Genomic DNA, 115,343 nt, shown 5'->3' with positions numbered 1-115,343 from the left:
AAAAAGCCGACACCGATCCAGATCGTTGATGTTTATTATCCCAAACGTAGTGCCGCAGTGATCAAAAAAGCTTATTTCAAACAGGCTTCTACTACTGATTACAACGGTGTCTATCGTGGCCATTATCTTGATTTTGAAGCAAAAGAGACTAAAAATAAGACCTCTTTTCCGCTCAGTAACTTTCATGCTCACCAGATAAAACACATGAAAGCTTGTCAAGATCAGGCTGGTATCTGCTTTACGATCGTTAAATTCGTCACAACTGACCAGGTGTTTTTAATGCCAGCCGATATTTTATTTGATTATTGGGATGCCCAAGCGACTGGGCGCAAATCGATCCCTAAAGCAGTGATCGAACGCGATGGCTTTGAGATCGATTATGCACTCCAACCACGCATCCCATATCTAAAATACGTTGACCTACTACTTGAAAAGTAGTTCAATGTTTCCCTAGTGGATAAATACGGTTAACTATATCAGTTAGAAAGTTAAAAATGTGTGACTGATACTTACAATAATCCAGTCAGGCAATTTGCCTAAACTACACTTTATCACTATAATTGTAGTACCTAAAATTAAGAAAGGAACGCTATATTCTTTCTGATCATATATTTTATGATTCCACATTTGTATAGTAGCAGTATCGTTATGGATAAAAATCCTAAATACTCGCGCACAAATGGTCCGAAAAAAAATGGCCGTTTAAAGCGTAGCGGTAAGAAAAAAGCTTCACGCGCTGGCAAAAAACCAATGTGGCTCAAGATCTTATTATCCCTAGCAGCCGCTTTAGTAGCTGCTCTAGTGGTCGGGGTCACCATCTTTTTTGTCTACGCAAGCAGTGCTCCTAAATTAAGCGAGCAACAGCTAGAAAGTGCTGGTTCAACGGTCATTTATGATTCAAATGGCAAAAAGATCATGTCTTTAGGGACTGAAAATCGGACTTATGTTGCAGAAAAAGACATCCCACAACAATTAAAAGATGCGGTCATCTCGATCGAAGACCGTCGTTTCTATAAACATCATGGGGTCGACCCATGGCGGATCGTCTCAGCTGCAATGTCTAACGTATCGGGGTCAGCTGATCTACAAGGTGGGAGTACATTAGATCAACAATTGATCAAGCTCTCCTACTTCTCAACTAAACGCTCCGACCAAACGATCAAGCGTAAAGCCCAAGAAGCTTGGCTAGCGATCAATATGGACCGCCAATACAGCAAAGATCAGATCTTGACTTTCTATGTCAATAAGGTCTTCATGGGTGATGGCTGTTACGGGATGCAGACCGCGGCTAAATACTATTTTGGTAAAACATTGGATAAATTAGACTTAGCTCAAACAGCTTTGATCGCCGGGATCCCCAATGCCCCATCCTCTTATAATCCTTATACCAATCCAGAATTTGCTAAAAAGCGGCGGGATGATGTTTTAAATGCGATGGTCGCTAACAAAAAGATCACCCAAGCTCAAGCTAACGAAGCTAAACAAGAAAGTATCACCACTGGTCTAGTAGAGAAAAGCACTTCAAAGACTGTGACCTCAACTGAAAAGATCGCTGATCCATATGTCAAACAAGTTATCGAAGAAGCTAAGAAAAAAGGCTACGATCCTTATAAAGACAGCTTACAGATCTATACTAATTTAGACATGACGATCCAAAAGCGTCTCTATGAGATCGCAAATAGCGATGAATATTTGAACTTCCCAGATGACAATATCCAAGTCGCTTCGACCGTGATCGACCCTGATAATGGTAACGTGGTCGCAATGCTCGGGGGACGTAAGACTGGCGATGTCACCTTTGGACTCAACCGGGCAGTTCAAACTGATCGGACGAATGGTTCTACGGCTAAACCTTTGATGGATTACGCACCTGCGATCGAATATCTCGATTGGGCTACGTATCATCCGATCAAAGATAACCGTTATGTTTATCCTGGAACAAATATCCAGCTATACGATTTTGACCACCAATATAAAGGTTTGATGACGATGCGCCAAGCTTTGATCGAATCACGTAACGTCCCTGCGATCCGGGCTTTAGCCGCAGTGGGGATCACGAAAGCTCAAAACTTTATTTCACAAATGGGCTTTGATTACGATAAGACCTTAGAATATCAAAACGGTATCGGGTTACCTTCTTCGACCTTACAAAATGCTGCTGCCTATGCAGCCTTTGCTAATGGTGGGACGTATTACCAACCACAATATATCAAAGAGATCGTGACTGGTGATGGCGAACGTAAAGAATTTTCAAGCTCTGGTAAACAAGTCATGCAGTCATCAACTGCTTATATGATCACTGATATGCTCAAGGGCGTTATTACTTCACCTGAAGAAACGGGTACACGAGCTAATATCAGCGGTCTATATCAAGCCGGTAAGACTGGGACCAACGCCTATCCATCTGATATCTCGGCTAAATTCCCTGATAATGCTGTAATGGATTCTTGGTTCAACGGTTATACTAAACACTACTCTGTCTCCGTTTGGGTCGGCTATGACCACCAATACGAAGCCGGTAATTACTTGGATAACAATTCAGTTGCTTTAGCATCGCTTTTCTATAAGAGCATCATGACCTACATGTCACAAGGTAAGACTAACACCGATTGGCGCAAACCAAGCAACGTCTATGTTCGCTATATCAATGGTGTTCGTGAACTTTATTTAGCTGGTTCTGCTGCTCCAAGCTCAGAACTTTCTGACAGTTCAAGTTCCAGTCGCTCAAGTTCTTCAGAAACTTCGAGTTCATCGTCTGAATCTTCTTCCAGTTCGGAAAGTTCATCTAGCTCAGAAAGTTCATCAGAATCTTCTTCAAGCTCAAGTAGCTCTGAGAGTCAATCGTCAAGTCAATCTTCTCAACCGGCCGACGATAATTCAAGTTCAGCAAATTCTACCCCACCCGCTGAACCTAGCTCATCTACTGAGCCTCGAACAACAGACGGTGGGAATCCACCACAATAAAAAGCGGGTCGTCAACTTAAGAAATGATCCGTACAACACTTCCTACAGAAATGTGGGAAGTGTTTTTTTACACAAAAATGCACACTAAAAAATCGGTATCTATTTCGCAGATACCGATTTTTTAGGCTTATTTTTGTTTAAAAGATGCTACATATTCATCATGTTTTGCTTGATCAAATTCATTTTCGGATTTACCAATGATCAATGTTGCAGTAACATTCCCCGCAACATTGACAACTGTCCGACCCATATCAACTAAACGGTCGATCCCGGCGATCAAAGCCAACCCAGAAACTGGAACCCCGATCGTTGAGACTGTTGCTAGTAAGACAACAAATGATGCCCCAGGAACGCCTGCCATCCCTTTAGAAGTGATCATTAAAACTAATAATAACGTCAATTGTTGACTCAATGAAAGATCAATGTGATAAGCTTGGGCTAAAAAGATAGCTGCTAATGATTGATAGATCGCCGATCCGTCCAAGTTAAAGGTATAACCGGTCGGAATAACAAACGAACTGATCGCTTGGTCAACACCCAATTTTTGCGTTTTTTCCATCAAGCGCGGTAATGTTACTTCTGAACTAGCCGTTGTAAATGCTAAGACCAGCTCATCTTTGACAACTCGCAATTGGTCCATGATCCTAAAACCAAAGATCCGTGAAGTGATCCCTAAAACTACTAAAATAAAGAAGATCATCGTTACATAGGACATTACGATAAATAATCCCAATGGTTTCAAGGATTCAAGACCCAATTGAGCTACGGTAGCCCCGATCAGACCAGCGACCCCAAATGGAGCAAAATGCATGATCCAACCAGTGATCTTAAACATCACTTCTGCTACAGCTTGGAAAAATTGTAATAAGATCTTGCCTTTTTCACCAATTGCTGCGATCCCTAAGCCAAATAAACAGGAAAAGAAGATCACAGGTAACATTTGCCCCGTCGCTAAGGCATCAAAGAAATTAGATGGTACGATCGACATCAAGATCGACCCTAATCCACTATGTGAAGCTTGTTTAGCGGTCTTCACATATGTCGAGATATCAACTTGCGATAATTTACTTAGATCGAGCATATAGCCGATCTTTGAAAGATTAGAAACTAACATCCCAACGATAAAGGCGATCGTTGATAATACTTCAAAATAGATCAAAGTTTTTAGTCCGATCCGCCCTAACTTTTTGATATCGCCCATATTAGCGATCCCAACAACTAAACTCGAAAAGACGATCGGTAAAACGATCATCGAGATCATATTGATAAAAGTCGATCCGAGTCCATTTGCAAATTTGATAAATCCTTTATCATCTGTAAATATGACTCCTAAACCGATCCCGATCAAAAGGCCTAAGATGATCTGCCACCCAAGTGACAAACGATATACTTTTAACTTTTTCAAATTCACCATCTCCATAGAATTTTTATGCCAGTTAATAATTTACCATATTTTTTATAAAAATTCATTATGTTGTTTGTTTTTTTATTAAAACCATATCTTTATCACTAATTATGTTCGGTTTTTACACTCTTGAGCGGCCTTCTGGACAAATATCTAATAGGGGACAAGAACTACACTTCGGATTTCGGGCCATACATTGGTAGCGACCCCAAAATATCATCCGATGATGCCCTTTGATCCATAGATCTTGTGGGACTTTTTGCATTAGGATCTTTTCGATCGTTAAAACATCACTATCAGCTGGGACCATCCCTAACCGTTTAGCAACGCGGCTGACATGCGTATCGACCGCAAATGCTGGGATCCCAAAACATTCGGCTAAAACTACATCTGCTGTTTTGCGGCCGACCCCACTTAAGCTCATCAGTTCTTTTCTAGTCTTAGGGACGACCCCATTAAAGCGTTCAACTAGTTCCTGTGAGCATTTGATCAAAAAGCGCGCCTTGTTGCGATATAGACCGATCGTTTTGATATAACTCTCAACTTCTGCTTGACTCGCATTAGCTAAGTCCACCGGAGTTTTATAACGTTCAAATAAAGCCGGTGTAACTAAATTAACTGCTTTGTCAGTAGTTTGGGCACTCAATATCACCGAAAGCATAAAGTGATACGGATCTGTCTTAGTCAACGATGTTGTGGCATTGGGAAACATTTCCCCCATAACTTCGATCGCACGTGTCGTTTCTTCACTATTGAGCATCATCGATCCCTCCTGACCAATCATACATTGGAATACTTGGCTTAGCTTTATTTTGCTTAGGCACTGTAGGATGTTCTTTTTGCGCCAATTCTTGCCGCCGCTTTTGGCGTAACCGTTGCACATCAGCACTAGTTTTGATATTTTGCTTTTCCCAGCTCAATAAGATCTTATCAATATACTTCAAGCTGTAGACCTGATTTAAAACGGCCTCACGTAAAGCCAAAACGATCAATTCAGGTGCATAATTCTCTGTATTGAGCCAACTATCGATCGTTTGCAGTTCCATCGGAGTCAAGAGACGCCCAAATTCGACCTCGATATTTTTATAAACTTCTTGCTTACTGGTCGTTTCAGTTTGTGTCAGTTCAGCCGTTACTTCATTTTGTTCTAAAGCAAATAATTTCTCGTAAAGCAGCGTAAAATCATATTTGTCATACTTACGTCCCGCCGCATCTGTGGCTGTTGTTAATCTAAGAAATTTTTTTTCGATCAAATTACGCAATAAATTTCCCAGCTTACTCGTATCAAGCTGCATGCTTTGTGAAAGTTCAGTTAGATCGATCGCTTTTCCCTGCTGCGTTCGACTCATGATCTGCAACATCAAGATAAACTCAGCTTCATCTAGTCCTAACTGACGATAATTATTTAACAATAGATTGGATACTGTCATTTGCCCAGCAGCTAAATATTTTTGTAGTATTTTATCCATCTCGATCTTCCTTTTTAAGTAAAAAAACAGGACACAACGCTCTGTCATGTCCCGCAGCTCACCAACTATTATGGGTAGATCCGGTTTAATAAACGTGGGAATGGAATAGCTTCCCGGATATGGTCTTCACCTGTGATCCAAGTTACCGCACGTTCCAAACCAAGTCCAAAGCCAGAGTGTGGTACACTACCGTAGCGACGTAGATCTAAGTACCATTCATAATCAGCTTTATTTAAACCTGCATCTTCAATTTGTTTTGCTAGATATTCAGTATCTGTTGCACGTTCAGAACCGCCGATGATCTCACCATAACCTTCTGGCGCTAATAAGTCAGCACACACAACGAGATCTTCTCTAGTTGGATGTGGCTTCATGTAGAATGGTTTGATCGCTTTAGGGTAGTTCAACACAAACACAGGCTTGTTGAAGTGTTCTGCCAAATAAGTTTCTTCTGGCGAACCGAAATCTTCGCCCCATTTTACATCTGGGAATTTACCTGATTCTTGCAATAATTTGATCGCATCATCATAGGAAATGCGTGGGTAAGGTAATTGCGTATAGCGCTTGAGGACTTCCTTATCTCGACCCAAAATATCAAGTTCGTAGTCACAATTTTCAAGTACTTTTTCAACCAAGTAAGCAATATAGCGTTCTTGGATCTCTAAGCTCTCTTCTTGATGCATAAATGCCATTTCTGGTTCGATCATCCAAAATTCGATCAAATGACGACGTGTCTTGGATTTTTCCGCTCTAAATGTTGGCCCGAAAGTAAAGACTTTACCATAAGCCATTGCTCCAGCTTCAGCATAAAGCTGACCTGATTGTGAAAGATAAGCATCTTTTTCAAAATATTCAGTATGGAACAATTCTGTTGTGCCTTCAGGAGCACTACCGGTCAAGATCGGTGAATCTAACTTGATGAAACCTTCCTTGTTGAAGAATTCATAAGTTGCACGGATCATTTCGTTTCTGATCTTCATGATCGCAAATTGACGCTTCGAGCGCAACCAAAGATGACGATGATCCATCAAGAAATCTGTCCCATGTTCTTTAGGAGTGATCGGATAGTCTTCACTTTGACCTACCAGTTCAATATCTTCAATTTCGATCTCATAGCCAAAGTGTGAGCGTGTATCTTCATGGATCGTACCTGTGACGTACATACTTGCTTCTTGTCTTACTTCTTTGGCAAGCTTGAATACATCTTCAGAAACATTATTCTTAACTACGACTCCTTGAAAATAAGCTGTTCCGTCGCGCAGCTGTAAAAAGGCGATTTTACCGCTGGAGCGCTTATTAGTCAACCAAACTCCGATTCTTACTTTTTGGTCGACATAGTCTTTAGCGTTAATAATACTGATAGTTTCCACTAAATTTTTCCTCCTATTTTATTTACTATATTTTTCAACAAATTTCTCTATCCGCACGATCGCCTCACGCAGATCTTCCAGTGAAGTTGCATAACTCAGGCGAATATGGCCCGGCATGCCAAAGGCTTCCCCTGGAACTACCGCAACAAAGGTCTCGCTCAATAAAGCATCGGCAAAACTTGGCGCGTCACTAAAACCAGTTGCTTTTAAAGCCTTTTGAATGTTAGGGAATAGATAAAAGGCCCCTTCTGGCTTAGCTGTCAACTCAAAACCGGGGATCTTCTCCACTAAAGGATAGATCTCATTTAACCGCGTTTCATACTCTTGACGCATCTTCTCAACGCAAGATTGGTCTTGTTGTAAAGCTGCTAAAGCTGCATATTGGCTGACTGCCGAAAGATTGCCAGTCGCATGTCCGACTACAGTCCCTAATTTAGCGATCAATTCTTTATTCGCCAAGGTATAACCAACACGCCATCCGGTCATCGAGTATGTCTTAGAAAAACCGTTGATCAATATCGTTTGCTGCTTGATTGCTTCTGAAAGTTCAACTAAAGAAACAAAGCTGTTTCCATTATAAACTAACTTATTATACATGTCATCAGCAATTAGCCAGATATTATTTTTTACGGCCCAATTTCCGATCGCTTCTAGCTCAGCTCTAGTGTAAATGACACCAGAAGGGTTTTGCGGCGAGTTGATAATCACGGCCAGCGTCTTTTCTGTTCGTTTAGCTTCAAGATCGGCTACCGTTACCTTTAATTTTCCAGTCTCAGGCAATACAAAGACTGGTTTTCCTTCAGCCAATTTGACTTGTTCGCTATAGCTGACCCAATATGGCAAAGGGATCAAGACTTCATCGCCCGGATCAAGGATCGTTTGGGCAACTGCATATAAAGAGAATTTCCCCCCTACTGTAACAGCAACATTTTCAAATGTATAATCAGTGTGATATTCAGCATTAGTTGCCTTAGCGATCGCCTTGCGCAATTCCACGATACCCAAAGCAGCAGTATAAAAATCTGATTTTCCTGCTCTGATCGCTTGGATCGCTGCTTCTTTAATATGCTCTGGCGTATTGAAGTTAGGCTCGCCAGCAGTCAAATTTTTGACATCATAGCCGTCTGCCTTTAATTGCTTTGCCTTAGCTGACAAGGCTAAAGTTGCTGAGGGTGAAACATTTTGTACTCTTTTTGATAATTCCATCTTGATTGGCCCCTTTATTAAATATTTTGGATCGTTTTAACAACTTTTCCTGTTTTAAAATCAAGTAGATCATAACAAAGATTACCGTAAGAATTAAGATAACTTACTTCCCAGACCGGTTTGTTTTTATGCATCCCTAAAGCAGTATGGGTGATCTTTTTCACGTTTCCAGTTTGCTGCGTGATCTTTTTAGCATTTGCTTCAGAGATCCCTTCATTTTGCTGGTAAACATTGATCTTCTTACCATTTTGTGCAACGATGGCATAAATTTTTTGTTTTTTGTCATTAGTTCCTGCGACCGTGTAATAAGTATGGTTCCGATTGTAGTGATAAAAGGCCGTCTCTTCTTTTAAGCCAGCGTATTGTTGTGCTAATTGCGTTGCCTGCTTTCTGGCATTTCTCATAGGCGAAAGTGCCAAATTGAAAATAACTAGCACTAATACTAAGACAGCCAAAACTCCGAGATACCACAAACGATACTTTGTTTTCTTTTTGATCCTCGTTGTCCGCTTCATAAATTCCTTCCTCTAGTCAAAAAACTGTTTATCTCAATTATACCAAGTTAGCGCTGTTTGTCATGTAAAAAATCAGTAACTAATTTCGGGATCTCAGCTGTCAAAACTGGATGTAATTCTAATTTAGCCGGAAAGACCTGCTTAAATTCCTGACCATAGTGCTTGGTCAAGATCCGTGGGTCTAATAAGACAAATGCTCCACGATCATTTGGAGTCCGGATCAAGCGGCCAAAGCCCTGTTTTAGCCGTAAAACAGCTTCAGGCAACGCTAAGGTCGTAAACGGATCTTCGCCTACTTGTCGAGCACGCTCATACCGAACTTGGTTAAATAAGGTATTTGGTGCTTGAAATGGTAAACGTACGATCACCAAGAGCTCTAATAATTTTTCGGGGAGATCGATCCCTTCGAAGAATGTCCCCGTTGCAAGTAAGATCGCCGTCTGATTTTGATTCAAGATAAAACGCTTCTTCAACTTTTCAGGACTGCCATTGACTCCTTGAGCCAAAACTTCTCTTTCCTTGGTAAGACCTAAGACGGCTAGATATTCATAAGTTCGTTCGAGTTCATCTAATGAATTGAACAAGATCATCGTCTGACAGTGATTTTTAGCAGTCAGATCATAAAGTGTCTTGGCTAGATACTTCGCATATTCCTCGTTGTCCGTCGCACCAACAGTCGGCGCATCCTTTGCGATCAGGGCTAAAGTTTGCTTTTGATAGTCAAAATTACCTTGATAGCTCAACAAACGCGTATCTTTAGGCAGGTCTAACTGTTTTAACGTATAGGCGTGGGTTTGTTTGGTAAATAAGCCTGCACCTAAAAACAATACGTGTTCAAACTTCGGATACACTTTACTTTGTAAGAAATCAGCTCCATCTAAGTAGCTGAAGTGCAAGCGTAAATGTGCAGTCTCTTGTTCAGCTAAACTCAACCAGATCAATTGTTTAGTCTGATTAGCTTCAAGATCGGTAAAGGCTAATTTTTGCCAAGGCTCAAAAGCAGTCACCAATTGCGAAGCTAATCTAAAGAAATCCAACAAGTATAGCGTTGCTGTTTGATCGATCTGCTCTAAACGACTTGCTTTGAAAAATACTTTTTGGAGCCAGGCAAATTGCTGTAAAAATCCGTCATAGGCGCGAGTTATCTTATTGATCACACCATAATGTTCCTTTAAAAATCCCAAGAACTTCTTTTCACTTAATGGCTGCTCGGTGATCCCATTTTGTCGGAATCTTAAGAATCTACGAATAAAGGCCGCCCGTAGATCCCACATATCGTGATCCAATACTTGGAGATCTTTTAAAAGAGCGCGATATTGTTTTTTAGTCAATAGACTTTGTTCGATCAATTGTTCAAAGGAAAATGAGATCTGCGACTCCATTTTGACCAACATGCTATCACAGAGGATCTTGACCTCATCAAAATCCAAAACTTGCTGCACACTTTTGGCCACTGCAGTCGGAAGATTTTGCGCTTCATCGACGATCAATTCCAAGTCATTGCCCTTAAAATCAGCGGCATGAGTCAACAGATAGGCATGATTGGTAATGATAAACGAGGCGTTTTCTTTTGCGATCTCGTTTAGACGCAGATAGTCGACTCGATAAAAGGGACTTGTGGGCTCTAAACTATCCAAACCAGTATGCTCGATATTAGCAAATAAAGGATCTTGGCGTGTCGTCAATCTAAGCTCATCTAGGTCCCCGGTCTTAGTCTGTAATAGCCAAACGATCAAACGCATCTGTAACAAACGCGAATTTTTATTATATGGTTGTTTTAATGAACGCCAAAACTTATCTAGATCGATATAATGACGATTACCCTTTAAAACAACGACATCAAGATCAAATGGAAAGAGATTTTTCAAGGTCAAGTCGATCTCTTCTGCCAATTGAGCCTGAAGTGCCGTCGTTGCCGTACTGATCACGATCCGTTTATCTTGGGTCGAAGTGTACGCAGCCGGGACTAAATATCCTAAAGTCTTTCCCATCCCAGTTGGGGCTTCAAGTAACAAGCGCCGTTCGTCTGGATCATCAAAGAAATCAGCGATCGTAGACATCATTTTGACTTGTTCATCTCGCCACTCGATACTTCCTGAAAAGAGTTGTTTTTGTTCTTCTTTAGTCTTAGGAAATGTCAAAGCTATATTATCCTTGGTCTTAAAATTTGGCCTCAGAATAACTAAGTCTTCGATCTGCATCCACTTTTTAGCTAGTAGCTGCGCTTTTTTACTTTGCTCCGCATATGCTTCTTTAAAACACTCTGCTGTATCATAAAGCAACGCACCACTCAAGTTACATAAAGTTTGTAAAACACTAGGTGGTAATAATTCTAAACGTTTCTGCAAGAGTAAAAACAACTCTGCGGTAACATAAGTATCACTATCCGCTTGGTGTGGGCGCTCGTGCTTGATCCCAAGATAGTTACCGAGATCGACTAACCGATATGAAGGCTGTGTCGGCAATAAGATCTGGGCCAACTGCACCGTATCGATCCCCTTTAATTCAAGTTCAGGATAGCCCGCACGCTCAAACTCTGCATTTAAAAAGCGGTAATCTTGCATAATATTATGCGCTACAAAGACTGTGTCCTGTAGCAACGCATAGATCGTATCCGCTACATCACTAAATAATGGTGCTTTGCGAACATCACTGTTCTTGATCCCGGTCAGCTTTTGCACTTCCGGTGGGATCGGACATTGGGGATCGATCAACGTGCTAAAAGTATCTGAGATTTTTCCATTTTCAATAAAAGTACAACTAAATTGGATAATTCTTCCAGTTCCATCCAATGCAGGAGTCGTCATCTCAAGATCGACTACTGCATAGGTTTTTGATTTAGTCATTCATCATCACCGACTTTAAATAATCTTTCTGACAATAATTCTATCACACTCTACTCAAAAATAAATAACCAGTGATCGACTCAGCTTGACCGATCTATCCTTAATTACCGGTCTAAACTTGTCGCTCAAACACTAAACAGGTATAATCTAGTTTGAGACTTATCCATCCTTATTTAGCGGTATGGTATAATTTAGTTTGAAATTACAATGTTTTTCATTGTAAATATTTAGAATAGATACGATAGAAAGGGTGCTCTTTTTGCTTAGCACACAAAAAAAGATCGGTCAGGGTTCGAGTCATGCTAAGATCATTTTGATCGGTGAGCATGCGGTCGTATACGGGCAACCAGCGATCGCTCTACCACTAAAAACGCTCAAGACTCATGCTAAGATGACCTTGCGCCAAGATGACCAACAAATACTAGAAAGTAGTTACTATACGGGTCCGATCGCTGATGTTCCCGAATTTATGCGGGGGATCAAGCACTTAGTCATGTATATCTTGACTCAACAAAATAAAGATATCAGCTTTACGCTTCAGGTAACTAGCCAATTGCCGATCGAACGCGGAATGGGCTCATCGGCCTCTGTTGCAGTCGCGATCATTCGCGCTATGTATGATCTATTTTCTCTAGAACTTGATCATCAAACGCTCTTAAAACTCGCTGATGTGGCTGAAAAAGATACACATAAAAATCCAAGCGGCTTAGATGCAGCGACGACCTCTTCAGCCACACCGATCTGGATGATCCGTGACCAAACGATCGACCCGATCCCACTTGATCTCGATGCTTATTTGGTGATCTGTGATAGTGGTATCAAAGGTCAGACTTCGCAAGCGATCGCGACTGTCAAAGCTAAACTTCAAGCCACACCTACTGCGACTAAAAAAAAGATCGAAGCGATCGGAGATTTAAGCTGGCAAGCACGCAAGCAATTAGCCCAAAATGACGTTTTAGGTCTGGGACAAACGCTCAATGCAGCTCAAGAATATTTAAGGCAATTAGAGGTCAGTGAGCCAAAGCTGGATAAATTGATCGACTTAGCTTTGCAAAATGGAGCCTTGGGCGCTAAATTGACTGGTGGTGGCCGTGGTGGTTGCTTTATCTGCCTAGTCAAAGATCAGCGCTCAGCCAAGCAGCTCTCTGATCTTTTGCTCGCTAATGGCGCGATCGCTGCTTGGATCGAACCACTCAAAAAATGATCATCAGTTAGAAAGTTAAAAATGTGTGACTGATCATAATATAGTTATCAATGTAGCACTATGAAAGGAAAACTATATCGCTTTCTGGTCACTAGACCAACACATTTATATAGGTAATATCAGATGAAAACACCTAAAGTAACTGCTCGTGCACATACGAATATCGCACTTGTTAAATATTGGGGCAAAGAAGATGAAGAACTCATCATCCCACAAAACAACTCCCTTTCTTTGACATTGGACCATTTTTACACCGATACGACCGTCCAATTCGATCCTGATTTGACAGCTGACCAGTTCACACTCAACGGTCAAGCCCAAGAAACGACTAAGATCACTAAATTTTTGGATATCATTCGGCAAATGGCTAGTAGCCAACTTTTTGCACGGGTCGAATCGACTAATCACGTCCCTACTATGGCTGGGCTAGCCTCTTCTGCAAGTGCTTATGCGGCCCTAGCTTTAGCTGGTAGTAAGGCTTTGGGACTAGATCTTAGTTCTAAAGCCTTATCACGTTTGGCCCGCCGTGGCTCTGGTTCTGCTTGTCGTTCGATCTATGGTGGCTTTGTAGAATGGCAAAAAGGCGATTCTGATCAGACCTCATATGCAGTTCCTTTGGTGGAAAATTTAGATTGGGATCTAAAGATGATCGCGATCGTTGTCAATGATAAACAAAAAAAGATCGCTTCACGGGCTGGCATGCAGACTGTTGTCCATACTTCGCCTTACTATTCGGCTTGGGTAAAACGTTCAAAAGAAGATCTATCAGCGCTCAAAGAAGCGATCAAGGAAAAAGATTTTACGCAATTAGGTAAGATCGCAGAGGGTAATGCCATGTGCATGCATGCTTTAAATCTCAGTGCAACACCACATTTCAACTATTTTGAAGCTGAGAGTCTAAAAGCAATGCAACTTGTCGAACGATTGCGTGGTCAAGGACTAGAGTGTTACTACACAATGGATGCTGGCCCTAACGTCAAGGTCATCTGCCAAGGAAAAGATCTTGAAGCTATCATGGATCTATTAAGTCAAGAGTTCTCAGCGGAACAGCTTTTAGTCGCCTCAGCTGGCCCAGGTGCACGGATCTTAGAAATTGAAAATGCGGAAAGGAATTGATTTTTTGCCTACTGTAAAAGCTCCAGGAAAACTCTATATTGCTGGTGAATATGCCGTTGTTGAACCTGGACAACCGGCTATTTTGATTGCAGTCGATCAATTCGTCTATGCCACGATCAGCCAAGCCAAGCAAGGTTTAGTGTCCTCAAAACAATTGCTAGGTCAAGATATCTATTGGACACGTGAAAATGATCAACTGCAAACGACCCAAGCGACCGCGAAATTTGCCTATGTCCTCAAAGCAATCGAACTGACTGAACGCTACGCTAAGGAACAAAACTGCCAGCTATCGACCTTCAATTTACAACTTGATAGTGATCTAGATAGCCCCGATGGTAAAAAATATGGCCTCGGTTCTTCGGCAGCAGTCACCGTTGCTACGGTCAAAGCAGTAGCTGCCTACTATAATTTAGCGCTGACTCCCCTTGAGATCTTCAAGCTGGCAGCCAGTGCTCATTATCTCGTTCAAAAAAATGGTTCACTAGGTGATATTGCGGCTAGCAGCTTTGGGGGCTGGATCGCCTATCATTCCTTTGATCGCTCATGGTTGCTCCAAGGTTTGCAAGACCACTCTATGACCGAATTATTAAAGCTTACTTGGCCTAAATTGCAGATCGAATCCCTCGAGGCACCACCACGCTTGCAGCTTTTGATCGGTTGGACCGGTTCACCTGCTTCAACTTCAAATCTGATCAATGAAGTTGCACTCTCAAAAGAAGAACGCCAACGTAAATATGACCATTTTCTAGAGCAAAGTGCACTCTGTGTTTCTAAAATGATCGCAGCTTTCAAGCAACAAGATCTGGAAGTGATCATGTGCCAACTTGCGCGGGATCGTGAATTATTGCGCTCACTTGAAACCTTTTCCCAAGTGACGATCGAGACCCCTAAATTACACCAGCTGATCACCTTAGCCCAAAAATTTGGGGGCCAAGCTAAAACTTCAGGTGCTGGTGGGGGTGATTGTGGGATCGCTATTTTAGCCAAAGAGCAACCGCTAAATGAACTCTTAAATGCTTGGAAACAAGCTGGGATCACCCCACTTCCCTTCAGTATTTACCACACTACTTTAGAAAGGAGTTGAGCTAATGGATATTCACGCACACCGTAAAGATGAACACGTATTTATCGCTGAAAAACAATACCGCCCCACGGCTGATAATGGTTTAGATCAGATCAGGCTCTTGCCTGCGACCTTACCTGAGCTTGGACTAGATGAGATCACACTTACGACCACATTGGCTGGAAAACAAGTGGCTTACCCTTTCTTTATCAATGCAATGACTGGTGGGAGTCCACAAACTGATAAAATAAATGAAAAATTAGCTTATGTTGCCAATAAGACCGGTCTGGCTATAGCAACAGGTTCACAAAGTGTCGGACTAAAATCACCTAAATATGCCCAAGGTTTTACAACTTTACGGACTCGACTCCCAGAAAACATGGTGATCGGTAATCTTGGGGCCGACCATCCCTTAGAAAATTGTCAAAAAGCGGTCGCCATGCTTTCCGCTGATGCCTTGGAATTGCATTTAAATGCTGCTCAAGAATTAGTTATGCCTGAAGGTGACCGTCAATTCTACTGGTTAGAAAACTTAAAACATGTCACCAAAAATTTGGACGTCCCTGTGATCGTTAAGGAAGTGGGCGGTGGGATCTCGCCCCTAGCTTTGGCCAAACTAAAGCAATGTCACGTCAAGTATGTCGACCTTTCAGGAAAAGGTGGGACTAATTTTATTGCGATCGAAAATGAGCGCCGTAAACAAAAAGAATATCACTTTTTGACCGATCTTGGTTTGACGACAGCCGAGGTCTTACTAGCAGCTCAACCTTATAAAGCCGATTTTTCTTTTACAGCTTCGGGTGGGATCAGAAATGCATTAGATATCGCCAAATGTATCGCACTGGGAGCGGATAATGTGGGGATCTCAGGCTTATTCTTACACACTCTCTTAAAAGAAGGCACCTCAGGGTTGATCGCATTGATCGAAGACCTCAAACAGCAATTGGCGCAGATCATGCTATTAGTCGGATGTAAAAACATTACTGAATTACAACAAGCACCTTACGTTTTATCAGCTGAATTACTAGCTTTCAGATCACAACTTTAAAAAAACCGTTCCCTTAATTGGAGCGGTTTTTTTACATTTTCAGAGAGTTACTTTTATTTTTAGCTAAAAAAGAATATAATTGCACTAACTTATATTTAGAAGGTGACCTTATGCATTTTGCAACAACATTCAAACCACAACACTACGACCTTTATTTTGACTTGGACCGCCAACAAAAACATTTCTTGGGCAAAACGACCATCACCGGCCGTGCCTTAACTGAGACTATTTGGCTTCACCAAAAAAAGCTCCAGATCAGCGAAGTCTTGGTCAATGGACAGCCACAGGCCTTTAAACTTGATGAAACAAAAGATGCTCTTTACTTAGAACTTGGTTTTACTGGAGAAGTTACTTTAGAAATTACATATACCGCAAATTTGACTGATACAATGATGGGAATCTACCCTTCTTACTACGATCTGGAAGGGCAAAAGAAGCAGTTGATCGGGACCCAATTTGAAACTGATGCGGCCCGCGAAGCCTTTGTCTGTGTCGATGAACCTGATGCCAAAGCGACTTTTGCCCTTGCTTTAAAATTCGATGAACAGCCAGGCGAACAAGTCTTAAGCAATATGCCGGAAAAAAGTGTTATTGCTGGCGTCCATTATTTTGAAACGACCCCTAAAATGTCAACTTATCTTGTCTGTTTTGTTTTAGGCGAACTCCAAAGTAAAACCGCCCTGACTGCTTCTGGGATCAAAGTAGGTGTGTTTTCAACTAAAGCGCACCAGTTGAAAGAATTGGATTTTGCTTTAGATATCGCCAAACGTGCCCTTGATTTCTTTGAAGACTATTACCAAACGCCCTATCCGCTCCCACATGCCTGGCAAGTGGCTTTACCGGACTTTTCAGCCGGAGCGATGGAAAATTGGGGGATCATTACTTATCGAGAAGCTTACCTCTTACTAGATCCCGACAATACGACTCTAGAGACCAAACAAAGGATCGCAACTGTGATCGCACATGAGTTAGCACATCAATGGTTTGGTGATCTAGTGACGATGAAATGGTGGGATGATCTGTGGTTAAATGAAAGTTTTGCCAACATGATGGAATATGTTTGTATCGATGCGCTTGAACCAAACTGGCAGATCTGGCAAACTTTCCAAAGTACTGAAGTCCCGCTAGCTTTGAACCGCGACGCTTTAGCTGGCGTTCAATCCATCTATACCCCAGTCGAAGACCCAGCCGAGATCGATGCCCTCTTTGATAGTGCGATCGTTTATGCTAAGGGAGCGCGCATGCTCGTCATGGTCCGCGCCTTGATCGGTGATACTGCCTTACGCCTAGGCTTAAAACACTATTTTGCCAGCCATGCCTATGGTAACGCCACTGGAGCCGAGCTTTGGCAAGCTTTAACACAAAAAACAGAGCTCGATCTGCCAAAAATAATGCCTATTTGGCTCAACTGCCCTGGTTATCCCATGGTCAGTGTCAAAAAAATCGGCAATGATCTTTTGCTCGAACAGCGACAATTCTTTACTGATCCGAGTGTAGCCTCCGACCAACTATGGCCGATCCCCTTAATGAGTAATTATCCTGAATTGCCGGCTTTAATGACGCAAAAACGTTTGATCCTCAAAGACTATACTAGTCTTAGACAAAAACATGGAGTTGCTTTGCAATTGAATGTGAACAACAACGCTCATTTTATCGTTGACTACAGTCCTGAGCTATTACTCGATCTCTTAAAAAGATCACCCCAAACGGATACACTCACTCGCTTTAGTTTACTGCAAGATCTAGTCTTATTAGCTCAAGCTCAAATGATCTCATTGCCCCAAGTCCTTGAATTAACGACTAACTTCAAAAATGATCATAGCCAGTTGGTCACACGAGCTTTACTGCAATTATTAGATCTCTTAAAGCTCTTTGTTGCCTCTGGCACTACTGCGCATGATGATCTGTGCACTTTAGTAGTCAGCTTTACAAGTGTTTTAAAGACCAGTCTTAGCCAAGAGCCGAATAGTTTTTCTCAGCTAGACTACGAGCTGTTGCAACCACTTCTTTTAAAGACTGAACTTTACGCTAAAGTCAAACACGTTGTAGATGAGCAATTATATTTTCCCCCAACTAAGACTGCTTGGGCTAAACTACCGGCTAAGATCCGAGGAGTCGCACTTAAAAATATGCTGGTAAATCACAATTCAGATGCTTGTTTCACTGAATTTTTCAAGGAATACCAGCAAAGTGTCGATCCCAGCTATAAAGTAGATCTCAGACAAGCTTTGACTAGTTCGCCTAAGGTAGCGCAATTGACCGAATTATTAGCCAATTTCAAGGATCCAGCCGTCATCAAGCCCCAAGATCTCAGAGCTTGGTTTGGGGAGATCTTAGCTAATCCAGTTGGACAAAAACTAGCTTGGGCTTGGCTCAAACAAAATTGGACTTGGTTAGAAGAAACTGTCGGGGGCGATATGGAATTTACTACCTATATCACCGTGATCGGCAAAACCCTCAGTTCTCCTGAACTCTATGCTGATTTCAACACTTTCTTTGAACCTAAATTAGCCGATCCTGGCCTAGCCCGCGAGATCAAGCTAGCTAAACATGCGATCTTTGCCCGGGTAAACTTACTTAAAATGCAACAGGCAAATGTGACGCAAGCCCTCAGCTCATTAGCTTGGTATCAAGAACGAGCATAAATAAGGCTCTCCACGATGCAGATCCATCATGGAGAGCCTTATTTTTTAATAGATAACAACTGGTTCACTTTGACTTAAATTGTTGAAAACATTAGCTGCTTCACTTGGTTTCATATTGACACATCCCAAAGAACCTTCTTTAAGATAAGCCGTGTTGGACCAATTTTTCCGCCAATCGGCATCATGGAAGCCACAACCATCTAAAGTAAATGGCACCCAATATTCTACCGGACTAGCATAAGCTGACCCATCAGCTCTTGATCCTCGTAAGGTCGTCTTTGTTTGTTTATACATAACATAAAAAACTCCCTTAGGTGTATCATTATGCGTACTTTGAGTCCCTGTCACAACATCGATGGAGGCAACTTGTTGGCCATCACGATAAGCCCACAAATGCTGTTTTTCGATCGAAACTTCAACATAGGTGTTCCCGATCCCACCATTAGTCGTCGTATCGTAGCCTGTTCCGCGTGTATCATAGCCTTCACCGTAGATATCACCCTTAGCATCGACTTTTGTTTCACCATTTTCCAAAGCTTTCGTCAAAGTCTTTTCCGCTTTATTAGCGCTGATCGCCCAGCCATAAGTACCAGCTGGAACACTTATCTCATTTCCTTCACTTGTCTTAAAGGCCAAGCTCTTATTTAAGGTCGCCTGTTTTTGATTGATCTCGACCACCTTATTCTTTAGCGCTTGCGTATCGAACTGATATTTTCCAGCTTGATAGCGGGCCGAAGTTAGAATATCTGCAGTCGTTAATTCATAATCCGTTTTTTGTACAGTGTAGGTGATCTTTTTACCGGTCAATTCTTTGAGTTTCTTTTCCTCTTGTTTAACAGTAGCACTATCTGCTTTGACTGGTTTTAAGTATTTAGCCGTTAAATAGATGTCTTTATTACCCTCTTTTTGGCTGAACTCTTTTAAGATCGCTGAAACATCGTATTTGTTTCCCGCTTGTTCTTGGACGATCTTAACTTTATCGCCTTCTAAGATCGCATAAGCATCAACTGGTGCTTTGCGTGACTGATTTGTCTCATTTAGTTTGGTTTCTACGTTTGATCTTAACGAAGCCACCTTTTTACCATCAACTTTAGCTGGTGTCAAAGTGTAATTGACCTTTTTGTCATTTGGTAAAGTCGTGGCTTGTTTTTTCAAGGTAGCTTCGAATTTTGCTAGATCTTTTGAGCTAAATTCTGATTCCGTCGGCTCTGCTGTATAGAGCAATTGCTTGTTGAGATAGACCTTCTTTTCAACTTTAGCTGCAGTTAGTTTTTCTTGCGCTTCCTTAGCGTTCAAGCCACCAACGTTGATCCCATTGATCGTAATATTTTTATTGAAATGGGTCCGCTGTTGGTAGATGAAATAGCTACCACCAATAAGAGCTAACATTGCAATTCCAACACAGAGTATAACTTTGGTTTTATATTTCATGTCGCACCTCTAATTGAATTGTTACGATTATGTTACAACATTTTACAAAAAAATACAATTTTTTTAAGTTTTACACAACCAAATTATTTTTTAGCACTTGCCTACGTATTTAAACTTTTTTAAGTTATGTTATAATTTAGCCTATGACAAGTAAGGATCAGGTGAATATTTTATGGAAACAAATAGTCTTTTGACATTCAATCGTAGTATCGGTAAACAAAAGCGGATCTCCGGCGCAGCTGAGCCCAGTTGTCCTTTTTGTGACGTTGAACATTTAACTGATATTTACGATCAACAAGGCGAGATGATCTTTTTAAAAAATAAATATTCGACGCTCGAAAAGACCGATCAATTCGTTTTGATCGAATCTACTAAACACGACGGTAACATCTCCAACTATGAGCCTAAAGAATGGCAAAATATTCTAGCTTATGCGATCAAACAGTGGAAAGTATTTTATAATGACCCTAAATATAAAAGTGTTTTGCTGTATAAAAACTACGGTAAACTTTCCGGCGGTTCCCTTTCACACCCGCACATGCAGATCGTCGGGCTTTTAGAGGCTGATGGTTACCGCGAGATCGCCCCAGCTTACTTTAGTGGCGAAACGGTCGCAACTAAAGCCGGAGCAACCCTCAACATCTCCGATCACCCTATCATGGGCTTTTTGGAATTTAACATCAGCTTTGATGAACAAAGTATCGCACCTGCAGCTGATTATATCAAAGAAGTCGTTTCATATTTACTCGCTGAATTTAATGATGGACGCTGTGAAGCCTACAACCTCTTCTTCTATAAATTAGCCGATAAACTTTACTGTAAAGTAGTTCCGCGTTTTATCGTCTCACCTTATTTCGTAGGTTATTTTATCAGCCAAAAATTCGATGCTGAATTTACCGCTGAAGTCGTAAAACGTCTTAAAGAAAAATATCTAAACTAGCAAAAAAGGGACCTATCACGATGCAAAAACATCATAATAGATCCCTCATTATTTATAACAACTGTCTTATTCAAAACTAAAACGTAAGCCCTTAGGGAAGAAATTTTTGACCGTACCGTTGACGACCTTACCAAATGCAAAGGGTTTATCATCACAGACCAATAAATACCACCCATTCTTATGCGATGTGGCCACCGTCACTGTATTGCCAGCCACATACTGTTGCCATTGTTCATGGGTCAACGCTAGCTTTTGCTCTGTCTCAGTTGCACTTAAAGCTAAAGCTAGTGTATAGCTAGGCTCAAAGCGCTTTTTCTTAAAGACACCAAGCAATAGACCCGGACGCATAAACTTTAAGCGTGAAATATCAGGCCAATTTTTATTGTAATAATAAAGATGGTCGCCATAGCATTGCAATTCATTTACTTTGAAGAGGTCTTGCTTTAAGAAGTTAGCGGAAAATTCTTTCCATAAAGCGACCTGTTCTTGGGTCAAACCTGCTTTATTTTGCTTTTTACGCTTATTCTTCTTAGTTTTTACAACTTGTGCTGGGCGTGTATCACGTAATTTAGCGATAAAATGGCCTTCACCTTTAAAGTGGTGTGGCATCAAGCGAACTGTCCCCGTTAGCGCGGGCTCATCATTGCCCCAAGCTGGGACTCCACTGTCCATGCCATTATACTTTTGTAAAGGTACGATCTCAAAGTAAGGATATTCTTGTAATAACCAGCTGATGATCTGTTCGTCTTCTTCAGGAGCAAATGTACAAGTCGAGTAGACCAATTCGCCACCAACAGCTAACATTTTAACCGCTTCAGCTAAGATCTCACGTTGACGCTTAGCACATTGCGCTGGATAATCGGCATGCCAATATGTGATCGCATGTGGATCTTTTCGAAACATCCCTTCACCTGAGCAGGGCGCGTCAACTACGATCTTATCAAAACAAGCCTCAAAGTTTTGAGCTAATGTCGCTGGATCCTCGTTTAAGACGATCGAATTTCGGGCCCCAGTTCGTTCCATATTCTCAGCTAAGATCAAAGCCCGTTTTTTATTGATCTCATTTGAGACCAATAGCCCCTGATTTGCCATCTTTTCAATGATCTGCGTCGACTTCCCCCCCGGTGCAGCACAAAGGTCTAAGATCTTTTCGCCCGGCTCAGCTTCGACCACTTCACCGACATACATTGCACTTAGATCTTGACTGTAGACATACCCTGCTTGATGCTCCAACGTCTTTCCACTAACTTCGCCTACATAACCGGTCGCAACATATTCGACCGGTTCATCCAGTGAATTAGCAACTTTTTTATAGTTATCTTTTAACGGATTAAGTCGAAATCCCTTTTGTACTTCGCCAGATAAACTTTCAAAGAATGCTGTGGCTTGGTCACCCAATAGAGCTTGATATTTTTTCTTAAAATCTTCTGGTAACTTCACTTCTTAAAAAACCTCTCCTGCTATATAACATAGCTTTTCTTTCCTAATTCTCTTTATCCTTAACTATTCACTCTTTTTCAACCTTGAATTGATCAACAGGTAAAATAGCAGACTGCTTCCTAGATAGATCGAACCCATCGTCAGCAATAGATAAGTATACGTCGTCATTTGGAAAATAAACATCCCTGCCATTCCGCCAATGATCGTACCTAGACCGACCCAGATCGAACATGTGCGCCATTCTTCAAAGGCAAATTTAGCGGGATTAGTTTGCAAAAATACGGCTTCGTTATAGCGTCGCCGTGATGAGATCAACCAAACAGCCATTTGCGCTAAGAAACCGACCGCTGCCGCAAATAAGCCTAGGACTTGCGCCCAATGTGAGGCTAACCATGATTCATCAGAAATGATGAAATTCTTTTTGACTAATCTGGTAGCTGACAGTAAGCCTAGCTCTTTTTTTAAGGTTTTAGCATCGATCGGGGTCAAACTATCCAAAATGATCCGATAATCATTAGTGTGAGCTGTTGCCAGTTTTTGAGTCGAAGCCGCAATAAATATCTGATCATCTAGATCTGAGTGATAGTTGTCGCCCATCACACCGATCACAGGTAAATAATTACCATCTAGTTTCAAATATGCCTGATCTTTAGGCTCATATAATTTTTTTTCATAATTTTTTCCCACGACCGCTAACGGAACATCGGATTCAAAGTCAGCACTTGAAAAGAAATGTCCTGAAAGCAATGGTGGTTGCGTATAATTGCCCTTACCGTAAAAATATGTCACATTACGCTGATCTTTAGCTTGGTAATGAAGCTGGACATCGGTCAATTTATCATTGTCCTTTACCTTCTGATCGAGTTCTGCTAGTGAGATATCTTGTTTGAGCGTGATCTTATACGCATCTAGAGAAAGGTTGTTGTTATTCAATTGAATGATCAGGTCACGTTCTTGGATCTTAAAAAATAGATAGACACAAAAAAATGAGATCAAAGCAATATATAACACAACAGAGATTTTTCTTTTTAACACAAAAACGCCTCCGTTAGTGGATCCCTAGCGCCATCTTGGCATAGCTAGTCATGCGGTCCATTGTCCAGGCCGGTTCCCAAACAAATTCAACTTCGACCTTTTTGACTTCAGCGATCCCATCCATCGAACGTTCGACCATATCAGCCAATAAGTTCGTCAAAGGGCAGCCCATCGTCGTCAAGGTCATCTGAACGATACATAGACCATCTTCTTTTAGATCAACTGAATAGATCAAACCTAAATTAACGATATCCACCCCTAATTCTGGATCGATCACCGTTTCAAGGGCATCTAAAATATCTTTTTTGATCAATTCACTATTTCGTGGTTCCATCATCGATTCCTCCAAAATACTCTTCAAATTTTTCTGCCATCTCGACCGCAGTTGCATAATTCACCTTATGTCCCTGCCCTGTAGTCGTTGTAAATGATGTATTTCTAGCATAATCTTTCCCTTGGATACTGTCAAAGAATGCCTTATCCGGCGCATATGGCACCATTTGGTCAGCAGTATCATGCCAAAAATGGACTGGTCGTCCAGCGATCCGTTCAGGGTGCTTTGATAGATCGATCAGCTCGAGTTGGGCTAATTGCTGCTCGACAAAACTAGCTGGAATATCTGCTAGACCGGGCAACTCTTCCAGTAATTGGCGGGCAAATGCGGTCGGGCAAGGAGAACCCATCAAACTCACACCTGCTTTGATCCAATCATACACAGTCAACAAAGCGCAGGTCGTGATCGCTCCCATCGAAAGTCCACTGACACCAACTAGGTCATCTTTTATCCCGCTCGTTTGGCGATAATGATCTACCAAAAGTGGTAGCTCTTTGACTGAACTATCTACGATCTGCCAAAATTCTTGGCGGTGCCCCGTGACAGGTCCGCTTTGCCTTTGACCATGAAATTTAGCATCTGGTAAGACCACTCTAAAGCCCCGCTTGGCTAATTCATAACCTTCTGTTAAAACTCGTTCTTTACAACCAGTCCACCCGTGATAAAAAACGATCAACGGTAAACTTTGGGTGCGATATTTTCTAGCCACGACTTCTAAAACTGGTAAGCCTTCGATCTGTTTTGCGATGATCTCGATCATCATAACTACCCCCTTCTTGATCTTTCACTTAAAATTATACACTATTATCTTCAAAATGATCGCAAAATTAGTTCCTTATCCGTTGTTTTTTATTTAAGTTTGTGATAAGTTTAAGCAGATATACTACAAATTTTTAAGGATTGATTCTATGGAACAAAAACTGATCGCGATCGATCTTGATGGCACGACATTAAATGAAAATAGTCAAATAACGCCTAAAACTAAAGAAGTTTTAACCAAAGCTACCGCAGCGGGGCATATCGTTTCGATCGTAACCGGCCGCCCTAACCGGATCTCAGAAAACTATTATGATTTTCTAGGTCTTAAATCACCCATGATCAATTTTAATGGGGCCGTGGGACATATTCCCCATCAAACTTGGGATAAAGAATACGCTTTGACCTTTAATCGTGATATTGCTTTTGAAATCTTAGCTGCTAAAGAACAACTTGGGATCAAAGTCGTTGCAGCTGAAGGTAAGAATATGGCCTTGGCTGATGTCCCTAATACCGTGATCGATGATTTCTTTCCAGTAACATTGAAAGCTAATGAAGTCTTAAATAGGATAAACTTACAGGAAAACCCATCAGCCATGACGATGTTAGTCGACAAACTTCAATTGCCTAAAACAGTCTCGGCTCTAGAAGAAAATTTCGGTGACAAGATCAATGTTGGTATTTGGGGTGGTCCTAATCCGATCTTAGAACTGTCACCTAAAGGCGTTGATAAAGCGCATGGGGTCAAATTCTTAGCTGATACCTTTAAGATCGACCGTAAAAATATTTTGGCCTTTGGCGATGAACATAATGATGCCGAAATGATCGATTATGCTGGCTGGGGCGTAGTCATGCAAAACGGGACTGAGCAACTCAAAGCTTTAGCCAACGATATTACGCCTTTGACCAATAAAGAAGATGGCTTAGCCCATTACTTAGAAGAATATTTAAAATTAGCTTAGAGTAAATAAAAAATTCGAGACCTAGTGCAACTTAGATCTCGAATTTTTTATTTTAATTTTCGTCGCTCTTTAACACACCGCCAACAGCGTAACGATCTTTTTGCATTTCATTCAATACAACGTGAACGTGTTCAGCTGGAGCACCAGTGTTTTCAACCACTGCTTTAGTTACGTCTTTAACTAAGTTCTTGAGTTGTTCTTGGCTACGACCTTCGATAAGTTCGATATGAACTAATGGCATTATTGTCATCTCCCTCTTTGTTGATATTGTTAATTATGACAAAGTTTTAGGACAAGTGCAATTGTTTTTAGTTCTGTCAGTCTGCTAAAATAAAACTAATCACCTGATGAAAGGACGTCTCTGTATGACACTTTATAAAAGTTTCGAATTTTCCGCTTGCACTAGCATCCTAGTCGGAAAAAAAGCGATGGCTGATGGTTCGACTGTGATTGGGCGCAACGAAGATGCCAAAAGTGCTTGGCCTAAACACATGGTCATCCATCCCCATCAAGAATTTGATACCCCACAAGAATTTATCTCAAAAGACAACGGCTTTAAAATGCCACTACCACAAGTTCGTTTCAAATACAGTGCCACACCAGAATGGACCACTGAATTTGGCTTATTTGAAGAAGATGGGATCAATGAATATGGGGTAGCCATGAGTGCCACCGAAAGTGCCTATGCCAACGAACGTGTTTTAGGCTGCGATCCCCTTGTCAAAGATGGGATCGGCGAAGAAGCCATGGTCACCGTAGTTTTGCCCTATGTTAAGACAGCTCGCGAAGGTGTAGAACGCCTAGGCCAGATCGTTGAAAAATACGGTACTTGCGAATCTAACGGGATCTTGTTTGCCGATCAAGAAGAAGTTTGGTATTTAGAAACCGGTTCTGGGCACCACTTTGTTGCACAAAGGATCCCCGATGATTGCTATGCGGTAGTGGCTAACCAACTAGCGATCCAAGAGATCGACTTCAACGATCCTGCTAACTTTATCTTTTCAACTGGGATCCAAGAATTTGTCGCTACTAACCATTTAAATCCTGATCCGACATGCTTTAACTTCCGCAATATCTTTGGAACACACGAATTGTCCGACGAGATCTACAGTACTCCACGGGTCTGGGACGGTCAACGCTATTTGACACCTAGCGTCAAACAAGACCCAATGAGCGAAGAATTACCATTTATCCAAAAAGCTGACCGTTTATTGTATTTAGATGATCTCAAATACGTCTTGGGCTCGCATTTCCAAAATACACCTTACGATCCACTAGGTAAGGCACCGGAAAAAAATAAGTTTAGACCGATCAGCTTAGCTAAAACGCAAGAATCTCACTTGCTTCAACTTCGCCCAAACTTACCGGTCGAGATCGCTGGTCTTCACTGGGTCGCAATGGGCGTTACTGCGCAAAGTGTTTTTGTCCCGGTCTATGCCGGTAGTACCGATGTCCATCCCGCTTACAAAGCCGGCCAAAAGACGTATTCTAGCGACTCGGCTTACTGGGTCTACAAATTACTCGGCGTCTTAGTCGATCCTCACTATGCACAATTTGGACCAAAAGTTTTGGATCTAAAGAAAGAACTAGCCGTCAAATTCACCCAGATCATCAAACAAACAGATGCAAAAGCGTTGACTATAGATGATCCGCTTGCTTTAAGTGAATTATTGACTAAGGCATCCCTTGAGATGCAGGCATTAGGCTTAAGTGAAACGCAAAAACTGACCGCTGAATTGATCACTGAAGCAACAGATCTTTCACCACTGAACTTCAAGACTGACGCTAATTTGTAAAATATAGCTTTTTAAATTAAATAAGATCCCCGATGGAAGTTGGGATATAACTTCCATCGGGGATCTCTTTATACACTTAAATGCCCTTAACGATATCGTCTATCGTAGTTAGTCAATAAATTTTACGGCAGTCCCATAGGCAGCAACTGATTGCATATCTGCACTGATCGAACCCGAATCAAAGCGCACCATGACAACAGCATCAGCCCCCATAGCCTTAGCTTCTTGTTTTAAGCGATCAACGGCTTCGTGACGCGAATTATTTAACATCATTGGTATAGCCCTTGATCTCACCACCAACGATGCTCTTTAGACCTGCCCCAAAGTCACTGGCAATATTGCGCGATTGCGTCGTCACGCCAAAAGCAGTCCCGATCACTTCGTATTTTTTGCCTGGAATATTTTCTGTTGTTACAACTAACATTTGCTACACCCTTTCTTCTGAAAAACTAACTGTCTTAGTCAAAGGTTCGATCGCCTCTAAGGTCTTTTCGCCATAGCTCAAACACTGCGTTGGGGCGATCACATGCACGACTTCTTTTAATTTGCTCTCGCTTTGATCAGCTGCGATCACATCAATATCTTTTATACTATCTTTATTATAAATGATGGTATCTTGCTTAGCAATTCCTGCTTGAATTATGAATTTTTCTGGTTTTTCCGTGGCTAATTTTAAGTTAGTTGGCGTCGCAGCTGTAAAATCATCAAATGGGAATAGTAATTTAGCTAAAATAGCAAGATCTGGTGCCAGCAGTAAAGTTCTGCCAGCTTGTTTAGCAATTTCTTGATATTCCAGGATCTCTTCTGGGGCTAATTCCGATAATTTTAAAGCTGGTAAGTCCGTCGTAGATAGATTTGCTAAGAAACTTTTGAATTTTTTAGTGTTTGATACAAAAGCTTCGCTGGTCTGTAACGCCGCACTATCTAATAACAACAGATCTAACTTAGCCGTCTGAAAAGCTTTTTTCCATTTCTTGATCCGCTTTTTATGTGCTCCGCGCGTGATAAAACGACCTGTATAGCCAAACGCTTTACCTTCATGTTCGAGCAACAAACTGACTGCTCCATTCAAACCATCATCACTTGGAAACGCAGTGACCCAGAGATCTGCTATCTGAACAGGATAATTATAGGGATAGCACTTTATCTTTCTAAAATTCAAAGGTCTGATGAAACCTGCTTGAACTAATTTTTGAAGCTGTTTGAGTAACATCTGTGGTAAATAAACAAGATTTTTGCGTCGCTTATCAGCTAAGATCTGCAAAAGATCCGTCGATAAATGCGTAAATAGATAAATATCTTCTGCCGTAGAAGCTACATTTTCTTTAGGATCGAGCCTGATAGTTTGCTTAGACTCAAGGCAGATATTACCTTCATTTTTGATGATCAAGGACATATTATCACCTGGCCTTTCTTAAATTTTCTAACTAATTCAATTATAAGCGAAGCATGTAAATAATTCTATCTTCATACAGCTAATTTTTTGTAAGCATATATGTTGTAATCAGTTAACAAGTGATAGATAATATACATATCAGTTAAGGGAGGTATTTTAAAATGAAATTAACCATTACAGATGAAGCAGCTACCAAATTACGTCCATTTTTTGAAGATCCAAATGCCATCGTTCTACTCGATTTTGATGATGGCGTCGGTCCTTTTTCCAAAGTCGGTGTGTGCTCTTTAAATCAAGCCTTTCAATTAGTGATCGTTGATAAAGATGAAGATATCCATGATTATAATGAAAAGATCGTAACTGAGCTTGGAGATGTGTATTACAAGGGCTACTCTGACATGTATTTAGATCAAGTCATGCAACTCAAATTAAATCCGCAAAATATGACTTTGCGACTTGTAGGTAACAGTTCGGGTGAATTGACCCCAGTCTTAAATGTTATCGATCTCCGCAAAAATAACTAAATCTAATAAAAAGGCTCCCTATGAGGTAAGATCTTACCTCATAGGGAGCCTATTTTTATTCATATTTGTTTAGACAAAGGCTTTGATCAAGTAAATGATCCAAAGGTGAACTGGATAAAAGATATAGAAGAACGACTTTTCAGCTTGACTACCACTGCCACCACGTTTGCCATTATATAGCCAGATCAATGGAATGACGGCTACCATCATAAATTCACTGGCAAATGTCAAATGATCATAGAGTGAAACTGAAGCTATCGCCCCGCTACTGTAACTGTAATAAGCTTTAGCAAATAACAGAGCACACCAGAAAAACGTTGTCCAAAGCATTGGCGCTTGCTTGTGATACTTACGACCTAAGAAGAAGATCAAAGCTAACGGCAAGAGATAGACCCCACCTTCTGCAAAAGCAAACATCAGCAAAGCACTTACGATAAATGCCGGCCATGATACCTTACGTCTATGCTTATTTAAAATATTATCCAATGACCACATCATGATCAGCTGTAAAGCTAACGTCAAAAAGATATTATGTGGCCCGAGAAACAGTAAGTAATTGGGTTGATGATCGAACGGATTGATATATGCCTTAGTCAAGAGATTGTAGATAATATTACCGATCCCTACGACTAATGCTCCGAGCAATAAGCGCTTCAAATACCGCCGTTTATTACGGGTATGAAAATATCCTTCAACTAATAGAAATGAAAATGTTGGCGCCACAAAACGACCTAAAAAATTGATCCATAACGGCCAATGTAACTCTGGCCCTAAATACATATTTAAATGATCCACCAACATAAAGATCATTGCTAAAACTTTTAACTGATAACCAGTTAAACCTTTTTTAAGAAGACTCATCTTCTTTCTCTCCTAAATTTTTACTACTTAACGTTCAACTAGACGGTAATAGACCCGTGCAGTTAGTTGATACACAATATAATACAGAATGCTAAAAATCAGCGCAACCGCGAGTGTAACTACTAAGAATAGCTGCCAGTTAGTGATCCCAAATAAGACCAACATCTTTTTGATCAGTGGGAAAGCAAATGCAACGTGTAACATCGCAAAGGCTAATGGGAAGATGAAGACCATCATGATCTGACTGTGGATCACACGTTTAACTTCAGCTTCATCCATCCCAACTTTTTGTAAGATCACAAAGCGCTCGCGGTCGTCCATCCCTTCAGAAACTTGCTTGTAATAGATGATCAATGTCGTAGCTAGTAAGAAAGCTGTCCCTAAAATGATCCCTAAGAAGAAGAACCCACCATCAAAGCGTTTGACACTTTCGCGATAGCTATCCTTATCTTGAAAGGAATACCATTGTTTATCCGAAGTTTTAGCAAACTCTTTGCTTAGTCCACGGATGAATGCTTTACGTTTAGCTTGATCTTTGAGGTCAATATTGAAGTTAAGTGCATAAGCTGGTGCTAAATACGCTTCACCTTTCTTAGTATCAAACCACTCTTTCAAAAGCGAATCGATCTGCTGTTGATCTTTCATAACGACAATGTAGGAATCGACCGGTGACACATTAAGCAATCCAGTATCTTTTAATTTGTTGACCTGTTGCTTGATCTGATACTTATGTCCATTCAATACCATTGTCTTTTCAGGATAACTCCGTGCGGTAGTATACATAAAGATGTCATCAGTTTTATTTAAAGATAAATTATCTTTTGTCAAAGTATTATATTCACTCAAACTGATCAAAACCACGTTAGCCGATTTATCAACATCTGAAACAGAATAATACATCCGATCAGAAACCTTAAAATTGTTAGCATCTTTGGTAACCAATAAAGGTTGACTGGCCCGGCTATATTGCATATCACTTAATTTAACATCCTCCTCAGCAGCATAGGTCTTAGCTACTTGTTTGAGTTTCGTCAGTGGCTCTGCTGAAGTGACCATAACATCGCGTGGAAACATCTGTTGAACTTGATCATTTAAGCCAAAGAACAATCCAGCTGTCGTTGAAACTGTGACTAAGACCATCGTTGACAAGATACAGATGCTAGCCAAACCGACCGCATTTTGTTTCATTCGATAGATCATCCCTGATACAGGAATGAAATGTTTAACATTATAGTAGTAGTTTTCATTTTTACGCAATAATTTTAAAACAACGATGCTCCCGGCTGTAAAGATCAGATAGGTACCGATGATCACTAATAGTACTGCGATAAAGAAATTAGTGATCGCTGAAACTGGCGATTTGATCGTAAGCGCGATCCAGTAACCCCAAACTAAAGAGACTAAACCAACTAAAGCCAAGAACCATTTAGCTTTAGGCTCTTTTTCACCTTTTTGATCAGCATGTAACAACTCGATCGGATCACTTTTAAAGATATTAAAAGCGTTGATCAAATATAGCCAAGCGTAAACACCAGCGATAAATAAGATCGTGATCATCAAGATCGAAGGGTTCAAAGTAAATTTGAATTCACCACCAACTCCCATCAATTTCTTGATGATCAAATACGCTAGCCGCGAAAAGATCACACCACTTGTGATACCTAAAACAACTGTTGTAACTAAATTGATCACTTTTTCAAAGAAGGTCAACTTATATAATTCACGTTTGCCCATACCTAAAACATTGTACAAGCCTAGTTCGTTTTTACGCTGCTTGTTTAGGATCGTTTCCGTATAAGTAGCAAATACTACCGAAAAGATCAATACGATCACAGAACCAAAACCAAAAAGTTGGGTGATCGCTCCAGCTCCTTGCAGCTTAGCCAACCCTGGGTCATTAGCGACCATCAACATCAAAGTATTTAAGGCCGTCAAAAAGATCATCGACAGTAAAAATGGTACAAAGGCCTGTTTATTTTTACGAATATTTTGGAAAGCTAATTTAGCATAAAACATACAGATCCCTCCTGACTAACGTGGCAATAATGACGCCATCGTCATATTGATCTTTTCTAAGAAATCCTTGGAGTCAAGTTCCCCCCGATAAAGTTGATGATAAACGATCCCGTCTTTGATAAACAAGACCCGCTTAGCTCGACTAGCAGCTAATGAACTGTGGGTGACCATCAAGATCGTTTGCCCATTTTGATTCAACTGTTCAAAGATATCCAATAATTGATCTGAGGTCTTTGAATCTAACGCCCCAGTCGGTTCATCGGCTAAAAGTAGTGCTGGATCGGTAATGATCGCCCGCGCGACCGCTACCCGTTGCTTTTGTCCGCCAGATAATTCGTATGGATATTTTTCTAATAAGGCGGTGATCTCTAATTTCTCTGCTAATTCTTGCAATTTAGGCTTAGCCGCTTTGATACTTTTACGTGATAAAACTAAAGGTAATAAGATGTTATCTTTGACAGAGATCGTGTCTAACAAATTAAAATCTTGGAAGACAAAGCCCAAATGTTCACGTCTAAATGCTGCAGCGGCTTTTTCCTTGATCTGAGTCAGATCATCACCATTCAAATACAATTTACCTGATGTTGGTTTATCCAAAGTGGCGATCATATTCAACAAGGTACTCTTACCAGAACCGGATTCGCCCATGATCGCTGTATATTCGCCCTCATTGACTTCAAGTTGGATATCCTTTAAAGCTTCAACTTGAACACCCTTAAAACGACTCTGATAAACTTTACGTGCATGTTCGATCTTTAGTAATTCTTTCATGATTATTTCCTCCGTTGTCCTAATTGATATCTTAATCATAACAAGCCTAGCGACTCATGCCTACTTACAAAATAAATGGCAACCTTACAAAGTTGTAAGGTTGCCATTTTGAAATAACACTAAAGTTAAAGTAACAATTTATTTATCATATTTTGGAAAATAAACTTTGACCGTTGTCCCTTGACCAACTTTAGAAGTCAATTCGAGTTTACATCCTAATTTGGTCGCAACTTTTTGACTCAAATACAAGCCCAGACCACTTGCGCGTTGATCTTGCCGGCCATTATAACCGGTAAAACCTTTGTCAAAGACACGGGGAATATCTTGTGCTTTGATCCCGATCCCGGTATCTTTGATCGCCAAATGATCGCCATTAAAGATAAACGTTATCGTTCCGGTGTTAGTATATTTGATCGCATTGAAGATCAATTGCTCTAAAATAAAGATCAACCACTTCTTATCGGTCGTGACTTTGGCATCAAGGTCGACAAACTCCACCCGTAGCCCTTTTTGAGCAAAAAAGAGGGCATATTTTTTCAAGACTTCCTTGATCACCTGATCTAAGGCGACTTGTTCAAAAACAAGGTCAGAATTATCCAATTGTTGACGCAAATAATTTAACATCAGCTGGAGATACTCATTGACTTTGAACAACTCAGCTCGCATCTTAGGATCGTTGCCTTGCGCTTGGATCAAAAGGTCTAAAGCAGATACTGGTGTCTTGACTTGATGTAGCCAAATGCCAAAGTCTTCTAACATCTCCTGTTTTTTCAAACGACTATGTTCTAATTCGGCTACTAATTTTTGTTCTAATTCTTCAGCGATCTGCTGATAAAGCATTTCTGCTTGACTAGTGCTTAAGGGTAAAAGCTCATGTGAAAAATTGGCCTGTAAGAGCTGTAACTGCTTGAGCTTTCTTTGCCACCGACTAAAGGCAACTAACGTATAGCTAAAAATGATCAAACAGCTAAACAATAGCGTATCACCTAAGATCGCCTGGGTCTGATCATATAGATACAACGTCAAGCCTTGGGTTCCCAGTAATAATAACCATACTAGATAGGTCGCTTTATGTTCCCAGATAAAAGCTTTGATCAATTTAAATACTTGTTTCATCCTCGATCAAATACCCCTTTCCTTTGACCGTTTGTATCAGATCCTTGATCCCGACTGAGGCTAATTTCTTACGGATCCGGGTGATATTGACCGCTAATGTATTACTATCGATAAAGTCATCGGCTTGCCATAACGCTTCGACCATCTGTGTCTTCGAAACGATCTGACCGCGTTCACGTAATAAAATAACCAAGATCTTAGTCTCATTGGGCGATAGATTCAACTTACTCTCAGCATTTGCGATCATATTTTCCTCAGGCGTAAAAGTAAATCCTTGTAAACGATAGGTATCAACGGTCTGTACCTGATTATACTGGTAACTACGCCGCAATAAGGCTTGGATCTTAGCCACTAATAAATTGAGATCAAACGGTTTGACGATAAAATCATCGGCACCTAAATTGATCGCCATGATCTGATTCATTTGATCAGCAGCTGATGAGATAAAAATGATCGGCACCTGCGAATGTTTTCTGATCTCTTGGCACCAATGAAAGCCATTAAAGTAAGGCAATGAAATATCCAACAAGACCAATTGAGGATCGAGTTCTAAACACTCACTTAGCACATTTTGAAAATCGGTCACACCCTTGCAAGCATACCCCCAAGAGTTCAATTTTTCACTGACAACTTGAATGATCGTTGCATCGTCTTCTACCATAAAAATAGTCTGCTTACCCATATCTTTCACCTCATTTTATGCGTTTTAGGATCGTCTCTAACAGTCCGATCGATAAAAACATACTGATAAAAATAATAATGAGCCAGCCAAATGGACTATCTTTAAACGGTAATAAAACATTCATCCCAAAAAAGCCCGTCACAATAGTCGGGACCGTCAACAATAACGACCAGATCGTCAATAAACGCATCGTGTCGTTCAAGTTGTTATTCAATAAGTTATTATAGGTCTCCGAGATCTGACCTAAGATCTGATCGGATAAATTAGCCATCGCCACCAACTGATAAGCTTCGATCTCGACATCTTCTAGCTCTTCTTGTTCATTTTCTGTCAGATAGCGATAAAGTGAGATCTTTTTTAATTGTGCCAATAATAATGAATTTTGTTGTGTTGCATTGACTAAATAAACTAAGCCCATCCCTAGATCCGAGAGCTCCAACAAATTACGGTTAGTCGTCTTAGTTTTTAGCTTTTCTGTCAAAGCCAAACGTTTTTTATCGATCTCTTTGATCACTGGGAAAAATGCCCCCACGATCTGATAAAGCGTCTTAAAGATCAAACTCAAACGACTGAGATTGGGCTGGCGCGTGATCAACCCTTCAATGAACTCAGTCACATAAGCTGTTTTAGCGGTCGTAAAACTATACAGCTCATTTTGCTTGATGATAAAAGCCACCGGTGTCGTTTCATATCGTTCACTGTGTTTTTTGATCACATTAAAAACGATCAACAAGAGCTCTTCTTCAGCGTCATATTCCACGTGAGCATTTTCGTGTTCGTCCAAAGCATAACCCAACAGTTCTTTATCGAGCTTGGCTTGGCTTTTTAGCTCCTGGACTACATTTTCATCATCTTTTTTGATATCGATCCAAATAAAATCTTTTTTTGGACCAAAAACGATCTCCTTACTCATCTTTCCAACCCCTAGCATTTATATATCTACCACAAATAATTTTAGCATAGCACAAAAAGCTAGCTGGATAAAGTCATACAAAAAGACCCGCCTCAAATGAAGCGGGTCCGATAACTAGTTATTTATTTTAAATTTGTTAAGCGTTCGGCTTAAAGTGCGTTTGATGCACCATGGTAAACAATACCACGACGAGAATCAACTGTTACAACTTCACCGTCAGCAATCAATTCAGTTGCGTTTGCAGCACCAACAACAACAGGAATACCCATTGAGATACCTACAACAGCAGCATGTGATGTTAAACCACCGTTTTCAACGATCAAAGCAGATGCTTTTTCGATAGCTGGTAAGTAGTCTTTGTCAGTTGTCTTTGTTACAAGAACTGCACCTTCAACAGCTTTTTCGTTAGCTTCAGCAGCAGATGTAGCTACAACAGCCTTGCCGATAACAGTTTCGTCACCAACACCTTGGCCTTCAACTAATTTAGAACCGATCAATTGGATCTTCATAACATTAGTTGTACCCTTTTCACCAACTGGAACACCAGCTGTGATCAAGATCAAATCGCCTTCCTTAGCAAAGCCAGCTTCTTTAGCTTTTTCTGTTGCCAAGTTGAACATTTCGTCTGTTGAACCTGGTGTTTCAGCAACAACAGGGAATACACCCCAGTTTACAGACAAACCACGGCGTGTACGTTCGTCAAATGTAACTGCCAAGATGTCAGCATCTGGACGGTACTTGGAGATCATACGAGCTGTGTGACCAGATTTTGTAGCAGCAACGATCGTCTTGATGTTCAAGTTGTCAGCTGCTTCAGCAACGGCACGGCCGATTGCTTCTGTAACGTCTGTCTTGTCAAATTCGTTCAATGAGAATGACTTGTGTTGACGTAATGCATTTTCAGCTTTAACGTCGATACGAGCCATTGTTGCAACAGCTTCAACTGGGTAGTCACCGTTTGCAGATTCACCAGAAAGCATTGTTGCATCTGTACCGTCAAACACAGCGTTAGCAACGTCAGAAGCTTCAGCACGTGTAGGACGTGGGTTTTCTTGCATAGAATCAAGCATTTGTGTAGCTGTGATAACAGCTTTACCAGCAGCGTTACACTTCTTGATCAATGCTTTTTGTACCAAAGGAACGTTTTCTGCTGGGATTTCAACACCCATGTCACCACGAGCGATCATCAAACCATCAGAAACTTTCAAGATTTCATCAAAGTTATCGATACCTTCTTGAGATTCGATCTTAGGGAAGATTTGAACATGTTCCATGTTCTTTTCTTCTAATAATTCACGAATATCTAAAACGTCTTGAGGCTTACGTACGAAGGAAGCAGCGATAAAGTTGATTTCGTTATCCAAACCAAAGCGGATATCGTCAGCATCTTTTTCTGTGATACCAGGTAAGTTGATGGAAACGCCAGGAGCGTTAACACCTTTACGTGAACCAAGTGTACCTTCGTTAAGAACTGTACATACTAATTCGCGGTTTGCTTCGTCTTTCTTTTCGATCTTCATGTCGATCAAACCATCATCAAATAATACGTGGCCACCTTCATGAACGTCATCGTATAAGTCAGCATAAGTAACAGCGATCTTTTCTTTTGTACCTTCGATAGAAGCATCCATAGAGATACGAACTTCGTCGCCGATGTTGAAGTGAAGCTTGCCACCTTGTTGAACAGTTGTACGGATTTCAGCACCCTTTGTATCAAGCATGATACCAACCATCTTACCAGTAACCTTTTCAGCTTCACGCACAAGGTTCATACGGCCTAAATGTTCTTCATGGTCACCATGAGAGAAGTTGAAGCGGAAGACGTTAGCGCCTGCTTCGATCAATTTGCAAATTGTATCTAAATCTGAACTAGCTGGTCCAAGTGTACTTACGATCTTGGTCTTTTTCATGAGTTAATTCTCTCCTTTGAAAATCTTAAATGCTCTGCATTTTACGTTGAAATATCAAAAGTCTAAACAGTTACCCGTTAAGGTAGTTTCAACTCTACCTATAAGTTGCTACTTTAGAAGCTCAAACGTTCGTTCAAGTCAAGCAATGACACGTCTGTCACATGCTTGTGGTTTTCTAAAGTATCGATGATATCAGTTGCAACAAGTTGGTTGTCGCGAATACCGATAGCTAAACCACCCTTGCCTTCAAGCAATAAACGGACAGCATAATCACCGAAGCGACTAGCTAATACGCGGTCTTTAGCAGTTGGTACGCCACCACGTTGAATGTGGCCCAAAGTAATTGCACGACTATCGAAGTCACCGTGCTTATCAAGTTCTTCCTTGAAGTCTTTAGCAGACATTACGCCTTCAGCCAAGACGATCAAGCCATGATCTTTACCTTGTTCACGGTTCTTAGTCAACTTGTCAGCAATTGCTTTGACGTCATAATCGCGTTCTGGAATAACGATTGCATCTGCTCCGGCTGCGATCCCAGACCATAATGCAATATCCCCAGCGCCACGACCCATAACTTCAACAACAAAGACACGTTGGTGTGATGTTGCTGTATCATTGATGCGATCTAAAGCATCTGTTGCCACGTTGACAGCTGTATCAAAACCGATCGTGAAATCAGTTCCTGGAATATCGTTATCGATCGTTCCTGGAACACCGATCGAGTTAAAGCCATGCTTTGTAAGTTTCAAAGCACCGTGGTAAGAACCGTCGCCACCAATAACAACTAAAGCATCGATCCCAAACTTTTTAAGTTGTTCGATCGCTTTTAATTGTACTTCTTCTTCTGCAAATTCTGGGAAACGTGCAGAGTAAAGAATGGTGCCACCACGATTGATGATACCGTCCAATTGGGAAGATTCCATCTTGAAGATGTTACCTTCAACAAGACCCTTGTAGCCATAGTTGACACCATAAGCTTCAAGACCCGCATTCATAGCGGAACGAGCAATCGCACGTACAGCAGCGTTCATCCCGGAGGCATCGCCACCGCTTGTTAAAATACCAATGCGTTTCATTTCTTCACCTCAAGTAATAATTGTAGTACTACATTCTCCAAATGTAATCTTATCACTTTTGAGCGCCGTTGTCTTGTAAAAAATTGCATTTTCACCAATAATTTAAAAGCAGTTTTCATGAATTTTCATTACTTCAAAACGACATTTTTGCTACCTAACAAGGTTGTTAGCGCTTCTTTCGTGCTTTCATCTGGGCGCAACCATAAATTTTCTTGCAAAATTATTTTCCTATTCTCATTTTCTTCGATTATGATTACAGGAACATCCCCATGGTGAGCCCGCAAGATCCGCCAGAGTTGCTGGCGTGTCCCCTTGGCTAGTGATCGTTCTAAACGTAAATAGTAATATTGCTCTTTGATATCAGCTGCAGCAGCCAGCTCTGAAACTAAGATACTCTTTCTTTCATTGCGCAACTCAACTTTTCCACTTACTAGCAAGATGCTTTGGGGTTCACATAATGTCGCAAAGCGGCGGTATTCCCGCGGAAAGATCACCAATTCAGTTTCACCACTCTCATCAGCAACCTGCAAAAAGGCCATCTGCTCACCTTTTTTAGTTCGGATCACCCGCTTATTTTTAACATAAACGACTGTCTTGACCGTTTCATTCGGAATAAGCTCCGCCAATAATTTTGCGTGTTGCCTTTGACGTAGCCAAGCATACTTTTCGACTGGATGCCCCGACAAATACGTCCCTAAGTAATAAAATTCCTTTTCTAAAAGGTCAGCCGTCGAGAGCGTTTCAGCCGTCTTTTCTTCTTTAGGTGCTAACATCTCAAACAAAGTCTGATTTTCACCGCTCAAAGCGATATTGCTCAACACCATCGGTAATTGTGATAATAGTTTGCTTCGATCTGATTCTATTTGATCAAAGGCGCCCGCATAGATCAAGGCTTTAAGTTGTTCTTCTTTTAAGAGTTTTTTATCCAAACGTCGGATAAGATCGGCTAAACTCTTGAAATTACCGTTTTGTCGCCGTTCTTGTAAGATCGCTTTGACCAGATCACCGCGTAAAGTTTTGATCGAGCCTAGGCCGAAGACGACTTTTTTGTCTTTGAGTGAAAAATAGAGCTGACTGGTGTTGATATCTGGACCAGCAACTTGCAACTTGAATTGGCGCATCTCACCTAGATATTCTTTTAACTTATTATCATTTCCGATCACTGAATTCAATAGAGCCGCAAAAAAAGCAGCCGGATAATGGCTCTTAAGATAGGCTAACTCAAACGCCATTTTAGAATATGCGACCGCGTGGGACCGGTTAAAACCGTAATTACCAAAGCGTTTCATGTACTCATAGACCTCTAGCGCACTAGCGACTGTGTACCCTTTAGCTTTAGCACCCATGACAAAGCGCTCTTGCAATTTATCGATCTTTAGTTGATCTTTTTTACTGATCGCCCGGCGCAAGAGGTCGGCTTCACCTAAGCTAAAGCCCCCCATCGCTGACGCAACTTGCATGACTTGTTCTTGATAGACCATGATCCCATAAGTTTTAGCTAGGATCGGCTGTAAACTTTTTTCTGGATAGCTAACAGGATGTTGCCCATGTTTACGCGCAATAAATTCATCGATATTTCCGATCGGCCCCGGACGATATAAGGCATTGACCGCAGCAACATCTTCAAATGAAGTTGGATGTAGACGCCGTAAAACATTCTTGATCCCCGTCGATTCAAATTGAAAGACGCCATTTGTCTGTCCTGCTTGAAAGAGCCGTAAAGTCAAAGGATCATCTAAAGAGATCTGTTTTAGATCTAATTTTTCTTGATAACCCTTGCGGACAAATTTGAGTGCATTATCTAAGATCGTCAAATTCCGTAGGCCTAAAAAGTCGATCTTCAATAAGCCAGCTTCTTCGACTTGGCCCTTAGCAAACTGAGATAACAAGATCTGATCGGTCCCTAATTGAACAGGGATCAAGTCGCTCAAGACTTCATCACTCAAGATCACCCCTGCAGCATGCGTTGAATAATGACGCGGTAGCCCCTCTAATTTAAGGGCTGTTTTGAACAACAATTCATTTCTTTGACTATCAGCGATCAAATTTTTGACCTTTTGTGATTCTTGATATGCCTCTTTTAAGGTCAGTTTAAACTTATGCGGCAATGCTTTTGACCACTCATCGATCTCAAAACTCGTCAACCCCATGACTCGAGCAACGTCACGGATCGCTTGCCGTGCCCCCAAAGTTCCAAAGGTTATGATCTGAGCCATATGTTCATGGCCATATTTTTGGTGTACGTATTTGATGATCTGATCACGTTTAGTATCTGGGATATCCAGATCGATATCTGGCATTTGGGCGCGCTCGGGATTCAAGAAACGTTCAAATAACAAACCATACCGCAAAGGGTCGACATCAGTGATCTTTAAAACATATGAAACTAACGACCCAGCCGCCGAGCCTCGCCCTGGTCCGATCCGGGTCTGGTTGTTATGCGCATAATTAGTGACATCCCAAACGATCAAAAAATAATCATCAAAGCCCATCGCATCGATCACGGCTAATTCTTGTTTCAAGCGGTCAAAATACGGCTTGGTCTCGGTTATCTGATCAGCTACTAACCGTTGTCGCAACCCTTCTTGACAAAGTTTTTGTAAATAAGCTTTAGCACTCATCCCATTAGGTGTCTTAAAATGAGGCAATTTAGTCTTAGGGAAATCCAGTATCACTTGGGCTAGATCACACAGCCTAGCATTTGCCTCTAAGGCTTTTGTCAGTCCTAAAGCCCGATATTCTTCATGATATTGACTGATATCTTTAAGATAGTTTTTGCCTAAAGTGTTCTTCTTGTTCCAGACGCCGCTCAACTTCTCTGCTTCACCGATCGCCCGCAAAACTTTGACTTCAAAATAGTCAGCTGGTTCTAAATAATGAACTGCACTGGCAGCGATCAACGCAGTCTGCGTTTGCTGTGCTAATAATTTGATCGCTAATAATTCTTGTTTAGACAAGAGCGGATCGATCCCTAAATAGACCCCAGCTACCGGTGTCTGTTTCAAGCGCTCCAAGATCTCACCAGCTTGTTCGTAGTATTTTAATAATAGGCTTTCCTTAGCTGGTGAGATGATAAAGAGATCTTGGCTATATGTCATGACCGCTTTTAAAAATTCTTCTAGCTCTGGAAGTTCTTGCTTGAACGTGGTCATTTTTAGCGAAGACAATTTGAGCAAATTGTGGTAGCCCGTATTATTTTTGGCGATCAATAACAGTTTCGCGTCATTTTCAAATTCTAAGGTCAGCCCAAAGATCGGCTTGATCTGGTATTTCTGACAGGCATGATAAAAATCAAGGACACCATACATCACATCGATATCGCTTAAAACGAGGCTCTGGTAGCCTAAATCGGCAGCACGTTTGACATAATCTTCGATACGTAAAGTGCTCTTTAACAAACTGTTAGCACTGATAACTTGTAATGGAGCAAACAAAACGACCGCCACCTTTCTAATAAAAGTCTTTGTTTTAATTATACAAATTTGTCCGTGTCTTTTCAAAAATACGTTCGCCTTTTATCACAGTGCGCAAGAATGCGTTTAGCTCCGTAAAAATAACGGCAAGCAAACTATGAGGCGCTTTTTGCCTCGGAGTTTGATCGTTGTTATTTTCCAGGAGTTGCATTCTGGAGCACGACTACACAGTGTGCAGAAAAGCGGGATATGCCGTACAGATAACTGCGACAGTCTCCTAAAATTGCTCCTAGCCGTCCGTTGTAAATTAAAATTCTTTGTGCTAAACTACTTAGTGAGAATGCGAGGTGTTGTCAAATGGCAAAACAACTTACAATTCTTTTTTGGGGCTTTATCTATGGTGAAGTTATCGGCTATGTGCTCTCTGCACTTTCCGGTAGTCCCTTTGAACCACTCCAAAGCGGTCTGATCGCAATGGTCGGTGGCTTTATCGCCGTAAATTGCCTACTCGCTTTTGTTAAAAGCCCAAAAAAGGCAACGAAAACTGATAAGTAATAAAAACCGAGACTATTTGTAGCCTCGGTTTTTTTGTTATTCAATAACCGTCTTATTAAAGACTAAATTTCCATCCTTTAGATCGATCTCAACTTTACTGTGTGGTAAGATCTCACCTGAAATGATCTCACGTGCCAGTGGTGTTTCGACTTGGTTTGTGATGAAGCGTTGCAATGGACGAGCTCCGTAAGCAGGATCATAGCCTTTTTGAGCCAACCATTGCCGAGCACTATCACTGATCGTCAGGCTGATCTCTTGTTCTTCAAGTCGTTTTGATAGTTGCGCAACGAACTTATCCACGATCTTTCCAATAGCCTTGAGCGACAATGGCGAAAACATGATGATATCATCGATCCGATTGAGAAATTCCGGCTTAAAGTGAGCCTTAGCAATATCTAACACTTGCTTTTTAGCCTCAGGTGAGATCTTATCGTCAGCTTCTAAATTATTCAATAAGATCTCTGAACCTAAGTTAGACGTTAAGATCAAAATCGTATTTCTAAAATCGACCGTTCGCCCTTGACCATCAGTCAAACGTCCATCATCTAAAACTTGCAACAAGATGTTAAAGACATCAGGATGAGCTTTTTCGATCTCGTCGAATAATACGATCGTGTATGGATTACGCCGAACAGCTTCGGTCAATTGTCCGCCTTCTTCATAGCCGATATACCCTGGAGCAGCTCCGACCAAACGTGATACATTGGCTTTTTCCATGTATTCCGACATATCGATCCGAACCATATGCTTATCAGAATCAAAGAGATCTTCAGCTAAGGCTTTAGCTAATTCGGTTTTACCGACCCCAGTTGGCCCTAAAAACATAAATGAGCCCAATGGTTTAGATGGGTCCTGTAACCCAGCACGAGAACGTAGGACTGCATTTGAGACCGCGTCAACGGCTTCATCTTGACCGATCACGCGCTTATGCAGGTTCTCGGCTAAATGTAAGAGCTTTTGCCGTTCACCTTGAACTAATTTGGCTACAGGCACACCCGTTAACCGACTAACGACTGAAGCGATCTCTTCTTCGGTCACGGATTCTTCGACCAACCAATTATCGGGACGCTCTACTTGCTCTAGTTTGGCTAATTGTTTTTCCAATTCTGGGATCACAGCATGTTGCAATTTAGCGGCTTTTTCAAGGTCATAGTTATTTTCCGCTTCTTCTAGTTCATGCTTAGCCCGATCAAGTTCAGATTTTTTATCACTTATCTTTTGGACATTTTCTTTTTCACTTTCCCAGCGCATCTTCAACTGATTAGCTTTCTCACGCGACTCAGCTAATTCACTTTGCATTTCGGCTAAGCGTTTCTTGGAAGCGGGGTCAGATTCTTTTTTCAAAGCTGCTTCTTCGACCTCTTGGCGCATCAATTGGCGCGTGATCTGATCGAGTTCGGTCGGCATCGAATTCATTTCTACTCTGATCTCAGCACAAGCTTCATCGACTAGATCGATCGCTTTATCGGGCAAGAAACGATCGGTGATATAGCGATCAGATAAGGTCGCTGCCGCCACTAAGGCACTATCATGGATCGAAACACCGTGATGGATCTCATAGCGTTCTTTTAACCCCCGCAAGATCGAGATCGTATCTTCAACAGTCGGTTCTTTGACCAAAACTTTTTGGAAACGGCGCTCTAAAGCTTTGTCCTTTTCCAAATACTCACGATATTCGTCTAAAGTCGTTGCCCCGATTAAATGCAGTTCACCACGGGCAAGCATTGGTTTCAACAGATTACCGGCATCCATACTGCCTTCTGTCTTACCAGCCCCAACAATATTATGGATCTCATCGATAAATAAGATGATCTGGCCTTGACTCTTGGTAACAGCCTTTAAAACAGCTTTCAAGCGTTCTTCAAATTCGCCACGGTATTTAGCTCCCGCGATCAAAGAGCCCATATCTAAAGAAAAGATCGTCTTGTCTTTTAGATTATCGGGAACATCTTTTCTAACGATCCGTTGAGCCAAACCTTCGATGATCGCTGTTTTACCGACCCCAGGTTCCCCGATCAAGACGGGATTGTTTTTTGTCTTCCGCGACAAGATCCTGATCACATCACGGATCTCTTCGTCGCGACCGATGATCGGATCTTGTTTACCTTGCCGTACCTGTTTGACCAGATCGACCCCATATTTTTCCAAAGCTTGGTATTGTTCTTCTTGATTCTTAGAAGTTACTAGTTCGCCAGCTCGCATCTCAGTGATAGTCTGTTGGAGTTTAGTAGCGGTAGCACCATGCTCGGTCAACCAACGTGCTAGTGGATCATAAGTCTGTTTCATCAAAGCCAAGACTAAAGTATCCAAAGAAATATATTCATCACTAAATTCTTGCTTGATCTCATCGGCATCACGCAAGAGTTGTAATAACTTCGTGCTAAAGGCTTGACCGTATTGGACGCTACCTGAAATAACTGGTAACTGATCTAAGACACGGTCGATCTCTTGTTCAAGGGCTTTAAGGTCGACCCCGGCTTTTTTATAGATCTCACCGACAAGTTCACCTGGTTGTACTAAGAATTTAAAGAGGTGAGCAACATCGATCTCTTGTTGTTTACGCGTGATCGCGATCTGTTGGGCTTCACCCAATGCAGCTTGCACTGCTGAAGTCAAATTATCTTCATTATTCATCTTAACTACCCCATTTCACAAATAAGCGCGACTTACTTGCCACGCTTTAAAACTATTTAGTTGCTGCCAACTTGATGATCTCTAAGATCACGTCAGCTGCTTGTTCCATGACTTGCTTAGACACATATTCATAGCGGGCATGCATGTTTTCGCCCCCCGCAAAAATATTAGGTGTCGGTAATCCCATAAATGAGATCGTTGAGCCATCTGTGCCTCCACGGACGGGATAGATCTCTGGTGTGATATCGAGATTTTTCATCGCCTGTTCAGCAAGTTCAACGACTGTCATATCTTTTTCGATAACTTCACGCATGTTGTAGTATTGATCCTTTAGTTCAAGTACAACGCGCTCTTGACCCAATTTCTCATTTAATTTAGCTGCGATATCTTTCATCAATTGTTTGCGTTGTTCAAATTTTTGATGATCGTGATCACGAATGATATAAGTCAAACTAGCTTGATCGACTGTGCCTTGCATATCAAGTACATGGAAAAATCCTTGGCGTCCTTCTGTTTTTTCAGGGACTTCATCTTTAGGCAATAAAGCATGGAAATCCATTGCTAGCTGGATCGCATTGACCATGATCCCCTTTGCGGTCGCCGGATGAACATCTTTACCGATAAATTTGACCTTGGCTTGAGCTCCATTAAAGGTCTCATATTCCAATTCCCCTAAAGGACCACCATCGACTGTATAAGCAATATCAGCCCCAAAATCAGCCACATCAAATTGCCGTGAGCCAGTACCGATCTCTTCATCTGGTCCGATCCCGATCTTAATATCGCCGTGTTTGATCTCGGGATGAGCCACTAAATATTCCATGACTGTAATGATCTCAGCTACCCCAGCTTTATCGTCAGCCCCAAGTAAAGTTGACCCATCTGTGGTGATCAAGGTATGCCCTTGATATTTTTTTAAACTTGGAAATTCGGCTGGTGATAAAACATAGTTGCCAGCTGGATCCAACTTGATATCACTTTGTCCGTCATAATTTTCAACGATCTGTGGTTTTACATCAGTCGCATTAAAATCAGCCGTATCCATATGAGCTAAAAAGCCGACCTTTTTTACACCTGTATCATCGGCTAAATTACTCTTTAATTCAGCAAAAACATAGCCACTTTTATCTGAAATACGGACATTTTCTAAGCCGATCGTCGTCAATTCCGCCGCTAATTTTTTAGCGAACTCAACTTGTGACTGCGTGGATGGGATCGTCGTCGAATTTTCATCGGAACGTGTTTCGACTTTAACATAATCCAAAAAGCGCGGTACTAATTTATCATATTTTGTCATTAAAATTCCTCTTTTCTGCTAGATGAATGTGAATGGATCTGTATTTAATTTAGAAGAAACGACCTCGATCTGCCAAGTATTTTGCTCATTCCAACGGGTAAAGAGTCGTTTTAGGTGAGGCTTACAGATCGCTTCAAAATGATGTCCAGGATCGATCACTGCCAGTCCACTTTCATACATATCATGAGCTGTATGGTAAGAGACATCGCCTGTAACATAGACATCAGCTTGTGCTTTTAAAGCAAATGGATAAAATTTAGCGCCGGAACCACCTAAGACGGCGACGCGTTCCACTACCCTTGTAGGATCTTTAGCTACTAAACGCAACCCCTGAAGGCCTAAAACTTGTTTACAAAACGCCGCATATTCGCTTACTGTCATCGGCGTGCTCAACTTACCGACGCGGCCCATCCCCGTACTTTGGCCAAGGCCTTCGACTTGATATAGATCAAAAGCGATCTCTTCATAAGGATGCGCAGCTTGCATTGCCTGCAAAACTTTGGCTTTTATTTTGGCTGGGAAAACCACTTCGACTTTTTCTTCAGCTACTTCGCTTACTTGACCGACTTCTCCTAAATGTGGGGCAGCACCAGCTTCTGGTCTAAAACGACCTGTCCCACTTACAGAATATGAGCATGCCGTATAATCGCCCAAATGTCCCGCACCAGCCTTAGCTAAGGCTTGACGTAAAACGGTAGCATGTTCTTCAGGAACAAATACCGCTAATTTATACCAAACTTCAGCTTTAGGTGGTAGTAATGGTTTTGTTTCTTCAATATGCAACGCTTCTGCTAACCAATCATTCATACCTCCGTTAGCATTGTCCAAATTGGTGTGGGCGGCATAGACCGTGATATCGTGCTTGATGAGTTTGGCATACATTTGATTTTGTGGATCGGTTAGATCAAAATGTTTTACTGGAACAAACATCGCTGGATGATGGGCAAAAATAAAATCTACCCCCGCTGCGATCGCCTCTTCCACAACTTCTGGTCTGACATCCAAGGTGACCATCATTTTTTTGACTTCATGCTCGAGACTGCCTAATTGTAATCCGATCGGGTCGTTTTTTTCGGCGATCCGCTGGGGGGCAAATTCCTCAAAACGAGCCACGATATCTTTGACTTTAACCATTTAAAACACTTCCGATCTGTGCTATTTTTGCTTCAAGCGCTTGTTTTTTAGCGACTGGAACTTGATTTGCTTTATTCAATTCTTTTAAGATCGTTTCTAACTTAGCGATCTCTTTTTGCCATTTAGCTTGAAAAGCAGCATTTTTCTTTTGGAGTAGATAAGGTCCAAACTGTAACTCTTCAGGTGTCAAAGTTTGTTTTTCATCAGTATAGCTTGCTGCGATCACTTCATAGATGTGGCCATCTTCTTCCATGATATATTCAGCTGTGATCTGATAATTATTAGCTAACAGCCAACGTCTGACGTTTTCTTCACCGACATTAGGCTGCAAGATCAACTGTGGATGATCGACTAACTTGTCCTTCCCAGCTTCCAAGATATCACAGATCAACGTACCACCCATCCCGCAGATCGTGATCACATTGATCTGGTCGGCTAACTCGATCGCATTCAAGCCATCCGCCAACCGAGCTTGGACTTTATCTTCTAGCCCCTCTTTTTTGATCTCTTGCTTTGCATTTTCATAAGGACCCTTGACCACTTCACCAGCGATCCCAAACTCAATTTGACCCTTTAAAGCCAAATATGCTGGTAAATAAGCATGATCCGAACCGATATCCGCTAAGCGTGCTCCTTTTTCGATCAGATCAGCCACACATAAGAGGCGTTGTGAAAGATGATGTGCATCCATGTTACTATTAGCTATACCAAATGTGGTCCGAAAATATAGCTATTCCTTTCATTTACTACTTTTTGGACTCAGCGCCACATTTTATTTCCGCTGACGTTGTTTCTTAAGGATTATTTTACCATTTATCTTTAGACTCGACAAAAAAAGGTCCACCCAAAATCGGCGGACCTTTGACAAAGCCTATTCTAAGAAGTCTTTTAATTGTTTAGACCGTGAAGGATGACGCAATTTGCGTAAAGCCTTGGCTTCGATCTGACGGATACGTTCCCGCGTGACCCCAAAGACTTTACCAACTTCTTCTAAAGTTCGTGTCCGGCCATCATCTAGACCAAAGCGTAGACGTAAAACATTTTCTTCACGATCAGTCAAAGTATCTAAGACACTTTCGATCTGTTCTTTTAATAATTCATAAGCTGCATGTTCAGCTGGACTTGTCGCATCTTGATCTTCGATAAAATCACCTAAATGCGAATCATCTTCTTCACCGATCGGCGTTTCTAAAGAAACAGGTTCTTGCGCGATCTTTAAGATCTCACGTACTTTTTCGGTCGGCATGTTCATTTCAGCCCCGATTTCTTCAGGGATCGGTTCACGTCCGAGATCTTGGAGCATTTGGCGTTGGATACGGATCAATTTATTGATCGTTTCTACCATGTGCACAGGGATCCGGATCGTCCGAGCTTGATCAGCGATCGCACGTGTGATCGCTTGTCTGATCCACCAAGTTGCATAAGTTGAGAATTTGAATCCCTTACGATAGTCAAATTTTTCAACGGCTTTCATCAAGCCCATGTTACCTTCTTGGATCAAGTCAAGAAATGACATTCCACGCCCCACATAGCGCTTAGCGATCGAAACGACCAAGCGCAAGTTTGCTTCCGCCAAACGTTGCTTAGCTTCTTCGTCGCCTTCTTCGATCCGTAAAGCTAAAGCCACTTCTTCGTCAGCAGTCAAGAGATTGACACGGCCAATTTCTTTAAGGTACATCCGAACTGGATCATTGATCTTAACGCCAGATGGAGCTGATAAGTCACTTTTTGCTAATTCTTTTTCTTCATGACTGGCTTTCTTCAAGCTGAGTTCACTTGGATCACCATTTTCATCCACAACTGAGATCCCAGCATCTTCGACCCGCACGATCAAACTGTCCATTTGTTCGGCATCTAAGTGAAATGGCGTTACCATTTTATCAGTCAATTCATCATATCTGATTTCTTTTTTTGGTTTATACTCACGTAATAACTCACGCAATGCTTTCTTATATGCCACCGCATCGAAATTCGTATTTTTTTTCTCTTCTGCCAAAATAGAGGCCTCCCTTAAATGATTGACTTCTCTGTCTGCTTTTTTTTCAATAATTCGATCAGTTTTGTCGTCTGTTCCATGATCGCTTTGGCATCTCCCAAACGTTTGGCTTGCTCTAATTGGGCTTCGACCGCCTTGATCTGCTCTTCTAACGGGGAATGCTGCATGATAAATGCTAGACAATCACTGATCTCTTGTTCGTTTGATTCACCATAATCACCTAATTCAAGTGAGATGATGATCTGCCTTAAATGTTCATCTTTTAAAAAGTCTAAAAAGCTTGCACTTTCATACTCAGAATAACGGTCAAAGTATCCATCAGCTAATAAAAAGATCGTTTCATAATCTTCATGGATAAACGAAAAATCAGCTAGACCCTTGATGCGTAAAAAGACATCATGTTCATGTAACAAACGATACAATAATAATCTTTCGGCTTGTTCAGCCGGGGTATAGCGTTTTTTTTCTTGACGCTGTTGGGTACTATAGACGACCTTATCCGAGCGCTTGAGTGAATTTGCTTGATCTTGTTTGAGTTGTTCTGATTGGACCTGTTGCATCAAAGCCTGAAGTTGACTAGTTAAATTGTTCTTATCTAGCTCAAACTCTTTGGCTAAACGATTGATGGTCAGATCGCGCGCCAGTGGATCTTTGACCTGCGCAACTCTCTCTAATACATCTGTGATATACGCTAATTGATCACTTTCAGTCTCAAGATTACGCCCTGCCCGAAAATACTCCAAATAAAATTCTAATTCAGTGCGTTCATGTGACGTCACAAAATCTTTAAAATTTTCTGGACCGTATTTGCGAACATACTCATCTGGATCAAGCTTTTCAGGTAATAAGATCGTTCCAAGCTCAAACTTGCTCAATGGTGCGATCAACTCCAAGGCCCGCTTGGTAGCCTTACGCCCTGGAAGATCACCATCATAACAGATATAGAGCTTACTTGCCGTTTGCTCTAAAAGATAGATCTGCTCGCTCGTTAAACTCGTCCCCATCGAGGCTACACCATTTTTGATCCCAGCCCGCCATGCTGCTAAAACATCCATAAAGCCCTCAAATAGATAGACTTTACTTTCATGTCTGATCGTCTTTTTAGCCTTATCAAAGTTAAAGAGAACTTTACGCTTATTAAATAAGATCCCCTCGGGTGAGTTGAGATATTTAGGCAATTTCTTATCAGGTGTCAAAAGTCGACCTGAAAAAGCAATGATCTGTCCAGTTTGATTTCTGATCGGAAACATGATCCGATCATTGAAACGTTCAGCTAGATTTTCACCTTCACGTTCGCTAAACAGACCAGATTTTCGCAAAGTTTGATAATCATCAAGCTTTTTTTCATGAAAAAAGGCTTGTAAGATCTCAGCTTGAGGTGCATACCCCAACTGAAACTCTGCAATCAGCTCATCACTTAGACCACGTTCATGCAGATAATACAAAGCTGGCTGTCCTAACTTAGTATTTACTAAGATGTGATGATATAACTGCCCTGCTTGCGCATAAAGCTGCTTTAATCTACCGGTCTCAGACTGAGTATCTTCTGCACCAGCAATATTTTGCGGTAAATACTTAGCATCAAGCTCGATCCCGGCTAACTCAGCTGTGCGATAAACGGCTTCCGGAAATGTCAGATCCTCGATCTCCATCAAGAATTTGAAAACATTTCCCCCGCGACCACATGAAAAACAGTGGAAGAACTGCTTGGGTTCATTCACAGAAAATGAGCCCGTTTTTTCTGTATGGAAGGGACACAATCCGAACCAATTGCTCCCTGAGCGGTGTAACTGGACATATTGGCCTATGATATCCAAAATATTGACATCCGATCTGATCTGATCGATCACATCAGTCGGTATCCTACGTTGACTTACCACGGCCTCACCCCATTTTTAAATATAGTTACGAAAGGTCGCACACCAAAGCACGACCTTTCATAATAAAAATTATACCGATACTAATTTTATAATAGATATATCTTTATTGCAAGAGTAAACGTAAACAATTACTATATCAAATTGACATGTCTTTGACAAGCATTATTACAAAATAATTATCCTTCAACTTTTTTACATCTAAATAATACGCTGTACCATTGCTCTTAGACAACATAATTGCTCGAAAAAAAGAGCAAGTCTAAAAACTAGACTCACTCTTAGAAAAATTATTTAGTATTCAAGGCATCTAAAGCACCAAAGACAGCTGTCAAACGTGCGATCTGTACTAATTGACGCAAACGATTCAACTTGACCTTTTCATCATCGGCCATGACCATCGTCTTTTCAAAATAAGCATTGATCGGTTCACGTAAGTTCTTCAAAGCAATAAATTTAGTTTCAAGATCAGCTACTTTGAAGTCTTTTCTAACTGCTTCAACGGCTTCATAAAGACCTTGTTCAGCTTCGTTTTCAAATAATGCTGTATCAACAGTAAGATCACTTTGATCATCTAATTTCTTAGCTAAGCGACTTGCTCTAGTCAAAGCTTCGATATTTTCTTTGAAGTCTTCATCTGTTAAATGTTGCGCCAAAAGATCAGCGGCTTTTTGAGCCAATGTAAATGCATTAGCTTTATTAGCCATTACTGCTTCAAGCACATCATGCCGTAAGTTTGGTCCATTCAAGATCTGTTGCAAGCGATCTGCGATGAAATCTTGGATCATAGCTTTATTTTCAGCAGGAGCGATCTTTTCGTATAGATCTGGGCGTTTAGCATAAGCGGCTTCAACTGCTGCTTGTAACAATGGGGTTGAAAGGGCCCAACCTTTAGCTAAAGCGATCCGAACGATACCTAAAGCTTGACGACGCAAAGCATAAGGATCATTAGAACCACTTGGCAACATCCCTGCACTAAAGAAGGCTTGGATGCTATCGATTTTATCAGCGATCGATAAGACTGCCCCAACATTTGTCTGTGGTAATTCACCTTCAGCACTAGTTGGAAGATACTCTTCACGCATTGCAACACAGACTGCTTCATTTTCACCTTGCAATCTAGCATAGATCTCACCCATGACACCTTGCAATTCAGAAAATTCACCGACCATTCCAGTTACTAAGTCAAATTTATAGATCTGACTTGCACGATCAAGATCGGCTAATTCTTGGTCACTTAAGCCTAATTTTTCACCTAAGTAATGTGCGATCAAGTGAACACGTTCCATCTTTTCGTAGATCGTGCCGATCTTATCGTGAAACATTACCTTTTTCAAACGTTCAACATAATCTGCGATCGTTTGTTTTTGATCTTCTTCATAGAAGAAAGCAGCGTCTTCTAAGCGTGCCGTCAACACTTTTTCGTTACCGGCGATCACATTTTCCAAATGAGCTTGGTTCCCGTTACGCACCGAGATAAAGTTTGGTAACAAGTTACCAGCTTCATCGGTTACGTAGAAGAAACGTTGATGATCTTTCATGGAGGTGATCAAAACAGCATCTGGGATCGTTAGGTATTTTTGATCAAAGTTTCCAGCAAAGACAGTTGGATATTCGACCAAATTATTAACTTCTTCTAACAACTCTGGATCGATCACTACTTGCCAATTATTTTGTTGTGCAAGCTCATTGATCTGCGAAACGATCATTTCTTTACGTTTCTTGGCATCAGCGATCACCATTTGTGGTTCTAAAGCAGCTGGATAGTCATTAGCATCAGTAAGCTCGATCGCCTTACCCAAGAAACGATGACCCAACGTTTGGCGTCCAGCCTTAACGTTTAAGATCTCAAAATCTACGACTTCTTTATCCAACAAGGATACTAGCCACTTGATCGGACGCACGTATTCAAAATCATTAGTGCTCCAGCGCATCATCGTTGGGAACTTAAGATCCATCACGACGTCTTTGACATCACTTAAAACTTCTTTAGCGCTCTTACCAGGAATGAATTTCTTAACGTAAGCATATTCGACTCCTTTTAATTCCTTAAAAAAGATATCATCTGGCGTGCAACCTTGCCCCCGAGAAAAGCCTTGAGCAGCTTTAGACCAGTTTCCTTCGGCATCCAAAGCGATCTTTTTAGCTGGACCTTTAGCTTCTTCTTCAATGTCAGCTTGCTTATCAGCTAAGCCTAAGACCTTGAGTGCTAAACGCCTTGGAGTTGAGTAAGCTTTGATCTCATCAAAGTCTAAGCGATTTTCTTCTAAAAATGCCATCATCTTTTTGACCAATTGTTGGCTACTTGGTGTAACGACATGAGCTGGGATCTCTTCTAATCCGATCTCTAACAAAAATGTATGTGCCATTATTTGTCCTCCTCTAACAATTTAGCGCGTAAAGCTTCATCTTTGATCAATGGATAACCCAATTTCTTACGTTCAGCCACAAAAGCCCGAGCGACCATTCGAGCCATATTTCTGATCCGTGATAAATAACCAGCACGTTCAGTTACAGAAACTGCACCACGAGCATCTAATAAGTTAAAGGTATGGCTACATTTTAGGATATAGTCATAAGCTGGGTGAACTAGACCATTTTCGATCTGCTTTTTAGCTTCTTTTTCATAAGTGTCAAATAATTCAAACAACATCTCTTGGTTGCTTTCTTCAAATGAATACTTGGAATGTTCAAATTCAGGTTCTTTGAAGATATCACCGTATTTGACTCCATCGGCCCATTCAAGCTCAAATACTGAATTAACGTCTTGAATGTAAGAGGATAAACGTTCGAGCCCATAAGTTACTTCAACGGCAACTGGACGAACTTCTAAGCCCCCGACTTGTTGGAAATAAGTAAATTGGGTGATCTCCATCCCGTCGAGCCAAACTTCCCAACCAACACCGGCACAACCCATTGATGGGTTTTCCCAGTTATCTTCAACAAACCGAATATCATGTTCTAAAGGATCGATCCCTAAGGCACGTAAACTATCCAAATAAAGTTCTTGGATGTTGTCTGGCGAAGGTTTCATGATCACTTGGAATTGATGATGTTGGTATAAACGATTAGGGTTTTCACCATAACGACCGTCAGCTGGGCGACGTGAAGGTTCAACATAGGCAACGTTCCAAGGTTCTGGTCCGATCGCACGTAAGAAAGTATAGGGACTCATCGTACCAGCCCCTTTTTCTGTATCATAGGATTGCATTAACATACAGCCTTGCTTTGCCCAAAACTGTTGTAATGTCAAAATAATATCTTGCATTGACAATTTATCTGCCATCTTTTTGCCTCCAAAGATTTATTTTCGAATCAGCCAAATAACGCACAAAAAAGTCCCTATGTAGCGCCTTTGGCTACATAGGGACGATTTTCGAAAATCGCGGTTCCACCCTACTTCTAGTATAACTAGCAGCTTAATTCGTTAAGACTCCAAAAGTGCCAATCATGTCTCAATAGATATCTGCTTTCACCATCTCAGACTCGCTAACTCTATCCTTAGACCGATCCTCTTCTATCAACGTCTCATTATTGATATTTTTAGGATAGTTTAACCGCGTTTTTTTGTCAAGTCATATTTAGTTGTAAAATCACTTATTATCCTTAAAAAATTGGTCCCATGACGACATTTGATCAAGAAATTTTTTTGCTGGCACGTAAATTCCAACTTGATGTTCATAGATCTCATCCAAAGTTTTTCTTAAATTAGCTTTAGTCTGGTCCTTGACCTTGATCGAATTCAACCGCTCCAGATCTACAACTGATAGTAGGCGTAAATAATAGACTGTCCGCTGATCCAAATGCAACCGATGGGGATCTAAATGCCAATGTTGCTGACACAACAAACCACCATAACTTTCTGAATAATCAAATAAACGCTCCGTATTTTGGCAAATAACACAGCTTTCAAGTCGCGGTCTGACCCCAAAACTGGTAAGTAACTGGATCTCGATGATATTAGTGATGATCGCAGGATCAAAGCCCTCATCGATCAACTCAAGTGCCTTTTTGACTCTTAAAAACCAACTTAAATTCACAAGATCTTCCGTCGTTAGAGCTCGTTCTACTAAACTTAAGATATACGAAGCATAGGCATTCAACTCGATATCCTGGGTGATTTGTTGATATTGGCTGATGTCACGGGTCGTCGTGATAAATGACAACCCCTCATCACTGATACTTCCAAGATAGGTCCCATGGGTAAAAGGCAGGATCGCTGCTCCTAATTTAAAGCCCCGCTTACGCACTCCACGGACAAAAAAAGTTTTAAAGCCATATTTATCGGTCAAAATTTTGACCAACATATCGCGTTCCTTATAGTCTTTACGTGAGACCACGATCCCTAAAAACTCTACGCCTTGTTGTAGCACCATCTTTTTACCCCCAAAAATCTCAAAAAAGAGGAGAATCATCCCCTCTTTTCCTTAATTAATAATCATCTTGTCGGTAACCAAACGCTTTTAGATCGACTTGACGGTCTTTCCAATTAGGTTGAACTTTGACCCAAAGCTCTAAAAAGACTTTATCACCTAACATAAATTCGATCTCTTTACGCGCTCTTGTCCCGATCTCTTTTAGCATCTTACCACCTTTACCGATGATAATTCCCTTTTGACTGGAACGTTCGACCACAATAGTTGCTTGGATCAAAACTTTTTCATCATCTTCGCGCTTGATCCGATCGACAACAACGGCAACGGAATGTGGCACTTCTTCACGTGTCAATTGCAGAACTTTTTCGCGGATCAATTCGCTGACAATAAAACGTTCGGGATGATCAGTAACTTGATCTTCAGGATAATATTGCGGACCTTCCGGCAGATCTTCAACTAGATCGTGGACTAATTCAGCACAGTTATTGCCATTCAAAGCCGAGATCGGGAAGACGTCTTTGTAGTCTAAAGTATCCCGGTAATCATCCATCACTTCTAATAAATGATCGGGATGGATTTTATCGATCTTGTTGATCACTAAATAGATCGGCTTTTTAACATTTTTTAGTCGTTCAATGATGAAATCATCGCCCCGACCGCGTTTTTGTTCCGCATTGACCATGAAGATCACTGCATCAACTTCATTAAGCGTCGAAAGCGCCGACTTGACCATAAAATCGCCTAAACGACTATGTGGTTTATGGATCCCAGGAGTATCAATGAACACGATCTGTGCATTATCAGTGGTATATACCCCTTGGATCTTATTGCGTGTTGTTTGAGCTTTGTCGCTCATGATCGCGATCTTTTGTCCGACCACATTATTTAAAAAAGTCGATTTGCCAACGTTAGGCCGCCCTACGATCGCAATAAAACCTGAATGAAATTTTTCTTCCAAAACATACACTTCCCTAATTAATATCAGTTAAATAATTGCCAAATATGTGGACCAAAGATCAATGTTGCTGTGATCAAAGAAAAGATCGCTGCCAGTAAGACCGCTGCAGCCGCCATATCTTTAGCTTTTTTGGCAAGTGGATGTCGTTTATAGTTTGTAGCTAGATCAACGACATTTTCGATGGCAGAATTCCAGACTTCACTGGAGATCACCAAAAAAATACTCAAAAATAGCCAGAGCCACTCACTGATGGTCACATTAAAAATGAGTCCCATAATCACGACCAAAGTTATCGCACTCACATGAAACCGCAGATTACGCTCTTCTCTATAAGCCGTTTTCAAGCCAACGAGCGCATAACGCAAGGACTGGAAAAAATGGCGGTTTTTCCAGCTGTTGACCGGCTGTTTTTGTTCTTTATCGTTTAAGTCCATACGCCTCGAGAATTTCTCTTTGCAAGCCAAACATTTCCTTTTCGTCTTCAGCTTGCATGTGGTCGTAGCCATTGAGATGTAAAAAACCATGAACAACTAAAAAGCCCAATTCTCTTTCCTGCGAATGTCCTAAATACTCAGCTTGTTCTTTGACTTTATCGACCGAAACCATGATATCCCCAATATTTTTAGGGATCTCGAAATCAGCTTCGTCCGGTAAAATGATTGGAACCTCATTTGGATCTTCCTCTTCGATCGCAAAACTGATCACATCAGTTGGTTTATCAACACCACGATATTCTTTGTTGATCCGATGGATTTCAGCATTATCCATCAAAGTGACTGACATTTCAGTATTTGAGGGTAACTTGAGATAATCACCCGCAAAGTCCAAGATCTCGCAAATGAGCGTCTTCCACTCACTTGAAACTTGCTCAGTATTATCATAAACTTCCAGATCCATTTTTATTCCTCATTTTCCATTGAATTATAGTTATCGTATGCACGAATGATCTCAGATACGACCGGATGGCGCACAACATCGGCAGAATCAAATTTTACAAAGCCGATGTACGGGGAGCCCTGCAAGATCTTTTCCGCATCGACCAAACCACTTTGACTGTGCCCCTTAGGTAGATCGATCTGTGATTTATCACCATTGATGATCATTTTAGAACCAAAGCCAAGGCGCGTCAAAAACATCTTCATTTGCGCTCTAGTCGTGTTTTGAGCTTCATCCAAGATAACAAAAGCATTGTCTAACGTGCGTCCCCGCATATAAGCTAAAGGCGCGATCTCGATCACACCGCGGTCGATCAAGCGTTCCGTGTGTTCTGCCCCTAAGATCGAATTTAGCGCATCATAGATCGGACGTAAATACGGATCAACTTTTTCTTTAAGATCACCCGGTAAAAAGCCCAATGATTCGCCTGCTTCGACTGCTGGACGCGTCAAGATCAACCGTTCAACTTCATGACGCTTTAGGGCAGCAACAGCCATTACAACGGCTAAATAAGTCTTACCTGTTCCGGCAGGTCCGATCCCAAACACAAGATCTTTATGCTTGATCTCTTGCACATACTGGCGTTGCCCATAATTTTTGACCCGGATCGAACGTCCCCGACGGTCTTTTAATAACTCTTCAGTATAGAGATCTTTAAAATACTCTAATGTTCCGCGCTGTGCCATCTTCATCGCTGACACAATATCTGCACTACTTATAGTGATTTTTTTACGTAAAAGTCCCGTCAACTCACTCAATATCTGATAGACTAGATCAACGTTTTCTTCAGTACCGGTGATCTTTATCGTACCACCGAAAGGCTTTAATACCACATCTTGGCCTTCTTCGATCAATTTAAAATGGCTGTCATTGATGCCCGACAGCGAAATTTGCAATTGAGAATCGTTGAGAACGAAACTTTTTTCGACTAATTGTTCTGCGCTCAATCGCCCATCTCCCTTATCATACTTTATAATCCCAATTATACTGATTATCAATTCGATAATCAAATTCAAAGTAAACTTGAACAAATAAGAAAAAAGCCGAGATCTAGCATCTCGACTCTTTGCTTATTTATTAAGCAATGACATTACGGTAGAGTTGACTAATTTACCATCAGCTTTACCCTTTAACTTAGGCATCACTGCCCCCATTACTTTACCGAAGTCAGCTTTTGATGTTGCTCCAACCTGATTGATCGTTTCTTCAACAACGGCCTTTACTTCATCTGCACTGAGTTGTTTTGGCAAGTAACCTTCAACAACTTTGATCTCTTCTTCGAGTTTTTGGACAGCTTCATCACGCCCAGCAGCCTTGAATTCTTCTAAAGAATCCTTGCGTTGCTTCAACTCACGAGATAACACGCTTACTTCTTCATCAGGAGTCAAGTCGTGTCCAACGTTGATTTGTTCATTTGTAACTGCAGCTTTGAGCATCCGAACAGTTGCCAAACGGCCCTTATCCTTAGCTTTCATTGCAGCTACCATATCTTTTTGTAATGAATCTAATAAACTCATCACATTAGCCTCCTCTAGAAACTAGAAACGACGCTTATTTTTGCGCTTTCTTGCTGCTTCGGATTTTTTCTTACGTTTTACACTTGGCTTCTCGTAGAATTCACGTTTCCGATATTCTTGCAAAGTACCTGTTTTTGAAACGGAACGTTTGAAGCGACGAAGAGCGTCATCAAGAGATTCGTTTTTACGAACGACTGTCTTTGACATGGTTGTTTCCCTCCCTCCGAGCTTAAATGTAACCGTCTTAATTGTACAAACCTCAACAGTTCCTTTCCATTATAAACTAAATTAAAAGTTAGAGTCAACATAACTTTATAAACTTTTACATAATTAGTGTTCATTTATGATCCGACCGGTGAAAAGTTAAAGTTTTACAGTTTTTTTTACCCTAGCCATTTTTCTTGGAATCACTTGTTAGATAGGCTATAATTTTTCATAGAATAAGTCGTTTTTTAACACTTTATCATAATTAAGGGAGGCATTTTTATGTCAAATGAATTACATGTTTATGCGATCTCAGATTCACTCGGGGAGACCGCCTATGCGATCGCCGAAGCTGCTAGTGTCCAATTTCCTAACGCAGATTTCAAGATCCAACGTTACCCATTGATCAAGACTGTTTCTTTGGTCCAAGGGATCATGAACAAGGCCAAACGTGAATCTGCTATCATCGTGCATACTTTCGTCGATCCAGAACTATCGACTTTTGTAAATAACTACTGCCAAGAAAATGGTTTAGCCGTGATCGATGCTTTAAGTGATGTTATCCAAAAATTCTCACAAAAAGCCGGTGAAAAACCATTACAAAAAGCTGGGATCAATCACAATACCGATAAAGAATATTTCAATCGGATCGAAGCTCTTGAATTTGCTGTTACCTATGACGATGGTAAAGACCCAGCTGGCTTTTTAAAGGCAGATCTGGTCTTATTGGGGATCTCGCGGACATCGAAGACTCCGTTGTCACTTTTCCTAGCTAATCGTGGCTATAAAGTGGCTAACTTACCCCTTGTTCCTAAGGCGCAAATCCCAGAAGAGATCTATAAAGTCGATCCGAACAAGATCTTTGGTTTGACTAACGACCCTGAGATCTTAAATGGGATCCGACGTGAACGGATGATCTCTTATGGTCTTGATCCAGATACACACTACTCAAACATCAACAACATCGAAAGCGAATTGAATTTTGCTAACGAACTTTACAAAAAACTTGGTTGTCCTGTGATCAACGTGGCCCACAAATCGATCGAAGAGACTGCAACGATAATTACTGAAAGTTTGGATAGCAACGCACAAAGATAAATAAAAAACTAAGATCTGTAAATTGACGTGTTCAATTTAGATCTTAGTTTTTTTATGTCTATTTTTTACCCTTATTTTGGTAGATCTTATCGAGTAACTCAGGGTCAAATTCACCTGCGCGTAACATTGCGATCTCATAACCATATGGCGCATAACGATCATTTTTATCGGGACCTACATATGGTGTTTCCAAGATTTTCGGTAGTGTAGCTAATTCTTCAAGTTTAGCGATCTTTGCTAAACTGTCAAAACCGATCGTCCCAAACCCTAGATTAGCATGCCGATCCTTATGGCTTCCTTGGGGATTCAAGGAATCATTTAAATGGATCACTTTTAGTCGATCTAAACCAATGATCTTATCAAATTCCGTTAAAACGCCCGAAAAATCGTCTTTGATCGCATAGCCTGCATCATTTGTATGGCAAGTATCCAAAGTAACGGATAGCTTGTCATTATATTTTACCAAATCGATGATCTGAGCTAATTCTTCAAAGCTCCGTCCGACCTCTGTTCCTTTGCCCGCCATCGTCTCCAAAGCGATCTGAAGTTTTTGATCAGGTCGGATGACTTCATTTAAGCCCTTAGCAATACTTTCGATCCCAGCCTTTGCTCCCGCACCGACATGGGCTCCGGGATGAAGCGTCATCTGAGTTGCTCCTAAAGCTTCAGCCCGTTCAACTTCAGCCCGTAAAAACTCGACTGCAAACCCAAAATTTTCCGGTTTTTTAGTATTACCTAGATTAACGATATAGGGAGCATGAACAACGATCTGACTTAAGCCGTGTTCTGCCATATACGCCTGGCCTGCTTCGATATTTAGCTCCGCGATCGGTTTACGTCGCGTATTTTGGGGTGCCCCCGTATAGATCATAAAGGTCGAAGCCTCATAACTAGCAGCCTCTTTTGCTGCCCCCAGCAACATTTCCTTACCCTTCATGCCGACATGTGAACCTATTAGCATTTTTTCACCTCATTTTTAAAGATAAAATAGTCGATAAGTTAGTGGATTGACACAACGTAAATATAGATCAACTTTACTTTTTTGACGCAAATATGGATTTTTAGCAAAATCTGGGAACCAGATCTTTTTTTGTTGCCAGATCTGATCTAAGAGTTGACGCTTTAGTTGCTTATCTTTTAATTTAACGACCTTGCGCAATAAAACATTTCCTAATAAGTTTCGCACAAAACGATACTCCAATTCAAGATAATAGGTCTCAAAGAGCCCTTTAGTTTGATAAAAATCAATGATATCTTGATAGATCCACAAGATTTCAGCGATGCGTGTCGTCTCACTGTATGAGATCGAAGTTTGGCGTTGTACGTAATAAACTTCACACTCGCTATCAACGGCTACGTCTGTGATATCAGTTAAATAAGTCACTAATTTAAAGAAAAAGTCTTGATCTTCATAGAGTTTTCCCTTGGGAAATTTTACTTTTGTATCTAACAGCCATGTCCGTAAATATAATTTATTCCAAGCGACCACACGTCCACGAATCATATAATCTTTGAGTGAAGCATATTTAGGCGCTTGATCTTTTATCTTTTTATTCGGATATTCCCAATAAAAATCACACTCAACGATCTTCTTGTTTCCTTTTTCAGTTAAGGCGTACATATTCGTCAAAGCATGTGGCGCAAGATAGTCATCTGAATCTAAAAACATGATATATTGTCCAGTTGCATACTGCATCCCAAAATTACGCGCATCCGATAGCCCACCATTTGGCTTAGTATAACTTTTGATGAGCGATGGATATTGGTCAGCATAATTTTCACAAAGCTTAGCCGAACTATCAGTACTCCCGTCATTTACTAAAATAACTTCAAAATCAGTGAAAGTTTGTTTGACTAAGCTTGAGACACATTTTGGTAGATAAGCTTCAACATTATAGACTGGAACGATCACACTGATCTTTGTCATTTACTTTCCCCCCATAACTTCTTGATCCGGCGTTCGAGCGCCCACCAAACCCGCCACAAAAAATTGATCCGCATCCCCCATTTTTTACCAAAACGGCGATTGATCCGGCGCATCTTCTCAATATGGCGTAAATTGGTCGGTGTTTGCCATAACGCACTGTAGTGATGGATGCTGATCGTCTCGGGACTGAGAGTTATCTGCCCCGTTAAAAAATCCATTGGTGCAAAGTAAGTCGTTGGATAGATCGTCACATCCCCCAACTTTTGTAATTTATCTTGACGTTTAAAGCCCAGCTTTTCCAACAATTGCGTGGTATAAACTGGGATCGCGACTGTATTTAACGAACCATCGGCTTTGATAAATTCCAAGTCATTATACATATCGCGTAGCTGCTTTAATAGTGGATGATTTTTTTTAGCTCCAAAACCTAATCCTGGTGCAACTTCAGCCCCACTCTCATTTTCTTCGATCGCAAAAAAAGCATCATTTTCTAAAATGTGGTCTAACGTTTGAAGTAATTCAACATCCGTATCCAAATAGATCCCACCATAGCGGTAAACGACATCAAATCCTAAATAATCAGAGACAAAACTCCACTTACCGACTTTGGCAGCTTGAGCAGTATAGGCTACTTGCTCGACATCATAATTTTCTTCATTCCACTCAATGATCTCATAGTCGGGACAAATTTTTTTCCAACCTTCAATATATTGCCGATACTGTTTAGGCATTTCATTTTGGCCAAACCAACAGTAATGGATTATCTTAGGGATCATTTTGTCACCTCATGTTCTAATTTTGTCACAGCTTCCTTTAAATACGCCCCCGTACGCATCTTATGAGCCACTTTGGCTACATTTTGACACATCTGGTAATACTCTTCTGGTGTCAATTCATTTAGTATCTCATCTAGTTGTGCTAAGTTATCGACAGCCAGTCCCACTTGGTTTTTTACGATAAAATCAGCTAAGGCCGCTTCTTTCCAGATGATGACTGGAAGCCCCGAACTCAGATAAAGTGAAGTTTTATGAGGATCATTATATTTTAAGTAATTTCCAAAGCTACCGTCACAGCGTTCGATACTCGTACCGTCCCAGACCAAGCCAAAATTTTGCGTTAATTTTGCTGGCAATTCATCTGGCGGAAATGAACCATAGTGAGTGATATTCTTGGGATAAGTAGCAGCCTTGTTAGGACCATATAAGGCTAGCGGGATACTGAGATCCAACTTTTGTAAAAAATCGGCTTTTTGTAAATTGCCCGCATAACAAATACTCTTTTCATAAGGGCGATCAGTAGCTAGTTTGACTGGATTAGCATAATCAAAGATCTCTAACACAGTCATTGGCTTAGTGACCCCATTTTCTTTGAGCCAAGCTTTCATTTTTTCATTATGCACGATCAAACCATCACTTTGATTCAAAAATGCGATCTCTTTTTTGCGATAAGCCACATCATCAGCATAAGCACGCAAAGATTCGATATCATGGATCAGATACAATAACTTGGCTTGAGTAAAGCGACGTACACTTTTCACGATCGCCTGATCAGTGCGCTGATCAAAAGACGGATATTGAAAAACCACCGTCTGGGGCTCTAACTTTTTGATCTGACGCGGAATATCCCAAAAACTCTGCTTATAGCTCATAAGTTTAGCTTTTCTAGCCCCTGAAAAATAAAAATTCAGCTTTTTAAAGCCCTCAGTGGCTAAAAAATTTTCAGCATCAACTTTAGCTTTGGGACCAGCTTCATTTTGGCCCTTATCATACATCGAGATTACATATTTTTCCATTGACCGGTTTCCTTTCTATGGCTTTGGTTCGTAGAAATGCCCCATGATATGCACATTTTCTGCAATACTTACAAAAGCATGTGGATCCGATTCTGTCATTGCCTGACGTAATTCGGGTTGTTCATATCGGGAGATCACCGTAAACAAGATCGTCTTTCTATCATGCTTATATGCCCCTTCGGCACCATGAACGATCGTGATCCCACGGCGCATGTGATTTTGAATACAATCGATCACGCTCTTTGGTTTATTGGTCACGATCATGACTTGCATTTTTTGTTGCCGCGTATAGACCATATCCATGACCCGAGCATTGACAAAGATACCTAATGCAGAATAGAAGGCATAAGGCCAGCCATAGACCGCCCCCGCAGCTAAAACGATAAAAGCATTGAAGATGATGTTGATCGTGCCAACACTTTTACCCGTGTGTTTTCTGATCGTCAACCCTAAAATATCCAAGCCCCCAGTAGAGATCCCATTTTTCAAAGCCAAGCCCGTTCCAAAGCCATTGATCGCAGCGCCAAAAAGCGCACAAATTATCGGATCGTGTGTCAGCGTTATCGGTTGAAGTGACTTGATCATAAGTGATGAGCAAAAGACCGCTAAAACCGTGAAAAAGGTAAACCGGCGGCCGATCTGAAACCACGCCAAGATAAAGAGTGGCACATTTAAGATAAAGATCAGTAACGCTGTCGAGAGCTGGACTGGCAAGTTAGCTGTCAAAGTAGCGATCAGCTGAGCTAGACCCGTGATCCCTGAAGAGTAAATATGCCCCGGCTCCCAAAAAAAGTTCATCGCGATCGAAACTAAAACACCGTAAATAAATGCTGTCGAAGCCTTAGCGATATAAACATGGCGTTTCCAAATCTTTTGTAGTTCATCCATTGTAATTAAATCCTTTCAAGCACAAAAGTTATCTCAGCTATACAAGAAACAGATCCGCATTTTTTCTTAAAATTTTTAAATAACTTTACCTTGAAATAATACACCGCTGTTTTTGCTTGTAAACCATTCTCTAAATAATAATACCGCACTTTGGCTTCTGAACAAACCACTTTATGTAAAAAATAGCTTGCCTAAGTAAATACTTAGACAAGCTATCAAATAATAAATTAAGCCTTATCTTCTGGGACTTCAGTCGTTAGATAAAGTTCATCCAATTGCTTATCTGCCACTGGACTTGGAGCATGTGTCAACGGTTCAGAAGCCTTGGAGTTCTTAGGAAAGGCGATCACTTCACGAATATTATCTTTACCAGCTAATAACATTGCAAAACGGTCTAACCCAAGTGCTAAACCACCGTGTGGAGGGAAACCAAAGTCTAAGGCGTCCATGAACCAACCAAATTGTTCTTTGGCACTTTCTTCTGTAAAGCCTAAAGCCTTAAACATCGCTTCTTGCACACTACGTTGGTGGATACGGATCGAACCGCCACCTAATTCATAACCATTCAACACGATGTCATAGCTTTGTGCATGGCATTTATGTGGGTCAGTCGCTAATAACTCAAGATCTTCTTCATTTGGCATTGTAAATGGATGGTGAGCAGCAATATAGCGTTCGAATTCTTCACTGTATTCAAATAGTGGCCAATCAACGACCCAAACAAAGGCAAATTGTGACTTATCGATCATGTCTAATTCTTTAGCAATAGCTACCCGAAGATATCCAAGTGCATCAGCCACGACTTTTGGCTTATCAGCCACAAATAAGATCATGTCACCTGCTTTAGCACCACTAGCTGCTAAGATCTTGTCTTCGCGTTCTTTAAAGAACTTAGCGATCGGACCAGTTAGGCCTTCATCTGTAACTTTGAGCCACGCTAATCCCTTAGCCCCAAAGCGCTTGATGTACTCTTGTTTTTCATCGATATGCTTACGTGAATACTTATCGGCTCCACCAGGAACAGTGATCGCTTTGACTTGTCCACCGTTTTCTAATGTGCTGTCAAAAACTTTAAAACCAGCCCCGGCGACTGCATCAGCCATGTTCGTCAATTCCATACCAAAACGCATGTCTGGCTTATCAGAACCAAAGCGATCCATTGCTTCATTCCATGTGATCCGCTTGATCGGTGTTTCTAATTCTACACCTAAAGCATCTTTCATTACGGCTTTCAACAAGCCTTCTGTCATCGTTTGGATCTCTTCAGCTGTCATAAATGACATTTCCATATCGATCTGGGTAAATTCTGGTTGTCGATCCCCCCGCAGATCTTCGTCACGGAAGCAACGTGCGATCTGATAGTAACGATCCACGCCAGCGCCCATCAATAATTGCTTGAACAATTGTGGTGATTGTGGCAAAGCATAGAAGTGTCCTGGGTAAACACGCGATGGAACTAAATAGTCACGCGCTCCTTCTGGCGTTGAACGTGTTAGATATGGTGTTTCGATATCCAAGAAATTGTTTTCATCCAAGTAACGGTGAACTGCTTGTGTGATCCGATTTCTGATCTTCAAAGCTTTCAACATTTCTGGACGTCGAAGATCTAAATAACGATATTGTAAACGCAGATCATCAGAAGCGTTGATATCGTCAGAAATATCAAATGGTGTTGTCTTAGCTTCGTTTAAAACGGTGATCTTAGAAACTTCAACTTCGATCTGACCCGTCTTCATGTTAGGGTTAGCGTTAGCACGTTTAACGACCTTCCCTTCAACTTCGATCACATATTCACTCCGGATATTTTCAGCGATCTCAAGTGCTTCAGCTCCGAATTCTTGACTAAAGACAAGTTGGACGATCCCTTCACGATCTCGAAGATCAACGAAGATCAAGTTCCCAAGGTCGCGGCGCTTTTGGACCCAACCCTTTAAAACTACTTCTTGTCCTAAATATTTTTCATCAACTAAACCTGCATATGTTGTACGTTCCATGTCTATCCTTCTTTCTTAAGCTAATAGGCCAGCAAAGTTAGCATAGATATCCGCTAACGAAACGCTGATCTCTTCGCCAGTTTCCATACTCTTTAAGTTAGCTTTTTGTTCAGCTAATTCAGTTTCACCTAAAGTCAAAGTATATTTTGCATTCAAGCGACTAGCTGTTTTAAATTGCCCCTTAGGTTTACGATCAAGGTAATCACGATCGGCGCTAAAACCTTGGTGGCGCAAGCTTTGGACTAATTTTAACGTTTCAGCATTGACACTTTGACCGATCCCAACAACATAAACATCAAGGGGATCTTCAAGTTGTAAGCCATTTTCAGTTGCATCTAAAACTAATAACAAGCGTTCAACCCCTAAACCAAAACCGATTCCCGGTGTTTCAGGGCCACCGAGTTGTTCAACTAAGCCATTGTAACGACCACCGGCACACACGGTCGTCCACTTGCCACCAAAGGCTTTCGAATCGCTCATGATCTCAAAGATCGTATGATTGTAGTAATCTAAACCACGCACCATATTAGGATCGACTTCATACTTGATCCCTAGATCATCTAAGAGTTTCTTTAGTGTTTCAAAATGTTCTGTTGCTGCAGGTGTTAGATAATCCAAGATCGATGGTGCATCAGCTACGATCTCTTGATCTTTTTTATCTTTACTATCTAAGACCCGCAACGGATTTTTGTGCAGACGTTCTTTGGAATCATCTGAAAGTTGATCGGCAAATGGTTCTAAATAGTCGATCAAAGCTTGACGGTAAGCTTGACGTGATTCATTATCACCTAAAGTATTCAATGCTAACTTCAAGCTATCTAACCCAAAGCTTTCCAAAAGATCGATAGCCATTGCGATCACTTCAACATCTAAAGCTGGGCTGTCAACGCCAAAAGCTTCGACCCCGATCTGATGAAATTCACGTAAACGTCCAGATTGTGGCCGTTCGTAACGAAACATCGGTCCCATATAGTAAGTTTTGACGGGTTTTTGCAACTCAGGACCGTATAATTTATTTTCAACAAAGCTACGTACCACTCCGGCAGTTCCTTCTGGCCGTAAAGTGATATGCCGTTCACCTTTATCATAAAAGTCATACATTTCTTTAGTTACGATGTCAGAGGTTTCACCCGATGTGCGAGAAAAAACTTCGAAACTTTCAAAGATCGGAGTCCGCATTTCATGGTAACGATATTTTTTAAATAGTTCACGAGCCTTAGCTTCAACATATTGCCATTTTGCTGATTCAGCTGGCAAAATATCGGCTGTGCCCTTCGGACGTTGGTATTTCATGGATTTCCTCCTAAAAATGTCCCGGTAACAAAAAAGGCCCTTGTTGAATTGTTTCAACAAGGGCGCAAACAGCACGGTACCACCTTAATTTATCACTTTAGGATAACGCACCTATCTGCGGCATACTCTCATATGCACCTCAAGAGTCGTCTTTCACTTGAGCCTGATCGACGGATTTCCAGCAACCTCCGCTCTCTGGACGACAAACTCAAATTACTCATCTCTTTAAACCGGTCTGATATTATACTATTCAGCATAATATTAACCAGCTTCAAAGTCAAGCCTATTTTAGTTTTTATTAGCCACTACGACCCCTAACAAGAAAAATACCAAAAGAAGCCATCAAAGCTTTAGTAACAAGCCTAAGAAGGCTAATAAGACCACACCTAAAATCACAAAGGCAAAGATCGCTATACATCCCCTAAGGGCACCATCAGTGACTTTAAAAAGTAACCATAGTACAAGTAATAATCCGAGAAATTTTAGCATTGATCCAAACTATCCAAAAATTCTAAAGCTTTAGCATAATTTGGTTCATCCGATTGTTCTGTCAATAATTCTTGATAGAGAACTTTGCCTTCAGTATCGACGATCCAAATACTGCGTGCATCGATCCCTTTTTCTTCAACATATAAGCCCATAGCTTTACCAAATTCAGCCGTGGCATCGGATAAAAGTTCAAGTTTGGCCACACCTTCAGCGGCACACCAATTCTTTTGTTGCTCTAAGGTATTGGTCGAGATCGTATAAAAATTAATATTATTATAATTATCAACTTCTTGATTGAAACGTTTTGTCGAGAGGCTGCAAACACGGGTGTCGATATCAGGTACGACACTGATCAAACTTACCTTAGTAAAAAGCTGCGTTCCAGTTTTAACGGTATCAGCTGCATCTTTTACAGTAAACGCAGGCAATTTTTCACCGACTTTTACGGGAGTTCCATTTGTTTTTGTTGCAACACCATGAAAAAGAATTTCCATTTTAAAATACCTCCAACATTTAAATTACTTCTATTTAAACATACTGGTACTAGAAAGCAAATTTTTTGCTTGATCTATGTAATTCTGCGCAAATTTATTATTGCTGTAGACATGGTAATTTTTATTGACAAGTTACAATTTGCAGATGTTTTTTATTTTCTTTTAAAACTTATCTCGTAATTAGTTGAAATACCGCCCCTTTTAGTAATGTGTATCATTCATGATAATATATGTCATCTGAATACTTGTTAAAAATGTATTCCTTGGTTTAATTATGATAATATAATAAATGTATTAAGGTATTTAAAAAATAAGATTAATATTTTTGCAGTTGAGCTTTCAACTTATAGCCTGAAAGCTGCTGAATATGTAAAACCAGAACAATTATTACGTGATTACAATATTCCAAAATAGGCTAAACGTTATATGGACTGGATTACATTAAAATAATGCTGGTCTAAGTTCGTTCAACTTTATTTATCCATCCATTTTTTGTAAGCCCTATCATTTTTCGTTAAGTAATTTTTTGAAGTTTATATTTTAAGTAGATCATAGAGTTACATTTGACCAAAGAACTGATGTCGTAAAAAGCTGAAATAATAAAAAGGAGATTTACAATATGTATAAAAGTATTAAAACTATTAGTCTGCTACTTCTATCAGCCTTAACATTGGCTGGTTGCAGTAACACAGTTGATAATTCAAATAAATCAGCCTCGTCTTCCAGTGCTAAGGTAAAGAAAAATAGTTCTTCTCGAGATAACAAAAAGGTTACTGCTGGAGAACTTTTAAAAGTGGGACAATGGCATGATGATCCAACTAGTGGAAAAGTAACTTTAGAGCGAATCGTTTCACCAACAAATGCTGAAATTAACTACGGTCCCATGAACTTTAAAATTAAAAATATTAAGTTATTAAAATACGAGCCTAAAACAGACCAGCAAAAAGAACTTATTTCCACCACTTTTGATTCCGCCAACGTTACCTCACCATCATACGTTATTCAAGTAACTTATACATTAGATAATTCATCTGACTCTGAACTCCAGTTTAACGGTATAAAGTCATTAGTTCCGAATTATGGTCAACAGTTAAGTATGGGTAGTGGGTTGATTGATGAAGGTGTAGGATCTGCAATTGCTGCACATGCACATAAAGACGAGCATGCACAAGCACTTATTAATTCTGATGATGTTTCTAAACTAAATCAACTTACATTCAATCTAGACTCCATTGCTAACACCGACACCTTTGAAACAGTTGCTGACGCTCCTGAGTCATTAACTATCGATTTTAAATAAAACATAGTTCCCGTCCTCTGTGGCGGGTTTTAAAACTAAAATGGACTCTAAAACACAAGTCGAATCATCACTTCACTAGTAGCGATATGATCTTAGCCCTAGCCACAAAACCTATGAACAAATATACACAAAAAACCATCTGATAATCACCAGATGGTTTTCATATTTCCTCTGTGGGGGACATTTGGTGGGCATAACAGCCCTAACCCCTTGACATAACAGGTATATTTAAGGAGAGTACAGGATTTGAACCTGCGCGCCGGTATTAGCCGGTTCGCCGGATTTCGAGTCCGGTGCATTACCACTCTGCCAACTCTCCATAACAAAGAATATTATAGCAACTTCACTTTTAAATTGCAACAATATTCAAAAAAATATATACTTAAAATTCTATTTTTATTCTTTCAATTCTAAACTCAGTATCTAAAAATAAAATTCCTTAGCTTCCACCAAACATATTCGAAGCCATTTTTTAGCCACCAATAACCATCCCCAATTCTGTTGATCACTCTTTGTTCCAAATTGACCTTGATGATATCGATCTCTTTGACCTGGGTCTCAGTGATCGTTTTGGTCGGAAAAGTAACGACACACCTCCGCTCGCGCTTTTTAGTCAAGATGATTCCCCAAGTACCATCTGGTGTATCTTCTGGAAGCGCAAACCCAAAAACATGACCACTTACCCACTTCCCATCTGCTAAGATTATCCGTATATATCTGTCCATATACTTCTCTAAATACTCCGGTACCATACTATTTTCCCCCAAACTATATTGATATGGCCCCCATTTTCCTTCTTTTTAGTAAGATACACAAGAGCTTTGGACAATTTCTTAGCAAACTACTATTATCTATAAGTTTTAAATACAAAAAAAGCATCATTGCTGATACTTTAAAATGATCATTTTAACTTACTGCTTGCAATGTTGCCTGTAAATATTGGCCCACATAACCATCATTATTGAAGTTTTCTTCAAGTTCATCCAACGAGACCATCTCACTTTTAGTGAAATCATCTGGCAACTGCTCCAATAAATTTTTATGTACATGCTCGATATGATGGCGCGTGATCTTGATAAATTCCGAGTGAAATAAGAGATTGACCTTATAATCAGGTTTTGATAGACCTGTATTGGGAAAATGATACGTTACATTAAAACGCGTAAATTTTCCCTCATGAAATCTCACTTCTGGCCGTTCGACACGATCTTTGATATCGATTTTAGCTTTCACACACGGTAAAGCTGGTTGCCACAACTTAAAATATTGTGGATACCTAACATGAACTAAATAAATATCTTTTCGTTGTTGATCTACATAAAAAACGTTATTCAACGTCAACTCATATAGTTTCAACTCTGTTTCCTCCCATTTTTCAATGTGATAATTATCTTAATATGGATCACTAAATTATGCAAATCAAAAAATAGCATTGTTAAGCCTTACATCCCTAACAATACTATCTTATCTGCTATTTGATTATTTCATGGATCAACGGAACAGCATTAGTCTTCTCACCGATCTCGATATTATCTAAGATCAATTTTTCAACTTGCTCAATGTCTTTTTGATCACTATAGACGGTCACTAGCTCCTCATCTTTTTCAACCCGATCACCGACTTTTTTGTGCAAGCGTAGACCGACCGCATAATTGATCGTATCTTCTTTACTTTGACGACCACCGCCAAGTAGCATACTTGCTACCCCTAATTCATCAGCAGTCATTTTAGAAATATAGCCTGCCTTAGGAGCTTTGATCGTGATCTGATATTTTGCCTGTGGCATCAAACTATAATCATCGATGATATTGCGATCGCCACCTTGCGCTTCGATCATATCGCCAAATTTTTCAAGAGCTTTACCGTTGACTAAAACTTCGATCAGCATTTCGCGTGCTTGCTCTAAAGTTTCTGCTTTTCCAGCTAAAACTACCATCTGACTTCCTAATGTTAAGACAAGATCAGTGATGTCTTTAGGTCCATTACCCTTTAAGATCTCGATCGACTCTTCGATCTCAAGCGTATTTCCGATCGTATTGCCTAATGGTTGATTCATATCAGAGATAACTGCCATACAACGCATTCCCACGTTTTTACCGATCTCGACCATCGCTTGTGCTAAGGCCTTAGCTTTCTCTTGGGTCTTCATGAATGCACCTGAGCCCGTCTTAACATCTAAGACCAACGCATCAGTGCCAGAAGCGATCTTCTTACTCATAATGGAACCAGCGATCAATGGGATCGAATCGACCGTTGCAGTAACGTCACGTAAAGCATATAATTTCTTATCTGCGGGCGCGATATTGCCGGTAGCACTGATGATCGCCAAGTTGATATCTTTAACTTGCTGGATAAATTCAGCTTCACTGAGTTCGACCTTAAATCCTGGTATCGCTTCTAATTTATCCAATGTTCCTCCAGTATGTCCCAGACCACGACCCGAGATCATCGGGATCGGAATATCTAACGCAGCGATCATCGGAGCTAAAGGGATACTGGTCTTGTCCCCCACACCACCAGTTGAGTGTTTATCGACCTTGATACCTGGGATCAGCGACAAGTCGACCTCATCACCTGAATGCAACATCTCTAAAGCAAAGGTTGCTTGTTCCTTAGCTGTCATCCCATTGAAATATGTTGCCATCAAAAAAGCACTAGCTTGATAATCTGGGATCTCGCCTTTAGTATAACCCTCGATAAAAGTGTGTAGCTCTTCTTTTGTCAATTCTGCTCCATTACGTTTGCGTTCGATAATATCTACCATTCGCATTGTAGCTCCCACCTTTCTACGCTTTAATTTGTGAAACTGCAGCTTCGAGCGCAACTTTCACCATATCGTTGAATGATCGTTCACGCTCAGACGCTGGTGTTGACTCGCCACTTATAATATGGTTACTGATCGTCAAAACAGCTAAAGCCCTTACATTATACTTTGCTGCGATCAGATATAGGCCTGCTGCTTCCATCTCAGCCCCTAGCACCTTGTATTGGATCAATTTTTCCCGATCAATCTCATCATTATAAAAACGATCCTCTGAGATGATATTACCGACCTTAACTGCGATCTGCTCTTTTTTAGCTGCAGCATATGCATGATTGAGCAAACTAAAATCAGCTGTAGGCGCATAATAAAGACCACTGCCAAAAGTATTTTGAATGATGGCCGAATCAGTCGTTGCCGATTGCGCTAAGACGACATCTCTAACTTTTATTTCGGGTGCCATTCCACCGCATGTGCCGACACGGATCAAGATCTCACACTCGTAGTAATTGATCAACTCTTCGGCATATATCAAAGTTGAGGGGATCCCCATCCCTGTTCCTTGGACCGAGATCTTTACGCCTTTATAAGTTCCTGTATAACCCAATGCATTACGAACTGTATTGTAACAGATCGGATCTTCTAAAAACGTTTCGGCAATATGTTTGGCCCGTAAAGGATCACCTGGTAGCAAAACGATCTTAGCAATATCACCTTTCTTGGCTTCAATATGTTCACTCATCTTAATTCCTCCGTAAATCGGCTAAAAAACTCTTACCGTCCGTTTTATTTGGTAGCGCAAAATTATCTAAGATCGTTGCACCTAGATCAGCATAAGTATCGCGGATCCCTAACGAACTACCCTTAGAAAAACTTGGTGAGTAAGCTAATAAAGGCACATACTCACGGGTATGATCGGTCCCTTTAAATCCAGGATCGTTACCATGATCAGCTGTGATCAGCAATAGATCGTCAGCTTGTAAATTCCCCAGTAGCTCACCCAAACGTTCATCAAATGCTGCCAACGCTTTACCATAGCCTTCACGATCACGGCGATGACCATACATCGCATCAAAATCGACCAAGTTCGTAAAACACAGACCTGTAAAATCTGTTTTAGCAACTTCGATCGTCTTAGTCATCCCGTCATCATTACTTTCAGTGTGTATCCCCGTATCGATCCCTTTACCTGAAAAAATGTCGTTCGTTTTCCCAACTCCGATAACTTCAAAGCCAGCTTGACCCAACATATCCAGGACTGTATCTTTTGGAGGGACTAACGTAAAGTCATGGCGGTCAGACGTTCGTTTAAATTCGTTTTTATCTTTGCCAACATAAGGACGCGCAATAATACGCCCGATGTGATATTCATCGATCGTTATTTCTCTAACATATTTACAGATCCGATATAACTCATCGAGTGGGATGATCGCTGTATTAGCTGCGATCTGTAAGACCGAATCACCTGAGGTATACACGATCAAGGCCCCAGTTTCTAACTGTTCCTCACCGTATTTAGCGATCACTTCAGTCCCCGAGATCGGACGATTGACGATCACTTTACGTCCACTAAATCCTTCGATCGCCTTGATCAAGGGTTCGGGGAATCCGTTAGGGAAAAAGCCCAGTGGTTCAGTAACTGGCAAGCCCATCATTTCCCAGTGACCGTCCATACTATCTTTTCCAGCCGAGATCTCTTGCATCTTACCATAGTAAGCTAGTGGGGTTTCAACTGGTAAAACACCTGTTAATGGCGAATCAGCCCGAATATTGCCCAAACCTAAAGCCGTTAAATTAGGTAATTTTAATTCACCATTCCAATAAGAAGTGATGTGGCCTAGAGTATCAGAGCCTTCATCATCAAATTTAGCCGCATCTTTAGCAGCACCGATCCCTACTGAGTCGATCACTAATGTAAATACACGTTTAAATCGCATTCCATTCACACCCTAACTATTAACGATCTTGATCCCTGCACTTGCACCTAAACGTGAAGCTCCAGCCTCGATCAAGGCTAAAGCTTCTTCTTTGGAATGGATACCGCCAGAAGCTTTAACACCGATGTCTGGTCCAACAGTCTTTCGCATCAATTCAATATCAGCTACTGTTGCGCCACCGGTCGAAAAACCAGTGGATGTTTTAACGTAGTCAGCTCCAGCTTCTTTTGACAATTCACAAGCTTTGATCTTTTCTTCATCGGTCAATAAGCAAGCTTCAATGATCACTTTGACCAATTTATTTTCTGCATGACACGCATCAACTACTGCTTTGATGTCTGCTTTGACCGCATCGTAATGTTTAGCCTTTAGCTCGCCGATATTTAACACCATATCAAGCTCATCGGCTCCATCAGCGATCGCTTCTTTAGCTTCACTGACTTTGATACTGGTCTTATTAGCGCCCAAAGGAAAACCGATCACTGTACAGACTTCAACGTCACTATCAGCTAAACCCTGAGCTACTTTTTTGACCCAATATGGATTGATACAGACTGACGCAAAGCCATATTCTAACGCTTCAGAAATTATCTTTTCTACTTGTTCTTCGGTTGCATTTGGTGCCAAGATCGTGTGATCGATATATTTTGCTAGATCCATAACTAATTCCTCCAAAAATATAAATTTTATATTATGAATACGCTTACAATATAACATTTAACTAATACCCTTGTAAAATAAACAGCTTAATTTTTAGGAAAAATTACTGAATATTTTATTTTTAAAAAAACGAACTAACTAACGAGATAAAACCACCAATGAGTAAGATCGCTAGGACAAGCATCATTTCAACCAAACGCTCTAAAAAGTGGAAAAACCAACCAACAGATCAGGACGTTGTTATCTATCGATGGTCTTTTAACCAGTCATAGATAATGCTTGATACTAGATTGACTAGAATAGCCAAAATCAAGCTAAAAAATGCAGATAGCACTACATCTCACCGCTGTCACATTGACAATTACTATTTTTTCGTTTATTCTTTATGCGTAGATATCACGAAGCTTCACTGTCTCATTGCAAGATGGCTTCTTGCGAACCAGTTTTACCTTCTGCCCTATTTGTCAGAAGGTAATTTTTTTATGTAAAATGTCCTGCTAAGAAGCTAATATTTTCAATATAGTCCAAAAACTGATGACATTAAAAGCTGATTACATATAGTAAGGGATGGTATATTGAAAAAAATTTATATTAAGCTAGGAGTTTCAAGCTTATCTCTCCTACTACTTGCTGGATGCACTAATAATTCTAACAACAAATCAAGTGCAAGTAGTCACAAAGCTAAATCTGAACGATTAGCAAAAGAGGCTTCTAAAGAGAAAGCTATAAGTAAGCGTAAAGCCTCCGAAAGTAAGATGAAAGCCGAGAGCAAATCAAGGTCTAAAGCCGAAAATGAAACTAAAAGGGCTTCACAACAATCTCAAATTGCCTCGCAGCAAGCAACATATTCTAGTTCTCAACAGAACTATTCTCAAGCTTCCAATAGTACTCCTCAGCAAGCTAAATCACAAAGCCAGTTAAATCAAGAAAATGGGTACGATCCTCAAGGCAACCAAGTTATGCCCGGTCAAGACCATGCTCCTGGCACTGATGTATATGGAAATCCTGATCCTTGGGTGCAAGATCAAATTGAATGGGCTAAGCAAAATGGCTATCTTAATCAGGATGGAACGCCAACTGAAAAAGGAAAACAAGCAGATGCAGAAGCTAATGCTAATGCCGATCCTAATGACACTGGTGACCCAAACAATTAATTCAAACAGAACTAAAAAGATATAATGTCTGCTTAGAGTTACAACTACGGTCGATGTTTATGCATATCTGATCGACGAATATGAAGAAAAATGATATAACGATCACCTCAAAATTGGATGATCTTGCGGGGTGATCATCACCCTCCCATTACCCTTTTCTTACTACAACTTACTGTTTTTAACGATTTCTCCCAAATAACAAAAAAGGCAAAACGCTGATATAACAACGTTTTGCCTTTTTTATACGGTAATTAACTTCATTTGATATGATCCGGGTGAGATTCGAACTCACGACCTACGGTTTAGAAGACCGTTGCTCTATCCAACTGAGCTACCAGACCATCGCAACGAAATTAATTATACCGTTTTTTTATAACTAAAGTCAATCATTTTCAGATAAAATTTATAAATCTTTATCTTGTGATCTTATTCATTTTTTAGTGCCTTGACTAAGCGATCTAAGAAGTTTCCTTCATCAGCAACTTCATCACCAGAAGCTTCTGCAAAAGCCTTCAAAGCGATCTTTTGTTGTTTATTTAAGCTCTTTGGTGTTTGAACTTTCACTGTGACACGCTCATCACCATTGCCTGTGCCATGCAATCTCGGTGCACCTTTACCACGTAAACGGAATGTTGTTCCCGTTTGCGTTCCAGCTGGAATCTTCAACTTAACATCCCCGTGGACAGTCTTAACTGGGATCTCAGCCCCTAAAGTAGCTTGCACAAAGGTGATCGGTTGCTCTAAATAGATCTCAGAGCCATCACGCTTGAAAGTATCACTTGGCGCAACATTAAAGACGATAAATAGATCGCCGTATGGTCCACCATTTACCCCAGCTTCACCTTGGCCTTGTAAGCGCATTTGATTGCCATCTTCGACCCCTGCTGGTACTTTGACTTCAACTGCATGTTTCTTGCGGATATGGCCGGAACCATGACATGTAGTACACTTTTCTTTGATCTCTTTTCCGGTACCACCACAGACATCACATTCTTGTTGAGTCATGATACGACCAAGTGGCGTTTGGCGCTCAACTTGGACAAATCCACGGCCACCACAGTGTGAACAGGTCACAGGTGAAGTTCCTGGTTTAGCACCGGTACCGTTACATGTGTCACAATCTTCTTCACGAGTATATTCAATTTCAGTCGTCTTGCCAAAAATTGCTTCTTCAAAGGTCAAGTTCATCTCATATTGCAGATCACGGCCTTGACGTGGTGCTGTTCGTGAACGGCTAGTACCGCCACCACCAAAGAATGAACTGAAAATATCGTCAAATCCACCGAAGCCACCTTCAAAGCCGCCACCAAAGCCTTGACCAGCACCGCCAAAGCCTTGAGCTCCAGTCGAGCCAAACTGATCAAATTGAGCCTTTTTCTGTGGGTCACTTAAAATCTCATAAGCATCGTTTACCTCTTTGAACTTTTCTTCTGCCCCAGCTTCATGGTTCAAGTCAGGGTGATACTTCTTCGATAGTTTACGATAAGCGCGCTTGATCTCATCAGCAGATGCATCTTTGGAAATACCTAAGACATCATAAGGATTCTTTTCCATGTTTCTCCTCCAAATAATTGGTTATTTGCCGTGCAATTACACTTAAATTTAGATTAACATAACTGCTTAAAAATAAAAAGCCAAAGTCCACAAAGGGCCTTTGACTTTTCATTTAGCCATTGTAACGATTATTTATCGTCAGGATCGACTTCTTTAAAGTCGCCATCTACTGTGTTATCATCAGCTGCGTTGTTGTCGCTAGCAGATGCACCATCAGCTTGAGCTTGGCCTTGAGCTTGTTGTGCTTGTTGGTAAAGTTTGACTGACATGTCTTGGATGATCTTTGTCAAATCATCTTTCTTAGCTTTCATGTCTTCAACGTTGTTTTCTTCTTGAGCTTTCTTCAATGCATCACGTGCATCTTCAGCTTTCTTCACTTCGTCATCAGACACTTTGCCCTTGATCTCTTCTAACGTCTTATCTGTTTGGAAGAGCAATTGATCTACTTCGTTACGTAGATCAACTTCTTCTTTACGCTTCTTGTCAGCTTCTTCGTTTTCCTTAGCTTCCTTGACCATACGATCGATCTCTTCATCGGATAGACCAGATGAACTCTTGATCGTGATCTTTTGTTCTTTGTTAGTGCCGAGATCCTTAGCAGACACATTTACGATACCGTTCTTGTCGATATCAAATGTAACTTGGATTTGAGGAACACCACGTGGAGCTGCTGGAATATCCGTCAATTGGAAACGACCTAAAGTCTTGTTGTCAGCTGCCATTGGACGTTCACCTTGTAAAACGTGAATATCAACGGCTGGTTGGTTATCAGCGGCAGTTGAGAAGACTTGTGACTTAGATGTTGGGATCGTTGTATTGCGATCGATCAATTTTGTAAAGACGCCACCCATTGTTTCGATACCAAGTGATAATGGTGTAACATCAAGTAAAACAACGTCTTTAACATCACCTGTGATGACCCCACCTTGGATAGCTGCCCCTAAAGCAACAGCTTCATCAGGGTTGACAGATTCGTTTGGTGTATGGCCAGTTTCAGCTTTAACAGCTTCTTTAACTGCAGGGATACGTGTTGAACCACCAACTAAGATAACTTCATCGATGTCAGCATTTGTTAAACCAGCATCTTGTAAAGCATTACGTACAGGGATCTTAGTTCTTTCGATCAAGTCATGTGTCAATTCATTGAACTTAGCACGTGTTAAAGTTGTTTCTAAGTGCAATGGACCTGCTTCACCTGCTGTGATAAATGGCAAGGAGATCTGTGCAGAAGTTACACCAGAAAGGTCTTTCTTAGCTTTTTCAGCAGCATCTTTGAGACGTTGCATTGCCATCTTATCAGTTGAAAGATCGATACCATGTTCTTTCTTGAATTCTGCGACTAACCAATCGATGATCTTGTTATCAAAGTCATCCCCACCAAGGTTTGTATCACCGTTTGTGGAAAGTACTTGGAAGACACCGTCACCAAGTTCAAGGATGGAAACGTCAAATGTACCACCACCAAGGTCAAAGACTAAAACTTTTTCATCTTTGTCTTGCTTGTCCAAACCGTAAGCTAAAGCAGCTGCGGTTGGTTCGTTGACGATACGTTCAACTTTCAAACCAGCGATCTTACCAGCATCTTTAGTAGCTTGACGTTGTGAGTCATTGAAGTAAGCTGGAACTGTGATAACAGCTTGAGTAACTTCTTCACCTAAGTAGCTTTCAGCATATTCTTTGATGTATTGCAAGATCATTGCTGAAATTTCTTGTGGTGTGTATTCTTTACCTTCAATATCTGCTGTATAACCTGCTTCACCCATGTGACGTTTGATCGAGCTGATCGTATTTGGGTTAGTGATCGCTTGACGTTTAGCCACTTCACCAACTTGAGTTTCACCGTTTTTAAATGAAACAACCGATGGAGTTGTCCGGTTACCTTCTGGATTTGTAATAATTTTTGCTTCTTTACCTTCAAGAACAGCAACTGCTGAGTTAGTTGTCCCAAGGTCAATACCAATGATTTTTGACATTAAAAATTCACCCTTTTACAAAATTATTGTGCGACAACGACCATTGCTGGACGTAAGACGCGATCTTTTAACATATAGCCCTCTTGTAAGACTTGGACGATCGTTTCAGGCGTTTGCCCTTCTTCGACCGGTACTGACTTGACCGCTTGATGTTTCGTCGGATCAAATTCTTCACCTAACGAAGCGATCTTTGTCACGTTATTACTTTGCAAGGCCTTATCGAGATCTCTTGCAACGATCTCGATCCCTTGCTTGAGCTGTTTAGAACCAGCATCTTCAACTTCTGTTTGCAAGGCACGTGTCAAATTATCGACAACTGGTAAAATATCACGTGCTAGATCTTGCCCTTCATAACGAAGAAGTTGTTCTTGTTCTTTTTTGAAACGCTTAGTCATATTCGCCATTTCCGCTTCTGAACGGTAGTAGCGATCTTCTAATTCATCATATTTTTTTTGCAGTTCAGCTAACTGATCAGTCAAAGCTGTGACTTCATCGACAGCTTCTTCTTTCTTTGGATCATCCACTGAATCATTCTTTACTTCAGTTTCATCCGGTGCTGTTTGCTCTGCTGCAGTATTTTTGATCTCTTCTTCTGCCACATCAACACCCCTTTTCTTATAAAATTAATTTAAAACTTTTGATAATAATCGTTTATCCTCTTAGTTAGTTCATCACGGAAAACTGTGATCAGACCGATCATCTTTGAATATGGCATATTTGTCGGACCTAGGATCGCGATCGTCCCCTGTCCATGGTTGCCGTCATCAAAAGTAGCAGAGATCAAGCTATAATTTTGTAGCAAAATGCTTGGTAACTCATCACCTAACTTGACGGAGATCCCATCTTTAGATGAGTCCACCAAACTGCCGATCCCTTGAGCATGATCAACTAGAGAATATAGCGACTTTATCTGTTCAAGTGAGGCATCTTTGGAAAAATCCAAAAGATTCATCTTACCCCCTACATAAACCTGTTCCTTAACTGCACGGTTCAAGATATTACCAAAAACATCAATGAAACCAGCCGGTTGATGTAAGTAACGGTTCAAAAGGGGCAAACATTCATTAAGCCTGACGATCACCTGTCTCAGTGGTAGACCAACAACTTTATCATTGATCAGACGGATAACAGCTTCGAGTTCACTGCCACTTATCCCACTTGGCATCGTAAAAGTCTGACTCTCAACGGTACCGTCACTTGTTACCAAAATCACCATTACCTGTTGATTGCCAAGCTCTACAAGTCTAAAACCTTCTAAGTGTAGATCTTTAGCTTCAGGTTTGAGCGAAATAGCAGTATAACTTGTCAAATCGGATAAGATCTTAGCTGAAGTAGCTAGGATCTCATCGATCTTCTGAAATTCATTTCCAAAAGAGTTGCGAATATCATGCAAAGCATTACGATCAAGCTTGCTAGGTTTCATCAAATTATCGACATAATATCGATACCCCTTAAGTGAAGGGATCCGCCCCGAACTTGAATGCTCCTTTGCAATATATCCTTGCTGTTCGAGAACCGCCATCTCATTGCGAATGGTCGCTGAACTCACATGGACCGGTAATTGTTGTTGTAAAGTCTTCGATCCGATCGGCTGCCCTGCTTCTGTATAGTTGCGGATCACGGCTTCAAGGATCAATAACTGTCGCTCAGTCAACACTACGATCACCTCTTTTAGCACTTAACACTATGGAGTGCTAAGTCAATTATTAATATACACAACTCTTAGCAATCTGTCAAGCAGAGTGCTAATTTTCATTTTGAACATTGAGTAATGCTTCAGAATGCCGTTTATCATCCTCTAATTGTACGACTAATTCAGCGATACTATTAAATTTCACCATTGGACGTAGATAATTTTTCCAATAGACCGTTACTTTTTTGCCATAGACCATCGCTGAAAAATCAAAGAGATTTACTTCTAATGTCTTAGCTAGATCAGCACCAAAAGTTTCATTATGACCGATCGAAGCCATCCCTTGATATCGTTTGCCATCCAATTCTACTTCAACGGCATAGACTCCCACTGCTGGCAATTGTTTAGCAAGACTCGTTTCGATGTTCAAAGTTGGAAACCCTATCTGGCGCCCGCGTTCAAAACCATGCATCACCGTCCCAGTCGTTTGGTAATTATAGCCTAAATAGTGGGCTGCAAGTTCGACTTTGCCACTCGCCAAAGCTTCCCTGATCCCAGTCGAACCAACTTTTTCATCTTCTTTTAGTAACTCGACAGTCTGGATCTCGAATCTATTTTTAGCATATTTAGGTAGATTTTTCATATTAGCGACCGTATGGGGACCATAAGTGTAATCACTGCCGGCTGTGATCCCTACCGCATTTAACCCCACGACATATTTATCGATAAATTCTTGAGGTTTTAAATAAGCAAGTTTTTCGTCAAATTTGACCACATAAGCAATATCTGCGCCAAATTTTTCAAATAGCGATAATTTTTCGGTGATAGTCGTCAAATATTGGATCGTTTGTGGATCACGTTGCTGGAAAATAGCGCTGGGATGCCGATCAAAAGTCATCACTGCTAGCTTAGCACCCATTTTTTGAGCTTGCTGTTTAGCTGCTTTGATCACAGCTTGATGTCCGCGATGGACCCCATCAAAAAAGCCTAGTGCTAAGACGATCTTTCCCGGATAGATCTCACTTTTAGCATACGGTTCAGCTAATTCAATAACTTTCATCTCTGTTACCCTCTTTAAGTTAGATCAAGCATTTGTTCTGAACGAAAAACACCTTTTTTATCATCATAATAATAAAGCGCCCGTGCTTTATCGCCATACATCAACAAGATCTTCGTTGTCCTATCTTTAAAAATATTTGCTGGTAAAAAGCCCCCATTTTGGACCTTTTGCCACTGTTGTTCAGTCAAAATGACCTTAGGATAGCTTCGAAAAGCATATTCAAGTGGATAAAGGTAGTTTTCCAATTCTTCTGGCGTGGCATTAGCCAGCTGTTCGAGGGTCACACTCTGCTCTAGCTCAAAGTCCCCACTTTGCAAACGTGTCAGATCTGACATTACAGCTGGCACACCTAAGATTTCACCTAGATCTAACGCTAGCGTCCTTACATAAGTTCCTTTACCGCAGCCAACTTCAAAATAAAGCGTTTGTTGTTGTTTAGTTGCATCATAGGTGCTTGGCTTAGTCTGCTTAAAATAAGCGACTGTGATCTTTCTTTTAGGGCGTTCAACACTTTGCCCAGCACGTGCGTATTCGTAAAGTCGTTTACCGTTGACCTTGACTGCAGAATACATCGGTGGGATCTGAACTATCTCCCCCGTCAACTGTGCCATTGCTTGGTCGATCTGCTCCTGACTAAATGGTCGTTCGATAGCTTTTTTAGCAACAACTTCACCATCAAGATCTTCAGTTTCCGTTGAAAAACCTAAGATGATCTCACCTTTATAAACTTTTCCTGACGCCATCAAGTAATTAACTGCCTTGGTCGCTCTACCGATACAGATCGGTAAGACACCATCGACATTAGGATCAAGCGTACCACTATGACCAACTTTACGCGTTTTAAAAATTTTCCGGCATTTAAAAACTGCATCATGGCTCGTCATACCACGATCTTTATTCAAAGGAAGGATCCCGTCCATCTTTTACCTCTCTTTTCTAAAAAAAGAAGCTAGAAAAATTTTTCCAGCTTCTTTTTATCTACACATAATTTTTAAATCATGATCGATCAATAAGGATTACTTTCTTGCTGGTGTAGCTTACTTAAAAGCTCATCGATATGATCACCGTAACGCACTGATTCATCCCGTTCAAATTTAATTTCAGGCGTTACATAAATACGCAAGCGTTGACCCAATTCACGTCTGATCAAACCTGTTGCTTTATCTAAACCGATCTGTGTTTTTTCAGCGTCAGAAGCCAAATTAGATAATGTACTGTAGTAGATCGTTGCATGTTGCAAGTCACCTGTCACTTCTACGCCCGTGATCGTCACGCCTTGTACTCGAGGATCACGCACACGCTTAGTCAAAATATCATTGACTTCCCTTTGGATCTCTTGTGATAACCGACCCACACGATAATGTTGTGCCATTCAAATTCCTCCTCAAATCAAATATTAGTCTTGTGGAACTTCTTCCATCACGTAAGCTTCGATACGATCGCCTACTTTGATATCATTGTATTTTTTGATCATCAGACCACATTCGTAGCCTTGTTTTACTTGCTTAACGTCATCTTTGAAACGTTTAAGTGAAGCAAGTTGACCTTCATAGATCACGATACCATCGCGGATAACACGGACACCACTATCACGTTGGATATAGCCATCTGTGACATAGCCCCCACCGATCGTACCTAACTTAGATACTTTATAAGTTTCACGAATTTCAACTTCACCGATGACTTTTTCTTCAAAGACTGGTTCTAACATACCCTTCATCGCAGTTTCAACTTCATCGATCGCCTTATAGATAACGTTGTGTAAACGAATATCGACCTTATCACTTTCAGCTTGGATCTTAGCTTGTGGCGTTGGACGTACGTTGAAACCGATAATGATAGCATTTGAAGCTTCGGCCAAAGTAACGTCAGATTCGTTGATCGCACCAACTGCTTGGTGGATGATGTTTACGCGAACACCTTCAACATCGATCTTCTTAAAGCTTTGTGCTAAAGCTTCAGCTGAACCTTGCACGTCGGCTTTGATGATCAGATCAACTTCCTTTAGATCGCCTTCTTTTAAGGTATCAAACAAGTTATCTAAGGTCACATGTGTCGTTTGGTTACGTTCCTTGATCAAGGCACGTTTAGCACGTTCTTCACCAGCTGCCCGTGCTGTTTTTTCGTCATCAAATGTGATGAAACGATCACCAGAATCAGGAACATCGTTTAAACCAGTGATCTCAACTGGAGTCGCTGGAGTTGCTTTCTTGATCGAACGACCACGAGCATCAGTCATCGTCCGCACACGACCAAAGGTATTACCCACAACGATCGGGTCACCAACATGTAAGGTACCATGTTGTACAAGTAATGAGGCCACAGAACCCTTACCTTTATCTAAACGAGCTTCAATAACAGAACCTGCACCGTGTTGTTTAGCATTGGCTTTTAATTCGAGCATTTCAGCTTCAAGTAAGATCATATCGAGTAATTCTTCTAAGTTCTTATTGAATTTAGCTGAGATCTCAACGAAGATCGTATCGCCACCCCAACTTTCAGGGATCAATTCATACTCGGATAATTGTTCCATGACGTGGTTTGGATTAGCACCTGGCTTATCGATCTTATTGACCGCAACGATGATCGGCACATTAGCAGCCTTAGCGTGGTTGATAGCTTCGATCGTTTGTGGCATTACACCGTCATCAGCTGCAACAACTAAGACAGTGATATCAGTGATGTCTGCCCCACGAGCCCGCATGTTGGTAAAGGCCGCGTGTCCTGGGGTATCCAAGAATGTGATCGTCTTGCCTGAGTGACGCACTTGGTAAGCACCGATATGTTGGGTGATACCACCAGCTTCGCCTGCTGTAACATTGGTATGCCGTAATTTATCCAATAACGTTGTCTTACCGTGGTCAACGTGACCCATGATCGTTACAACTGGTGGGCGTGAAGTTAAATTATCTTGATTATTTTGTTCTTCTTCAAAGAATTTATCGATGTCAGCTACGTCAACTTCAACTTTTTCTTCTGCCTTGATACCGTAATCAGCTGCTAAGATCTCGATCGTATCTTTATCAAGGGATTGGTTTTGGTTGACCATAACACCCATCATAAATAATTTCTTGATGATCTCAGCTGGTTCACGGTGGATCTTTTTAGCAATATCTGCTACGTTCATGCCGACCGTATAGACCAAAACTTCTGGTAATGGCTTGTTTTTACGTGGAGGAACTGCTGGTTTATTGTTCTTTTGATTGAACTTCTTATTTTTGTTTTTCTTGTTCTTTTTATTGAACTTATGATTGTTATTATTCCCGCCAAAGCGATTGTTTGAAAACTTGTTTTTCTTTTGACTGTTGTTGTTTTGGCTATTGCCTTGGGAATTATTACCGCGATGTTTTGTATTATTCGCGTTGTTATTATTGTTGTTGTTTTTTTCCATACGCTTCCCTGAATGCCTTTCATTATTTCTTTGTGCGGATGCTTGGTTTTGATGCTTAGAATGGTTATTATTCCGCGCATTTTGGGAGTTTTTGTTTACAGCAACATTTTGTTTTTTCTCGCTGTTTTCTTTTTTAGGAGTCGCCTGCTGTTGTGAACTAGATTTAACTGGTTTAACAAATGAAGCTTTTACTTTAGCTTCAGCAGCTTGGTCTAAAGATGACATGTGGTTACCAACTTTAAAACCATTTTTCTTTGCAACTTCAATTACTTCTTTGTTGCTAACGTTTAATTCCTTAGCCAGTTCATAAATCCTTTTTTTACTCATGACTTCACTCTCCTTATTTTCAAGAATACACACCTACTCGATCCCTGACCGAATAAGCTTTGTACCCTTCGATCAAGAAAAAAGAAGCTGGCGTATCTTCTTCCCAAAACCAGGATCGGTAACTGCGATCAATGAACGCTTGGCGCCGATCGCAGCACTTAATTCCTGTTTTGTAAATTCTGTTGTTAATGCTACATCATAGCTCTTGCACTTATCAGTGAATTTCTTTTGGGTACTTTGCCCGCAATTGTTTGCCATCAGCACGACTTTAGCTTTTCCGGAACGAATCGCTGCTAAGACCAGGTCTTGGCCTGTAGTCAACTTGCCAGCTTTCCGGGCTAATCCCAATAAGTTTAGAGCTTTTTGTTGTTGTATCTTATTTTCCATTGCCAAATAACTCTGCTCGTGCAACTTGGTGATCGACATATGCTACTAGCTCATCATAAAAAGCAGGTTCGATCTTAACACCAAAAACTTTATCAAAAGTCTTTTGTTCCCGAGCTTTCTTTGCGGTAGCTACATCTAAATGAATATATGCACCCCGGCCAGCTTTTTTACCAGTTGGATCGAGACTTACTTCATTTTCTTTGTTTTTCACGACGCGTACAAGTTCTTTTTTAGGTTTCATTTCACCAGTAACGATATCTTTGCGCATTGGGATCTTGCGTTGTGCCATGTTTGTGCCCCCTATTCTTCAGTTGTTTCAACTGAAACTTCTGCTTCATCAGCTAGCTCAGCATTTGCTTCTAAAGCAGCCATATCGGATTCGGATTTGATATCGATCTTGTATCCAGTCAAATGCGCTGCTAAACGAGCATTTTGCCCCCGCTTACCGATCGCAAGTGAAAGTTGATCATCTGGCACGATCACCGTGCAGACACGTTCATTTTCAGGATCAAAGCGAACTTCAACGATATTAGCTGGGTTCAAAGCGTTTGAGATATACTTAGCTGGATCTTCACTCCATTCAATGATATCCATCTTTTCACCATTCAATTCATTGACGATTGCTTGAACACGTTCACCGCGTGGGCCGACACATGTTCCGATCGGATCAACGCCTTCTTCTGCTGAGTAAACAGCCACTTTAGCACGATCACCAGCTTCACGTGCGATCGATTTGATCTCAACTGTACCGTCAAAAATTTCAGGTACTTCGTTTTCAAATAGACGTTTCAATAGATCTGGGTGAGAACGACTAACGTAAACTTGTGGTCCACGATTCTTGCGGCGCTTCTTACCATCTTTATTTTCAACTTCTGGTTCATTGTTGTTAGCTGATGGATCCACAACTTTGTAGATGTAGACTTTGATCCGATCATGTGATTTGTAAACTTCACCTGGCACTTGATCTTTTTTAGATAAAACAGCTTCAACATTGCCTAAATTGACATAGATATAACGGCTATCATGGCGTTCAACTTCACCAGAAACGATCTCATTTTCATACTTGCTGTATTGATCATAGATCATTTGGCGCTCTTCTTCACGCACACGTTGCATGATCACTTGCTTAGCTGTTTGAGCTGCGATCCGTCCAAAATCACGTGGTGTCACTTCAAAGCGGATCGTATCACCAACTTCATAAGCCTTGTTGATCTCTAATGCATCTTCTAAGCTAACTTCCAAGCGTGAGTCAAAGACATTGTTGACAACTTCTTTGACGGAATAGACTTTGATGTCACCTTTACGCTTGTCAAATTCAACTTCTACGTTTTGGGCTTTATCGTAATTTCGCTTGTAAGCTGAAACTAAAGCCTGTTCCAACGCATCGATCACAACTTCTTTTTTGATTCCTTTTTCTGTTTCAAGCGCATCTAATGCGTTAAGTAATTCCTTACTCATGGTTTGATTCTCCTTGTAAAAATAATCTTTTAAAATTTAATTGCGAGCCGCGCCTTAGCAATTTGCTTGCGTGGGATCGTGATTGTTTTTTTACGGGTCTTATCCATATATTCAAGTGTCAACTCATCTTTGGACAATGCTGTCATTGTTCCTTCATATACTTTCTTACCATCGAGCTGTTGGTAAAGTGAAACATTGATATATGAGTTCAAAGCACGCTCATAATCTTTTTCTTTTTTCAATGGTCGTTCTGCCCCTGGCGAAGAAACTTCCAAATAATAAGCTTGTGGAATTGGATCTGGATCACAATTATCCAACTTTTCACTAAGTTGGTCGCTAACAAGGGCACATTCTTCGATGTTGATGCCCCCTTCTTTGTCGATAAAGACACGCAAATACCAACTTTTTCCTTCTTTGACAAATTCGATATCAACTAATTCAAAGTGATGATCATCCAAGATCGGTGTAACTAGCTTCGTTACTGTTTCTACAACACTCACGCATTAGCCCCCTCTAAAATAACTTGCAACTCTATTGTAACGCATTTTTTATTCCAATAAAAAGAGTGAGCATCTCTGCTCACTCTCACGAGTTATCAAAATACAAAAGTAATTATAACATTTAAACCTTGGAATTTCAAGGTTACATTATTTTTCCATATTTACTTTGCTAAAACCAATGACAAAAAGATCTATTTAGAATAGATTTTCAAATAAACTCAATTGATTTTCGTCTGGCAAAGTATCAAGTACGTGGTTTTCTGACAAAAAATCGATGATCGTCGCCGAAACTTTACCACGTTTAGCAAGATCTTCTTTGGATAAGAAATCTTGTTCCTCACGTGCCGCCACGATCTGTTTAGCAACGTTCAGGCCTAACCCTGGTACTGCCGTAAATGGTGCGATCAACGTATTATCTTCGATCAACCAATCGCTGGCATCCGATTTATTGAGATCGACCATTTTGAATTCAAAGCCACGTTCCAACATTTCATTAGCTAATTCAAGCACCGTCAAAAGATTTTTCTCCTTAGCGGTCGCATCATTGCCCTTGTCATTGATCTCTTTCATCGCAGCTTTGACGGATTCTTTACCATGAGCCATCGAAACTAGATCAAAGTCATCAGCCCGGACTGAGAAATAAGCAGCATAGTATACCAATGGATAATACACCTTGAAATAGGCGATCCGCAAAGCCATCAACACGTAAGCAGCAGCGTGGGCTTTCGGGAACATGTATTTGATCTTCAAGCATGCACCGATATACCATTCCGGCACTTCAGATTCACGCATCGCCGCCTGCCACTCATCTGGGATCCCGCGTCCCTTACGTACGTGTTCCATGATCTTAAAGGCCAAGTCAGACTCAACCCCCATATGGATCAAGTCCATCATGATATCGTCACGACATCCAATAACTTCTGGCATCGTAACGGTCCCGTTTTGGATCAATTCTTCCGCGTTACCTAACCACACATCAGTCCCGTGAGAAAGACCAGAGATCTTGACTAGTTCGGCAAACGTTTTGGGGTGCGTTTCTTCTAACATCCCGCGAACAAAACGCGTCCCAAATTCTGGGATCCCTAAAGTCCCGGTCTTAGACTGGATCTGCTCTGGAGTAACACCTAAAATATCGGTTCCTGAAAATAGCTTCATCACACCCGGATCGTCGGTCGGGATCGTCTTTGGTTCGATCCCTGAAAGATCTTGCAACATTCTGATCATCGTCGGATCATCATGCCCTAAACAGTCAAGTTTTAAGATATTATCATGGATCGAGTGGAAATCAAAGTGAGTTGTTTTCCAAGCCGCAGTCAGATCGTCAGCCGGATACTGGATCGGAGTAAAATCATAGATGTCAAGATAGTCCGGTACGACCAAGATCCCAGCCGGGTGTTGCCCAGTCGTTCGCTTAACACCTGTGGCACCCTTGGCCAATCGATCGACTTCAGCACCTCGTAAATTCTGCTCAGTATCACGTTCGTAAGCTTTAACATAGCCATAGGCCGTTTTATCAGCCACTGTACCGATCGTGCCAGCCCGAAACACATTGTTCTCACCAAACAAAACTTTCGTGTAATTATGAGCTACTGGTTGATAGTCACCCGAGAAGTTCAGATCGATATCGGGAACTTTATTCCCCTTGAAACCAAGGAACGTTTCAAATGGGATCTCTTGGCCATCTTTGACCAATTCTGTTCCGCATTCTGGACATTCTTTATCCGGTAAGTCATAGCCAGAACCATATTCACCTTTTTCATAAAAATGCGACCACTTACACTTAGGACAGCGATAATGTGGTGGTAAGGGGTTGACCTCAGTGATACCTGTCAGAGTGGCGACCAAACTGGAGCCCACCGAACCACGAGACCCTACTAAATAGCCATCTTTATTGGATTTAGCCACCAGCTTTTGTGAGATCAAATAGATAACTGAGAAACCATTTCCGATAACGGATTTCAATTCTTTATCAACGCGTTTTTGCACGATCTCTGGTAACGGATCGCCATACCATTCATGGGCTTTGTCCAATGTCAAATTCTTGATATCATCTTCAGCCCCTGGCATTTTAGGCGTATACAACTTATCCTTGACCGGCGTGATCTCATCACACATATCGACGATCTTATTTGGATCAGTCACGACGACTTTTTCCGCCTTTTCTTCACCTAAAAAGACAAAATCTTCTAACATTTCATCCGTCGTTCGGAAATGGGCATCTGGTAGATCACGTAGCTTATTAAGGGGGTTAGCCCCACCTTGTGAATGGATCAAGATCTTACGGTAGATCGCATCTTCTTTATTCATAAAATGCACATCCCCCGTAGCTGCGATCGGGATCTTGAGCTCTTCAGCTAGTTGCACCATATTAGCAATGATCTCTTCTAAATTTTTATTATTTTTGACCAATTCTTGTTCGATCAAAGGTGCGTATAATGCTTTAGGTTGAACTTCTAAATAATCATAATATTTTGCCTTTTCTTTAGCCTGTTCGTAACCTTTTTGCATCATCGCAGTAAAGACTTCTCCATCAGCACAAGCCGAACCAACGATCAAGCCTTCACGATATTTATCTAAGACTGAACGCGGTACCCGTGGAACACGGTAGAAATACTTGACCATTGACTCTGAAGCAACTTTAAAGAGATTTTTAAGACCTTCTTGTGTTTTAGCCAAGATCACCGCATGGAACGGATGTTGATGTTTATAAGTATCATCATCTTTTTGCGTATTAAATTGATCATGGTATTCGATCTGCAACTTCTCTTCAGCATCTTTTAGCATTGCATAATAGATGTAGCCTGTTGCTTCCGCATCATAGATCGCCCGGTGATGGTGTTCCAAATTAACATTCAATTTTTTAGCTAAGGTATTCAAACGAAAACCTTTCATTTCTGGATACAATAAGCGCGCCATTGGCAATGTATCTAACCAAGGTTCACTGATCAAAGGTAACCCATGCCGAGCATAACCCGTATTCATAAAGTCAACGTCAAAGGTCGCGTTATGCCCGACAATGATATTGCCCTTACAAAATTCTTGGAACATCTCAAAAACTTCTTTTTCAGACTTTGAGCCCCGGACCATATCATCGGTGATCGAAGTCAATTTGATCGTCGTTTGTGAAAGGGGATGACCTGGATCGATAAATTGTTCAAAACGCTCGATCACTTCGCCATCTTTCATCTTGACTGCCGCCAATTCGATGACCTTATCATAACGAGCCGATAACCCGGTCGTTTCCGTATCGAAAACAACATATGTCGCATCTTTTAATTTCACATGTTGTTCATTATAGGCGATTGGTTGCCCATCATCAACAACATTAGCTTCGACCCCGTATAAGATCTTGACATTATTCTTTAAGCCCGCACTATGCGCCTCAGGGAAAGCTTGGAGCGTACTATGATCAGTGATCGCGATCGCTTTTTGCCCCCAAGCAGCTGCTTGCTTGACATAGTCACTGATGCTGTTTGTCGCATCCATCATACTCATATTGGAATGAACATGCAATTCAGCGCGCTTATGATCTTCGGGTGCGGTATCTTTGCGTCCCTCATGTGCTACTTCAACGATATCATAGGCATTCATCGCTAAATCACGCATATAGGTATCTTCTTGAACGCTCCCGCGAACTTTGACCCACTTACCGACAGCTAGTGCATCAAACATCGCTTCATCTTCTTCATTACGCGAAAACTTCTTGATCACCATTGATGAAGAATAATCGGTGACCTTGATGATGAGCAATTTGCGCTCAGAACGTAGAGTACGGACCTCTTTATCGAAAATATAACCTTGAACGACCACCGAACGTTCTTCTTCCGTGATCGTTGCCATCTGTCTGATCTCAGCATCATCAGCAATCTTCTTGCCGAGTTGGACTGGTCCGTCGACAGTGACCGTTTCTTCTTCTTTAGCTTTTTGTTGCCGTTTTTCGTTTTGCTTTTGGATCGCCTCGACCGCTTGTTGGGCTAATTGCGCATCAGATCTAGCTTTTTGTTCTTTATATTCATCGATCTTAGCCTGCGATTTTGATTCATCGATCAGCGTATTGATCGTAAATTTAGGAAACCCATACTGTTGATATGTCCGTTCGATCGGCCCTAAAGCCTGTGTCGTCAAAAATTTTTTGATGATCTCATTTTCAGCTAACAACATGACCCGGTTATCGTCTAAATACGGTACCTTACCTTGACACAATTCTTGGATCAAAGGCGAATTGACCCCACACGTTGACACCACATAGGCCCAATAATCACCTAGATCACGCTCATTTAACGTCGCCTCTTGGACTTTCAAGTTCAAAGTCGTTTTCGCGATCGGTTCAAAAGCGTTAGCAAGGGCGTGGTTGAAGCGTAAAAATGTTGTAAAGGGCAACACTTGCTTTAAACTGATCACAAATTCCCAGCGCTTTGAAGCTGTATGGACTTCAACTTTATCGATCGCAGCTCCAGCAAAGAGTTCTTGTTCTTCTGGTAAATGTTGCCACTTGATCTGTTCAAGTAAGCGCAAAAACAATTCCTGTTTATTTGGTTCCAAATTCTGACCCCTCTCTATCAGAAATAAAAGGACTGGTGAAGTCACTTTCGCCAGTCCAATTATCTATATCTAGCCAAAAATGCCTTGATCTTCTTTGAGTAAGATCTTGATCGAATTTAACAATTCATCTGTCTTAACTTCAAGTGTTTCGCCTGTACGACGTAATTTGATCTCAACGATTCCTTCATCGGCTTTTTTACCAACTGTGATCCGCGCAGGTAGACCGATAAGATCAGCATCGGCAAATTTTACCCCTGGACGTTCTTTACGATCATCAACTAAAACTTTGTAGCCAGCATCTTCTAGCATTGTTGTGATCTCAGTTGCTAGTTTAACTTGTTCTTCTTTCTTCACATTGACCGGTACCACGTGAATGTCAAATGGTGCGATCGAACGTGGCCAAATGATCCCATTTTCATCGCTATTTTGCTCTACGATCGCAGATAGCAAACGAGATACCCCGATACCATAGCTACCCATGATGATCGGTACTTCACGCCCATTTTCATCTAAAACTGTCGCACCTAAGCTTTCAGAATAACGTGTACCTAATTTGAAAATGTGACCGATCTCGATCCCACGTGTAAACTTAAGGACACCCTCACCATCTGGCGAAAGGTCACCTTCTTTGACAGTCCGAAGATCGACAAAATCATCTACACGGTAATCGCGTTCGATATTAGCGTTCATGTAGTGGTAACCATTTTCGTTAGCCCCTACATTAGCATTGACCATACCTTCAACATCAAGGTCAGCTACGATCTTAACGTCTTTGGCGACACCAACTGGTCCTAAAGAGCCAAAATCTGCACCTAAAAGCTCACGCGCTTGGGCATCTTCAGCCGGGTCTAAGAAGTCACAATCCAAATAATTTTTCAATTTGACTTCATTGAGCTCGTCATTACCACGCATCAAAACGATGACTGGTTCTTCATCGGCCATAAAGACTAAAGTTTTGATCATGCTCTCAGGCTCAACTTCTAAGAAAGCTGAAACTTCGTCGATCGTCTTGGCATCTGGTGTGGCTACTTTTGTCAATTCCTTTGGCGTTTCGTGGGATTTCTTGTTGATCCGCAAGTTCTTTGCCATTTCAAGGTTAGCAGCGTAATCACTTGAGTCGGAATAAACGACTGTATCTTCCCCGATCGGTGCGATCGCCATAAATTCTTTGGAATCCTTACCACCCATTGCACCAGCATCAGCAATGATCCCTCTAAAATCAAGGCCGACACGTTCAAAGATCTGTTGGTAAGCTTTATCCATATCACGGTAAGTTTGATCTAAACTTTCCATATCTGTGTGGAATGAGTAATCATCCAACATCAAAAATTCACGTCCACGCAAAAGTCCAAACCGCGGACGACTTTCATCCCGGTACTTCATTTGGATCTGATACAACGTCAACGGCAATTTTTTGTATGTCTTGATCGCATCTTTGATGATCTTAGTAAATGTCTCTTCGTGTGTTGGTCCTAAGATAAAATCACGTTCATGGCGATCCTTTAATTTAAATAAATTAGCTCCGTATGTCTTGTAACGGCCAGATTCTTCCCAAAGTTCAGCTGGTAAAACTCCTGGCACGAGCATTTCAACGGCATCGATCTTATCCATCTCATCACGGATGATCGTTTCGATATTATTCAAGACCTGATAAGCCAATGGTAAATAGGCGTAGACCCCGGCTGTCACTTGTTTGATATAACCAGCCCGTAACATTAACTGGTGACTGAGTGCTTCAGCATCGCTTGGCACTTCTTTTAATGTTGGAATCAACATTTTTGATTGTTTCATTCTTGCTCAGACCCCTTTTATATTTAATTAGCGGAAGAAATAGCGTTGAATATCATTCCACGTAACTAGAAGCATCAAGATCATCAAAAATCCAAAACCGATCATTGTGATAATGATCTCTTTTTCTGGATCAAGTGGTTTTCTTCTGATCGCTTCGATAATATTTAATAACAACTTGCCCCCATCCAAAGCAGGAATCGGTAACAAGTTGATGATCCCTAAGTTAACTGACAACAGTGCTGTTAGTGTCACAACACTGATCAGGCCGTTTTCTTTAGCCTGTGATGTGAGTGAAAACATTGCTACCGGACCACCTAGATCATTTAGACTAAAGCCGTGTAACATTGACGCTAGGGCATTTCCTAGTTGTTTTATCACATACCAAGTTTGGGTAAACCCATAAGTCAGCTTGGCTTTGATAGAACGATCCATTTTTCCCTTAGCAATTATACCAATCTGGGCGACCTTTTGTCCATTTACGTTTTTTTGGACTGGTGTGACCTTGATGTTTTGCTTTTTGTCAGCTCGCTTGACTGTTAAAACAAGCTCTTTACCGTCAGCTGTTCTGATATGTTGGGCTACATCGTCCCAAGTCGGTGTTTTATCACCATTGATCGCAATGATCGTATCATTTGCTTTTAAACCAGCTTTTTGAGCAACTGAATCAGTTTGAACTTGAGCTATCGTATTAGTGGTTACAGGGACTCCTCCTTGTAAGAAGGCAACTAAGCCAAAAGCTACGATCGCTAACAAGAAATTATTCAATGGCCCCGCAAAATTGGTCAGCATCCGATCGACTAACGAAGCCGACTGAAAACGCACATCACGTGGTGCGATCTGAAGTTCGATCCCATCTTTACCGATGATCAATGCATCGTGATCAACTTTGAAGCGTTTGATCTCGTCTTCAGTGCCGTTTTCATAGCCTTCGATCCAAAGTCCATCGGTCAGATCCCAGTCAGTCAATTCGAGTGGGATCCCTTCGACTAAAGTGATTTTTTTACTAGTATTTATCTTTTGAACGACACTATTTTCATCTGTGATCAGACTGACTGGCATCCCTTTTTTCAGCTCTTCAGTATCGTCTTCCAAACCTGCCATGCTGACATATCCACCTAGTGGCAAGATCCGCCAAGTGTAGGTCGTGCCATTCTTGCGATATGCAAACAGTTTTGGCCCCATTCCGATCGCAAATTCACGTACCAAGATCCCAGCACGCTTGGCAAAATAATAGTGCCCAAATTCATGGACAAATACTAAGATCCCAAAGACGATGATAAATGTAATTATAGTTGTTATCATATTGCTCTACCGTCCTTATCCTAATCGATCCACTTAGATCAAGCCAGCAAAATGCATCAATGGTAAAACAAATAGTAATGAATCAAAGCGGTCTAAGATCCCACCGTGTCCAGGTAAGATCTTGCCTGAATCCTTGACTCCATAATGACGTTTGAAGGCTGACTCGATCAGATCACCAAGTTGGCCTCCAACTGAAAAGACTAAAGTCCACAAAAGCATGGTCGAGAAACTATATGGAAACGCACCTTGCACAAAGTATAGATATGCGCCTACAATAACTACCGCACTGAGTGAACCACCGATCGAACCTTCCCAAGTTTTGTTGGGACTGATATGTGGTGCTAATTTATTCTTACCGATCTTGCGTCCGATCAGATAAGCCCCACTATCTGTGATCCAAACGATCAATAAGGCATAAAGTATCATCCACAGACTCTCTGCGCGAGCTAGCATCATGAATCTAAATCCAAGCCCCGCATAAAGCCCACCTAATAACAGGACCCCAGCATCATCAAATGAAAAACGATTTTTAGAGATCACAGTGTAGACTAGCATAACTAGGGCTAGCAAATAAAAGCTGCCGCCTAAAGTATCTTGCGTCCAAAAACCAGCCCAAAAGACCGGCAGTAATACTGAGAGTATCAAAAGAAATGAAATGATCGCCTCAAATGACACGAGTAATTTCTTTTTCATGATCAAAAATTCTGACATTGCGACGATCCCCATCAACGTTACCAAGATATCAAAAGGTAGTCCCCCTAGATAAAGCAATGGTAAGAAAACGATCAAAGCGATCACCGCTGTTATAACACGCTGTTTCATTAATCAATTATCCTCCTTCTTATTCAGCCCACCAAAGCGTCGATCGCGTTGCTGAAACTTATAAATCGATAATTCTAGATCTTCAGCCGAAAAGTCCGGCCATAAAACATCTGTAAATACTAACTCACTGTAAGCGATCTGCCACAATAAAAAGTTAGAGATCCGTTCTTCACCACTCGTGCGGATCAGTAATTCTGGATCAGCATAAGGGAGATCAGCCGTCATCAAGGCCTCTGAAAAAACTTTTTCATCGATCTGGGATGGTTCCAATTCACCTTGTTTGACTTGCGTTGCTAAAGCTTGAACTGCAGACGTGATCTCAGCACGACTCCCGTAATTCAAAGCAAAATTCAAGACCATGCCAGTATTATCTTTAGTCTGCTCGATCGCATCAAAAACTGCTTTTTGCGTTGAATCAGGTAATTTATCCGTATATCCCATCACATTGACGCGGACATTATTTGCGATCAATTCTGGAACGAATGTATTGAAAAACTTTACTGGAAGATCCATCAAAAAACCCACTTCATCTTGTGGTCTTTTCCAATTTTCCGTTGAAAAAGCATATAACGTCAATACCTTGACGCCCAGATCACTAGCAACTTTAGTGATCGTTTTAACAGTCTCCATTCCCTGCTTGTGGCCCGCAACTCGGGGCAACCCACGCTTTTTTGCCCATCTACCATTACCATCCATAATGATCGCAATATGAGCCGGTATTTTTTTTGGATCTAGCTCGTTTTGTGCTGCCTGCTTATTTTTAAATAAGTTAGAAAACATATCTTCACCTCTGTTAAAAGAATAACGGGACAAATTCGTCGATCCAGTAAGCGCCTGTTTCGACGAGCCCTTGCCCCGTTATCATCAGCAAAACAAAGCTTTCACCTAACCGGCAAGCACTTCTTTTTCTTTTTCTGCTGTAATATTTTCAATATTTTTGATCGAACTATCCGTTACTTTTTGGGCAACATCTTCCAAGTCACGCAATTCGTCTTCGGTCAAATCGCCATTCTTTTGAGCTTTCTTCAAAGCATCCATCATTTCACGACGAACATTTCTAACAGCAACCTTGCCCTTTTCAGAAGTTGCTTTAACTTGTTTAGCTAATTCCTTACGACGTTCTTCCGTCAATTGTGGGATCACTAAGCGAATAGCTGATCCGTCATTCATAGGAGCGATGCCTAGATCAGATGCTAAAAGCGCATGTTCGATGTCTTTCAAAGAAGACTTATCGTATGGTGTGATGAGAAGCACGCGTGCTTCTGGAACACTGATCTGAGCCATTTGATTAAGTGGTGTTGGCACCCCGTAATATTCAACGTTGACCCGGTTGAGCAAGCTAGCATTAGCTACACCCGCACGGATCGTACCTAATTCACGTTGTAAAGCTTCTTCGGCTTTAGTCATTTTTTCTTGATATTGTAAAATAGTTGGATTTGTAATTTTCATAAATTTATTTACTTCCCTTCAACTGTTGTTCCGATCGTTTCACCTTGAACAACTTTCTTGATATTGCCACGTTCATTCATGTTAAAGACTACAAGTGGGATATTATTATCCATGGATAGTGATGAAGCCGTTGTATCCATAACCTGTAACCCTTTATTGATGATCTCCATATGTGTTAGCTTATCGTATTTAACTGCATTTGCATCTTTGCGCGGATCTGCTGAATAAACGCCGTCAACACCATTTTTAGCCATCAAGATCACATCAGCATTGATCTCTGACGCCCGCAAGGCTGAAGTCGTATCAGTGGAGAAATATGGCGAGCCTGTGCCGGCTGCAAAGATCACGATACGTCCCTTTTCCAAATGACGCATAGCCTTACGACGAATATATGGTTCAGCTACTTGGCGCATTTCAATTGCAGTTTGAACTCTAGTTGGTACTCCGATCGATTCTAAATTGTCTTGTAGTGCCAAAGCATTCATCACCGTTCCAAGCATTCCGATATAATCTGCTTGAGCGCGCTCCATTCCCATTTGTGCACCAGATTCTCCCCGCCACATATTGCCACCACCGACAACGATCGCGATTTGAACCCCCAAGTCATGCACTTCTTTGATCTCTTCGGCAACTTTACGGATCTCTGGCGGATTGATCCCTTGACCAGCATCTCCGGCCAATGCTTCCCCGCTCAGTTTCATCACAACTCGTTTGTATTTAATGTCAGACATTAGTTGATCCTCCTAAAACAATTTTGCTGAAATTCGTTCACGATTTAACGAAAGCCGTTTGAATAAATTTTATCATTCTATCGGGGGTTTTGCCAACTATTAATTTGTTTTTACATTTCAACAAGCTTTGATAGGAAACCGTTAGCATTTACTTGTTGGACACAAAGTATTTTTGCTATAATGTGAATAGTTGTTAAATTTGGAGTGATGCACATGGAAAAGCTTAGAACTTCTCATGGATCTGGCCTCCCCAAACGTATTCGGGTCCTATTTGCGATCATTTTCGTACTAGTTGGTATTTTAGGTTATCGCACTTATAAATATTTCGGACAACTAGAGATCCAAACTAACTATGCTGTCCTTAAAAACGGCCCTGGTGTTGAATATGATCAAATCAGTCAACTCAAGCAAAACCAACGTGTAACTGTCTTGAAAAGCAAATATCATTGGATGTATGTTGAAACTGACGATGAAAAAAAAGGCTGGATCGCTGATTGGATGATCAACAGTAGCTACAAATTACCTATTACCGATCTTTCAAATGCGACGATCGTGATCGATCCTGGTCACGGTGGTTATGATTCTGGGGCGACCTCGAACACTGAGAAAAAAGAAGAAAAACAATATACTTTAGCTTATGCCAAACTTTTGGCTGAAAAATTACGTAAACAAAATACAAAAGTCTATCTTACACGTAGCGATGACACTTTTGTCAGTCTAAGCAAACGTCCCGCACTAGCAGATCAAGTCCATGCAGATGCTTTTATCAGTTTCCACTTTGACTCGTCGCCAGTCAAAAACACAGCTTCGGGATTTACGACTTATTATTATCATAAGAACTCCGCCAAGTTAGCACAAACGATAAATAAGGAGTTTGGTGCGATCGGCTTAGAAAATCGCGGGGTCGAGATCGGTGACTTTTTGGTCATTCGTGACATCAAAGAACCGGCGATCCTATTAGAAGTGGGATATATCAACTCCGATCGTGACTTTGATCAGATAAGCTCTAAGTCTTACCGTGCGACCGTCGTAAATGACGTTTATCAAGGCTTAGAAAAATATTTCGCAGCTCAAAAAGATACAAGTAAATAAAGTTAGGTCTTCTAAAAAGATGGCATTTGGCTATGTTTTTAGAAGACCTATTTTATTATTGGAATTTCTAACAAAACTTAGGCAAAAAGAAATCAGCCTAAGTTTTCCACAAAATAAAAAACGCCCTGATTCTTGCTATACAAGGGATCAAGACGTTTTTTGCATTACCGATTATTCAGCAACTGGGTAAACACTAACTTGCTTCTTATCGCGGCCTTTACGTTCAAATTTAACGACACCAGCAACCTTAGCAAATAATGTGTTATCGCCACCCATACCAACGTTAACACCTGGGTAAATACGTGTACCACGTTGACGGTATAAGATAGCACCACCGTTAACTGTTTGACCGTCAGCACTCTTAGCACCTAAACGCTTAGAACGTGAGTCACGACCGTTAGAAGTGGAACCACCACCCTTTTTATGAGCGAAGTATTGTAAGTTCATTAACATAGTTCGTGCACCTCCTTATTGCTTAATTTATATTCGTTTTTATATATTTTGGATAACTCTGTTCAACATCTTTCAAACCTAATTCAAGGCTCGATAAGATCAATTGAACTGCGGGATCATTTTGTCCCTCATCTGATAAAGCCACTTGTAAAAGACCGCCATTTTTCTGATCTTCAACTAGTTCAAATTTTTGTTTCAGCAACTTTTCCAACGTATTGATCGTATTGATTGCTAACACTGAAACAGCTGCACAAACAATATCCTCACCAGCTTCAGCAAAACCTGCATGACCAGTAATGTCGAAACCTTCTATCACTTTACCATTTCTAATAATATTTACATGGATCATCTAACGTCCACCTCGCAAAAATTATGCGTTGATTGCGTCGATAACAACCTTTGTGTATGGTTGACGATGACCTTGCTTTGTGTGTTGATGCTTCTTAGGCTTGTACTTGAAAGTAACAACTTTCTTAGCACGACCTTGCTTTTCAACAGTACCTTCAACAGTAGCACCTTCAACAAAAGGTGTACCGATCACTGTGTTTTCGCCGCCTACTAAAACAACTTTATCAAAAGTTACTTTTTCACCAGCTTCAGCAGCCAACTTTTCAACGTAGATAGCTTGACCAGCTTCTACTTTAAGTTGCTTACCACCTGTTTCAATAATTGCGTACATTAATGTGCACCTCCTTGTATTTTACTTAGACTCGCCGTAATGTAGTGGCTCAGAGAGCACTTGAACTTAAAACGTGCGGTTGCAGTTGTGGCATGCACAAATACAACGCTAATATAATATCAAATTATAAAGTTGCCGTCAATAGAAATACTGTAAAAATATTTTTCAATTGCACATATTCTCAACCGGAAAATACTAAAGTTTTACAAAACAACATAGCTCTAAAACAAGAAATGGACAACACCGTTGATACCTTTGGTTTTGGAGTCATACAAAACAACATAGCTCTAAAACATGTACCGTCGTCCTTGTCCACATTCAGATGTTTTGGAGTCATACAAAACAACATAGCTCTAAAACATATTGTCAAAGCTTGGGAAATAGTTATAGGTTTTGGAGTCATACAAAACAACATAGCTCTAAAACATGCGATCCTCGTTTCCGTATCTTCTGGGTGTTTTGGAGTCATACAAAACAACATAGCTCTAAAACACACCGACCAGATGAAGAAAATCGAAACGTGTTTTGGAGTCATACAAAACAACATAGCTCTAAAACTAGCACGAAGCTGTATCATTTAAGCATTTAGTTTTGGAGTCATACAAAACAACATAGCTCTAAAACCTTCTGTCCAGTCAAACGATACTTTGCCATGTTTTGGAGTCATACAAAACAACATAGCTCTAAAACACAATTAACAGTCGATAACAAAAAGACAGTGTTTTGGAGTCATACAAAACAACATAGCTCTAAAACTGCTAGGTCAACATGATTGAGTAAAAAATTGTTTTGGAGTCATACAAAACAACATAGCTCTAAAACATCGCTTAAAGAAACGGTTCGATGATGTTTGTTTTGGAGTCATACAAAACAACATAGCTCTAAAACTCAAGCCCACCAGCAATGTACGTGCTAGTGGTTTTGGAGTCATACAAAACAACATAGCTCTAAAACATATGCGAGATGAATATGATACGGGAACATGTTTTGGAGTCATACAAAACAACATAGCTCTAAAACTCATTCATTGTAGCAGCCTCCTGTTCTGCCGTTTTGGAGTCATACAAAACAACATAGCTCTAAAACCGTTTACGAGACGCGGGCACAAAGATCACAGTTTTGGAGTCATACAAAACAACATAGCTCTAAAACCTCAAATGCAAAAAATGGCACAGTGGTTTCGTGATTGCGCTACTAATTCTAGCAAAATTTTCGCTTTCTATGACTCCGAAGAGCTATTCAAATACTCTAAATAATAATCACTATCTAAAATATACTGCGGTAAGTCATACAACTTACTTGGCTCAAGGAATATGACATTCAAATTGCACAGTCCAATGTACTCAAGTAAGCTTCTTATTTGTTTTTCTGTCAAATAAGCACCAACATTTAAGAAAACTAATAATTTTTTCTTACTTAAGTATTTGAAAATTTGCACTATCTCATAACATTTTTCGTAAACCGATGACATCGTCGTTTCGATTTTTACACCCATCGCCTTTATCAATTCTAGCAGTGTGATCTCATCATACTCAAGATCTAACTCATTTTCTAAACATTCACTCGAAATAATATTTGCTATCTCCACTGCTAATGACTCAAGTCTGTCTTTAACTTCCTCTTTTTCACCAAATTGTCTTTCCAGATCCGCATAAACTAATTTCAAAATAGCTGGAGTATTGACATTATACCCTAGAATATCTGAAACTAGCATTAATTGGCTCTCTTTAAGTGGTGAAAAATCATCCAAAGCTAACTTCAACGGGCTCGATTCATTATAGCTATACAATAACCTCGCAAGATCACTGAAGGTTTCTGTATCTTCGATCGCTAAGATCAAAGTTTTATCAAATTCGATCATGCCATCTAATAATGGAAAATTAATTTTCATAGCTCTTCCCCCAGAAAAACTACCCTTTTATCTGTATTAGCAATTGACGGGTCACTTGTTCCACTAAGATATATCATCCTTGAAAATTGCTTTTCTGTGACCGTCAGAACAGTTACCTTACCCGATGGCGGTTTATTTTTAGTTAATCGATCCAGTATCGACCTCTTAGCGGAGCCATTAAGCAACAACTTACTGTAAACAGAATATTGGTGCATCAAAAAGCCTTCCGATAATAAAAATTTGCGAAAGCGCCGGTAGTTTTTCCGGTCTTCTGCAGTTTCAGTCGGTAGATCAAACATCAACAACATACGCATATACCTATAACCCATATTTAAATATAGGAACCTCCTCGCTTTTTTTATTCAAAGCTTGGATCACTTTACGGGTATACTCTTCAACAATATTGGTCAAAAACATTTCTTTACCATTGAAATAATATGTCTCTGAAAAAATTTGCAGTAAGCAGTATTTGATCGATTTGAAATCCAGCTCTTTATTTTGAAAAACAATATCATCGATTATCGGTCTAAAAGGCTCCATAATATCACTCGCCAAGTTGAATTGATTGAACTGATTGACGTGCTTTAGACCTAACTGCGTCAAACATCCATTTTTAACGATCTCACGTGCTACCATACTTAAGAGCAGTGTATACCCATAATCTAAACCGGCGTTGATCGGATTTTTGATATCACGTGTAAAGCCCGTACCAAATAAAGTATTGAAGTAAACTTTAGCCGCATGTCCTTCACGATTTGTTTTATCAAAAATAGTCAGATCTGCACAATAATCCAATAATTTTTGCGAATTTTTTTCAAAATCATGTTTATGCAAACATACACTTTGATTGATCAATTTCTGAGAAATTATCTCAGTCCACAACACTTTCTTATTTTCAGCATCCCACATCATTTGTTTGTCGATCTGCAAACTTGAATCATGCTTACCATAAAATGGTAATAACTGTGCCGTGGGCATTCGTTTATCATCACAAAAGATCACTAGAACATTTTCATCGATCAAACGCTTAGTCAACATTGTACTCAATAAAATATCCGTTGTTTCAAGGATCAAAATATCGATCTCTGACAGATGGATCATCTCGGTTTCAAACGGGGTACGATAAACGAGATGATTATTTTGATACGACAACTTCGAGTGCTTGTTGACAATAACTGTACGCCAGCCCATTATAATTTACCTAGATCGATCCTTGTTTCATATAACCCCGTTTTTGACTGATAGATCAATGTTCCATTGAGCAAACTTCCTGCCGAATTATATCGTTTCCGTGGAATATTTTCGCCAAAGAATTTGAAATCGCTCGCAGCACCATCAGCTGTATATCTCAAGAGCTCAACAAAGTTCTTACCCAATTCCATTGGGGTAGCATCTTGATTTTCTTCGTATAAGCGTCTGATCTTTTCTGAATTTTTAGGTGCAACAACATACTTATCCGCAAACTCCATGATCTTATCAAATAATTCTTTAAATTCAGCTTTATGATCCTCTAATTTTTGCTCTCCATCTTTTGCATTGACCCAATAGAGCAACTCTACTAGATGCTGTGGCAAGATCAATTCATTTGCTTTTTGAAATTCCTTGAAACTTGCTAGATAACGACGACGACCTTCTGGATCTTCAAGCAGACTATACTTAGGCAAAATAAAACTATTTGTGACGTTTGTATACCCACGACTAGCTAAATATGCAGTTGGATCAGCCTCATATTTCTTACTATCTATGATCGGAATATTTACTAAAGTTTTCACTTTCTTTGTTTTGCCTTTTTTGACTTCATCTGCAGTGATCAAAACCGCATAACTTTCTACCGCTTTGGCATAGCCACCATATTTAACTGGATCGAGCCCTTCTTTTCGTGGCAGTAGCTTACCTGAATCACTCTTAGGTACCAACATTTCATCAGAAAAGCCACCGATTTGGCGTTCAGCTTTGCGAACTTTATTAACTTGTGCCCGATATAAATAACGCTTGATCGTTGGGAGATCACGTGCTTTATCCCAGAAAGGATATACTTCATTCTCTTTTAAGAAATATAAAACGTTAGCATATAAGGTATTTTTAGCTGTAGCTTTGCCTAAACCTTTAAACTTAGCTTTGCGGTACTTACCATAGACAAATTCTGGCTCCAATTCGGGATATTTTGCCATGATCAAATTGGCTACAATAGCATTAAGATAAGCATCGTGAGCATGATGTAAATTATTGAGCGCTCTTACTTTGCGCAGTTTGAATTCGCTCCTAAATTGCGAAGCTAACTGAGCTTTTAGAGTAACGATCGCAATTTTTTCATCAAGTTCAACACCATTTCCATCATAATTTAGTCGTTGGTCTAAGAGCTGTGCCACATATTTAGTGATCTGCCGTGTTTCGACCAATTGGCGTTCGATAAAACGTTCTTTTAGTTTTTCATTCAATCCGCCATGAAGATTACGCCGTAGATTGTCATATTTTTTGTTGGTCATAGCTCCAGCATCTAACAATTTTTTCCAGAAACTTCCCATCTTTTGGATCACGGCTTCACTTGGCAGACCATTAGTCTTACGGACATTTTCTTTTTTGATCGTTAAGACCTTATTTTCGATTGAATCATCTTTCAAAAAGCTCTGCGGAATAATATGGTCAACATCATAAAACTGCAAATGGTCATAGTCTAGAGGAGCCCCGGTATACATATCACGTCCATTTTGTAAGCAATACAAGTACTTTCTTTCATCACTCAATTCAGCATTACTTGGCAATTTTTCAGGTAATTCATTAGCATCTTTTAAGTTTTCCACAATCTGTTGCACTCGATCTTCACGTTTCCGTGTCCCATGCGTTTTCTGGGTTTCACGCGCCATTTCGACTACAATACTTTTAGGCTTATATCCCATGACTTTGATGATCTCATCAACGATCTCTAAACTCTGTAAGATCCCCTTCTTAATAGCTGGACTTCCAGGTAATTCCTGTACAGTTTTAGCCAAAGTTTCCTCTTTTTCGATCACTTGGGCATTTTTGATCGTTTCCTTGAATGAATAGTTATCATCATTGATCAATTGCATGAAATTTTGACTGTAATCTTCAGTCATCAAACAATCTAAGATCGTCTTATGTGTCTTTTTGTCATAGATACCATCCAACAGCTTAGCTGAAAGGCGCCCCCACCCCGTATATTTTTTCCGACTCAATTTACGTAATATATCTTCGCCTAAAAAGTCACGATAGTTTTCTAAGCGACGTTTGATCAATTTGCGTCCTTCAAAGATAGTTAGAGTCTTGATGATATCTTCCCACTTTTCACTATTTACTTCATCATTTAAAAGTTCTGGCGCAACACCCATATCAACTAAATCTTTATAGGTTCCGTAAGAAGCGTTGAATTTTCCGTTGTCCAACCCTTTCAAAGCTTGGATCCTGATGGCTGGCATAACAACTTTCAGATGCTTAATAACCATTTTTTCACTTACTTTTCGGTCTAATTTAAAAAGTTCAAAGATCGAGCGCTTGGTTTGGGCATCAAAATACTTAGCCTCACCATTTTCAGTCACATATCTGACACCAGCTAACTCATTAAAGATAGTGTATCTCTCATATAATAAACTATGCTTAGGCAAAACTGGCTCAGTCGGTAGATATAGATCGTTGATCGTCATGTGTTTAATGAAATCTTCAGCTGAAGTCTCCTTGTCGATCATTTCATCAAAGTTATATGGTGTTATTTTTCCTTCACCAGCTCGGGTCAACCATGCAAATTTACTGTTTCCGCGCGCTAAAGGCCCAACATAATACGGGATTCGGAAGTTTAAGATCTTTTCAAACTTATCTTTATTTTCACGTAAGAAAGGATAGTATTTACCTTGATTTTCAACTATTGCCACTAGTTCTTTTAAATGGACTTGATGCGGGATCGCACCATTATCAAATGTTCTTTGTTTTCGCAAATAATTATTAGCATCGATCTTTTGTAAGATCTCTTCTGTCTCAGGGATCCCCTTCAAAGTCTTCTTAGTATACTTATAGAAATCTTCTTCACTTACTTTGCCATCAATATATCCCGCATAACCACTGATCTTAGGTTCACTGAAAAAGTCATGACATTTCTCAGGAAGATATTTTTTAAAGACTCGTTTCAATTCAATTAGGTCTTTTTGATGTTCTTCATAGCGTTCGATCATCGCTTGTGAGAAAACAGTCTTTGTTTGCGTATCTTTTACATCTAAAATACTTGCCAAAATAGCTGCATCATACACTTTCTTAGCAGCAACAAAGATATCTAAATATTGATCACCAGCTTCAGCCAATAAGTCATTCAAATCATCTTCGTATGTATCCTTTCCAAAGGATAATTTGTGTTCTTCATCGGTCCCTAGCACTTTCTTGAAGCTACCCATATTGCCGACCATCATCTTGAATAATTGATGAGCTAGTTGATTTTTCTTAGCCCCACTAAGTTTCAGCAGTTCTTCAGATTTTTTTGTTTTTGAGAATGTATTATTTTTGAAGATATCAGCAACATCTAGTTTACCCAAATTTTCATCACTATTCTCATTTAGAGTTTCACTGAACTCCGCAAATACTTTGTTGATATCAGTAGTTCTTAGATCAATTTCACCTTCCAGTAAAAAATTCCCCCGATACTTGATAATATGTGCTAAAGCCAAATAAACCAATCTTAGATCAGCTGGTTGATCATTATTAGCTAGTGCACTGCGTAAGTGATAGATCGTCTTATATGTATCATGATACAGTAATTCTTCTTCACGCTTTCCAAAGATAGGATACACATCATACTTCTTATCTTCAGCCACCAGTGAACTTTCTTCTAGTCGATATAAGAAATTAGGATCGACCTTAGCCAATTCTGGTGCAAAGATCTCTTGTAAATAGCGCAAACGATTTTTTCGCCGGGTATAGCGCCGGCGAGTCCCGCGCTTCAAACGGGTATCAGCTGCCGTCTGTCCTTCATTGAACAGTAAAACTCCCAGCATGTTTTTCTTGATCGTTTTTTTAGATGTATCCCCAAAAACTTTCATCTTTTTGGTAGGAACTTTATAATCATCAGTAACTACAGCATGTCCCACTGAGTTTGTCCCAATATCCAACCCAATACTATAATCTTTTTTCAGCATATTACTTCCCATCCTTTCATTTTTATGCTATTATTACTAGTGGAGTTATACAAAACAACATTAGCGAAGTTAAAATAAGGTTTAATCCGTAATCAACAAGTTTTATCTTGCGCGCGCCGTTTCGGCGCTTTTTTTGTTTTGTAAAACTTCTTATTTACTTCTCCTCTATTTTACTATTTTTAGTAAATAAAACCTAATAATATCACTTCATTTAAATAGATTTTTTTAGCAACCTTTTTTATCTTAAATATCAAGCTGATCATCTCAACAATTTTACATATTTTTAGTCTTGATAAGTGTATTACTAGCCAAAATTATTAAGCCCACCGTACTTTTTACGGTCACACAAAAAACACCTTGATCCTTTTGGTAGAATCGAGGCGCTAAACAACATAACTCTAAAATAAATAAAGCAGATAAAGACATTTAATCTGCAAAATAATCTTTCAACTGTTTTTCTACTTTCCTTATATTCCTAACAAAATTCTCGTAGCTATCGACCTGTTGTGGAACATAAAATTTATAGGTAAATAAATTCCCACCTAGCCCTTCTAGTGTTCCTAGTTGTTGCCACGTTTGGTCATAACTTGTTGTCGGTTGCAAAAAGCCCGCCTGCATCGTAGAACTTTGACTTTTATTTATAATATGCAAATAAGTGATGAGCTGATTATAATCATTCACTGTATCAAGCTCAAACTTATATTTTGTATCGATCGGAATATTTTCCACGATAAAATCTGGATATCGATGATGATTTCTAGAGTCTCTAAATAGGTATAATGTCTCTAGCTCCCTCTCCATACCATAGTGTTTCCATTTTGTTATCGTTGCAATATATTCCTCCCATAGCCAAGCAATATCTACAATGATCCCATAAAATTTTTTATTACTATCTCCCACTCCATTTTCCTTTAAGATCTGGATACATAATTTCTGTAGTGAGATATATTCACTAAAATAATCATGTCGAATCTCATTTCTAATATTTTTTTGTAAAACAGACATAATTTGCACTTTAGAATAGCTTGGGGTCGCCTGCCTTATCAGCGAAACATTCTTACGTGTTTCAACTTTTGAATTTATCAAATTCGGTAAGCGTTCACTAACTTTTTCTAATGCATGTCGTACCAACTGCATTAAATCATTATCATAACTGAGTTCACTTACTTGATACGCAATTTGGCCTGAAAAGGGTATATTCCTTTTGAGCTGTTTTGAAATGTTGATCCGGCCTCGAAAATCAGCATTATTGTAGTTTCGCTTTACGTATTCTTTATATGGTCCTTTTTGCATCGCAATATTCATATAATATGGAAATAGTAGTAATAGTAAATTGTAGTAAGGATTTTTTTCGGAACTTCCTTGAAAACTATCGATGATACTATAATTTAAGACTTTTTCCAACATGTAGGTCAAAAAATAATCATCATCAGCATACTCACTAAATCTAGATTTGATCACAACATTTTGTTTCCCATCACTCAAAAAACCGACTAGATTTCCTGTTGTCGTTTTACCATTGATCGCTGAAAAGATCGTTGTATCACTTTTAGCTATACTTGGTGGAAACACTAGAAAATCTTCATTCTCCAATTCACGCAAGGAACGTCCTACTAATTTTGAAGCTAGCTCATTTCCTAACAAATCAATATCAAATTCACGATTATCATATAATACTATCATTCATCTACTCCAGCAAAATATGCTCTACCTAGAAAAGCTAATTTTTCACTTGCTTTATGATCCTCTCTAAAATAGTCATTTAATAATGGACATAATTTGGTTTCCCATAAATGTTCTAATGTTTCTTCACCAATATCAAGTTTCAAAAAATAACTAGCACCGATCTGATAATCTTTGGTGAGCCCAACTTCTGGAGCAATGATCGCAGTATTCAGGTGTGAAAGTATTTCTTTGATAGTATCATTTGCTAGCATATTTTCAGCTGAAGTTTGCGCTGTGATTTCTAAAAAAGTAAAACGACGCCTCATCGCAAAATCAAACGTATCAACTGAACGGTCAATATCGTTCATTGTTCCAATAATATATACATTCTCTGGTACATAGAACTTTTCTGTCGGATCAGCATGTAAATTAGCATATTGCGTATAAACTCCATCTTTATGACCACGATACTCAGGATCGATAGAGAAAAATAACTCACCAAAAACTCTAGCTATCTCACTACGATTGATCTCATCAATAATAAATACATAAGTGCTATCTAAGTCATTTAAGGCTTGTTCAACAAAACGTTTAAAACTTCCAGATTTTAATTCGAAGCTCACAACTCCCCCAATGGTACTCGCCGGACGCAATCCTTCGACAAAATCGGTGTAATCATAACTCGGATGGAATTGTACGAAGCCTAGCTGTCGTCGCTGTGTTTCAGTTAGATTATTTATATTATTCACTTTTCCATTAGAAATCAGTTCAGCTGCGATATTTTTAGCTAAATACGTTTTTCCCGTTCCAGGAGCTCCATGTAAAATAATATTTTTGCTTGCTAATAATTGTTCACAATAACCACTTATTTTTCTATTATTATTTTCCTTGAGTACATATTCATGATAATCCCACAAAATAACACTTAGATGATAACCATCCAATTCTGGAAAGCGCTCCATCATCATCACCGTCAATCCATGATTTTGGTGATAGACCCAACCTTCCTTTTGGGGGGTATATAATTTTTTCCAGATTTTATCATTATCTAAATTCATATTAATTCCTACATACGTATTTTCAGCTGAATAGGCACATAATAATTTAGTAATGATAGCTGGCCGTGTAAAAAATGAATTTTTACTACTAAATTCTGCACTATCAAAATCTTTTTTTATACCTGCTTCAAGGATCGCAATTAAATCTGCTTTTAGCTTTGTAAATTCTGCTTCAAGTTCAGAAGCTGGAATCGGTTGATTACGTTTATTACAATAAACTTGCTTCTCTTTATTCCAATAGATACCGAACTTATTTGCGCTGCCACCCCTGATCCCTAAGTGTAGATCACGATATTTTCCAGCTTCGATCTCATAGCACAGTGACTTGTTAGCTGGACCTCTACCGATAACATATTCGTCTAATTCCATTGTTTTGATCCGGTCAAGTGGCCATTCTTTCAAAAATTCTTTTGCCAACTGTATATTTTGTTTCTTCCACGCCTCTGCTCGTTTTAACAGTGCTGATTTATTTTCAAAATACCAATCCGAAAAGTGTTTTATATTGATTTTTACCATCCTGTCACCCCATCGTTTTTATATAGCATACAATAAGCTTAGTAGCCGATGCACCTAAAACGCATATAAATTTAGACAAAAAAGTTCCATTAGAAATTTTTTCTAATTTCTTAAAAAGCATCTCAATAGTTAGGTAGTGACTCTAACAATTGAGATGCTTCATATTAATCTAGTACTGAAAATTTTAGACAGTTATATTTTTGCTTAACGTAGTGTATAATTATAATTGAATTGTGTATTACGTTAATGAAAAAACATGGAATCATACAAAACTGAAATCTTGCTAGGATAAGTAGCGCGATTACGAAACCAAAACGACATTTTTTTGCATTTGAGGTTTTAGAGCTATGTTGTTTTGTATGACTCCAAAACCGTAAGTTGGGAAACAGAATTAAAGAACTGGTTTTAGAGCTATGTTGTTTTGTATGACTCCAAAACCTACTTTTTTGACAAAAAATTAATTACTTTCGTTTTAGAGCTATGTTGTTTTGTATGACTCCAAAACGTATGTTTATGAGAGTTATTTTGAAGGATAGTTTTAGAGCTATGTTGTTTTGTATGACTCCAAAACTGGTTACACTTCACTATCTCAAATGATCTCGTTTTAGAGCTATGTTGTTTTGTATGACTCCAAAACTCTTGATAATGTCTGCAATCACATCTAATGGTTTTAGAGCTATGTTGTTTTGTATGACTCCAAAACTGAGCGATCGCATATTGTACCTGCGTTGGATGTTTTAGAGCTATGTTGTTTTGTATGACTCCAAAACACATAGCTATAAATAATTTATCAATGAATGTTTTAGAGCTATGTTGTTTTGTATGACTCCAAAACAAGCAAGATGTAAAAGATTTTGTCACAGTAGTTTTAGAGCTATGTTGTTTTGTATGACTCCAAAACTATTTGTGTGGGGGGGTAAAGCGAAATTCAGTTTTAGAGCTATGTTGTTTTGTATGACTCCAAAACACAACGATCGGTAATCGCTTTGCTAATTTCGTTTTAGAGCTATGTTGTTTTGTATGACTCCAAAACAGCATCTGATTGTGATGTTTCGTTGGCGCTGTTTTAGAGCTATGTTGTTTTGTATGACTCCAAAACGATCAGCAGGGTTGATCGTTACAGTAGCTTTGTTTTAGAGCTATGTTGTTTTGTATGACTCCAAAACAAAAGCATTAATACTAAAGCCGTGTTTATAGTTTTAGAGCTATGTTGTTTTGTATGACTCCAAAACAATGGCATTAAAAATCTGTTTAGCGATGTTGTTTTAGAGCTATGTTGTTTTGTATGACTCCAAAACGAACGGCATGTCACTATCTTGAATATCGATGTTTTAGAGCTATGTTGTTTTGTATGACTCCAAAACTATACTAAAACGTATTAATGTATACTTGTAAGTTTTAGAGCTATGTTGTTTTGTATGACTCCAAAACGCTGCGCATATATGCAAGGAAGATTGGCCAGTTTTAGAGCTATGTTGTTTTGTATGACTCCAAAACAACAATTGACTCAAACAGCTTTGAAGAATAGTTTTAGAGCTATGTTGTTTTGTATGACTCCAAAACATTGGCGTGTTTATTGGATGGGCGGTGAATGTTTTAGAGCTATGTTGTTTTGTATGACTCCAAAACGATGTTATTAGCTGTTTTGAATGGTGTCATGTTTTAGAGCTATGTTGTTTTGTATGACTCCAAAACGTAATTTTGGCCAAAATGCTGATGGAGGTTGTTTTAGAGCTATGTTGTTTTGTATGACTCCAAAACTGAGGTAGGCTTGTTCGGAGGTGCTGATGAGTTTTAGAGCTATGTTGTTTTGTATGACTCCAAAACGTATCGGCGGATCAGATAAAAATTAGTAAGGTTTTAGAGCTATGTTGTTTTGTATGACTCCAAAACAGTTTTAAAGAGAGTTTTCACTGTAAATAGTTTTAGAGCTATGTTGTTTTGTATGACTCCAAAACGAGCCAGAGTCTCTTAAATCTGAAAGCATTGTTTTAGAGCTATGTTGTTTTGTATGACTCCAAAACTTCAATCTTTAACACCTCTTCTTTCATTTCGTTTTAGAGCTATGTTGTTTTGTATGACTCCAAAACGTCGCTATTGTCCACTAATTACTCAAAAAAGTTTTAGAGCTATGTTGTTTTGTATGACTCCAAAACAAAACAAAGTGCTTTTTGAAGGCCGTGTTTGTTTTAGAGCTATGTTGTTTTGTATGACTCCAAAACTATTCAGCAACAAGTTCGGTGACTACCTGGGTTTTAGAGCTATGTTGTTTTGTATGACTCCAAAACAAGGCCAAGTTAGGAAAGGGGGCTAGTATAGTTTTAGAGCTATGTTGTTTTGTATGACTCCAAAACTATTCAGCAACAAGTTCGGTGACTACCTGGGTTTTAGAGCTATGTTGTTTTGTATGACTCCAAAACAAACGTTTTTTGAGTCGATA

96 protein-coding genes, 2 tRNA genes, 1 pseudogene, 2 CRISPR repeat arrays and 1 other annotated feature (1 of these 102 running past the window's edge) are annotated in these 115,343 nt (G+C 40.3%); of the genes and pseudogenes, 16 read left to right on the top strand and 83 right to left on the bottom strand.

Features of this window, described 5'->3' with window-relative positions:
* Positions 1–438, top strand: partial view of a Holliday junction resolvase RecU gene (gene recU, locus FC30_RS08405; RefSeq protein ID WP_010689085.1) — the 3' portion only. Its footprint begins 165 nt before the window's first position; the window shows 438 of its 603 coding nt (coding positions 166–603); the start codon falls outside the window, past its left edge; it ends in the stop codon at positions 436–438.
* A gap of 210 nt (positions 439–648) precedes the next feature.
* Positions 649–2,964 carry a transglycosylase domain-containing protein gene (locus FC30_RS08400; protein ID WP_010689086.1) on the top strand — a complete coding sequence of 772 codons (2,316 nt, stop codon included), beginning with the start codon at positions 649–651 and terminating at the stop codon, positions 2,962–2,964.
* Between the two features lie 127 nt (positions 2,965–3,091).
* On the opposite strand, the gene FC30_RS08395 is transcribed toward FC30_RS08400, so the two are convergent.
* The 7 genes from FC30_RS08395 to FC30_RS08365 all read right to left on the bottom strand — a co-directional run bounded on the left by FC30_RS08395 (position 3,092) and on the right by FC30_RS08365 (position 11,775).
* Positions 3,092–4,369, bottom strand: coding sequence for a cation:dicarboxylate symporter family transporter (locus FC30_RS08395; RefSeq protein WP_010689087.1), 1,278 nt, complete (start codon positions 4,367–4,369; stop codon positions 3,092–3,094).
* Positions 4,370–4,490: 121 nt separating this feature from the next.
* Complete coding sequence (gene nth, locus FC30_RS08390; RefSeq protein ID WP_010689088.1) at positions 4,491–5,129, bottom strand: endonuclease III; 639 nt, start codon at positions 5,127–5,129, stop codon at positions 4,491–4,493.
* Positions 5,119–5,838, bottom strand: a complete 720-nt coding sequence (locus FC30_RS08385; RefSeq protein ID WP_010689089.1) for a DnaD domain-containing protein — start codon at positions 5,836–5,838, stop codon at positions 5,119–5,121. Before FC30_RS08385 ends, nth begins: the two co-directional genes overlap by 11 nt.
* A gap of 68 nt (positions 5,839–5,906) precedes the next feature.
* Positions 5,907–7,208, bottom strand: a complete 1,302-nt coding sequence (asnS, locus tag FC30_RS08380) for an asparagine--tRNA ligase (RefSeq protein WP_010689090.1) — start codon at positions 7,206–7,208, stop codon at positions 5,907–5,909.
* Between the two features lie 18 nt (positions 7,209–7,226).
* Positions 7,227–8,414, bottom strand: a complete 1,188-nt coding sequence (locus FC30_RS08375) for a pyridoxal phosphate-dependent aminotransferase (RefSeq protein WP_010689091.1) — start codon at positions 8,412–8,414, stop codon at positions 7,227–7,229.
* Positions 8,415–8,431: 17 nt separating this feature from the next.
* Entirely contained in the window at positions 8,432–8,929 is a 498-nt protein-coding gene (locus FC30_RS08370) for a cell wall elongation regulator TseB-like domain-containing protein (RefSeq protein WP_010689092.1), read from the bottom strand.
* A gap of 47 nt (positions 8,930–8,976) precedes the next feature.
* On the bottom strand, positions 8,977–11,775 hold the full coding sequence (locus FC30_RS08365) for a helicase C-terminal domain-containing protein (RefSeq protein WP_010689093.1): 2,799 nt from the start codon (positions 11,773–11,775) through the stop codon (positions 8,977–8,979).
* A gap of 259 nt (positions 11,776–12,034) precedes the next feature.
* On the opposite strand from FC30_RS08365, the gene mvk reads away from it, so the two are divergent.
* From mvk to FC30_RS08340, 5 genes are all read left to right on the top strand, one after another.
* On the top strand, positions 12,035–12,979 hold the full coding sequence (mvk, locus tag FC30_RS08360) for a mevalonate kinase (protein WP_010689094.1): 945 nt from the start codon (positions 12,035–12,037) through the stop codon (positions 12,977–12,979).
* Positions 12,980–13,102: 123 nt separating this feature from the next.
* Positions 13,103–14,095, top strand: coding sequence for a diphosphomevalonate decarboxylase (mvaD, locus tag FC30_RS08355; RefSeq protein ID WP_010689095.1), 993 nt, complete (start codon positions 13,103–13,105; stop codon positions 14,093–14,095).
* A 4-nt stretch (positions 14,096–14,099) separates the two neighbouring features.
* The gene (locus FC30_RS08350) at positions 14,100–15,179 is read left to right on the top strand and encodes a phosphomevalonate kinase (protein WP_010689096.1); all 1,080 of its coding nucleotides are present in this window, start codon (positions 14,100–14,102) and stop codon (positions 15,177–15,179) included.
* A gap of 4 nt (positions 15,180–15,183) precedes the next feature.
* Positions 15,184–16,206: a type 2 isopentenyl-diphosphate Delta-isomerase gene (gene fni, locus FC30_RS08345; RefSeq protein ID WP_010689097.1), complete on the top strand. Its 1,023-nt coding sequence runs from the start codon at positions 15,184–15,186 to the stop codon at positions 16,204–16,206.
* Positions 16,207–16,316: 110 nt separating this feature from the next.
* The gene (locus tag FC30_RS08340) at positions 16,317–18,851 is read left to right on the top strand and encodes a M1 family metallopeptidase (RefSeq protein ID WP_010689098.1); all 2,535 of its coding nucleotides are present in this window, start codon (positions 16,317–16,319) and stop codon (positions 18,849–18,851) included.
* A gap of 45 nt (positions 18,852–18,896) precedes the next feature.
* Here the strand turns inward: FC30_RS08340 and FC30_RS08335 are convergent, their stop codons facing one another.
* Entirely contained in the window at positions 18,897–20,282 is a 1,386-nt protein-coding gene (locus FC30_RS08335; protein ID WP_029507321.1) for a L,D-transpeptidase family protein, read from the bottom strand.
* Positions 20,283–20,454: 172 nt separating this feature from the next.
* On the opposite strand from FC30_RS08335, the gene FC30_RS08330 reads away from it, so the two are divergent.
* Complete coding sequence (locus FC30_RS08330; protein WP_010689100.1) at positions 20,455–21,222, top strand: DUF4931 domain-containing protein; 768 nt, start codon at positions 20,455–20,457, stop codon at positions 21,220–21,222.
* 66 nt (positions 21,223–21,288) lie between these two features.
* Here the strand turns inward: FC30_RS08330 and FC30_RS08325 are convergent, their stop codons facing one another.
* The 4 genes from FC30_RS08325 to FC30_RS08310 all read right to left on the bottom strand — a co-directional run bounded on the left by FC30_RS08325 (position 21,289) and on the right by FC30_RS08310 (position 24,791).
* A complete protein-coding gene (locus tag FC30_RS08325) occupies positions 21,289–22,662 on the bottom strand; it encodes an RsmB/NOP family class I SAM-dependent RNA methyltransferase (RefSeq protein WP_056938504.1) in 1,374 nt (457 codons plus the stop codon).
* 63 nt (positions 22,663–22,725) lie between these two features.
* Entirely contained in the window at positions 22,726–23,697 is a 972-nt protein-coding gene (locus tag FC30_RS08320) for an ABC transporter permease (RefSeq protein ID WP_010689102.1), read from the bottom strand.
* A gap of 13 nt (positions 23,698–23,710) precedes the next feature.
* Positions 23,711–24,031 (bottom strand): metal-sulfur cluster assembly factor, encoded by a 321-nt coding sequence (locus FC30_RS08315; RefSeq protein WP_010689103.1) that lies wholly within the window; start codon positions 24,029–24,031, stop codon positions 23,711–23,713.
* Positions 24,015–24,791, bottom strand: a complete 777-nt coding sequence (locus tag FC30_RS08310) for a serine aminopeptidase domain-containing protein (RefSeq protein WP_029507322.1) — start codon at positions 24,789–24,791, stop codon at positions 24,015–24,017. The genes FC30_RS08315 and FC30_RS08310 overlap by 17 nt, the downstream gene beginning before the upstream one ends.
* Positions 24,792–24,939: 148 nt before the next feature.
* Between FC30_RS08310 and FC30_RS08305 the strand changes: the two genes are divergently transcribed.
* On the top strand, positions 24,940–25,749 hold the full coding sequence (locus FC30_RS08305) for a Cof-type HAD-IIB family hydrolase (protein WP_010689105.1): 810 nt from the start codon (positions 24,940–24,942) through the stop codon (positions 25,747–25,749).
* Between the two features lie 52 nt (positions 25,750–25,801).
* Here FC30_RS08305 and FC30_RS08300 read toward each other — a convergent pair whose 3' ends face one another.
* Positions 25,802–25,990 (bottom strand): 2-hydroxymuconate tautomerase, encoded by a 189-nt coding sequence (locus FC30_RS08300; protein WP_004047673.1) that lies wholly within the window; start codon positions 25,988–25,990, stop codon positions 25,802–25,804.
* A gap of 124 nt (positions 25,991–26,114) precedes the next feature.
* Between FC30_RS08300 and FC30_RS08295 the strand changes: the two genes are divergently transcribed.
* Positions 26,115–27,545 carry a C69 family dipeptidase gene (locus FC30_RS08295; protein ID WP_010689106.1) on the top strand — a complete coding sequence of 477 codons (1,431 nt, stop codon included), beginning with the start codon at positions 26,115–26,117 and terminating at the stop codon, positions 27,543–27,545.
* A gap of 108 nt (positions 27,546–27,653) precedes the next feature.
* On the opposite strand, the pseudogene FC30_RS08290 reads toward FC30_RS08295, so the two are convergent.
* Positions 27,654–27,969 (bottom strand): annotated as a pseudogene (locus FC30_RS08290) (heavy metal-binding domain-containing protein).
* 3 nt (positions 27,970–27,972) lie between these two features.
* Positions 27,973–28,941 (bottom strand): hypothetical protein, encoded by a 969-nt coding sequence (locus tag FC30_RS08285; RefSeq protein WP_010689107.1) that lies wholly within the window; start codon positions 28,939–28,941, stop codon positions 27,973–27,975.
* A 161-nt stretch (positions 28,942–29,102) separates the two neighbouring features.
* On the opposite strand from FC30_RS08285, the gene FC30_RS08280 reads away from it, so the two are divergent.
* Entirely contained in the window at positions 29,103–29,465 is a 363-nt protein-coding gene (locus FC30_RS08280) for an iron-sulfur cluster biosynthesis family protein (RefSeq protein ID WP_010689108.1), read from the top strand.
* Positions 29,466–29,534: 69 nt separating this feature from the next.
* Here FC30_RS08280 and FC30_RS08275 read toward each other — a convergent pair whose 3' ends face one another.
* From FC30_RS08275 to dnaE, 9 genes are all read right to left on the bottom strand, one after another.
* Positions 29,535–30,326, bottom strand: a complete 792-nt coding sequence (locus tag FC30_RS08275; RefSeq protein ID WP_010689109.1) for a TraX family protein — start codon at positions 30,324–30,326, stop codon at positions 29,535–29,537.
* A gap of 27 nt (positions 30,327–30,353) precedes the next feature.
* Positions 30,354–32,342: an ABC transporter permease gene (locus tag FC30_RS08270; protein WP_010689110.1), complete on the bottom strand. Its 1,989-nt coding sequence runs from the start codon at positions 32,340–32,342 to the stop codon at positions 30,354–30,356.
* 15 nt (positions 32,343–32,357) lie between these two features.
* Positions 32,358–33,113 (bottom strand): ABC transporter ATP-binding protein, encoded by a 756-nt coding sequence (locus tag FC30_RS08265; protein WP_010689111.1) that lies wholly within the window; start codon positions 33,111–33,113, stop codon positions 32,358–32,360.
* Positions 33,114–33,251: 138 nt separating this feature from the next.
* Entirely contained in the window at positions 33,252–34,229 is a 978-nt protein-coding gene (locus FC30_RS08260) for a sensor histidine kinase (RefSeq protein ID WP_010689112.1), read from the bottom strand.
* Complete coding sequence (locus FC30_RS08255; protein ID WP_010689113.1) at positions 34,213–34,911, bottom strand: response regulator transcription factor; 699 nt, start codon at positions 34,909–34,911, stop codon at positions 34,213–34,215. Before FC30_RS08255 ends, FC30_RS08260 begins: the two co-directional genes overlap by 17 nt.
* 10 nt (positions 34,912–34,921) lie before the next feature.
* Complete coding sequence (locus FC30_RS08250) at positions 34,922–35,824, bottom strand: magnesium transporter CorA family protein (protein WP_010689114.1); 903 nt, start codon at positions 35,822–35,824, stop codon at positions 34,922–34,924.
* A gap of 149 nt (positions 35,825–35,973) precedes the next feature.
* A complete protein-coding gene (pyk, locus tag FC30_RS08245; RefSeq protein ID WP_010689115.1) occupies positions 35,974–37,734 on the bottom strand; it encodes a pyruvate kinase in 1,761 nt (586 codons plus the stop codon).
* A 113-nt stretch (positions 37,735–37,847) separates the two neighbouring features.
* Positions 37,848–38,810, bottom strand: coding sequence for a 6-phosphofructokinase (gene pfkA, locus FC30_RS08240; protein ID WP_010689116.1), 963 nt, complete (start codon positions 38,808–38,810; stop codon positions 37,848–37,850).
* Positions 38,811–38,938: 128 nt separating this feature from the next.
* Positions 38,939–42,244, bottom strand: a complete 3,306-nt coding sequence (dnaE, locus tag FC30_RS08235; RefSeq protein WP_010689117.1) for a DNA polymerase III subunit alpha — start codon at positions 42,242–42,244, stop codon at positions 38,939–38,941.
* 336 nt (positions 42,245–42,580) lie between these two features.
* Here dnaE and FC30_RS08230 point away from each other — a divergent pair, with 336 nt between their 5' ends.
* Positions 42,581–42,778 (top strand): YjzD family protein, encoded by a 198-nt coding sequence (locus tag FC30_RS08230; protein ID WP_004047900.1) that lies wholly within the window; start codon positions 42,581–42,583, stop codon positions 42,776–42,778.
* 36 nt (positions 42,779–42,814) lie between these two features.
* Here FC30_RS08230 and clpB read toward each other — a convergent pair whose 3' ends face one another.
* From clpB to rpsU, 15 genes are all read right to left on the bottom strand, one after another.
* The gene (gene clpB, locus FC30_RS08225; RefSeq protein WP_010689118.1) at positions 42,815–45,412 is read right to left on the bottom strand and encodes an ATP-dependent chaperone ClpB; all 2,598 of its coding nucleotides are present in this window, start codon (positions 45,410–45,412) and stop codon (positions 42,815–42,817) included.
* Positions 45,413–45,464: 52 nt separating this feature from the next.
* Complete coding sequence (pepT, locus tag FC30_RS08220) at positions 45,465–46,709, bottom strand: peptidase T (RefSeq protein WP_010689119.1); 1,245 nt, start codon at positions 46,707–46,709, stop codon at positions 45,465–45,467.
* Positions 46,710–46,727: 18 nt separating this feature from the next.
* Positions 46,728–47,843 carry a Nif3-like dinuclear metal center hexameric protein gene (locus FC30_RS08215; protein ID WP_010689120.1) on the bottom strand — a complete coding sequence of 372 codons (1,116 nt, stop codon included), beginning with the start codon at positions 47,841–47,843 and terminating at the stop codon, positions 46,728–46,730.
* The gene (locus FC30_RS08210; RefSeq protein ID WP_010689121.1) at positions 47,836–48,534 is read right to left on the bottom strand and encodes a tRNA (adenine(22)-N(1))-methyltransferase; all 699 of its coding nucleotides are present in this window, start codon (positions 48,532–48,534) and stop codon (positions 47,836–47,838) included. Before FC30_RS08210 ends, FC30_RS08215 begins: the two co-directional genes overlap by 8 nt.
* A 180-nt stretch (positions 48,535–48,714) precedes the next feature.
* Positions 48,715–49,839 carry an RNA polymerase sigma factor RpoD gene (gene rpoD, locus FC30_RS08205; protein WP_035448208.1) on the bottom strand — a complete coding sequence of 375 codons (1,125 nt, stop codon included), beginning with the start codon at positions 49,837–49,839 and terminating at the stop codon, positions 48,715–48,717.
* A 14-nt stretch (positions 49,840–49,853) separates the two neighbouring features.
* Positions 49,854–51,719, bottom strand: a complete 1,866-nt coding sequence (gene dnaG, locus FC30_RS08200; RefSeq protein WP_033193007.1) for a DNA primase — start codon at positions 51,717–51,719, stop codon at positions 49,854–49,856.
* Positions 51,720–52,006: 287 nt separating this feature from the next.
* On the bottom strand, positions 52,007–54,085 hold the full coding sequence (gene glyS, locus FC30_RS08195; RefSeq protein WP_010689124.1) for a glycine--tRNA ligase subunit beta: 2,079 nt from the start codon (positions 54,083–54,085) through the stop codon (positions 52,007–52,009).
* The gene (glyQ, locus tag FC30_RS08190; protein WP_004047915.1) at positions 54,085–55,002 is read right to left on the bottom strand and encodes a glycine--tRNA ligase subunit alpha; all 918 of its coding nucleotides are present in this window, start codon (positions 55,000–55,002) and stop codon (positions 54,085–54,087) included. Before glyQ ends, glyS begins: the two co-directional genes overlap by 1 nt.
* A 307-nt stretch (positions 55,003–55,309) precedes the next feature.
* Positions 55,310–56,092: a DNA repair protein RecO gene (gene recO / locus FC30_RS08185; RefSeq protein ID WP_029507325.1), complete on the bottom strand. Its 783-nt coding sequence runs from the start codon at positions 56,090–56,092 to the stop codon at positions 55,310–55,312.
* A 55-nt stretch (positions 56,093–56,147) separates the two neighbouring features.
* Positions 56,148–57,050, bottom strand: coding sequence for a GTPase Era (gene era, locus FC30_RS08180; RefSeq protein WP_010689126.1), 903 nt, complete (start codon positions 57,048–57,050; stop codon positions 56,148–56,150).
* A gap of 23 nt (positions 57,051–57,073) precedes the next feature.
* A complete protein-coding gene (locus FC30_RS08175; protein WP_010689127.1) occupies positions 57,074–57,484 on the bottom strand; it encodes a diacylglycerol kinase family protein in 411 nt (136 codons plus the stop codon).
* Positions 57,468–57,947 carry an rRNA maturation RNase YbeY gene (ybeY, locus tag FC30_RS08170; protein ID WP_010689128.1) on the bottom strand — a complete coding sequence of 160 codons (480 nt, stop codon included), beginning with the start codon at positions 57,945–57,947 and terminating at the stop codon, positions 57,468–57,470. The genes FC30_RS08175 and ybeY overlap by 17 nt, the downstream gene beginning before the upstream one ends.
* Positions 57,948–57,949: 2 nt before the next feature.
* The gene (locus tag FC30_RS08165) at positions 57,950–58,933 is read right to left on the bottom strand and encodes a PhoH family protein (RefSeq protein WP_056938503.1); all 984 of its coding nucleotides are present in this window, start codon (positions 58,931–58,933) and stop codon (positions 57,950–57,952) included.
* A gap of 123 nt (positions 58,934–59,056) precedes the next feature.
* Complete coding sequence (locus FC30_RS08160) at positions 59,057–59,503, bottom strand: GatB/YqeY domain-containing protein (protein ID WP_004047933.1); 447 nt, start codon at positions 59,501–59,503, stop codon at positions 59,057–59,059.
* A 21-nt stretch (positions 59,504–59,524) separates the two neighbouring features.
* Positions 59,525–59,710 (bottom strand): 30S ribosomal protein S21, encoded by a 186-nt coding sequence (gene rpsU / locus FC30_RS08155; RefSeq protein ID WP_003694124.1) that lies wholly within the window; start codon positions 59,708–59,710, stop codon positions 59,525–59,527.
* Between the two features lie 279 nt (positions 59,711–59,989).
* Here rpsU and FC30_RS08150 point away from each other — a divergent pair, with 279 nt between their 5' ends.
* Positions 59,990–60,805 (top strand): pyruvate, water dikinase regulatory protein, encoded by an 816-nt coding sequence (locus FC30_RS08150; RefSeq protein ID WP_010689130.1) that lies wholly within the window; start codon positions 59,990–59,992, stop codon positions 60,803–60,805.
* 58 nt (positions 60,806–60,863) lie between these two features.
* Here FC30_RS08150 and FC30_RS08145 read toward each other — a convergent pair whose 3' ends face one another.
* The 8 genes from FC30_RS08145 to tpx form a co-directional block, all read right to left on the bottom strand.
* Positions 60,864–61,766 carry a deoxyribonuclease IV gene (locus tag FC30_RS08145; protein ID WP_033193008.1) on the bottom strand — a complete coding sequence of 301 codons (903 nt, stop codon included), beginning with the start codon at positions 61,764–61,766 and terminating at the stop codon, positions 60,864–60,866.
* A 15-nt stretch (positions 61,767–61,781) separates the two neighbouring features.
* Positions 61,782–62,732 (bottom strand): glycosyltransferase family 2 protein, encoded by a 951-nt coding sequence (locus FC30_RS08140; RefSeq protein WP_010689132.1) that lies wholly within the window; start codon positions 62,730–62,732, stop codon positions 61,782–61,784.
* Positions 62,729–63,508, bottom strand: a complete 780-nt coding sequence (locus FC30_RS08135) for a glycosyltransferase family 32 protein (RefSeq protein ID WP_010689133.1) — start codon at positions 63,506–63,508, stop codon at positions 62,729–62,731. The genes FC30_RS08140 and FC30_RS08135 overlap by 4 nt, the downstream gene beginning before the upstream one ends.
* Entirely contained in the window at positions 63,505–64,524 is a 1,020-nt protein-coding gene (locus FC30_RS08130; RefSeq protein WP_010689134.1) for a sugar transferase, read from the bottom strand. Before FC30_RS08130 ends, FC30_RS08135 begins: the two co-directional genes overlap by 4 nt.
* A 15-nt stretch (positions 64,525–64,539) precedes the next feature.
* Positions 64,540–65,412 carry a YitT family protein gene (locus FC30_RS08125; protein ID WP_010689135.1) on the bottom strand — a complete coding sequence of 291 codons (873 nt, stop codon included), beginning with the start codon at positions 65,410–65,412 and terminating at the stop codon, positions 64,540–64,542.
* A gap of 227 nt (positions 65,413–65,639) precedes the next feature.
* Positions 65,640–67,406, bottom strand: a complete 1,767-nt coding sequence (gene aspS, locus FC30_RS08120; protein WP_010689136.1) for an aspartate--tRNA ligase — start codon at positions 67,404–67,406, stop codon at positions 65,640–65,642.
* Positions 67,407–67,421: 15 nt separating this feature from the next.
* A complete protein-coding gene (gene hisS, locus FC30_RS08115; protein WP_010689137.1) occupies positions 67,422–68,699 on the bottom strand; it encodes a histidine--tRNA ligase in 1,278 nt (425 codons plus the stop codon).
* Positions 68,700–69,181: 482 nt separating this feature from the next.
* Entirely contained in the window at positions 69,182–69,682 is a 501-nt protein-coding gene (tpx, locus tag FC30_RS08110; protein ID WP_010689138.1) for a thiol peroxidase, read from the bottom strand.
* Between the two features lie 619 nt (positions 69,683–70,301).
* Here tpx and FC30_RS08100 point away from each other — a divergent pair.
* Positions 70,302–70,982, top strand: a complete 681-nt coding sequence (locus tag FC30_RS08100; protein WP_010689139.1) for a hypothetical protein — start codon at positions 70,302–70,304, stop codon at positions 70,980–70,982.
* A 231-nt stretch (positions 70,983–71,213) separates the two neighbouring features.
* Here FC30_RS08100 and FC30_RS08095 read toward each other — a convergent pair.
* The 7 genes from FC30_RS08095 to deoC form a co-directional block, all read right to left on the bottom strand.
* Positions 71,214–71,301: transfer RNA gene (locus FC30_RS08095), tRNA-Ser, on the bottom strand.
* 97 nt (positions 71,302–71,398) lie between these two features.
* Positions 71,399–71,734 carry a hypothetical protein gene (locus tag FC30_RS08090; protein ID WP_010689140.1) on the bottom strand — a complete coding sequence of 112 codons (336 nt, stop codon included), beginning with the start codon at positions 71,732–71,734 and terminating at the stop codon, positions 71,399–71,401.
* A gap of 154 nt (positions 71,735–71,888) precedes the next feature.
* Complete coding sequence (locus tag FC30_RS08085) at positions 71,889–72,338, bottom strand: hypothetical protein (RefSeq protein WP_010689141.1); 450 nt, start codon at positions 72,336–72,338, stop codon at positions 71,889–71,891.
* 115 nt (positions 72,339–72,453) lie between these two features.
* A complete protein-coding gene (locus FC30_RS08080; protein WP_010689142.1) occupies positions 72,454–73,752 on the bottom strand; it encodes a pyrimidine-nucleoside phosphorylase in 1,299 nt (432 codons plus the stop codon).
* 16 nt (positions 73,753–73,768) lie between these two features.
* Positions 73,769–74,485 carry a purine-nucleoside phosphorylase gene (gene deoD / locus FC30_RS08075; RefSeq protein ID WP_010689143.1) on the bottom strand — a complete coding sequence of 239 codons (717 nt, stop codon included), beginning with the start codon at positions 74,483–74,485 and terminating at the stop codon, positions 73,769–73,771.
* Between the two features lies 1 nt (position 74,486).
* Positions 74,487–75,680, bottom strand: coding sequence for a phosphopentomutase (locus FC30_RS08070; RefSeq protein ID WP_010689144.1), 1,194 nt, complete (start codon positions 75,678–75,680; stop codon positions 74,487–74,489).
* A 12-nt stretch (positions 75,681–75,692) separates the two neighbouring features.
* Complete coding sequence (deoC, locus tag FC30_RS08065; RefSeq protein ID WP_010689145.1) at positions 75,693–76,340, bottom strand: deoxyribose-phosphate aldolase; 648 nt, start codon at positions 76,338–76,340, stop codon at positions 75,693–75,695.
* A 575-nt stretch (positions 76,341–76,915) separates the two neighbouring features.
* Between deoC and FC30_RS09785 the strand changes: the two genes are divergently transcribed.
* Entirely contained in the window at positions 76,916–77,494 is a 579-nt protein-coding gene (locus tag FC30_RS09785) for a hypothetical protein (RefSeq protein WP_010689146.1), read from the top strand.
* Positions 77,495–77,761: 267 nt separating this feature from the next.
* Here the strand turns inward: FC30_RS09785 and FC30_RS08055 are convergent.
* From FC30_RS08055 to pyrH, 20 genes are all read right to left on the bottom strand, one after another.
* Positions 77,762–77,835: transfer RNA gene (locus FC30_RS08055), tRNA-Arg, on the bottom strand.
* A gap of 85 nt (positions 77,836–77,920) precedes the next feature.
* Positions 77,921–79,048 carry a molecular chaperone DnaJ gene (gene dnaJ, locus FC30_RS08050; protein ID WP_010689147.1) on the bottom strand — a complete coding sequence of 376 codons (1,128 nt, stop codon included), beginning with the start codon at positions 79,046–79,048 and terminating at the stop codon, positions 77,921–77,923.
* 128 nt (positions 79,049–79,176) lie between these two features.
* A complete protein-coding gene (dnaK, locus tag FC30_RS08045) occupies positions 79,177–81,021 on the bottom strand; it encodes a molecular chaperone DnaK (RefSeq protein WP_010689148.1) in 1,845 nt (614 codons plus the stop codon).
* A gap of 23 nt (positions 81,022–81,044) precedes the next feature.
* The gene (grpE, locus tag FC30_RS08040; RefSeq protein WP_010689149.1) at positions 81,045–81,620 is read right to left on the bottom strand and encodes a nucleotide exchange factor GrpE; all 576 of its coding nucleotides are present in this window, start codon (positions 81,618–81,620) and stop codon (positions 81,045–81,047) included.
* 29 nt (positions 81,621–81,649) lie between these two features.
* Positions 81,650–82,678, bottom strand: a complete 1,029-nt coding sequence (hrcA, locus tag FC30_RS08035) for a heat-inducible transcriptional repressor HrcA (RefSeq protein ID WP_010689150.1) — start codon at positions 82,676–82,678, stop codon at positions 81,650–81,652.
* Between the two features lie 88 nt (positions 82,679–82,766).
* Positions 82,767–83,714, bottom strand: coding sequence for a riboflavin biosynthesis protein RibF (ribF, locus tag FC30_RS08030; RefSeq protein ID WP_010689151.1), 948 nt, complete (start codon positions 83,712–83,714; stop codon positions 82,767–82,769).
* 14 nt (positions 83,715–83,728) lie between these two features.
* Entirely contained in the window at positions 83,729–84,634 is a 906-nt protein-coding gene (gene truB / locus FC30_RS08025) for a tRNA pseudouridine(55) synthase TruB (RefSeq protein WP_010689152.1), read from the bottom strand.
* 86 nt (positions 84,635–84,720) lie between these two features.
* Positions 84,721–85,086: a 30S ribosome-binding factor RbfA gene (rbfA, locus tag FC30_RS08020; protein WP_004047989.1), complete on the bottom strand. Its 366-nt coding sequence runs from the start codon at positions 85,084–85,086 to the stop codon at positions 84,721–84,723.
* A gap of 24 nt (positions 85,087–85,110) precedes the next feature.
* Positions 85,111–87,432, bottom strand: a complete 2,322-nt coding sequence (infB, locus tag FC30_RS08015) for a translation initiation factor IF-2 (RefSeq protein WP_010689153.1) — start codon at positions 87,430–87,432, stop codon at positions 85,111–85,113.
* Positions 87,433–87,504: 72 nt separating this feature from the next.
* The gene (locus FC30_RS08010) at positions 87,505–87,819 is read right to left on the bottom strand and encodes a L7Ae/L30e/S12e/Gadd45 family ribosomal protein (RefSeq protein WP_010689154.1); all 315 of its coding nucleotides are present in this window, start codon (positions 87,817–87,819) and stop codon (positions 87,505–87,507) included.
* Entirely contained in the window at positions 87,809–88,108 is a 300-nt protein-coding gene (rnpM, locus tag FC30_RS08005) for an RNase P modulator RnpM (protein ID WP_010689155.1), read from the bottom strand. The genes FC30_RS08010 and rnpM overlap by 11 nt, the downstream gene beginning before the upstream one ends.
* A gap of 11 nt (positions 88,109–88,119) precedes the next feature.
* Entirely contained in the window at positions 88,120–89,277 is a 1,158-nt protein-coding gene (gene nusA, locus FC30_RS08000) for a transcription termination factor NusA (protein WP_010689156.1), read from the bottom strand.
* 29 nt (positions 89,278–89,306) lie between these two features.
* Positions 89,307–89,777, bottom strand: a complete 471-nt coding sequence (rimP, locus tag FC30_RS07995) for a ribosome maturation factor RimP (RefSeq protein WP_004047998.1) — start codon at positions 89,775–89,777, stop codon at positions 89,307–89,309.
* 195 nt (positions 89,778–89,972) lie between these two features.
* A complete protein-coding gene (locus FC30_RS07990; protein WP_010689157.1) occupies positions 89,973–94,319 on the bottom strand; it encodes a PolC-type DNA polymerase III in 4,347 nt (1,448 codons plus the stop codon).
* Positions 94,320–94,388: 69 nt separating this feature from the next.
* Positions 94,389–96,110: a proline--tRNA ligase gene (locus tag FC30_RS07985; RefSeq protein WP_010689158.1), complete on the bottom strand. Its 1,722-nt coding sequence runs from the start codon at positions 96,108–96,110 to the stop codon at positions 94,389–94,391.
* 27 nt (positions 96,111–96,137) lie between these two features.
* Entirely contained in the window at positions 96,138–97,412 is a 1,275-nt protein-coding gene (gene rseP / locus FC30_RS07980) for an RIP metalloprotease RseP (RefSeq protein ID WP_010689159.1), read from the bottom strand.
* Positions 97,413–97,445: 33 nt separating this feature from the next.
* Complete coding sequence (locus FC30_RS07975) at positions 97,446–98,234, bottom strand: phosphatidate cytidylyltransferase (RefSeq protein WP_010689160.1); 789 nt, start codon at positions 98,232–98,234, stop codon at positions 97,446–97,448.
* 3 nt (positions 98,235–98,237) lie between these two features.
* Complete coding sequence (locus FC30_RS07970) at positions 98,238–99,014, bottom strand: isoprenyl transferase (protein ID WP_056938502.1); 777 nt, start codon at positions 99,012–99,014, stop codon at positions 98,238–98,240.
* Positions 99,015–99,119: 105 nt separating this feature from the next.
* Positions 99,120–99,683 (bottom strand): ribosome recycling factor, encoded by a 564-nt coding sequence (gene frr / locus FC30_RS07965; protein ID WP_010689162.1) that lies wholly within the window; start codon positions 99,681–99,683, stop codon positions 99,120–99,122.
* Positions 99,684–99,691: 8 nt separating this feature from the next.
* The gene (gene pyrH / locus FC30_RS07960) at positions 99,692–100,414 is read right to left on the bottom strand and encodes a UMP kinase (RefSeq protein ID WP_010689163.1); all 723 of its coding nucleotides are present in this window, start codon (positions 100,412–100,414) and stop codon (positions 99,692–99,694) included.
* A gap of 213 nt (positions 100,415–100,627) precedes the next feature.
* Here pyrH and FC30_RS07955 point away from each other — a divergent pair, with 213 nt between their 5' ends.
* Entirely contained in the window at positions 100,628–101,506 is an 879-nt protein-coding gene (locus FC30_RS07955; protein WP_010689164.1) for an N-acetylmuramoyl-L-alanine amidase, read from the top strand.
* A 171-nt stretch (positions 101,507–101,677) separates the two neighbouring features.
* Here the strand turns inward: FC30_RS07955 and rpmA are convergent, their stop codons facing one another.
* The 9 genes from rpmA to FC30_RS07910 form a co-directional block, all read right to left on the bottom strand.
* The gene (gene rpmA / locus FC30_RS07950) at positions 101,678–101,959 is read right to left on the bottom strand and encodes a 50S ribosomal protein L27 (protein ID WP_004048016.1); all 282 of its coding nucleotides are present in this window, start codon (positions 101,957–101,959) and stop codon (positions 101,678–101,680) included.
* 22 nt (positions 101,960–101,981) lie between these two features.
* Positions 101,982–102,308 carry a ribosomal-processing cysteine protease Prp gene (locus FC30_RS07945; RefSeq protein ID WP_010689165.1) on the bottom strand — a complete coding sequence of 109 codons (327 nt, stop codon included), beginning with the start codon at positions 102,306–102,308 and terminating at the stop codon, positions 101,982–101,984.
* A gap of 21 nt (positions 102,309–102,329) precedes the next feature.
* Positions 102,330–102,638 (bottom strand): 50S ribosomal protein L21, encoded by a 309-nt coding sequence (gene rplU, locus FC30_RS07940; RefSeq protein WP_004048019.1) that lies wholly within the window; start codon positions 102,636–102,638, stop codon positions 102,330–102,332.
* 17 nt (positions 102,639–102,655) lie between these two features.
* Positions 102,656–102,729, bottom strand: a sequence feature (ribosomal protein L21 leader region).
* Between the two features lie 101 nt (positions 102,730–102,830).
* Positions 102,831–103,790: direct repeats of the CRISPR family, unit length 36 nt; unit sequence GTTTTGGAGTCATACAAAACAACATAGCTCTAAAAC.
* A 67-nt stretch (positions 103,791–103,857) separates the two neighbouring features.
* The gene (gene csn2, locus FC30_RS07935; RefSeq protein WP_010689166.1) at positions 103,858–104,529 is read right to left on the bottom strand and encodes a type II-A CRISPR-associated protein Csn2; all 672 of its coding nucleotides are present in this window, start codon (positions 104,527–104,529) and stop codon (positions 103,858–103,860) included.
* Positions 104,526–104,858, bottom strand: a complete 333-nt coding sequence (gene cas2 / locus FC30_RS07930) for a CRISPR-associated endonuclease Cas2 (RefSeq protein WP_010689167.1) — start codon at positions 104,856–104,858, stop codon at positions 104,526–104,528. The genes csn2 and cas2 overlap by 4 nt, the downstream gene beginning before the upstream one ends.
* Complete coding sequence (cas1, locus tag FC30_RS07925) at positions 104,848–105,723, bottom strand: type II CRISPR-associated endonuclease Cas1 (RefSeq protein ID WP_029507329.1); 876 nt, start codon at positions 105,721–105,723, stop codon at positions 104,848–104,850. The genes cas2 and cas1 overlap by 11 nt, the downstream gene beginning before the upstream one ends.
* Positions 105,720–109,661 carry a type II CRISPR RNA-guided endonuclease Cas9 gene (cas9, locus tag FC30_RS07920; protein WP_029507330.1) on the bottom strand — a complete coding sequence of 1,314 codons (3,942 nt, stop codon included), beginning with the start codon at positions 109,659–109,661 and terminating at the stop codon, positions 105,720–105,722. Before cas9 ends, cas1 begins: the two co-directional genes overlap by 4 nt.
* Positions 109,662–110,090: 429 nt before the next feature.
* A complete protein-coding gene (locus FC30_RS07915) occupies positions 110,091–111,347 on the bottom strand; it encodes a 5-methylcytosine restriction system specificity protein McrC (RefSeq protein WP_010689170.1) in 1,257 nt (418 codons plus the stop codon).
* Entirely contained in the window at positions 111,344–112,903 is a 1,560-nt protein-coding gene (locus FC30_RS07910; RefSeq protein WP_010689171.1) for an McrB family protein, read from the bottom strand. Before FC30_RS07910 ends, FC30_RS07915 begins: the two co-directional genes overlap by 4 nt.
* A 336-nt stretch (positions 112,904–113,239) precedes the next feature.
* Positions 113,240–115,323: a CRISPR direct-repeat array (repeat unit 36 nt; unit sequence GTTTTAGAGCTATGTTGTTTTGTATGACTCCAAAAC).
* Between the last annotated feature and the right edge of the window lie 20 nt (positions 115,324–115,343).

Source organism: Ligilactobacillus animalis KCTC 3501 = DSM 20602 (genome assembly GCF_001434535.1).
Classification (GTDB): Bacteria; Bacillota; Bacilli; order Lactobacillales; family Lactobacillaceae; genus Ligilactobacillus; species Ligilactobacillus animalis.
Note: the sequence above shows the minus strand (reverse complement) of the source record. Positions and strands in the feature narration are given on the sequence as shown.

Excerpts from the sequence above, each read along its gene's own strand:
- FC30_RS08400 (WP_010689086.1), top strand. The coding sequence starts at position 649 with ATGGATAAAAATCCTAAATACTCGCGCACAAATGGTCCGAAAAAAAAT.
- nth (WP_010689088.1), bottom strand. The coding sequence starts at position 5,129 with ATGCTCAATAGTGAAGAAACGACACGTGCGATCGAAGTTATGGGGGAA.
- FC30_RS08385 (WP_010689089.1), bottom strand. The coding sequence starts at position 5,838 with ATGGATAAAATACTACAAAAATATTTAGCTGCTGGGCAAATGACAGTA.
- FC30_RS08375 (WP_010689091.1), bottom strand. The coding sequence starts at position 8,414 with ATGGAATTATCAAAAAGAGTACAAAATGTTTCACCCTCAGCAACTTTA.
- FC30_RS08370 (WP_010689092.1), bottom strand. The coding sequence starts at position 8,929 with ATGAAGCGGACAACGAGGATCAAAAAGAAAACAAAGTATCGTTTGTGG.
- FC30_RS08365 (WP_010689093.1), bottom strand. The coding sequence starts at position 11,775 with ATGACTAAATCAAAAACCTATGCAGTAGTCGATCTTGAGATGACGACT.
- mvaD (WP_010689095.1), top strand. The coding sequence starts at position 13,103 with ATGAAAACACCTAAAGTAACTGCTCGTGCACATACGAATATCGCACTT.
- fni (WP_010689097.1), top strand. The coding sequence starts at position 15,184 with ATGGATATTCACGCACACCGTAAAGATGAACACGTATTTATCGCTGAA.
- FC30_RS08340 (WP_010689098.1), top strand. The coding sequence starts at position 16,317 with ATGCATTTTGCAACAACATTCAAACCACAACACTACGACCTTTATTTT.
- FC30_RS08335 (WP_029507321.1), bottom strand. The coding sequence starts at position 20,282 with ATGAAATATAAAACCAAAGTTATACTCTGTGTTGGAATTGCAATGTTA.
- FC30_RS08330 (WP_010689100.1), top strand. The coding sequence starts at position 20,455 with ATGGAAACAAATAGTCTTTTGACATTCAATCGTAGTATCGGTAAACAA.
- FC30_RS08315 (WP_010689103.1), bottom strand. The coding sequence starts at position 24,031 with ATGGAACCACGAAATAGTGAATTGATCAAAAAAGATATTTTAGATGCC.
- FC30_RS08310 (WP_029507322.1), bottom strand. The coding sequence starts at position 24,791 with ATGATCGAGATCATCGCAAAACAGATCGAAGGCTTACCAGTTTTAGAA.
- FC30_RS08305 (WP_010689105.1), top strand. The coding sequence starts at position 24,940 with ATGGAACAAAAACTGATCGCGATCGATCTTGATGGCACGACATTAAAT.
- FC30_RS08300 (WP_004047673.1), bottom strand. The coding sequence starts at position 25,990 with ATGCCATTAGTTCATATCGAACTTATCGAAGGTCGTAGCCAAGAACAA.
- FC30_RS08295 (WP_010689106.1), top strand. The coding sequence starts at position 26,115 with ATGACACTTTATAAAAGTTTCGAATTTTCCGCTTGCACTAGCATCCTA.
- FC30_RS08285 (WP_010689107.1), bottom strand. The coding sequence starts at position 28,941 with ATGTCCTTGATCATCAAAAATGAAGGTAATATCTGCCTTGAGTCTAAG.
- FC30_RS08280 (WP_010689108.1), top strand. The coding sequence starts at position 29,103 with ATGAAATTAACCATTACAGATGAAGCAGCTACCAAATTACGTCCATTT.
- FC30_RS08275 (WP_010689109.1), bottom strand. The coding sequence starts at position 30,326 with ATGAGTCTTCTTAAAAAAGGTTTAACTGGTTATCAGTTAAAAGTTTTA.
- FC30_RS08270 (WP_010689110.1), bottom strand. The coding sequence starts at position 32,342 with ATGTTTTATGCTAAATTAGCTTTCCAAAATATTCGTAAAAATAAACAG.
- FC30_RS08265 (WP_010689111.1), bottom strand. The coding sequence starts at position 33,113 with ATGAAAGAATTACTAAAGATCGAACATGCACGTAAAGTTTATCAGAGT.
- FC30_RS08260 (WP_010689112.1), bottom strand. The coding sequence starts at position 34,229 with ATGAAACAAGTATTTAAATTGATCAAAGCTTTTATCTGGGAACATAAA.
- FC30_RS08255 (WP_010689113.1), bottom strand. The coding sequence starts at position 34,911 with ATGGGTAAGCAGACTATTTTTATGGTAGAAGACGATGCAACGATCATT.
- FC30_RS08250 (WP_010689114.1), bottom strand. The coding sequence starts at position 35,824 with ATGAGTAAGGAGATCGTTTTTGGTCCAAAAAAAGATTTTATTTGGATC.
- pyk (WP_010689115.1), bottom strand. The coding sequence starts at position 37,734 with ATGAAAAAGACCAAGATCGTAAGTACACTTGGACCAGCTAGTTCAGAT.
- pfkA (WP_010689116.1), bottom strand. The coding sequence starts at position 38,810 with ATGAAACGCATTGGTATTTTAACAAGCGGTGGCGATGCCTCCGGGATG.
- FC30_RS08230 (WP_004047900.1), top strand. The coding sequence starts at position 42,581 with ATGGCAAAACAACTTACAATTCTTTTTTGGGGCTTTATCTATGGTGAA.
- clpB (WP_010689118.1), bottom strand. The coding sequence starts at position 45,412 with ATGAATAATGAAGATAATTTGACTTCAGCAGTGCAAGCTGCATTGGGT.
- pepT (WP_010689119.1), bottom strand. The coding sequence starts at position 46,709 with ATGACAAAATATGATAAATTAGTACCGCGCTTTTTGGATTATGTTAAA.
- FC30_RS08215 (WP_010689120.1), bottom strand. The coding sequence starts at position 47,843 with ATGGTTAAAGTCAAAGATATCGTGGCTCGTTTTGAGGAATTTGCCCCC.
- FC30_RS08210 (WP_010689121.1), bottom strand. The coding sequence starts at position 48,534 with ATGGATGCACATCATCTTTCACAACGCCTCTTATGTGTGGCTGATCTG.
- glyS (WP_010689124.1), bottom strand. The coding sequence starts at position 54,085 with ATGGCACATACATTTTTGTTAGAGATCGGATTAGAAGAGATCCCAGCT.
- glyQ (WP_004047915.1), bottom strand. The coding sequence starts at position 55,002 with ATGGCAGATAAATTGTCAATGCAAGATATTATTTTGACATTACAACAG.
- recO (WP_029507325.1), bottom strand. The coding sequence starts at position 56,092 with ATGGTGCTACAACAAGGCGTAGAGTTTTTAGGGATCGTGGTCTCACGT.
- FC30_RS08175 (WP_010689127.1), bottom strand. The coding sequence starts at position 57,484 with ATGGACTTAAACGATAAAGAACAAAAACAGCCGGTCAACAGCTGGAAA.
- ybeY (WP_010689128.1), bottom strand. The coding sequence starts at position 57,947 with ATGGATCTGGAAGTTTATGATAATACTGAGCAAGTTTCAAGTGAGTGG.
- FC30_RS08160 (WP_004047933.1), bottom strand. The coding sequence starts at position 59,503 with ATGAGTTTATTAGATTCATTACAAAAAGATATGGTAGCTGCAATGAAA.
- rpsU (WP_003694124.1), bottom strand. The coding sequence starts at position 59,710 with ATGTCAAAGACAGTCGTTCGTAAAAACGAATCTCTTGATGACGCTCTT.
- FC30_RS08150 (WP_010689130.1), top strand. The coding sequence starts at position 59,990 with ATGTCAAATGAATTACATGTTTATGCGATCTCAGATTCACTCGGGGAG.
- FC30_RS08145 (WP_033193008.1), bottom strand. The coding sequence starts at position 61,766 with ATGCTAATAGGTTCACATGTCGGCATGAAGGGTAAGGAAATGTTGCTG.
- FC30_RS08140 (WP_010689132.1), bottom strand. The coding sequence starts at position 62,732 with ATGACAAAGATCAGTGTGATCGTTCCAGTCTATAATGTTGAAGCTTAT.
- FC30_RS08135 (WP_010689133.1), bottom strand. The coding sequence starts at position 63,508 with ATGATCCCTAAGATAATCCATTACTGTTGGTTTGGCCAAAATGAAATG.
- FC30_RS08130 (WP_010689134.1), bottom strand. The coding sequence starts at position 64,524 with ATGGAAAAATATGTAATCTCGATGTATGATAAGGGCCAAAATGAAGCT.
- FC30_RS08125 (WP_010689135.1), bottom strand. The coding sequence starts at position 65,412 with ATGGATGAACTACAAAAGATTTGGAAACGCCATGTTTATATCGCTAAG.
- aspS (WP_010689136.1), bottom strand. The coding sequence starts at position 67,406 with ATGGAACGTACAACATATGCAGGTTTAGTTGATGAAAAATATTTAGGA.
- hisS (WP_010689137.1), bottom strand. The coding sequence starts at position 68,699 with ATGAAATACCAACGTCCGAAGGGCACAGCCGATATTTTGCCAGCTGAA.
- tpx (WP_010689138.1), bottom strand. The coding sequence starts at position 69,682 with ATGGAAATTCTTTTTCATGGTGTTGCAACAAAAACAAATGGAACTCCC.
- FC30_RS08100 (WP_010689139.1), top strand. The coding sequence starts at position 70,302 with ATGTATAAAAGTATTAAAACTATTAGTCTGCTACTTCTATCAGCCTTA.
- FC30_RS08090 (WP_010689140.1), bottom strand. The coding sequence starts at position 71,734 with ATGGTACCGGAGTATTTAGAGAAGTATATGGACAGATATATACGGATA.
- FC30_RS08080 (WP_010689142.1), bottom strand. The coding sequence starts at position 73,752 with ATGCGAATGGTAGATATTATCGAACGCAAACGTAATGGAGCAGAATTG.
- deoD (WP_010689143.1), bottom strand. The coding sequence starts at position 74,485 with ATGAGTGAACATATTGAAGCCAAGAAAGGTGATATTGCTAAGATCGTT.
- FC30_RS08070 (WP_010689144.1), bottom strand. The coding sequence starts at position 75,680 with ATGCGATTTAAACGTGTATTTACATTAGTGATCGACTCAGTAGGGATC.
- deoC (WP_010689145.1), bottom strand. The coding sequence starts at position 76,340 with ATGGATCTAGCAAAATATATCGATCACACGATCTTGGCACCAAATGCA.
- dnaJ (WP_010689147.1), bottom strand. The coding sequence starts at position 79,048 with ATGGAAAAGAATCCTTATGATGTCTTAGGTATTTCCAAAGATGCATCT.
- dnaK (WP_010689148.1), bottom strand. The coding sequence starts at position 81,021 with ATGTCAAAAATCATTGGTATTGACCTTGGGACAACTAACTCAGCAGTT.
- ribF (WP_010689151.1), bottom strand. The coding sequence starts at position 83,714 with ATGAAAGTTATTGAATTAGCTGAACCGTATGCTAAAAGTGAGATCTAT.
- truB (WP_010689152.1), bottom strand. The coding sequence starts at position 84,634 with ATGGACGGGATCCTTCCTTTGAATAAAGATCGTGGTATGACGAGCCAT.
- rbfA (WP_004047989.1), bottom strand. The coding sequence starts at position 85,086 with ATGGCACAACATTATCGTGTGGGTCGGTTATCACAAGAGATCCAAAGG.
- infB (WP_010689153.1), bottom strand. The coding sequence starts at position 87,432 with ATGAGTAAAAAAAGGATTTATGAACTGGCTAAGGAATTAAACGTTAGC.
- FC30_RS08010 (WP_010689154.1), bottom strand. The coding sequence starts at position 87,819 with ATGGAAAATAAGATACAACAACAAAAAGCTCTAAACTTATTGGGATTA.
- rnpM (WP_010689155.1), bottom strand. The coding sequence starts at position 88,108 with ATGGCACAACGCAAGATCCCAATGCGCAAAGATATCGTTACTGGTGAA.
- nusA (WP_010689156.1), bottom strand. The coding sequence starts at position 89,277 with ATGAGTAAGGAATTACTTAACGCATTAGATGCGCTTGAAACAGAAAAA.
- FC30_RS07985 (WP_010689158.1), bottom strand. The coding sequence starts at position 96,110 with ATGAAACAATCAAAAATGTTGATTCCAACATTAAAAGAAGTGCCAAGC.
- rseP (WP_010689159.1), bottom strand. The coding sequence starts at position 97,412 with ATGATAACAACTATAATTACATTTATCATCGTCTTTGGGATCTTAGTA.
- FC30_RS07975 (WP_010689160.1), bottom strand. The coding sequence starts at position 98,234 with ATGAAACAGCGTGTTATAACAGCGGTGATCGCTTTGATCGTTTTCTTA.
- FC30_RS07970 (WP_056938502.1), bottom strand. The coding sequence starts at position 99,014 with ATGTTTTCTAACTTATTTAAAAATAAGCAGGCAGCACAAAACGAGCTA.
- frr (WP_010689162.1), bottom strand. The coding sequence starts at position 99,683 with ATGAAAATTACAAATCCAACTATTTTACAATATCAAGAAAAAATGACT.
- pyrH (WP_010689163.1), bottom strand. The coding sequence starts at position 100,414 with ATGTCTGACATTAAATACAAACGAGTTGTGATGAAACTGAGCGGGGAA.
- FC30_RS07955 (WP_010689164.1), top strand. The coding sequence starts at position 100,628 with ATGGAAAAGCTTAGAACTTCTCATGGATCTGGCCTCCCCAAACGTATT.
- rpmA (WP_004048016.1), bottom strand. The coding sequence starts at position 101,959 with ATGTTAATGAACTTACAATACTTCGCTCATAAAAAGGGTGGTGGTTCC.
- FC30_RS07945 (WP_010689165.1), bottom strand. The coding sequence starts at position 102,308 with ATGATCCATGTAAATATTATTAGAAATGGTAAAGTGATAGAAGGTTTC.
- rplU (WP_004048019.1), bottom strand. The coding sequence starts at position 102,638 with ATGTACGCAATTATTGAAACAGGTGGTAAGCAACTTAAAGTAGAAGCT.
- csn2 (WP_010689166.1), bottom strand. The coding sequence starts at position 104,529 with ATGAAAATTAATTTTCCATTATTAGATGGCATGATCGAATTTGATAAA.
- cas2 (WP_010689167.1), bottom strand. The coding sequence starts at position 104,858 with ATGGGTTATAGGTATATGCGTATGTTGTTGATGTTTGATCTACCGACT.
- FC30_RS07915 (WP_010689170.1), bottom strand. The coding sequence starts at position 111,347 with ATGATAGTATTATATGATAATCGTGAATTTGATATTGATTTGTTAGGA.
- FC30_RS07910 (WP_010689171.1), bottom strand. The coding sequence starts at position 112,903 with ATGGTAAAAATCAATATAAAACACTTTTCGGATTGGTATTTTGAAAAT.